This is a genomic window from Bacillus nitratireducens (genome assembly GCF_036320425.1).
In the GTDB taxonomy this organism is placed as follows: domain Bacteria; phylum Bacillota; class Bacilli; order Bacillales; family Bacillaceae_G; genus Bacillus_A; species Bacillus_A nitratireducens.
In genome coordinates, this window is the sequence record NZ_JAUMJO010000005.1 from 515,989 (window position 1) to 597,386 (window position 81,398).

At 36.6% G+C, this 81,398-nt stretch carries 100 protein-coding genes, 1 rRNA gene and 1 riboswitch (1 of these 102 running past the window's edge); of the genes, 66 read left to right on the plus strand and 35 right to left on the minus strand.

Annotated features, from left to right (window positions below; genetic code table 11):
• From Q3V31_RS21435 to yunB, 18 genes are all read left to right on the plus strand, one after another.
• Positions 1 to 477 carry the 3' portion of a hypothetical protein gene (locus Q3V31_RS21435; RefSeq protein ID WP_000830433.1) on the plus strand. Its footprint begins 51 nt before the window's first position, so only the last 477 of its 528 coding nucleotides appear in the window; its start codon lies beyond the left edge, outside the window; it ends in the stop codon at positions 475 to 477.
• Positions 478 to 978: 501 nt separating this feature from the next.
• Entirely contained in the window at positions 979 to 1,344 is a 366-nt protein-coding gene (locus Q3V31_RS21440; RefSeq protein ID WP_000218970.1) for an arsenate reductase family protein, read from the plus strand.
• A 41-nt stretch (positions 1,345 to 1,385) separates the two neighbouring features.
• Positions 1,386 to 1,769 carry a glycine cleavage system protein GcvH gene (gcvH, locus tag Q3V31_RS21445; protein WP_000026895.1) on the plus strand — a complete coding sequence of 128 codons (384 nt, stop codon included), beginning with the start codon at positions 1,386 to 1,388 and terminating at the stop codon, positions 1,767 to 1,769.
• A gap of 375 nt (positions 1,770 to 2,144) precedes the next feature.
• Entirely contained in the window at positions 2,145 to 2,489 is a 345-nt protein-coding gene (locus Q3V31_RS21450; protein ID WP_000640865.1) for a toprim domain-containing protein, read from the plus strand.
• Positions 2,490 to 2,492: 3 nt separating this feature from the next.
• Complete coding sequence (locus Q3V31_RS21455; protein WP_289397594.1) at positions 2,493 to 2,801, plus strand: thioredoxin family protein; 309 nt, start codon at positions 2,493 to 2,495, stop codon at positions 2,799 to 2,801.
• A 154-nt stretch (positions 2,802 to 2,955) separates the two neighbouring features.
• Complete coding sequence (locus Q3V31_RS21460) at positions 2,956 to 3,300, plus strand: hypothetical protein (protein WP_000781227.1); 345 nt, start codon at positions 2,956 to 2,958, stop codon at positions 3,298 to 3,300.
• 125 nt (positions 3,301 to 3,425) lie between these two features.
• Positions 3,426 to 3,533, plus strand: a riboswitch (SAM riboswitch).
• Positions 3,534 to 3,843: 310 nt separating this feature from the next.
• Complete coding sequence (locus tag Q3V31_RS21465; RefSeq protein WP_329767097.1) at positions 3,844 to 4,869, plus strand: methionine ABC transporter ATP-binding protein; 1,026 nt, start codon at positions 3,844 to 3,846, stop codon at positions 4,867 to 4,869.
• Positions 4,862 to 5,527: a methionine ABC transporter permease gene (locus Q3V31_RS21470; RefSeq protein WP_002089380.1), complete on the plus strand. Its 666-nt coding sequence runs from the start codon at positions 4,862 to 4,864 to the stop codon at positions 5,525 to 5,527. Before Q3V31_RS21465 ends, Q3V31_RS21470 begins: the two co-directional genes overlap by 8 nt.
• Positions 5,528 to 5,549: 22 nt before the next feature.
• Positions 5,550 to 6,362: a methionine ABC transporter substrate-binding lipoprotein MetQ gene (gene metQ / locus Q3V31_RS21475; RefSeq protein WP_329767098.1), complete on the plus strand. Its 813-nt coding sequence runs from the start codon at positions 5,550 to 5,552 to the stop codon at positions 6,360 to 6,362.
• 71 nt (positions 6,363 to 6,433) lie between these two features.
• Positions 6,434 to 7,240: a methionine ABC transporter substrate-binding lipoprotein MetQ gene (metQ, locus tag Q3V31_RS21480; protein ID WP_283790902.1), complete on the plus strand. Its 807-nt coding sequence runs from the start codon at positions 6,434 to 6,436 to the stop codon at positions 7,238 to 7,240.
• Between the two features lie 238 nt (positions 7,241 to 7,478).
• Positions 7,479 to 8,264, plus strand: a complete 786-nt coding sequence (sufC, locus tag Q3V31_RS21485) for a Fe-S cluster assembly ATPase SufC (RefSeq protein ID WP_000929162.1) — start codon at positions 7,479 to 7,481, stop codon at positions 8,262 to 8,264.
• A 15-nt stretch (positions 8,265 to 8,279) separates the two neighbouring features.
• Positions 8,280 to 9,572, plus strand: a complete 1,293-nt coding sequence (gene sufD, locus Q3V31_RS21490; protein ID WP_329767115.1) for a Fe-S cluster assembly protein SufD — start codon at positions 8,280 to 8,282, stop codon at positions 9,570 to 9,572.
• Positions 9,572 to 10,792, plus strand: a complete 1,221-nt coding sequence (sufS, locus tag Q3V31_RS21495; protein ID WP_001020755.1) for a cysteine desulfurase SufS — start codon at positions 9,572 to 9,574, stop codon at positions 10,790 to 10,792. The genes sufD and sufS overlap by 1 nt, the downstream gene beginning before the upstream one ends.
• Complete coding sequence (sufU, locus tag Q3V31_RS21500; protein WP_000009523.1) at positions 10,782 to 11,213, plus strand: Fe-S cluster assembly sulfur transfer protein SufU; 432 nt, start codon at positions 10,782 to 10,784, stop codon at positions 11,211 to 11,213. The genes sufS and sufU overlap by 11 nt, the downstream gene beginning before the upstream one ends.
• 48 nt (positions 11,214 to 11,261) lie before the next feature.
• A complete protein-coding gene (gene sufB / locus Q3V31_RS21505) occupies positions 11,262 to 12,659 on the plus strand; it encodes a Fe-S cluster assembly protein SufB (protein WP_001118829.1) in 1,398 nt (465 codons plus the stop codon).
• 429 nt (positions 12,660 to 13,088) lie between these two features.
• Complete coding sequence (locus Q3V31_RS21510; RefSeq protein ID WP_080028971.1) at positions 13,089 to 14,480, plus strand: bifunctional metallophosphatase/5'-nucleotidase; 1,392 nt, start codon at positions 13,089 to 13,091, stop codon at positions 14,478 to 14,480.
• Between the two features lie 65 nt (positions 14,481 to 14,545).
• Positions 14,546 to 14,848 carry a YunC family protein gene (locus tag Q3V31_RS21515; protein ID WP_000248472.1) on the plus strand — a complete coding sequence of 101 codons (303 nt, stop codon included), beginning with the start codon at positions 14,546 to 14,548 and terminating at the stop codon, positions 14,846 to 14,848.
• Between the two features lie 55 nt (positions 14,849 to 14,903).
• Positions 14,904 to 15,635 (plus strand): sporulation protein YunB, encoded by a 732-nt coding sequence (yunB, locus tag Q3V31_RS21520; protein ID WP_000510870.1) that lies wholly within the window; start codon positions 14,904 to 14,906, stop codon positions 15,633 to 15,635.
• Positions 15,636 to 15,678: 43 nt separating this feature from the next.
• On the opposite strand, the gene Q3V31_RS21525 is transcribed toward yunB, so the two are convergent.
• Positions 15,679 to 16,662, minus strand: coding sequence for a M23 family metallopeptidase (locus Q3V31_RS21525; protein ID WP_000944685.1), 984 nt, complete (start codon positions 16,660 to 16,662; stop codon positions 15,679 to 15,681).
• Positions 16,663 to 16,851: 189 nt separating this feature from the next.
• Between Q3V31_RS21525 and lipA the strand changes: the two genes are divergently transcribed.
• Entirely contained in the window at positions 16,852 to 17,748 is an 897-nt protein-coding gene (gene lipA, locus Q3V31_RS21530; RefSeq protein ID WP_000166375.1) for a lipoyl synthase, read from the plus strand.
• A 72-nt stretch (positions 17,749 to 17,820) separates the two neighbouring features.
• Positions 17,821 to 18,150, plus strand: coding sequence for a DMT family transporter (locus Q3V31_RS21535; RefSeq protein ID WP_000642910.1), 330 nt, complete (start codon positions 17,821 to 17,823; stop codon positions 18,148 to 18,150).
• Positions 18,151 to 18,165: 15 nt separating this feature from the next.
• Here the strand turns inward: Q3V31_RS21535 and Q3V31_RS21540 are convergent, their stop codons facing one another.
• Positions 18,166 to 18,645, minus strand: coding sequence for a YbaK/EbsC family protein (locus Q3V31_RS21540; protein WP_000272756.1), 480 nt, complete (start codon positions 18,643 to 18,645; stop codon positions 18,166 to 18,168).
• Positions 18,646 to 18,728: 83 nt separating this feature from the next.
• Positions 18,729 to 19,283 carry a histidine phosphatase family protein gene (locus Q3V31_RS21545; protein WP_000721023.1) on the minus strand — a complete coding sequence of 185 codons (555 nt, stop codon included), beginning with the start codon at positions 19,281 to 19,283 and terminating at the stop codon, positions 18,729 to 18,731.
• Between the two features lie 134 nt (positions 19,284 to 19,417).
• On the opposite strand from Q3V31_RS21545, the gene Q3V31_RS21550 reads away from it, so the two are divergent.
• Entirely contained in the window at positions 19,418 to 19,816 is a 399-nt protein-coding gene (locus Q3V31_RS21550) for a hypothetical protein (protein ID WP_329767167.1), read from the plus strand.
• A gap of 67 nt (positions 19,817 to 19,883) precedes the next feature.
• Here Q3V31_RS21550 and Q3V31_RS21555 read toward each other — a convergent pair whose 3' ends face one another.
• Complete coding sequence (locus Q3V31_RS21555; protein ID WP_329767169.1) at positions 19,884 to 20,699, minus strand: YhfC family intramembrane metalloprotease; 816 nt, start codon at positions 20,697 to 20,699, stop codon at positions 19,884 to 19,886.
• A 108-nt stretch (positions 20,700 to 20,807) separates the two neighbouring features.
• On the opposite strand from Q3V31_RS21555, the gene Q3V31_RS21560 reads away from it, so the two are divergent.
• The gene (locus tag Q3V31_RS21560; RefSeq protein WP_329767171.1) at positions 20,808 to 21,539 is read left to right on the plus strand and encodes a MerR family transcriptional regulator; all 732 of its coding nucleotides are present in this window, start codon (positions 20,808 to 20,810) and stop codon (positions 21,537 to 21,539) included.
• A gap of 29 nt (positions 21,540 to 21,568) precedes the next feature.
• Here the strand turns inward: Q3V31_RS21560 and Q3V31_RS21565 are convergent, their stop codons facing one another.
• The gene (locus tag Q3V31_RS21565; RefSeq protein WP_000744035.1) at positions 21,569 to 22,147 is read right to left on the minus strand and encodes a YhcN/YlaJ family sporulation lipoprotein; all 579 of its coding nucleotides are present in this window, start codon (positions 22,145 to 22,147) and stop codon (positions 21,569 to 21,571) included.
• Positions 22,148 to 22,265: 118 nt separating this feature from the next.
• Between Q3V31_RS21565 and Q3V31_RS21570 the strand changes: the two genes are divergently transcribed.
• The gene (locus Q3V31_RS21570) at positions 22,266 to 22,568 is read left to right on the plus strand and encodes a YutD family protein (protein ID WP_000435944.1); all 303 of its coding nucleotides are present in this window, start codon (positions 22,266 to 22,268) and stop codon (positions 22,566 to 22,568) included.
• Positions 22,569 to 22,609: 41 nt separating this feature from the next.
• Here Q3V31_RS21570 and Q3V31_RS21575 read toward each other — a convergent pair whose 3' ends face one another.
• The 3 genes from Q3V31_RS21575 to glpX form a co-directional block, all read right to left on the minus strand.
• Positions 22,610 to 23,107, minus strand: a complete 498-nt coding sequence (locus Q3V31_RS21575; RefSeq protein WP_001174594.1) for a hypothetical protein — start codon at positions 23,105 to 23,107, stop codon at positions 22,610 to 22,612.
• Between the two features lie 373 nt (positions 23,108 to 23,480).
• Positions 23,481 to 23,747 (minus strand): DUF3055 domain-containing protein, encoded by a 267-nt coding sequence (locus Q3V31_RS21580; protein WP_000392612.1) that lies wholly within the window; start codon positions 23,745 to 23,747, stop codon positions 23,481 to 23,483.
• Positions 23,748 to 23,763: 16 nt separating this feature from the next.
• Positions 23,764 to 24,735 (minus strand): class II fructose-bisphosphatase, encoded by a 972-nt coding sequence (glpX, locus tag Q3V31_RS21585; RefSeq protein ID WP_000439096.1) that lies wholly within the window; start codon positions 24,733 to 24,735, stop codon positions 23,764 to 23,766.
• Positions 24,736 to 24,882: 147 nt separating this feature from the next.
• Here glpX and Q3V31_RS21590 point away from each other — a divergent pair, with 147 nt between their 5' ends.
• The 4 genes from Q3V31_RS21590 to Q3V31_RS21605 all read left to right on the plus strand — a co-directional run bounded on the left by Q3V31_RS21590 (position 24,883) and on the right by Q3V31_RS21605 (position 27,549).
• The gene (locus tag Q3V31_RS21590; protein ID WP_000273992.1) at positions 24,883 to 25,323 is read left to right on the plus strand and encodes a DUF86 domain-containing protein; all 441 of its coding nucleotides are present in this window, start codon (positions 24,883 to 24,885) and stop codon (positions 25,321 to 25,323) included.
• Between the two features lie 77 nt (positions 25,324 to 25,400).
• A complete protein-coding gene (locus tag Q3V31_RS21595; RefSeq protein ID WP_000503357.1) occupies positions 25,401 to 26,033 on the plus strand; it encodes a helix-turn-helix transcriptional regulator in 633 nt (210 codons plus the stop codon).
• 107 nt (positions 26,034 to 26,140) lie between these two features.
• Positions 26,141 to 26,905 carry a TIGR01457 family HAD-type hydrolase gene (locus Q3V31_RS21600; RefSeq protein WP_000276470.1) on the plus strand — a complete coding sequence of 255 codons (765 nt, stop codon included), beginning with the start codon at positions 26,141 to 26,143 and terminating at the stop codon, positions 26,903 to 26,905.
• Positions 26,906 to 27,018: 113 nt separating this feature from the next.
• Complete coding sequence (locus Q3V31_RS21605) at positions 27,019 to 27,549, plus strand: hypothetical protein (RefSeq protein ID WP_000289906.1); 531 nt, start codon at positions 27,019 to 27,021, stop codon at positions 27,547 to 27,549.
• Between the two features lie 34 nt (positions 27,550 to 27,583).
• Here Q3V31_RS21605 and Q3V31_RS21610 read toward each other — a convergent pair whose 3' ends face one another.
• A complete protein-coding gene (locus Q3V31_RS21610; RefSeq protein ID WP_000683456.1) occupies positions 27,584 to 28,165 on the minus strand; it encodes an NAD(P)H-dependent oxidoreductase in 582 nt (193 codons plus the stop codon).
• A 231-nt stretch (positions 28,166 to 28,396) separates the two neighbouring features.
• On the opposite strand from Q3V31_RS21610, the gene Q3V31_RS21615 reads away from it, so the two are divergent.
• From Q3V31_RS21615 to Q3V31_RS21625, 3 genes are all read left to right on the plus strand, one after another.
• Entirely contained in the window at positions 28,397 to 29,185 is a 789-nt protein-coding gene (locus Q3V31_RS21615) for an ABC transporter ATP-binding protein (RefSeq protein ID WP_001021175.1), read from the plus strand.
• Positions 29,169 to 31,742: an FtsX-like permease family protein gene (locus tag Q3V31_RS21620; protein WP_071734583.1), complete on the plus strand. Its 2,574-nt coding sequence runs from the start codon at positions 29,169 to 29,171 to the stop codon at positions 31,740 to 31,742. Before Q3V31_RS21615 ends, Q3V31_RS21620 begins: the two co-directional genes overlap by 17 nt.
• A 484-nt stretch (positions 31,743 to 32,226) precedes the next feature.
• The gene (locus tag Q3V31_RS21625; protein WP_000402432.1) at positions 32,227 to 32,706 is read left to right on the plus strand and encodes a GNAT family N-acetyltransferase; all 480 of its coding nucleotides are present in this window, start codon (positions 32,227 to 32,229) and stop codon (positions 32,704 to 32,706) included.
• Between the two features lie 19 nt (positions 32,707 to 32,725).
• Here Q3V31_RS21625 and Q3V31_RS21630 read toward each other — a convergent pair whose 3' ends face one another.
• Positions 32,726 to 33,217 carry a phosphatidylglycerophosphatase A family protein gene (locus Q3V31_RS21630; protein ID WP_000665100.1) on the minus strand — a complete coding sequence of 164 codons (492 nt, stop codon included), beginning with the start codon at positions 33,215 to 33,217 and terminating at the stop codon, positions 32,726 to 32,728.
• A gap of 120 nt (positions 33,218 to 33,337) precedes the next feature.
• On the opposite strand from Q3V31_RS21630, the gene yutH reads away from it, so the two are divergent.
• Positions 33,338 to 34,339, plus strand: a complete 1,002-nt coding sequence (yutH, locus tag Q3V31_RS21635; RefSeq protein ID WP_000614213.1) for a spore coat putative kinase YutH — start codon at positions 33,338 to 33,340, stop codon at positions 34,337 to 34,339.
• A 59-nt stretch (positions 34,340 to 34,398) separates the two neighbouring features.
• Here the strand turns inward: yutH and Q3V31_RS21640 are convergent, their stop codons facing one another.
• Both Q3V31_RS21640 and Q3V31_RS21645 read right to left on the minus strand, forming a co-directional pair.
• Positions 34,399 to 34,614: a hypothetical protein gene (locus tag Q3V31_RS21640; protein WP_001125506.1), complete on the minus strand. Its 216-nt coding sequence runs from the start codon at positions 34,612 to 34,614 to the stop codon at positions 34,399 to 34,401.
• A 189-nt stretch (positions 34,615 to 34,803) separates the two neighbouring features.
• Positions 34,804 to 35,040 (minus strand): NifU family protein, encoded by a 237-nt coding sequence (locus Q3V31_RS21645; RefSeq protein WP_000431159.1) that lies wholly within the window; start codon positions 35,038 to 35,040, stop codon positions 34,804 to 34,806.
• 206 nt (positions 35,041 to 35,246) lie between these two features.
• Here Q3V31_RS21645 and Q3V31_RS21650 point away from each other — a divergent pair, with 206 nt between their 5' ends.
• From Q3V31_RS21650 to Q3V31_RS21665, 4 genes are all read left to right on the plus strand, one after another.
• Positions 35,247 to 35,555, plus strand: coding sequence for a YuzD family protein (locus tag Q3V31_RS21650; protein ID WP_000248596.1), 309 nt, complete (start codon positions 35,247 to 35,249; stop codon positions 35,553 to 35,555).
• A gap of 46 nt (positions 35,556 to 35,601) precedes the next feature.
• Positions 35,602 to 36,402 carry a nucleotidyltransferase domain-containing protein gene (locus tag Q3V31_RS21655; RefSeq protein ID WP_240514139.1) on the plus strand — a complete coding sequence of 267 codons (801 nt, stop codon included), beginning with the start codon at positions 35,602 to 35,604 and terminating at the stop codon, positions 36,400 to 36,402.
• Between the two features lie 123 nt (positions 36,403 to 36,525).
• The gene (locus tag Q3V31_RS21660; protein WP_016130786.1) at positions 36,526 to 37,194 is read left to right on the plus strand and encodes a hypothetical protein; all 669 of its coding nucleotides are present in this window, start codon (positions 36,526 to 36,528) and stop codon (positions 37,192 to 37,194) included.
• Between the two features lie 10 nt (positions 37,195 to 37,204).
• Positions 37,205 to 38,008, plus strand: coding sequence for a leucine-rich repeat domain-containing protein (locus Q3V31_RS21665; protein ID WP_090813884.1), 804 nt, complete (start codon positions 37,205 to 37,207; stop codon positions 38,006 to 38,008).
• A gap of 2 nt (positions 38,009 to 38,010) precedes the next feature.
• On the opposite strand, the gene Q3V31_RS21670 is transcribed toward Q3V31_RS21665, so the two are convergent.
• Both Q3V31_RS21670 and Q3V31_RS21675 read right to left on the minus strand, forming a co-directional pair.
• Entirely contained in the window at positions 38,011 to 38,649 is a 639-nt protein-coding gene (locus tag Q3V31_RS21670) for a DUF4304 domain-containing protein (protein WP_090813885.1), read from the minus strand.
• The gene (locus tag Q3V31_RS21675) at positions 38,636 to 39,106 is read right to left on the minus strand and encodes an SMI1/KNR4 family protein (RefSeq protein WP_000858999.1); all 471 of its coding nucleotides are present in this window, start codon (positions 39,104 to 39,106) and stop codon (positions 38,636 to 38,638) included. Before Q3V31_RS21675 ends, Q3V31_RS21670 begins: the two co-directional genes overlap by 14 nt.
• Positions 39,107 to 39,195: 89 nt before the next feature.
• Between Q3V31_RS21675 and Q3V31_RS21680 the strand changes: the two genes are divergently transcribed.
• From Q3V31_RS21680 to phnA, 5 genes are all read left to right on the plus strand, one after another.
• Positions 39,196 to 39,450, plus strand: coding sequence for a DUF7660 family protein (locus tag Q3V31_RS21680; protein WP_016130784.1), 255 nt, complete (start codon positions 39,196 to 39,198; stop codon positions 39,448 to 39,450).
• Positions 39,451 to 39,486: 36 nt separating this feature from the next.
• Positions 39,487 to 39,864 carry a hypothetical protein gene (locus Q3V31_RS21685; protein WP_016130783.1) on the plus strand — a complete coding sequence of 126 codons (378 nt, stop codon included), beginning with the start codon at positions 39,487 to 39,489 and terminating at the stop codon, positions 39,862 to 39,864.
• Positions 39,865 to 40,290: 426 nt separating this feature from the next.
• Entirely contained in the window at positions 40,291 to 41,085 is a 795-nt protein-coding gene (locus tag Q3V31_RS21690; protein ID WP_000289356.1) for a DUF2628 domain-containing protein, read from the plus strand.
• A 74-nt stretch (positions 41,086 to 41,159) separates the two neighbouring features.
• The gene (locus tag Q3V31_RS21695; RefSeq protein ID WP_016130781.1) at positions 41,160 to 41,837 is read left to right on the plus strand and encodes a hypothetical protein; all 678 of its coding nucleotides are present in this window, start codon (positions 41,160 to 41,162) and stop codon (positions 41,835 to 41,837) included.
• Between the two features lie 203 nt (positions 41,838 to 42,040).
• A complete protein-coding gene (phnA, locus tag Q3V31_RS21700) occupies positions 42,041 to 42,382 on the plus strand; it encodes an alkylphosphonate utilization operon protein PhnA (RefSeq protein WP_000212734.1) in 342 nt (113 codons plus the stop codon).
• Between the two features lie 50 nt (positions 42,383 to 42,432).
• Here the strand turns inward: phnA and Q3V31_RS21705 are convergent, their stop codons facing one another.
• The 4 genes from Q3V31_RS21705 to Q3V31_RS21720 all read right to left on the minus strand — a co-directional run bounded on the left by Q3V31_RS21705 (position 42,433) and on the right by Q3V31_RS21720 (position 45,441).
• The gene (locus tag Q3V31_RS21705) at positions 42,433 to 43,227 is read right to left on the minus strand and encodes an ABC transporter permease (RefSeq protein ID WP_000679272.1); all 795 of its coding nucleotides are present in this window, start codon (positions 43,225 to 43,227) and stop codon (positions 42,433 to 42,435) included.
• Complete coding sequence (locus Q3V31_RS21710; RefSeq protein WP_000470259.1) at positions 43,211 to 43,870, minus strand: ABC transporter ATP-binding protein; 660 nt, start codon at positions 43,868 to 43,870, stop codon at positions 43,211 to 43,213. Before Q3V31_RS21710 ends, Q3V31_RS21705 begins: the two co-directional genes overlap by 17 nt.
• A gap of 72 nt (positions 43,871 to 43,942) precedes the next feature.
• Positions 43,943 to 44,143 (minus strand): aspartyl-phosphate phosphatase Spo0E family protein, encoded by a 201-nt coding sequence (locus Q3V31_RS21715; protein WP_079999193.1) that lies wholly within the window; start codon positions 44,141 to 44,143, stop codon positions 43,943 to 43,945.
• A gap of 227 nt (positions 44,144 to 44,370) precedes the next feature.
• Positions 44,371 to 45,441 (minus strand): NAD(P)/FAD-dependent oxidoreductase, encoded by a 1,071-nt coding sequence (locus Q3V31_RS21720; protein ID WP_000682082.1) that lies wholly within the window; start codon positions 45,439 to 45,441, stop codon positions 44,371 to 44,373.
• A gap of 351 nt (positions 45,442 to 45,792) precedes the next feature.
• Between Q3V31_RS21720 and Q3V31_RS21725 the strand changes: the two genes are divergently transcribed.
• The 7 genes from Q3V31_RS21725 to Q3V31_RS21755 all read left to right on the plus strand — a co-directional run bounded on the left by Q3V31_RS21725 (position 45,793) and on the right by Q3V31_RS21755 (position 49,446).
• Positions 45,793 to 46,032, plus strand: coding sequence for a YuzB family protein (locus tag Q3V31_RS21725; RefSeq protein WP_000595027.1), 240 nt, complete (start codon positions 45,793 to 45,795; stop codon positions 46,030 to 46,032).
• Between the two features lie 239 nt (positions 46,033 to 46,271).
• Entirely contained in the window at positions 46,272 to 47,138 is an 867-nt protein-coding gene (gene dapF / locus Q3V31_RS21730) for a diaminopimelate epimerase (RefSeq protein WP_000077412.1), read from the plus strand.
• A 41-nt stretch (positions 47,139 to 47,179) separates the two neighbouring features.
• On the plus strand, positions 47,180 to 47,533 hold the full coding sequence (locus tag Q3V31_RS21735) for a HesB/IscA family protein (protein WP_000573823.1): 354 nt from the start codon (positions 47,180 to 47,182) through the stop codon (positions 47,531 to 47,533).
• A 126-nt stretch (positions 47,534 to 47,659) separates the two neighbouring features.
• A complete protein-coding gene (locus Q3V31_RS21740; protein ID WP_000888620.1) occupies positions 47,660 to 47,848 on the plus strand; it encodes a hypothetical protein in 189 nt (62 codons plus the stop codon).
• Between the two features lie 172 nt (positions 47,849 to 48,020).
• The gene (locus tag Q3V31_RS21745; protein WP_001224260.1) at positions 48,021 to 48,362 is read left to right on the plus strand and encodes a hypothetical protein; all 342 of its coding nucleotides are present in this window, start codon (positions 48,021 to 48,023) and stop codon (positions 48,360 to 48,362) included.
• Positions 48,349 to 48,987 carry an O-methyltransferase gene (locus tag Q3V31_RS21750; protein ID WP_329767182.1) on the plus strand — a complete coding sequence of 213 codons (639 nt, stop codon included), beginning with the start codon at positions 48,349 to 48,351 and terminating at the stop codon, positions 48,985 to 48,987. Before Q3V31_RS21745 ends, Q3V31_RS21750 begins: the two co-directional genes overlap by 14 nt.
• Positions 48,988 to 49,092: 105 nt before the next feature.
• Entirely contained in the window at positions 49,093 to 49,446 is a 354-nt protein-coding gene (locus tag Q3V31_RS21755) for a YxeA family protein (protein ID WP_016130777.1), read from the plus strand.
• Between the two features lie 28 nt (positions 49,447 to 49,474).
• Here the strand turns inward: Q3V31_RS21755 and Q3V31_RS21760 are convergent, their stop codons facing one another.
• The 4 genes from Q3V31_RS21760 to Q3V31_RS21775 form a co-directional block, all read right to left on the minus strand.
• The gene (locus tag Q3V31_RS21760; protein ID WP_000635506.1) at positions 49,475 to 49,936 is read right to left on the minus strand and encodes a 2-thiouracil desulfurase family protein; all 462 of its coding nucleotides are present in this window, start codon (positions 49,934 to 49,936) and stop codon (positions 49,475 to 49,477) included.
• Positions 49,937 to 50,106: 170 nt separating this feature from the next.
• Positions 50,107 to 51,354, minus strand: a complete 1,248-nt coding sequence (locus Q3V31_RS21765) for an MFS transporter (RefSeq protein WP_000391923.1) — start codon at positions 51,352 to 51,354, stop codon at positions 50,107 to 50,109.
• Positions 51,355 to 51,671: 317 nt separating this feature from the next.
• Positions 51,672 to 52,148, minus strand: coding sequence for a GyrI-like domain-containing protein (locus Q3V31_RS21770; protein WP_000662578.1), 477 nt, complete (start codon positions 52,146 to 52,148; stop codon positions 51,672 to 51,674).
• 198 nt (positions 52,149 to 52,346) lie between these two features.
• Positions 52,347 to 53,336, minus strand: a complete 990-nt coding sequence (locus tag Q3V31_RS21775; RefSeq protein WP_000829781.1) for an NAD(P)/FAD-dependent oxidoreductase — start codon at positions 53,334 to 53,336, stop codon at positions 52,347 to 52,349.
• A 461-nt stretch (positions 53,337 to 53,797) separates the two neighbouring features.
• On the opposite strand from Q3V31_RS21775, the gene Q3V31_RS21780 reads away from it, so the two are divergent.
• The 5 genes from Q3V31_RS21780 (at position 53,798) to pepA (ending at position 58,273) form a co-directional block, all read left to right on the plus strand.
• Positions 53,798 to 55,006, plus strand: coding sequence for an NAD(P)/FAD-dependent oxidoreductase (locus tag Q3V31_RS21780; protein ID WP_000856617.1), 1,209 nt, complete (start codon positions 53,798 to 53,800; stop codon positions 55,004 to 55,006).
• Positions 55,007 to 55,128: 122 nt separating this feature from the next.
• On the plus strand, positions 55,129 to 55,635 hold the full coding sequence (locus Q3V31_RS21785) for an NUDIX hydrolase (protein WP_000415329.1): 507 nt from the start codon (positions 55,129 to 55,131) through the stop codon (positions 55,633 to 55,635).
• Positions 55,632 to 55,949, plus strand: coding sequence for a YuiB family protein (locus tag Q3V31_RS21790; RefSeq protein ID WP_000027018.1), 318 nt, complete (start codon positions 55,632 to 55,634; stop codon positions 55,947 to 55,949). The genes Q3V31_RS21785 and Q3V31_RS21790 overlap by 4 nt, the downstream gene beginning before the upstream one ends.
• An 86-nt stretch (positions 55,950 to 56,035) precedes the next feature.
• On the plus strand, positions 56,036 to 56,662 hold the full coding sequence (locus Q3V31_RS21795; protein WP_002094369.1) for a 3D domain-containing protein: 627 nt from the start codon (positions 56,036 to 56,038) through the stop codon (positions 56,660 to 56,662).
• Positions 56,663 to 56,788: 126 nt separating this feature from the next.
• Positions 56,789 to 58,273, plus strand: coding sequence for a cytosol aminopeptidase (pepA, locus tag Q3V31_RS21800; protein WP_000487971.1), 1,485 nt, complete (start codon positions 56,789 to 56,791; stop codon positions 58,271 to 58,273).
• Between the two features lie 146 nt (positions 58,274 to 58,419).
• On the opposite strand, the gene cdaS is transcribed toward pepA, so the two are convergent.
• Positions 58,420 to 59,025 carry a sporulation-specific diadenylate cyclase CdaS gene (cdaS, locus tag Q3V31_RS21805; protein WP_001158736.1) on the minus strand — a complete coding sequence of 202 codons (606 nt, stop codon included), beginning with the start codon at positions 59,023 to 59,025 and terminating at the stop codon, positions 58,420 to 58,422.
• Positions 59,026 to 59,168: 143 nt separating this feature from the next.
• Here cdaS and Q3V31_RS21810 point away from each other — a divergent pair, with 143 nt between their 5' ends.
• The gene (locus Q3V31_RS21810) at positions 59,169 to 60,893 is read left to right on the plus strand and encodes a phospho-sugar mutase (protein ID WP_329767183.1); all 1,725 of its coding nucleotides are present in this window, start codon (positions 59,169 to 59,171) and stop codon (positions 60,891 to 60,893) included.
• 152 nt (positions 60,894 to 61,045) lie between these two features.
• Positions 61,046 to 61,933 (plus strand): UTP--glucose-1-phosphate uridylyltransferase GalU, encoded by an 888-nt coding sequence (galU, locus tag Q3V31_RS21815; protein ID WP_000757821.1) that lies wholly within the window; start codon positions 61,046 to 61,048, stop codon positions 61,931 to 61,933.
• 41 nt (positions 61,934 to 61,974) lie between these two features.
• On the opposite strand, the gene Q3V31_RS21820 is transcribed toward galU, so the two are convergent.
• Both Q3V31_RS21820 and Q3V31_RS21825 read right to left on the minus strand, forming a co-directional pair.
• Positions 61,975 to 62,568, minus strand: a complete 594-nt coding sequence (locus tag Q3V31_RS21820) for a biotin transporter BioY (protein ID WP_001252155.1) — start codon at positions 62,566 to 62,568, stop codon at positions 61,975 to 61,977.
• A 50-nt stretch (positions 62,569 to 62,618) separates the two neighbouring features.
• Positions 62,619 to 63,362, minus strand: coding sequence for a DUF3298 and DUF4163 domain-containing protein (locus tag Q3V31_RS21825; protein WP_016130774.1), 744 nt, complete (start codon positions 63,360 to 63,362; stop codon positions 62,619 to 62,621).
• 97 nt (positions 63,363 to 63,459) lie between these two features.
• Between Q3V31_RS21825 and Q3V31_RS21830 the strand changes: the two genes are divergently transcribed.
• Positions 63,460 to 63,843 (plus strand): hotdog fold thioesterase, encoded by a 384-nt coding sequence (locus Q3V31_RS21830; RefSeq protein ID WP_000047694.1) that lies wholly within the window; start codon positions 63,460 to 63,462, stop codon positions 63,841 to 63,843.
• 36 nt (positions 63,844 to 63,879) lie between these two features.
• Here Q3V31_RS21830 and Q3V31_RS21835 read toward each other — a convergent pair whose 3' ends face one another.
• Together Q3V31_RS21835 and Q3V31_RS21840 are read right to left on the minus strand one after the other, a co-directional pair.
• A complete protein-coding gene (locus tag Q3V31_RS21835; protein WP_000287156.1) occupies positions 63,880 to 65,256 on the minus strand; it encodes a glycine--tRNA ligase in 1,377 nt (458 codons plus the stop codon).
• 345 nt (positions 65,257 to 65,601) lie between these two features.
• Positions 65,602 to 66,315 carry a DNA alkylation repair protein gene (locus Q3V31_RS21840; protein WP_016130773.1) on the minus strand — a complete coding sequence of 238 codons (714 nt, stop codon included), beginning with the start codon at positions 66,313 to 66,315 and terminating at the stop codon, positions 65,602 to 65,604.
• Positions 66,316 to 66,433: 118 nt separating this feature from the next.
• On the opposite strand from Q3V31_RS21840, the gene Q3V31_RS21845 reads away from it, so the two are divergent.
• Complete coding sequence (locus Q3V31_RS21845) at positions 66,434 to 66,901, plus strand: hypothetical protein (protein ID WP_329767184.1); 468 nt, start codon at positions 66,434 to 66,436, stop codon at positions 66,899 to 66,901.
• A 177-nt stretch (positions 66,902 to 67,078) separates the two neighbouring features.
• Here Q3V31_RS21845 and Q3V31_RS21850 read toward each other — a convergent pair whose 3' ends face one another.
• The gene (locus Q3V31_RS21850) at positions 67,079 to 68,404 is read right to left on the minus strand and encodes an ArsB/NhaD family transporter (protein ID WP_139265960.1); all 1,326 of its coding nucleotides are present in this window, start codon (positions 68,402 to 68,404) and stop codon (positions 67,079 to 67,081) included.
• Positions 68,405 to 68,694: 290 nt separating this feature from the next.
• Between Q3V31_RS21850 and kapD the strand changes: the two genes are divergently transcribed.
• Positions 68,695 to 69,318 (plus strand): 3'-5' exonuclease KapD, encoded by a 624-nt coding sequence (gene kapD, locus Q3V31_RS21855; protein WP_000344315.1) that lies wholly within the window; start codon positions 68,695 to 68,697, stop codon positions 69,316 to 69,318.
• A gap of 40 nt (positions 69,319 to 69,358) precedes the next feature.
• Here kapD and kapB read toward each other — a convergent pair whose 3' ends face one another.
• A complete protein-coding gene (gene kapB / locus Q3V31_RS21860) occupies positions 69,359 to 69,742 on the minus strand; it encodes a kinase-associated lipoprotein KapB (RefSeq protein WP_001209324.1) in 384 nt (127 codons plus the stop codon).
• A 171-nt stretch (positions 69,743 to 69,913) separates the two neighbouring features.
• Between kapB and Q3V31_RS21865 the strand changes: the two genes are divergently transcribed.
• Together Q3V31_RS21865 and sodC are read left to right on the plus strand one after the other, a co-directional pair.
• Complete coding sequence (locus tag Q3V31_RS21865) at positions 69,914 to 70,090, plus strand: hypothetical protein (protein WP_000982767.1); 177 nt, start codon at positions 69,914 to 69,916, stop codon at positions 70,088 to 70,090.
• 68 nt (positions 70,091 to 70,158) lie between these two features.
• Positions 70,159 to 70,698, plus strand: a complete 540-nt coding sequence (sodC, locus tag Q3V31_RS21870; protein ID WP_000746500.1) for a superoxide dismutase [Cu-Zn] — start codon at positions 70,159 to 70,161, stop codon at positions 70,696 to 70,698.
• Between the two features lie 28 nt (positions 70,699 to 70,726).
• Here sodC and Q3V31_RS21875 read toward each other — a convergent pair whose 3' ends face one another.
• Complete coding sequence (locus Q3V31_RS21875; RefSeq protein ID WP_001175867.1) at positions 70,727 to 71,878, minus strand: MalY/PatB family protein; 1,152 nt, start codon at positions 71,876 to 71,878, stop codon at positions 70,727 to 70,729.
• A 118-nt stretch (positions 71,879 to 71,996) separates the two neighbouring features.
• Between Q3V31_RS21875 and Q3V31_RS21880 the strand changes: the two genes are divergently transcribed.
• Positions 71,997 to 72,248, plus strand: a complete 252-nt coding sequence (locus tag Q3V31_RS21880; protein ID WP_000537628.1) for a YugE family protein — start codon at positions 71,997 to 71,999, stop codon at positions 72,246 to 72,248.
• Positions 72,249 to 72,313: 65 nt separating this feature from the next.
• Here Q3V31_RS21880 and Q3V31_RS21885 read toward each other — a convergent pair whose 3' ends face one another.
• Together Q3V31_RS21885 and Q3V31_RS21890 are read right to left on the minus strand one after the other, a co-directional pair.
• Positions 72,314 to 73,153 (minus strand): alpha/beta fold hydrolase, encoded by an 840-nt coding sequence (locus Q3V31_RS21885; RefSeq protein ID WP_001015152.1) that lies wholly within the window; start codon positions 73,151 to 73,153, stop codon positions 72,314 to 72,316.
• A 109-nt stretch (positions 73,154 to 73,262) separates the two neighbouring features.
• Positions 73,263 to 74,255 carry a 2-hydroxyacid dehydrogenase gene (locus Q3V31_RS21890; RefSeq protein ID WP_002077723.1) on the minus strand — a complete coding sequence of 331 codons (993 nt, stop codon included), beginning with the start codon at positions 74,253 to 74,255 and terminating at the stop codon, positions 73,263 to 73,265.
• A gap of 118 nt (positions 74,256 to 74,373) precedes the next feature.
• On the opposite strand from Q3V31_RS21890, the gene Q3V31_RS21895 reads away from it, so the two are divergent.
• The 3 genes from Q3V31_RS21895 to yugI all read left to right on the plus strand — a co-directional run bounded on the left by Q3V31_RS21895 (position 74,374) and on the right by yugI (position 76,656).
• The gene (locus Q3V31_RS21895) at positions 74,374 to 74,871 is read left to right on the plus strand and encodes an Lrp/AsnC family transcriptional regulator (RefSeq protein WP_000255689.1); all 498 of its coding nucleotides are present in this window, start codon (positions 74,374 to 74,376) and stop codon (positions 74,869 to 74,871) included.
• On the plus strand, positions 74,868 to 76,058 hold the full coding sequence (locus Q3V31_RS21900) for an aminotransferase (RefSeq protein WP_016130770.1): 1,191 nt from the start codon (positions 74,868 to 74,870) through the stop codon (positions 76,056 to 76,058). Before Q3V31_RS21895 ends, Q3V31_RS21900 begins: the two co-directional genes overlap by 4 nt.
• Positions 76,059 to 76,311: 253 nt before the next feature.
• A complete protein-coding gene (gene yugI, locus Q3V31_RS21905; RefSeq protein WP_000003767.1) occupies positions 76,312 to 76,656 on the plus strand; it encodes a S1 domain-containing post-transcriptional regulator GSP13 in 345 nt (114 codons plus the stop codon).
• Positions 76,657 to 76,766: 110 nt separating this feature from the next.
• On the opposite strand, the gene Q3V31_RS21910 is transcribed toward yugI, so the two are convergent.
• Positions 76,767 to 77,000, minus strand: a complete 234-nt coding sequence (locus Q3V31_RS21910; protein WP_000105788.1) for a DUF378 domain-containing protein — start codon at positions 76,998 to 77,000, stop codon at positions 76,767 to 76,769.
• A 283-nt stretch (positions 77,001 to 77,283) separates the two neighbouring features.
• Between Q3V31_RS21910 and Q3V31_RS21915 the strand changes: the two genes are divergently transcribed.
• Complete coding sequence (locus tag Q3V31_RS21915) at positions 77,284 to 78,636, plus strand: glucose-6-phosphate isomerase (RefSeq protein ID WP_000103668.1); 1,353 nt, start codon at positions 77,284 to 77,286, stop codon at positions 78,634 to 78,636.
• Positions 78,637 to 78,744: 108 nt separating this feature from the next.
• A complete protein-coding gene (locus Q3V31_RS21920; RefSeq protein WP_000612337.1) occupies positions 78,745 to 79,158 on the plus strand; it encodes a YugN-like family protein in 414 nt (137 codons plus the stop codon).
• Here the strand turns inward: Q3V31_RS21920 and Q3V31_RS21925 are convergent.
• Together Q3V31_RS21925 and Q3V31_RS21930 are read right to left on the minus strand one after the other, a co-directional pair.
• Positions 79,145 to 80,140, minus strand: a complete 996-nt coding sequence (locus tag Q3V31_RS21925) for an ion channel (protein WP_000842159.1) — start codon at positions 80,138 to 80,140, stop codon at positions 79,145 to 79,147. The two genes, Q3V31_RS21920 and Q3V31_RS21925, sit on opposite strands and share 14 nt — an antisense overlap.
• A gap of 93 nt (positions 80,141 to 80,233) precedes the next feature.
• On the minus strand, positions 80,234 to 80,914 hold the full coding sequence (locus Q3V31_RS21930; RefSeq protein ID WP_000386680.1) for an MgtC/SapB family protein: 681 nt from the start codon (positions 80,912 to 80,914) through the stop codon (positions 80,234 to 80,236).
• Positions 80,915 to 81,316: 402 nt separating this feature from the next.
• Between Q3V31_RS21930 and Q3V31_RS21935 the strand changes: the two genes are divergently transcribed.
• Positions 81,317 to 81,398: ribosomal RNA gene (locus Q3V31_RS21935) — 16S ribosomal RNA — on the plus strand; the annotation flags it as partial.

The following is an 81,398-nucleotide window of genomic DNA, read 5'->3' on the forward strand; positions in this document are numbered from 1 at the left end:
ACTGGGTGTGCAAAGGATAAAGAAGGAGAGAAATTAGAATACAACGGGAGAGCACTCGTAATTGGAGTTGTTGGTGAAAAGCCGAAAGATACGTTTAGGAATATAAAGTTTGAAAATGTGAAGTTAGAGGAATTGGAAAAGAAATCTAAGGAAGTGGATGGTTTTCTAATAATGAAAAATCACTTTCAAGAGGCCTCAACAGAGCAGTATAAAGATGTATTTTCATCGCTAAAGAAACCAGTATTTTTTATTGGTTTACAAGATAAATCATATTCAACTTTTATTACAAAAGGGATAGAGTATAACAGTGCACGAAAAGATGTAAATGCTATGTATACGCAAGGTTTTGCAAATATCGGAAGTGGTGAAGGACAACAATGGGCAGTTGGTTTATCGAATGGTGGAAATACAGAAGAAAGTATTCATAATATGTATATCGTAGTATTTCAAACAATTGCAGATTATTTGAATAGATGATGAAGGAGCCTGTAAACGAGGCTTCTTATTTTTTTAAGAAACGTTTGTTTAAGATGTATGTTCGGTAGGAAGAAATCGATGCAGCTCAAGGGTTAACAAAGAAAAATGTGGAATTAATCAAACGTTTGTTTAAGATGTATGTTCGGTAGGAAGAAATCGATGCAGCTCAAAGGTTAACAAAGAAAAGTAGGAAATTAATCAAACGTTTGTTTAAGATGTATGTTCGGTAGGAAGAAAGCAATGCAGCTCAAGGGCTAACAAAGAAAAATAGGTAGTTAATCAAACATTTGTTTAAGATATATGTTAGGCGGGTGATGAGAGAAGAATCTAAAAAATTTATATATTTATTTTTTCTTAACAAATGGCGGAAAAATAAGAAAAATTAGCAGGATTATTAAAAATTATCACGAAATAAGTAAAAGTTTAGCGAATAATCGTTTGAAATAATAAAACGTTTTCTATATGATAAAGGTAAAGGTAAGTAAAAAAGTAGGTGAATTTATGACAGTAACATTTTATTCATATCCAAAGTGTGGCACATGTCAAAAAGCAAAAAAATGGTTTGAGGCAAATGATGTAGCATATGAGATGATTCATATTGTTGAAAATCCACCGTCAAAAGAAGATTTACGTAATTTACATGAGAAAAGTGAATTGCCATTAAAAAAATTCTTTAATACAAGTGGAATGCGTTACCGCGAACTTGGTTTAAAAGATAAGTTAAAGGATGCAAGCGAAGACGAAATGTACGAGCTTTTAGCATCTGATGGCATGTTAATTAAACGTCCAATTGTAACAAATGGAACGAGTGTAACACTTGGTTTTAACGAAGAGCAGTTTGAAAGTGTGTGGAAAAAGTACCAATAAGGTATTTTTACATAATTAATACATTCACTGGAGGTACAGTCATGAGCATTCCAAATAATTTACGTTACTCTGAAGAACACGAATGGGTAAAAACAGAAGGTAATGCGGTTGTTATCGGTATTACTCATTTTGCGCAAGGTGAGTTAGGCGATATCGTATTCGTTGAACTTCCTGAAGTAGGTGCAACAATCCAAGCTGACGAGCCATTCGGAAGCGTAGAATCTGTTAAAACAGTTTCTGAATTATACGCACCTGTAAGTGGTAAAGTTGTAGCAGTAAACGAAGAATTAAGTGACCAACCAGAACTTGTTAACGAATCTCCATACGAGGGTGCATGGATGGTTAAAGTTGAACTTTCTGATGCAAGCCAAGTTGAGAAGTTATTAACTGCAGAAAAATATGCAGAAATGACAAACCAAGACTAATTATAGTCGACTAAAGGACAGCCTTTGTGCTGTCCTTTTTTATGTTGTGTTACATAATGAATTTGAAAGCACATATATATTAATTATCATATAGGAGAAGATTTTTGAAAAACTTTTTCGCAGATGTTTCATGTTGATTGAGCGGGTTTTGTTTTTTATTGTGATCCAGCTCCAGCGGCTAGATTGTTCAGTGGCTTCGCTTCTTCCTACAAGGCAAAAAGCGCCTTTACGTCAGAAGCTCCATCCCCCTCACAATCTGAACGAGCCGCTTGCGCTTTTCTTTTGCAAAAATAAACAGGAAACAACATGAAAATAACGAATATACTATATACTAAGTTAAAGGTTGTATAGTATATGGTGATCGGGTGATGACATATGATTTATGTGGAAAAAGTCATTATTGTAGAAGGTAAATCAGATAGAAGAAAGATTGAATCTATTATTCGTGAACCGGTGGAAATTGTTTGTACAAATGGTACAATTGGTTTGTCGAAAATGGATGAGCTCATTGATCAATTTTTTGATAAGGACGTATATGTGCTAGTGGATGCTGATGATGCTGGAGAAAAGTTAAGGAAACAATTTCGAAAAGAATTTCCGCAAGCAGAGCATATTTATATTGATCGCTCGTACCGAGAAGTGGCAACTGCGCCATCTTCACACTTAGCAAATGTATTATGGGGAGCTGACATTGACGTTTATACAGAATATTTACGGTAAGGAATGATAGAAGTGATTGATTGGACAGGAGCCGAAGCTACAGCCCTAATAGAGAACGAAGAAAAAACAGTGTTATATGTATATACTCCAATGTGTGGAACATGCCAATTAGCAAAAAAGATGTTAACGGTTGTCGAGATGACGATTGAAGATTTGAAAATTGGAATGTTAGATTTAAATTATGCTCCGCATTTAGCGAAAGAGTATGGAATCGAAAGTGTGCCGTGTTTACTTATTTTTGAAAATGGGACACTGATGAAGAAGATATATGCATTTCATTCGGTTGAATATTTATATACGGAATTAAAGTAGGCGGCAAAGTTTTTGCCGCCTCGACATATTTCTTGGGAAATATGTCGAGATGCAGGGTGGTTACAGTATTTGTCGAGCGAAAATTACAGGATTGCTCTTTAGTGAGAGGGAATGGTATGTGTAATAGAAAGTGATATGAAGGATGTGATTTAGGGTGAAATTATATTCTTTGCTACAATCATTTGTAAATTACGCTAATGGTCAATATCATTTAGAACCGCTTTTAAGACAAGGAGAAAGAACTGTTAATTTTCGTTTTGGAGATGAATGCTGTTCATTACAAATTTCAAGGGATTATATTGAACTTTTGAAAGAGGAAAGAGGAACAGAACAAATCGTGTGTTTAGGGGAAGAGGATGTAAAACGTTTGGTGAGTGGAAATATAAGGTTACAGACGTTAATGAGCGATGGGCGTGTGCAATATTCGGGAACGTATCGAACGATGTTGTTAATTGAATCAATGTTTCATATATGTAAGCCGATGTCAGTGGGTGCTTAAAAGTCTGAAGTTTCTTTTTTTGCGAAAATTTCTGTTGACATGGCGTATGGATATTGATACAATTCAATTCATAAAATATAGACAATTTCATAAATTACAAATCAGACGAAAATTTAATCTGATTTCTCTTATCAAGAGAGGTGGAGGGACTGTGCCCTGTGAAGCCCGGCAACCGTCAACTTATGTTGAAATGGTGCCAATTCCTGCAAAGCAAATGCTTTGAGAGATGAGAGAGAGGGATAATGTTGTTATATACGCATATAAACCTTTCTGCTTCTCTAAAAGCGGAAAGGTTTTTTTGTTGTTTGAATGTGGAGGACATTCAAATAATAAGAGGAGTTATACCGATGGACTACACGCATCAAAAATAAAAAAATTGCGGAGTCTATCCAAAGTTTTATGAAATCTAGCTCCAGCGGCTAGAATGTTCGATGGCTTCGCTTCTTCCTATGAGGCAAAAGGCGCCTCTACGTCAGAAGCTCCATCCACTTCACATTCTAAACGAGCCGCTTACGCTTTTTAAACAAAAAAGGGGTGAACATCATGATCTTATTAGAAAATGTAAAGAAAATATATAAGGCAAAAAGCGGTGATGTCACTGCTGTAGATAACGCCAACTTACAAATAGAGAAAGGCGAAATATTTGGTGTTATCGGATATAGTGGCGCTGGGAAAAGCTCTTTAATTAGATTGTTTAATCAGTTAGAGAAACCAACGTCTGGTCAAATTACAATCGCAAATCGTGTAATTTCAGCAATTACAGGAAGTGAACTTCGTAAGGCAAGACAAGAAATCGGAATGATTTTTCAGCACTTCAACTTACTTTGGTCACGAACTGTACGCGAAAATATCGAATTCCCACTCGAAATTGCGGGTGTGGATAAGGCGAAGAGAAGAAAACGTGTTGATGAGTTAATTCATCTCGTTGGATTAGAAGGAAGAGGAGACGCGTATCCATCTCAGTTAAGTGGTGGACAAAAGCAGCGCGTTGGGATTGCAAGAGCGTTAGCAAATAATCCACAAGTACTTTTATGTGACGAAGCAACGTCAGCTCTTGATCCAGAAACGACGGATCAAATTTTAGATTTATTATTAGACATTAATAAGCGCCTCAACTTAACAATTGTATTAATTACACATGAGATGCACGTGATTCGGAAGATTTGTAATCGAGTTGCTGTAATGGAGAAAGGGAAAATCGTAGAAACAGGTCCAGTACTTGACGTATTCCGTAATCCAAAGCAGGACATTACAAAACGCTTCGTACAGCAATTAACTGATTCTGAAGATACGAATGAAACGATTGAAAGCTTAATAGAAAAGTATCCAGATGGAAAAGTAATTCGCTTGCAGTTTGTCGGTGAGGCTGTAGAAAGACCAGTACTTCAAAGATTAATGCAACGCAGCGATATAGAAGTTAGCATTTTGCAAGGAAACATCGCACAAACGAATAATGGTTCTTACGGAAGTTTAGTTGTTCATTTAAATGGTGAGGAAACAGCGATCCAGCACGCGATAGAAGGAATTCATCAAGATCAAGTAGAGCTGGAGGTGATTGCACATGGATAAGTTAATCGCAAATATTGATTGGAATCAAATGTTAGAAGCAACTGGTGAAACGTTATATATGACGGCAATCGCAGCGCTTGCCACATTTGTTTTAGGACTTATTTTAGGACTATTACTCTTTATGACAGCGAAAGATAATTTATGGGAAAACAAAGCAATTAATACGGTGATTGGAGCGTTCGTAAACATTTTCCGTTCGATACCGTTCATCATTTTAATTATTTTATTAATCCCGTTCACAAAGATTCTTCTTGGAACAATACTCGGAGCGAGTGCAGCGCTGCCAGCTTTAATTATTGGTGCAGCACCGTTTTACGCGAGAATGGTTGAAATCGCGCTTCGCGAGATTGATAAAGGTGTAATTGAAGCTTCAAAAGCGATGGGAGCAAAAACAAGCACAATTATTTTGAAGGTGTTAATTCCAGAATCGTTACCAGCGTTAGTATCTGGTATTACGGTTACAACAATTGCTTTAGTAGGCTATACAGCAATGGCAGGAGTTGTTGGTGCTGGTGGCCTTGGAACACTTGCTTATCTAGAGGGGTTCCAGAGAGGAAATAACGATGTAACAATCGTTGCGACAATTTGTGTATTACTAGTTGTATTTTTCATTCAGTGGATTGGTGATAGTTTAACGACTCGAATAGATAAAAGATAATGAAAACAGGGGGATATTTCAAATGAAAAAATTATTACTTACAGCACTTATTACAACTTCAATTTTTGGGCTAGCTGCTTGTGGCGGGAAAGATAAAGATGAAAAGAAACTAGTTGTTGGTGCTTCTAACGTACCGCACGCTGAAATTTTAGAAAAGGCAAAACCGTTACTTGAGAAAAAAGGAATTGAGTTAGAAATTAAAAAATTCCAAGACTACGTGTTACCGAATAAATCGTTAGCAGATAAAGAATTAGATGCTAACTACTTCCAGCACATTCCGTATTTAGAAAAAGAAATTAAAGATAAGAAATATGATTTTGAAATAGCAGGGAAAATTCATTTAGAACCGATTGGTGTGTATTCTCAAAAATATAAGAGCTTAAAAGAACTTCCAGATGGAGCGACAATTATTATGAGTAATTCTGTTACTGATCATGGTCGTGGTTTAGCAATTTTACAAAAAGAAGGCATTTTAAAAATTAAAGACGGAGTAGAGCCAGTTAAAGCAACTCCAAAAGATATTGCAGATAATCCGAAAAACTTAAAATTCAAAACAGATATTGAGCCGGGTCTATTGCCACAAGTGTATAACAATAAAGAAGGCGATGCGGTTTTAATTAACTCTAACTATGCAATCGATGCGAAATTAAACCCAGAAAAAGATGCAATTGCAATTGAAGGCGATGATTCTCCATACGCAAACGTAGTAGCTGTTCGTAAAGGCGATAAAGATAAAAAAGAGATTAAAGCTCTTGTAGAAGTACTGCATTCTAAAGAAATTGAAGACTTTATTAATAAAGAATATAAAGGGGCAGTTGTTCCTGTAAAAGAATAATTGCTGAAAAAGGGCTGGTGTATGCCGGTCCTTTTTTTACTACATAACTATAGGGGAGAAGGGGACATCATATGAAAAAGATTCTATTGTCAGTTGTTACAGCATTATCTGTATTTACACTAGCTGCTTGCGGGGGAAAAGAGGAGAATAAGCTTGTTGTTGGAGCTTCTAACGTACCGCACGCTGTTATTTTGGAAAAGGCACAGCCGATACTAGAGAAAAAGGGCATTAAATTAGAGATTAAAAAGTTCCAGGATTATGTTCTGCCGAATAAAGCGTTAGCGGATAAAGAAATTGATGCGAACTACTTCCAGCACATTCCGTATTTAGATAAAGAAATTCAAGAAAAAGGATACAAAATTGTAAATGCAGGAAAGATTCATTTAGAGCCAATGGGCATTTATTCTAAGAAATATAAAAGCTTAAAAGAACTTCCAGATGGCGGAACAGTTATTATGAGTAATAACGTAGCTGAGCGTGGCCGTATGTTAGCGTTATTACAAAAAGGCAGCGTTATTAAATTAAAAGATGGTGTAGATGTTGTTAAGGCAACAGTAAAAGATGTTGTAGAAAACCCGAAAAATTTAAAGTTTAAAACAGATGTAGAGCCTGGACTTTCACCGAAGCTGTACGAAAACAATGAAGGTGATGCTCTATTTATTAATTCAAACTACGCAATTGATGCGAAATTAAATCCAACAAAGGATGCAATTGCAATTGAAGGATCAGACTCTCCTTATGCAAATATTATTGCAGTTCGTAAAGGTGACGAGAAGAAAAAAGAAATTAAAGAACTAGTAGAAGTACTACATTCAAAAGAAATTCAGGACTTTATTAATAAAGAATATAAAGGTGCTGTACTTCCGGTAAGTGAATAAATGTAAGGGAAGGACTGGAAAATTACCAGTCCTTTTTTCTTTATATAAATAAGAAGAAAGGTGTATCATATAAGGATGCAAGGGAAATACTTATATACATTTGTGAAAAAATTGTTACTTTTTTTCGTCGTTTGCGATATCATTTTATTTGATATAAAATTAGAATGAGAATAAAATGAGAATATGAACGTTTTAGGAATTTTTAAAATGTATATAGAGGATTAATGGAGGTATTGAGATGGCTGGTTCTACATTAACGGTTAAAGACTTACACGTATCAATCGACGGTAAAGAAATTTTAAAAGGTGTAAACCTTGAAGTAAAAGGTGGAGAAATCCACGCAATTATGGGACCTAACGGAACAGGTAAATCAACTTTATCTTCTGCAATTATGGGTCACCCAAAGTATGAAGTAACAGAAGGTAGCATCATCATCGACGGTGAAGATGTATTAGAAATGGAAGTAGACGAGCGCGCACAAGCAGGTCTATTCTTAGCAATGCAATATCCAAGTGAAATTAGTGGAGTAACAAACGCGGACTTCTTACGTTCTGCAATTAATGCACGTCGTGAAGAAGGCGATGAAATTTCTCTTATGAAATTTATCCGTACTTTAGATAAAAACATGGAATTCCTAGAAATGGATCCAGAAATGGCACAACGTTACTTAAACGAAGGTTTCTCTGGTGGAGAGAAAAAACGTAACGAAATTCTTCAATTAATGATGATTGAGCCAAAAATCGCAATCTTAGATGAAATCGACTCAGGTCTTGATATCGATGCATTAAAAGTTGTATCTAAAGGTATTAACCAAATGCGCGGCGAAGAGTTCGGTTGCCTAATGATTACGCATTACCAACGTTTATTAAACTACATCACTCCAGACTTCGTTCACGTTATGATGAACGGTCGTATCGTTAAATCTGGTGGCCCTGAGCTTGCACAACGTCTAGAAGCTGAAGGTTACGACTGGATTAAAAAAGAATTAGGTATTGAAGACGAAACAGCAGAGCAAGAAGCGTAAGAGAGGAGCATAAACATGACAATCGGTACATTACCTTTCGATCAAGAAACAATCCGTCAGCGCGCAAGCGAAGTAAACGAAGCTGCTTGGTTGACTGAGTTCCGCTTACAAGCTCTTGCACAAGCAACTGAACTTCCAATGCCAACGCCTGATAAAACGAAAATTGAAAAATGGGATTTTATCGGAAAAGGCGACGCTGCTAAGCAAGAGCCTGTAAGTTCTTTAACAGAGCTTCCAGAAGCAGTGAAAAACTTAATCGATGAAAATAACAGCGTATTAGTACAACGTACTGGTACAACTGCTTTCGTTTCTTTAGCAGACGAAGCAAAAGAAAAAGGTGTTATTTTTACAGACATCGTAACAGCTGCAACAGAGCATGCTGAATTATTACAAAAGTATTTAATGAAAGATGGCGTGAAAGTAGACGAGCATCGTCTAACTGCACTTCATGCTGCATTAATCAACGGCGGTGCATTCGTATATGTTCCGAAAAACGTTGTTCTTGAAACTCCACTTCAAGCTGTATTCTTAGTAGACGGCGAAGAAGCTAACGTATATAACCACGTATTATTCGTAGCTGATGCGAACAGTACTGCAACTTATGTAGAAAACTACGTTGCAAATGAAAATGTTAAAGGTATTGCAAATATCGTAGCAGAAGTAATCGTGGAACAAGGCGCACAAGTGAAATTCGGTGCGGTTGATCTATTAGCAAAAGACGTAACAACTTACGTTAACCGCCGCGGTGTTGTTGGACGCGACGGCCGTATTGATTGGGCTCTAGGCCTTATGAATGACGGAAACACAATTTCAGAGAACGTTACGAACTTAATGGGCGACGGTTCATATGCTGATACGAAAACAGTAACAATTGGCCGTGGTAACCAAACGCAAAACTTTACAACTAAAGTTGTTCACTTCGGTAAACACTCTGAAGGTTGGATCTTAAAACACGGTGTACAAAAAGATAGTGCAACATCTATCTTTAACGGAATTGGTAAGATTGAACACGGTGCATCTAAATCAAATGCACAACAATCTTCTCGCGTTCTTATGTTAGATGAAAAAGCTCGCGGGGATGCAAACCCAATTCTTTTAATTGACGAAGATGATGTAATGGCAGGTCACGCAGCTTCAGTAGGCCGCGTAGATCCGTACCAATTATACTACTTGATGAGCCGTGGTATTCCAAAACGCGAAGCAGAACGTTTAGTCATCCATGGATTCTTAGCACCTGTAGTAAATGAGCTTCCAATTGAAGGAGTAAAAGCACAGCTTGTTGAGGTAATTGAAAGGAAAGTTCGCTAATGAATATTCATGAAATACGCAAACAGTTTCCAATTCTTGATCAAAAAGTGAACGGCAAACAACTTGTTTATTTCGATAGTGCAGCAACTTCTCAAAAACCAATTCAAGTCATTGAAACGTTAGAACGTTACTATAAAGAATATAATTCTAACGTGCATCGCGGTGTTCATACGCTCGGTACGAAAGCTACCGACGCGTATGAAGGTGCACGTGAGAAAGTTCGCAAGTTTATTAACGCGAAATCAATGGAAGAGATTATTTTCACGCGCGGAACGACAACTGCATTAAATACAGTAGCAGCTAGCTATGGTCTTGATAATGTAAAAGAAGGCGATGAAATCGTCATCTCTTACATGGAGCACCACAGTAACATCATTCCGTGGCAACAAGTTGCGAAGAAAACTGGCGCAACTTTAAAATACCTTCCGCTTCAACCAGACGGTACAATTTCTTTAGAAGATGTTCGTCAAACAGTTACACCGAATACAAAAATCGTTTCTATTATGCACGTGTCAAACGTACTTGGAACGATTAACCCTGTAAAAGAAATCGGAGCAATCGCACATGAAAACGGTGCAATCATGATCGTTGATGGAGCACAAAGTGCACCTCATATGAAAGTGGATGTACAAGATTTAAACTGTGATTTCTACGCATTATCTGCTCATAAGATGTGCGGACCAACAGGTGTCGGCGTATTATATGGTAAGAAAGAATTGCTAAACAATATGGAGCCAATTGAGTTTGGTGGTGAAATGATTGATTTCGTAGATTTACAAGAATCTACGTGGAAAGAGCTTCCGTGGAAGTTTGAAGCAGGTACACCGATTATCGGTAATGCAATCGGACTTGGTGCGGCAATTGATTTCCTAGAAGAAATCGGTCTTGATAATATTGAAAAGCATGAGCATGAATTAGCGCAATACGCTTTAGAAAGACTATCAGAAGTAGATGGCGTTACAATTTATGGTCCGAAGCATCGCGCTGGTCTAGTTACATTTAATATTGAAGACGTACATCCTCACGATGTAGCAACTGTATTAGATGTAGAAGGCATTGCGGTTCGCGCAGGACATCACTGTGCACAACCGCTTATGAAGTGGCTAAAAGCTTCTTCTACAGCACGTGCAAGCTTCTATTTATATAATACAAAAGAAGAAATTGATACATTTGTTGAATCGCTAATCAAGACAAAGGAGTATTTCACAAATGTCATTTAATAATTTAGATACGTTATATCGTCAAGTTATTATGGATCATTATAAAAATCCTCGTAACCATGGCGTGCTAGAAGATAGTGTTACCGTTAACTTGAACAATCCAACTTGCGGCGATCGTATTCAACTTACGATGAAAGTAGAAGAAGGTATTGTACAAGAGGCGAAGTTTGAAGGAGAAGGGTGTTCTATCTCAATGTCTTCAGCTTCGATGATGACACAAGCAGTAAAAGGTAAGAAAATTGAAGAGGCACTTCAGCTTTCTAAAATTTTCTCTGACATGATGCTAGGAAAAGAGTACGATGACAGCATTGATTTAGGAGATATTGAAGCATTACAAGGCGTATGCAAGTTCCCTGCACGTATTAAATGTGCAACATTAGCGTGGAAAGCGTTAGAAAAGGGCTTAAACGAAGATAAGTAATGTTAAAGGTTCCTAAAAACGAGGTTATCTAAGGAGGGACACACCAACATGGCGAAGCAACTGCCAGATATCGGCGATTATAAATATGGTTTCAAAGACAAAGACGTTTCGATTTTCCGTGCTGGACGCGGTTTAACAAAAGAAATCGTTGAAGAGATTTCACGTATGAAAGAAGAACCACAGTGGATGTTAGACTTCCGTTTAAAATCACTGGATAAGTTCTATGAAATGCCAATGCCACAATGGGGCGGCGACTTAAACGACTTAGATTTCGATGAAATTACGTACTACGTAAAACCATCTGAGAAATCTGAGAAGTCTTGGGATGAAGTACCTGAGGAAATTAAAGCGACATTTGATAAATTAGGTATTCCTGAAGCTGAGCAAAAATATTTAGCTGGTGTATCTGCACAGTACGAATCTGAAGTTGTATACCACAACATGAAAGAAGACCTAGAAGCTCTAGGAATCGTCTTCAAAGATACAGATAGCGCATTAAAAGAGAATGAAGATATTTTCCGTGAGCATTTCGGAAAAGTAATCCCACCAACAGACAACAAATTCTCTGCATTAAACTCTGCAGTTTGGTCTGGTGGATCATTCATCTACGTTCCTAAAGGTATTAAAGTTGATACACCACTTCAAGCGTATTTCCGTATTAACTCTGAAAATATGGGACAATTCGAGCGTACGCTTATCATCGTAGACGAAGGCGCACACGTACACTACGTAGAAGGTTGTACAGCACCTGTTTACACTACTAACTCACTTCACAGTGCGGTAGTAGAAATCATCATTAAGAAAGATGCATATTGCCGTTATACAACAATCCAAAACTGGGCGAACAACGTATACAACCTAGTTACAAAACGTGCGGTTTGTGAAGAAAACGCAACGATGGAATGGATTGACGGTAACATCGGATCTAAATTAACGATGAAATACCCAGCAGTTATCTTAAAAGGCGAAGGCGCTCGTGGTTTAACATTATCTATCGCGATTGCTGGTAAAGGCCAACACCAAGATGCTGGTGCGAAAATGATTCACTTAGCACCAAACACATCTTCAACAATCGTTTCTAAATCGATTGCGAAGCATGGTGGTAAAGTAACTTACCGTGGTATCGTACAATTCGGACCAAAAGCGAAAAACTCTCGCTCTAACATCGAGTGTGACACGTTAATCATGGATAACCAATCTACATCTGATACAATTCCTTATAACGAAATCAAAAACGATTACGTTTCACTTGAGCACGAAGCGAAAGTATCTAAAGTATCAGAAGAACAATTATTCTACCTAATGAGCCGCGGTATTTCTGAGCAAGAAGCTACAGAAATGATCGTAATGGGCTTCATCGAGCCATTTACTCGCGAACTTCCAATGGAATACGCAGTTGAAATGAACCGCCTAATCAAGTTTGAGATGGAAGGTTCTATTGGTTAATATTTAAAAGTGAAAGCGCCCTGCTGTGCAGGGCGCTTTTTTATGTTGTGCTGGGTTTGAATCTGGTCAGGCTTGGGATACACGGGTGGGTGTTCAGCTGAATATATCAGCGATTTTTCAAATATATCGATCACAACTCAGAATATATCGACGCTTCGACAAGGAATATCGATTTATCAACAAATTACGAAAGAAAGAAAAGGTCGTATACCTCGAACCTAAATCGTATCCACCTTATCCACAGATTAGAAAAAATAAAGTTTTCCATATTAAAAGGGCAATCTTTGGCTTTTTCTTATAATGCGAGTACAATGTAAAATAGCAAGAAAAGACGAAAAGTATTTACAGGATTATTGCGTACGTGTAGCGTAAATGGCAGTAAGGAACTGAGAGGAGGTTTTTTCTCTGAATATAAATAAAGAAACAATCATCCACCTTTATCATACAAACGATATACATAGTCATTTTGAAAATTGGCCGCAAATTTCTCGGTTTGTACAAGGGGAGAAAAAGCGAAGACAGGAAGCGGGAGAGACTGTTTTAACTGTGGATATTGGCGATCATGTGGATCGTTTTCATAGTATTTCGGAAGCAACAAATGGGCTTGGCAATACGAAGCTTTTAAATGAGGCGTTATATGATTATGTAACGATCGGAAATAATGAAGGAATTACGTTAGCGAAAGAGCATTTGAATCGTCTATATGATGATGCTGGATTTGAGGTGCTTGTCGCGAACTTATTTGAAAAAGAAGGTGTACGTCCAGCGTGGGCAAAGCCTTATAAATTACATACAACGACAGATGGGATTACGATTGCCTTTATCGGATTAACGGTTGCGTATCCAGAGTTTTATCATATGCTCGATTGGCATATTGAAGATCCACTTATCCATTTAGAGTCTATTTTAGAAGAAGTGCGAGATGAGGCTCATATTACAGTCGTCCTTTCTCATCTTGGAAAAAGCATGGATGAGTATATGGCGGAGCATTATGATATAGATGTTATTTTAGGGGCACATACGCATCATTTATTTGAGCGTGGTGTTCTTATGAATAATACTTTACTTTGTTGTTGTGAAAAGTGGGGACGTTACGTTGGGCACGTTCAGCTCACTGTGGATAAAGAGACGAAGAAGCTGTTGAAAAAGGACGGTAGGGCGATTAAGACCGAACGTTTAGGTGCCTATAGCAAACCGTTATCCACAATTGAATTGCTGCAGGAAGAAAGTAAACATATTATGGCAGAGCCTGTCGTTCATTTAAAGGAATCATTACCGGTCGATTGGTTTCAGGAGACATCGTTTTCGCATATGTTAGCAAATGCGCTGAAAACGTGGTGCGGTGCAGAGATTGGAATGGTGAACGCTGGGGTACTTCTTGAAGGATTAGAAGAAGGTGTTGTGACGCGCGGAGATATTCACAGAATTTGTCCACATCCCATTAATCCATGTTTATTAAAAGTACCAGGGAAAACGTTAAGAGAAGTTATTTTGAAAGCACGTCGCCCGAATATGGAGAACCTTGAGGTAAAAGGATTCGGATTTCGCGGGACAGTGATGGGGAAAATGATTTACGCTGGTGTAGAAGTGATTCCAGATACGATTCCTGGGAATAAAATTTTACTGGAAGATGTATCGATTAACGGGGAGTCGCTGGAATTAGATCGTATATATACGGTAGGAACGATTGATATGTTTACATTCGGATACTTATACCCAGAGCTATCCACACTTTCTGACAAACAATATTATATGCCAGAACTACTTAGAGATGTGTTAACAGATGTGTTGATAACTCATACATCTTCCGTCAAACTATAGGCTAGTTAACTTGTAACACTCATTTTTCTCTTGTCATACAGATAAGAAAGAGAGGAGTGTGCACTATGGTTAATGTGGAGCCAATTATAATCAATAATTATACGTTTATTGCGGTTAGCGTCAAACTTCCAAAGACAAATTTGCTAGCTGTAATGAGCGATAAAGGATATATTATGTGCGGTGCATTAGATGTAGGTCTTTTAAATGAGAAGTTAGGTGATCGAGGAATCATTGCTGGCCGTGCGGTTGGTGTAAGAACGATTGAACAGCTTCTTGAAGCACCGCTAGAATCAGTAACGATTGAAGCCGAAGCTTTAGGTATTACGGCCGGCACAATCGGAAAAGATGCACTATTAAAAATGAGATAAGCATATATCGTCCCTCTTTCTTGCATAGAAATAATATAAGAAGGAGGGTTTTCTTATGGGCATATTTCGTTCGAAAAATTCGCGGTTTCGAAGGGGACCGATTTCCTTTCGGTATATAATGCTTATTTCGTTTATCATTTTTATCATAATGGTAGTTCAAGGTTTATGGATTGTAAATAAAAGTATTCAGCCAACATTAATTAAGTATGGAGAAACAGAGACGCATAAAATGGCGACAGCGGTTATGACGAAAGCGGTAAAAGATAGAATTAATGAAGGGTTTGATGTAGATTCATTAATGAAAGTACAAACGGATAGGAACGGGAAGGTATCTACAATTGATCTAAATACAAAACAAGTAAATGAAATATTAACATCGACTACTGCATACATAGAAAAATATTTACAACAAGTAGAAAAAGGGGATACGAAAGCACTTGGTATTTTTGAAGAGAATGGGGTATCTATGTCAGTTCCTTTTGGGCGCATAACTGATAATGCGCTTCTTGGTAATATAGGACCGGATATTCCGATTAATTTTACGCCAATTGGTCATGTGAATACGGATATTAAACAGTTAGTTGAGCCACAAGGAATTAATAATACAGCGATCAAAATTATTATGGAAGTGGAAGTGACGTTACAAGTTATGATTCCGTTACGCACGAAAGAAATTAAGGTGAAGCAAAACATTCCGATTGCAACGCGCATCGTTCAAGGTGAGGTGCCTACTTATTACGGAAGTGGGAGTGTTGTTGTACCAGATAAAAAGAAAACGGATAGTTAGCGAATATAAAAAAATAAAAAATAACCGTAGCAATTCGCTACGGTTATCGTTTTGTATTTGCTCGTTCTTTTCGTTCCCAAAGGCTTAAATGCATGTATGGATCGAAAGCCCATTCTGTATAGCCATTGTCTTTATACATGCCGAAATGTAAGTGAGGCGGGAACTTTCCAGCTGTACCAGGAGGACCATAACCAGTACTACCGACAAATCCGATTACTTTTCCTGGTTCGACTATTTGTCCGAGCTGTATTTCCTTAGAGAACCCGCCTAAATGAGCGTAATAGTGATAATTATTATGAAGGTCACGAATACCAATGCGCCATCCGCCAAGACGATTCCATCCTTTTGTTTCAATGACGCCATAGCAAGTGGATCTTACTGGTACGCCATATCCGGCAAAGATATCGGTTCCTTCATGAATTCGTCTCCCGCCAAAACTTCTTCCAGCTCCAAAAGTACTACGGTAGCTATTGTCACTGCGGATCGGGAGAGGGAAAGCATTTCCTTCTAAATTAATACGTCCATAATGTTTATAAATTCGGGCGTATTCTGTAATTAATTCAACTGTTTTTGCACGTCTATAATATTCCCAAAGCATAATGTTAATATGGTCTTCTGACGTTCCCTGTTTCTTTAAAATAGTTGCTGCTGTATGCAGAAGATCACGGTCGTTATTTGAATTTGCAAATCCATCTTTGTCACCATCTAAACCCATTCCGCCAAATAGAGAAATCGTATGGGGGAGAGTATCGTTACTATTAACAGGTCCAGCCCATATTTCAGGTTTGAAATAAAGGGAAATGATGGCATCTGGTTTTTTCGGAATATCCTTTCTTACGCTCCGTATGTTTCTTTCGTATTGATCCATTGCAGCTAAGTAATACCACGGAATGCCTGAAGATTGCTCAGTTTCTTTATATAGTGCCATGCGCTTTTCATATATGCTTTGCTGATTATCTTCACCGTAAGCGATGTTTTGGTGGAGAAGAAAGCAAATCGAAAGCAAAAGAGAAATTTTTCGAAGCATGAAATAGACTCCTTTCACAACATCACTCTTTTTAGTGTGGGATATACGGAGTATTTCATTATAGGGAACGATTGGAAAAAATCTTAGAATCTTCATTTGAGCAAATCGCTTTCATACGTTAGAATAGATATGTTACATTGAAAGAAGCGAACACGGTAAACTATTTCATATTGTGCGGAGTTGATAACCATGACAAAACAAACAGAGTATAAGCGCAAGCCCGAATGGTTGAAAATTAAGTTAAACACGAATGAAAACTATACAGGCTTAAAGAAAATGATGCGTTCTAAGAATCTTCATACCGTTTGTGAAGAAGCGAAATGTCCGAATATTCATGAATGCTGGGCTGTAAGGAAAACAGCAACATTTATGATTTTAGGTGCGGTTTGTACACGTGCTTGTCGTTTTTGTGCGGTTAAAACAGGCTTGCCAACTGAGCTTGATTTACAAGAGCCAGAACGCGTAGCAGATTCAGTAGTACAAATGGGCTTAAAGCACGTTGTTATAACAGCGGTTGCACGTGATGATTTAAAGGACGGCGGAGCAGCTGTTTTTGCTGAAACAGTACGCGCTGTTCGTCGCAAAAATCCATTTACGTCAATCGAGGTATTACCATCTGATATGGGTGGGGTAGAAGAAAACTTAAAAATGTTAATGGATGCAAAACCAGATATTTTGAACCATAACATTGAAACAGTACGTCGATTATCTAACCGAGTTCGCGCTAGAGCAAAATATGACCGTTCATTAGAGTTTTTACGTCGAGCAAAAGAAATGCAGCCTGATATTCCAACTAAATCGAGCATTATGGTGGGCTTAGGTGAAACGAGAGAAGATTTAATTGAAGCAATGGATGACTTACGTGCAAACAATGTGGATATTTTAACTCTTGGACAATACCTACAACCATCTAAGAAGCATTTACCAGTTCTTAAATATTATCCACCAGCAGAATTTGCAGAGCTTAAAGAAATTGCGCTTAGCAAAGGATTTAGTCACTGTGAAGCTGGCCCACTTGTGCGTTCTTCTTACCATGCGGACGAGCAAGTACGTTCTGCAAAAGAAAAAACAGCAGAAGCGAAATAATTAAAAACTCCTTTTTAGTTTAAAACTAGGAAGGAGTTTTTTTCTTGTGAAAATGATTAAGGAGGAATGAATGTGAAGGCGTTTATCTTCTTAACGATAGCAATTGTAAGCGAAGTATTTGGGACATCGATGTTAAAGGTATCGAATGGATTTACAAAATTGTTGCCAAGTATTGGGGTAGTGATCGGATTTGCTACAGCATTTTTCTTCCTTTCTAAAGCATTGCAGCATATGCAACTTAGTACGGCATATGCGATATGGGCAGGAGTGGGGACTGCTTTAACGGCACTCATTGGTGTATTTGTTTGGGAAGATGCTTTTACGTGGCAAACAGCCGCTGGATTAATACTTATTATAGGTGGAGTTGTAGTATTAAATCTGTCAGGTTCTGGCGCTCATTAAAAAAGAGAGCTAATATTAGCTCTCTTTTTGTTTATACTCTAAAACTGTATTTTGACATGTTGATAAGATTCTTTTTAATTCCTCTGTGGATAATTCAATTGTAAATTCAGGTACACCAGGTGTAATTAAAATTTTATTGTAAGTATAAATTGAACTGTCCACAATAATCGTTACATCTTGTGAATAACCGAAAGGAGCTACACATCCTGGAGTACAGCCAGTCTCTTCTCTTAGCTCATCAGGAGAACAGAGAGATAAGTTTTTTCCTGTTATTTCTTTCATCTCTCCTCGGTTGAGACGAGTTCCCTCTAACGTAAAGAATACGTAGTACTCCCCGGATTTTGATTTTAAAAATAGGCTTTTACTTGGAGTACCTTGTAAGCCGAGCCTTTCACGAACGATGCGATCTGTCTCATAATCGAGTACTGGTTCGTGTTCAAATTTTTCATAAGAAGCATTTGTTTTATGTAGTAAAGAAAGTACGTCTTCGTACATATTGCATGATACCCCTCTCTATGTTTTACTGCAGCCCTACCATATCTTCTCGCAGTGTCAACTGAATGTATTGGAAAGGGATATTACTTGGATGGCGCATCCCATAATCGTTTTATAATAGATTGTTCATCAAGTGTAATTTCATAAATGTCAGGATTAGTTAAAGTTTTCCATTCATCAAAGCCAATAGTATGATCAAAGTGCTTTAAAATTAATGTGAGTAAGTTGCCGTGTGTAACGAGTAATGTTGTGTCATGCTCTAGTTTTAAAACTTCCTGAATAAGTGAGATGGCGCGATCCATCGCTTGTTTTGTTGACTCTCCGCCCGAAAAGGCAATATCTATGTTTGTAAAAGTGGATTCTAGTTTTTGCAGCCAATCATCCATTGGAACGTTGCTTAATATACGCTCCGCTAACCGTTCATCTTCTTGAATAGGTAAATTAGCTTGGAGTGCATAGGACCGAATAGAATCGATAGCGCGGACAAAAGGGCTTGAAATAATATGATCTATTTGTAGATTATTTTCTATGAAGAATGCAGCAAGGTTGTTTGCTTGGTCTCTTCCTGCGTTCGTTAATTCGGCATCACGCTCTTGTCCAGTTGCTGAACAATGTCGTATTACAATAATTTTTTTCATATTTCATCCCCATCTTTCAAGTTGACCATATATACTTCGACAAATGTGGAAAAGATTCCTTTTTCTTGGAAAGGGCATAGTGATCTAAGTATGTGGAAAAGTAATGTGGATAAATGAACATTTGAGGTGTAATGATGAAAAAAATGATATGTATTATATTCGGTCTTTGTTTTTTTATACACTTGTCCACAACATATGCAGAATCGAATGCAAAATTAAATTATCCAAGCAATCGAAATAAGCCATTTGTGAATGAGGATGTGTTTTACGAACAGTTAGATAAGAAAATCTATAAAGAATACAACAATGCAGCATATAGCGTTCGAAAAAAGATTTTATTTAAAGAAGTGCCTGATGAAGAATTTTCTTTCCTACAAAAAACAGCCGCGGGTTGTCGGAGTAGTGTGGTGTTTCAAGATTCTTTTATTCACCCTGATCGCCAAGTTTATTTCTTCGCTTCCTTTTCTCAAAATGAAGTAGACGAATTTCGTAAGTACATTGTTATAGATGCAGAAACAAATAAGGAGTTGTAAGCGGGAAAAAGCTATCGTCATTATGATAATCCATATAAAAAATAACCCACCAACTGGTGGGTTATTTTTACGCCGACACACTCATTAATTTTTCTTTCATTTTACGAATAAGAATGACAGCACCAATTGTGAAGAGAAGGGTAATTCCTTCTGCAACAAAGATGTTAATCATTTTTGTTTGGTAAAGTGCTGCGAAAAAGTCTACAAGTGCGTGGAATAGTATAGCGTATGCGAGGAAAATGTATTTCTTTTGTTTTACCGCGTATACGACAAGCATTGTGAAGGCAATTTGCAGTACTAATGCCATGATTCTTTCTAGGCTACCAAGTAAGTATAAATAGGCAGGTTGCTCTATTAACAAGTCCTTGATATGGCTCAACTGTGGGTATTGTTCAACCATTTGAGCGAAGCTACCATTGTTAATAGATGTTGCAAAGGTAAGAGTTTGAAGCCCAGCGAATCCGCCGACTAAAATCGATTCAATACCGCCGTGCCCAATTCCGTACGCAAGACCGTCTTTATAATCTCGATATTTTTTCAGTAAGTAGTAAAAGGCAACGAAACGACCTAGTTCTTCAAAAATACCAGCAGTTAGTCCGCCGAAAATCGAAAAGATAAATGGGTTCTCTAAAAACTCAGCTGTTGTGGGATTACCACGAATGAATAGTTGGAATGGTGTTTCGAGAATTTGGGTAAACCCGATAAAGATAAGGACACCAACGCCAACTATTTTCAAATTAATATTATATTTCTTACGGAAATAAACGAGTACAATAATTGGGACCAGAATCGAAACAACGAGTTGAAATATGATGCTGGCAATTACAGTATTTGAAACCATACTTTCACCGCTTTCTAATGTATGTACATATATATTATGCATGAAATGTAGGAGAATGTGGAGAGATGAATCTTTCAAAAAACAAATGAAATTTTTGTTGACTCTAACGTTGCGTCATACTTTATCGTATATATTGAGGGGGAGATACGCATGACAATGAGGGTAAAAGAAGTAGCTAATTTAGTTGGAATTAGTGTGCGCACACTGCATCATTACGATGAAATTGGGTTGTTAACCCCAGATGAGACGACAGAGTCTGGATATCGTCTGTATTCCAATGAAAATTTAGAAACATTGCAGCAAATTTTATTTTTTAAAGAGCTTGGCTTCTCTTTAAAGAAAATTAAGGAAATTATCATGAGTCCTTCATTCGACCGTGAAGAGGCATTACAGCTTCATAAGAAAATGCTTCTTGAAAAGCGCGCTAGATTGGATAAGGTGATAGCGACGATTAATAAAACCATTCAGCATACAAAAGGAGAGATTGAAATGACGAACAAAGAGAAATTTGAAGGATTTGATTTTAGTCATAACCCATACGAAGAAGAAGCACGTGAACGATGGGGAGATGAGGCTGTAGATAAAGCGAATAAAACAGCGAAGGGTATGTCTACAGAGAAACAGGAGGAGTTTAATAATATTTACAGAAAGCTAGCAACACTTCGAAATGGAGCACCTGATTCTAAAGAGGCGCAAGAAGCAATTGGAGTCTGGTACGATTACTTGCAAAACTTTGGTGAATATTCATTAGATGCTTTTAAAGGACTAGGCCAAATGTATGTCGCTGATGAGCGCTTCACGAAAAATATTGATAAGTTTGGTGAAGGTTTAGCGCAGTTTATGTGTGATGCGATGGAGGCTTATGCGGATCGGAAGAAATAGTAAAAAAGGTGGAGGTTTTTTCCACCTTTTTATTTTTTTATCATATCATTTAAAGTTTGATCCCCTGTATTGTTCAAATGAGGGTTTTTACTCATTTCACGTTTTAACATATCAAGACTTTGTTCATATTCTGTATCGTTTAAGCTACCTGATTGAAGGCCTTGAATTTGAGAAATCAACTTTTGGTTTGTTGATACATATGCTTTATAATAGCGAGGAACGATGGACAAAGCAGTTTTATATACTTGATCCGCTACTAGTTTAGGATCCGTTGTGTTGGCACGGTATACAACGAATACTTCGTCGTCAGTAACGAGCGTAGCAGCATTTGCAACGTCAGGAAGTTTAACTGTCATGCTTGTAATCATTTCAGCGACTTTCTCACGGTTAATTGCTCCTACTTGTTTGTTGGATACTTCATGTTTTTGTTTAGATGAATAGCCGACCCTTGTGAGCCGTGTATTTGTATTTTCCGTATGATACATGTCGTTTTTGTTGGAAACAAGAACACGACTTCCTTCTTCACGCTCCATTTCGGCTTTATTAGTTGATTGGCAGCCTGCAAATAAGGAAAGAGTGAGGAGAGAGAGTATAATTTGCTTTTTCACGATGTATCACCTCCTTCTCCATAGCATGCACTAATTTTCAATTTTTTGTATTTGAAATTGTTGGTTGTTATGCTTTGTGATACGATAAAAAGAAGAATGCTTAGAGAGGAAGTTCATAATGGAGCAAAAGCAAGAGATTCATACTACGGTGAGCGTTAATAATGTTCAGTACGAAGTAATTAAAAACTTTCGTGACGGTTTTAGTGAAGAAGCATTTAAAGAGCGCTATGCAGAAATTTTAAATAAATATGATTATATCGTTGGAGACTGGGGTTATGAGCAACTTAGATTGCGCGGATTCTTTGATGATAGTAATCAACGTTCGACATATGATACGAAAATTAGTACTTTATCAGAGTATTTATACGAGTACTGTAACTTCGGTTGTGCACACTTCGTATTACGAAAAGTGAAGAAATAAAAAATCCTCTTACGATTGTAAGAGGATTTTTTCATACTTGCTCACAAACAAATTGAAATAGAATCGCCTTCAGAAAGTATTGCGTTTGGTTTCATTTGTTGTCCGTTCAATTGAATATCCCCATTTTTAATTTTATCCACAATGCGTGTACGGCTCCAGTCGGAAATATATGTGGATAAAGCTTTATCCATTCGGTGAGAACCGAAAACGATATCTAATACGATCGTGATTTCGGCTATGCCGTTTTCTTTATGTTGTGTAATGGAAAGGGTAGTAGTTGTTTCTGTTTGATCCTGCTGGGGCATATCGACTGTTTCAACGTGATCAGTAAATGCTTTATAAATACGAAGTTTTTGATTCCACGTATGATCTTTCGGACATTTATAAATGGCAAAGCGGTATATATTTTTTCCATTGGCGTTATGCCTACGAATATTCGTGTCAGTAAATAGGGTAGTGCGTCTGCAATTTTTACAATACTTTTCGATTGTGTTTTGCTGATTTTCATATAAACTCCAAGAAAGTTGTACTTTCTGCATTTTCCTTCACCTCTTATATTAGTGGTAAAGGAACGTAATACAGCTATTTGGATGTCTTGTAGTATGAAGACATAAGAAGTAGACAAAAATAAAAAGAGGTTCCCCCAAGAGGAACCTCCGTAAACATCATACTACAGATGCTTTACGTTCCTTTGTAATGGGAATGGGCAGACTACTCCCTTGAAAAAGCACGGTGCTTTTTTGAGAGTAATGCTATCCAATTGCTGGTCCATTACAAAGTAAATGTTGGCATACGCAGATAACGTCCTTTCTATCCAAATAGATTTATTCATAAGTATAACACATAAGATTGAAAATTCAAAATATAAACCGTAAAAAAGCACCAGCTAAAATAGCTGGTGCACAAGATAAATTATATAAGTTCAAATAAAAATGAGCGTAATTCTTCTGCAATTTCTTCAGACATAGAAAATGCGTGCTCTAAGTAGCCTGGTTCGTTTAAATCGTCAGGACCGATGATAGCAAATTTGTTGCTCTGCATATCAAGGACTATCGTTTTACCGTAATGACGATCGGAGTATAGAAGCGCTAAATCATGACGCTCATTTTCCCCCATAAAGCTAACGAAACGAGTTTTTGTAGCGACTGTATCGTCGTACAGAAAGAAACGTTCTTCCATACACATGGCTCCTTTATTAAATATCTAAGTTTAAGTGTGGTTTATGATCTAAATGGTGATGCGTTTTAATGAAACGTACTGTTCTTGTTTTGTAACGCATAACGATAGAATATGTTTCAGCTAAATCTCCGCCAAGGAATTTCACGCCGTCTAATAACTCACCAGCAGAAACACCTGTTGCTGAGAAGATTGCATCATCACCAGATACTAAGTCATCTAACATAAGAAGTTGACGAGGATCTTCTAATCCCATTTCACGACAACGAGCTTCTTCTTCTTCGTTCATTGGAACTAAGCGAGCTTGCATTTCACCTTCAAGGCATTTTAATGCTGCTGCAGAAATAACGCCTTCTGGAGCTCCGCCAACACCTACGAATAAGTCAATACCTGTTCCAGGTAAAGCTGTTGCGATTGATGCACCAACATCGCCATCACCAAATAATTTCACGCGTGCACCTTTTGCACGAACACGGTCAATAATATCTTGATGACGTTCACGTTCTTGAACGATAACTGTTAGATCACGAATCTTTTTATTGTTAGCTTCTGCTACAATTTCAATTGTTTTTTCAATTGGATCATCTAAGCTAATTTTACCAGCTGCTTTTGGACCAACCGCGATTTTTTCCATGTACATATCAGGAGCATGAAGAAGGTTTCCTTTATCCGCGATTGCAATAACTGCCATTGCATTTGCAAGACCTTTTGCAACGATGTTTGTGCCTTCTAATGGGTCAACGGCGATATCTACTTCTGGACCGTTACCTGTTCCTAGTTCTTCACCAATATATAACATCGGTGCTTCATCAAGTTCTCCTTCACCAATTACAACTGTACCTGCCATGTTTACTGAATCGAACATATCACGCATAGCTGTAGTTGCTGCATCATCTGCTTCATTTTTCTTTCCGCGGCCCATCCACTGTGCGGATGCTAAGGCTGCTGCTTCTGTTACACGGACAATTTCTAGTGCGAGTTCACGTTCCAAGATTGCATTCCTCCAATTTCAAAAATCATACAAATATAACTATAACAAATAACGGAGAAAAGGTGAATTCGAAAAATTGTCGATTTTTTCAGAAGAAAGCGTTACAATTAAAATGTAAATGCTTTAATTTCCAGGTAGGTGACATTCATGTATTTTGTAGACAGAAAGAAAATAGAACAAATGCTAGTATGTTTAGAACGAGCAACAAATACATTTCAAGAGAAAAAGATATATGAAACCGAGTTTGAGTTTTACGCATTAGAGCGCATAGCTCATCTATTCATTGATTGTGTATTAGATGTAGGGAATGCGATGATTGATGGATTTATTATGCGCGATCCAGGAAGTTACGAAGATATTATCGATATTTTAATTGACGAGAGAGTCATAAGTGCAGAAGAAGGACAAGGAATGAAAGAAGTTATCCTTCTTCGAAAAATGCTTACGCAAGATTATATTCAAATGAATCATGATGAGTTATATAAGACGATTCAAAAACATATCGCAGTGGTAGAGAAATACCCAGCGAATATTCGCAGTTATTTAGAAAAGGAATTAGGACCTGTATCTGCATTTGTACCAGAATAATTATGCTTATAAGATCCCCGAATACTTTTTGGGGATCTTATATTGTATATGAGAGAGAAAAGGGAGAAGGGTGAGCTATGGGGGAAGCACGTACTACGAAAGAAGAAATTATACAATTATTGAAGGTGAAGGGCGAGCATACTGTAGCAGAATTAGCCGAAGCTTTAGAAATTACAGAGATGGCGATTCGTCGACATTTAAGTAAACTAGAAAATGATGAGCTAATTTATTCAAAGATGGTAAGGCAGCATGTTGGACGCCCAACATATTTGTATGGAATAAGTCAAAAGGGAGAAGATACATTCCCGAAAGAATATAAGCAGTTTGCTATTGATATGCTAGAAGATTTAGCTCGAATGGGTGATGAAAAAATACTTCGTTACGTTTTAAAAGAGAGAACGAAACGAATGGAAGAACAGCTGCAAAAGCGAGTGAGTAATCAAAAGAATTTAGCATATAAAGTGCAAGAGATAGCAGCTATGCAAGAGAAAAATGGTTATATGGTTCAAATAAAGAGAGATGGAGAGAACTCTTTCGTAATTGAAAAACAAAACTGTCCGTTAAAGGAAATTGCAGAGAGATTCCCGCAAGTATGTGAAGATGAGAAAGAGATGTATAATCGTTTATTTGCAGGTGCAGATGTAAAGACGTTAGCAAACATGTGTGAGGGCGATTGTAGTTGTTCTTACCAAGTAAAAGAGAAAAAATGAACGTTATGGGACGCTTTAAGGTAAAGCGTTTTTTTCTTTGGAAAAAGCGGGTAATATAAGAGTGGTATGATAGGTGAGAACGTTAGCATAGAAGGAGAGACATAATGATGTATAAAGGTTACTTAATTGACTTAGACGGTACGATGTATCGCGGAGAAGAACAAATTGAAGAAGCGAGCGACTTCGTAAAAGCGTTAGGAGAGCGCGGCATTCCTTATTTATTCGTTACGAACAATTCAACGCGTAAACCAGAACAAGTGGCAGAAAAACTTGTTCGTTTCGATATTCCAGCGAAAGCGGAGCAAGTATTCACAACGAGTATGGCGACAGCCAATTTCATTTATGAACGTAAACAAGATGCAACTGTATACATGATTGGTGAAGAAGGCTTACATGATGCTCTTGTGGAAAAAGGGTTTGAACTTGTGGATGAAAATCCTGATTTCGTTGTTGTTGGTTTAGATCGTGATATCACATATGAAAAATTAGCAAAAGCTTGCCTTGCTGTGCGTAACGGCGCAACGTTTATTTCTACAAATGGAGATATTGCTATTCCAACTGAGCGCGGATTATTACCAGGTAACGGTTCATTAACATCAGTTGTTGCAGTATCAACAGGTGTGGACCCAATCTTTATTGGTAAACCAGAATCAATCATTATGGAACAAGCGTTAAAAGTGCTTGGCATAGGAAAAGATGAGGCATTAATGGTTGGGGATAACTACGATACAGACATTTTAGCTGGAGTAAATGCGGGTATGCATACCCTTCTTGTCCACACTGGAGTCACAACTGTGGAGAAGTTAACAGAATATGAAGTACAACCGACGCAAGTTGTGCATAACTTGACGGAGTGGATTGAGAAGATGTAATGAAATGCAGGTAACCGGAAGAGGTTGCCTGTTTTTTTATGCATAATTGCATATTCGCTGTTGTTATATAAAATGTAAAATTTATATGTATTGATACAGAGGGAGGAATAAGAGTGTACTGGATGTCATGTATTATGTTTGTTTTTACATTATGTGTTTTATTTTTGGTTCTATGGAAGATATATAAAATAAATGAAGTGAAAAAAAGTGCGGGAAAACTTATTGCAACATATCCACGAGTGAAGAGACGTTGGATTGCATTACTTGGACCAGCATATTTCATTGGACAATGTATGTATATATATGCTCAGTACGTAAGTGGCGATATTGATACAGATGAACAGTTTCTTATTCAGTCGGGTAGTTATGTTGTAGCAAGTTGTTTTATGACTTTAATAGCTATCCATCTTATTAAAAGTGTACAAATATATGAAAAAGGTGTAATAGATGGATTGAACTTTTATTCATATGAAGAATTAAAAGGCTATAAAACATCAACATGGGAAAATCCAAAAGAAAATATATTTTTATATCGCGGGCGAGAAAAAATGAATGACAATGTGAATTTACTTATTAGACAAGAAGATATGAATGAATTAGAAAGCATTCTTCAAAGGTATATTCCGAAATTGATGATGAAATAAAAAAACTCCGGTTGTTAAAACCGGAGTTTTTTTATTAAAACGCACGATTCACAACATCTTTAACCTCTTCAAGATATTGTTTACGCACACTGTCATCCACAGAAGGAACACTTGTATAGAATGTATGCTCAATTGTTTCAATGCCTGTAAATTCAAAAATACCAACATCTGCTGTTTTCTTCATTGCTTCAAACATACCGCCTGCTGTATATGCTTCTTTCGTATTTCCCATCGTAGATAATAATAAGCCTTTTTTACCGCTTAATAACTTTTCAATACCATTTTCACCGTAAGCATAAGCGAAGCCGTGGCTAAATACACGGTCAACGTATCCTTTTAAAATAGCAGGAAGTCCCGCCCACCAAACTGGATAAATGAACGTAATGCTATCAGCCCAAGAGATATGCTCTTGCTCTTCTTTAATATCTTCTGGTGTGTTTCCTTGAGAAAACGAGATGAAATCGGAAGCGCCTAATACTGGATTGAAGTTTAATTCGTATAGATCGCGAACGCGTACTTCATGACCTTTTTCTTCTAATTCACTTTTTACCGTTTCTAAAACCGCATGGTTGAAGCTTTCTGTATTTGGGTGTGCATAAACGATTACATGTTTCATTGTTCTTCCTCCTATTTGTGGATATGTGAATAGTTTTTATGTATTCGTGTAACTAGTATGGTTACTTTTATTGTGAGAGTCAACTTTTCTAACGTGAGAAATAAAGTTGAAATGTAATCAGCTAATAAGGGATACATGTTAGTATGTGACAAAAAAATACAAAAAAGTAGGGATTTTGCATTCTGAATAGAATATATAGATTGATAAATAGAGAGAGAAGGGGATATAGGGATGAATATTATTGAAATTGAAAGGTTAGAAAAATCGTTTGATATTGGGGATAGTAAAGTAAAGATATTAAAAGGTATTAATCTTCAAATTCAAAAAGGAGATTTCGTTTGTATTATGGGGGCAAGTGGATCGGGTAAAACGACTTTACTTCAGTTGTTAGGTGGATTAGATATTCCAACAGTAGGCAGTATACGAGTAGATGGTACAGAGATTTCAACATTAAAAGAAAAAGAGCTTGCTTTGTTTAGAAGGCATAAAATCGGTTTTATTTTTCAGCAGTTTAATTTGATTCCAGTGTTTAGTGCGGAGGAAAATGTAGGATTGCCTTTACTGTTAGATAATGTCTCGCAAAAGAAGGCGACGGTGACAGCAAATCGCTTATTAGATCTTGTTGGATTGAAGGGAAAAGAAAAGCATTTACCAGCACAGTTATCAGGTGGACAACAACAAAGGGTTGCGATAGCGAGAGCTTTTGCAAATGAGCCAGCTATTATATTAGCGGATGAACCAACAGGGGCATTAGATTCAGAAAATAGCAAAAATATAATCGCGGCCCTTCGCAATGCCTGTGATGAGTTAGGACAAACAGCTGTCATTGTAACGCATGATCCATTCGTAGCGGCCCATGCGGATAAAGTTGTTTTCTTATTAGATGGTGAAGTGATCTATGAACATGCTGAAAGTAAGGGATGGAAATTTCGAAATATCCCGCAGCAAGTTACTCAAATTCAAGAGATTATGAATCGTCACTTTAAAGTAGGAGGTAAAGGTGATGCGATGGGTAATTAAGTATGCGGTAAAATCGATGAAACAAAATTGGTTGCGAAATATGTTGATTGCCCTCGGTGCAGCTTTAGGTGTTATGTTAGCGACGATGTTATTGCTAGGCAATCAATCAGTAGAGCAAAGTGTGAAGGAACAAGTAGTAAGTCGTTATGGAGATTATAATTTACAATTTGGATATATAAAAAATGATATGTATTTAAATAATGAAAGTTTAAAAGGGATAGTTGGCTTAGAAAACGCTGAAAAAATATCAAAAGTACTTATACCGTATCCTTTACCAAATTATAAAGAGCTATCAGGAAAGCCGTCTTATTGGGGTGTTGAGCAAGATTCTCCAGAAATGCGTTCTTATAAGATTGCAGAAGGTCGATATCCGAAAGAAGGTGCTGAAGTAGCACTGACAAAAGGTTATACAGACCGTGAAAGTATACGTGTAGGAGATATGATCAAGCTGCCGTTTCCGCCGCATGGAGAAAAGACTGTTAAAGTTGTTGGGATTTTGAATCCACCGTTAATGGCGGCAATGGGGCATGGTTCTTATTTTCCAATTAGTTGGCTTCAAAAAGAACTAAATCTACAAAATCAATTCAACCTCGTTCAAGTGAAAGCACAGGATGTAAATGTGAAAAGGGCAATTGCTCTTGATGTAAATAAGAAGATAGAAAATATAAAGGTGGACCAACGTACTTATGTCGATAAGGCATTTGAACGACTAAATGTAATGAAACCGTTAATTTTTAGTTTAGGTGGTATTGCCTTATTTGTTGTAGCCCTTTTAATAATGGGAAGTTTCTTCTTATCTGTCAGAAGTCGATTTAAGCAATGGGCACTATTACGTGCACTTGGTAGTAACCCAAATCAAATTATATTAGTCGTTTTATTAGAGGCTTTATGCATCGGAGCGATTGGATCGCTAGCAGGGATTATTCTTGGAGCAGGTACGCAAACAATTGCTGCATCATTCATTAATAAATGGGTGAATATTGAGGGGGCAGGGAAAGCATCATTATCGATCTCAGGTGAGATTTTACTCATTACTTTTTTACTAGGAATTATTATGTCTATCATAGGGGCTATTATACCGGCTTTCATGGTTAGAAAGATTCCACCAGTTCAAGCACTTCGGCCTGGTCTTCCTAGCGATGAGAAAAAAGAAAAAAGATGGAGTGCTTTTAGCCTTAGCATTTTAATTATTGGTACTGTTATTGGACTAGCGGGTAACGTATTAGAACAGTATGTCGGTTTTAATCCAAGTGCGATTGGAGCATTGTTATTTGCAGTTGGTTTGTTATTTACGATTCCGCTACTTATTCGTATAATAGCGCCAGTTATTGCGAAACCTTTGCAAATGATATTTCGAATTGAAACGACGATTAGTAGTCGAAATGTAATTCGTTATCGTAATAAGGCAGCTGTGTCGGTTGCTATATTAGCATTTGGTTTTATGTTAGCACTTGTTGGAACGATGTATGTAAATTCTATGTATGAAGGTACGAAGAAAGGATTACAAAAGCATTTACCAGCTGATTTAGTAGTGCGTGTACCGATGGATTCGCAAGGAATTGAGGTTTTACCGTTTAGTTGGATGGGGAAGATTAAAAAAGTTGACGGTGTAGATGCAAGTGTAGGGAATGCTACTGATTTCACAGCAAAACTTATAAATTATGACTTTAAAAAGGCAAATCAAGAATGGTATGAACATGCGAGAAAAAATAATTTTAATTATGATTCAATAGAGGTTGTGGGTAATGATATTGTAGCGTATCAGAAAGTAACGAAGGCGAAAGTGATTTCAGGACAAAATTTAAATAAGCCATTACAAGATGGTGAGGGAGTCGTTACGAAAGAAACGGCTAAAAATTTAGGGATCCAGTTGCATGATACGATTGAAGTACAAGGGAAAGGGAAAGAAAAACAAACGATTAAAGTCGTTTCGATAATTGAGCAAGGATTAAGGTTAAGAGGATCAGATATTTTTGTGAGTGAACAATGGGCACGGGATAAGTTTCATGTACAAGGATATGAAGCGATTCAAATTATGACAAATTCTAATCAATCATTTGAAGTAATTAAGAAACAAGTAAAACAAATTACAAATAATAAAGAGAACGTAGAGGTTATTAATAGTTATGATTTATTGAAAGAACAGGAGCAGTTATTATCGCAAATGATGATGTTAATTCGCTTGTTAGTTGTAATTGTTTTCATTATTTCTGGTATAGGATTAATGAATGCGATTGTTGCTAGTTTACATGAAAGACGTGCTGAAATTAGTATGATTCGTGCAGTAGGAGCTATTCCGAAGCAAATGAGACGGATTGTTTTATTAGAAGGGACTTTACTTGGAGCGATAGCTGGCTGTATTGGCATTTTTGGAGGGATTTTGTTTAGTTATATTGTGTTATCGAGCTTAGAGTTAACGGTTATTATCATTCCGTATAATCAGGTTGTCATATTGGCTCTAGCTAGTGTGATGCTTGGGGCAGGGGCAGCAATGATTGCTTCATTACAATTAAGAAGGTTCAAATTAAGTGATACTTTAAAAGAGTTATCAGCATAAAAGATTGCTATACTCCGCTCATACAAAGAACAAAGAAGACGAATAAAATGATAACAATACCAATGCCAAAGTTAAATACAAGAGTACTATCCATATATGTAACCTCCTTGTTTGAAAGTAAAAAGCACTCTGGCTGGAGTGCTTTTTATTATCCGAATCTGTCGCAACGAACACCGCAACGTATAGAAAGGGAATAATGCGTTTAAAGAGTTATAGTAATTTATGCATTTATAGAAAAAAAGACACTCTTTTGAGTGTCTTTGATGATGACAAAATGTGCCAATTGCTTGAATTTGATAAGACGTTAATTTTCCGGTTAACGGTCTTTCTTAATCAAGAAGTGTAACAACAGCGATTCAAATAAATTTTAGCATTTTTTTAATGGGTGTGCGTATGTAATTATGCATATTGTAATTAGAGGGAAATTGAGTGCTGAAAATGAATGAGTAAATATATATAGAATATTTGATGAGGAGCGAGAGGAATGGAAATACATAAGTTAACAGAAGAAGAAGCGAATGAGATAAATATGTGGACGTATGAGGAACCGTACAATTTATATAGTTTTTCAGGAGAGGCTGAAGTAATAGAAGAGCTATTAGATGGGACGTATTACGGTTGTTGCGGGGAGAAGGGAGAATTCATCGGCTATTTTTGTTTTGGAGAAAATGCGCAAGTTCCGGGTGGAAGAGATGCTAATTTATATAGGGGAGAAGATGTAATAGATATCGGACTTGGAATGAAGCCGGATTTAACAGGGAAAGGGATGGGGGAAATATTTTTTCAAGCGGGAATTGTATTTGCTACTGAGGAATTGAATTCAAAAATGTTTCGACTAAGTGTAGCGACATTTAATAAAAGAGCAATTAGGTTATATAAAAACATTGGATTTCAAGTAGGACCTGTTTTTTTGAGCCGTGGAAGAGAGTTTATGCTTATGGAATACGAAAGGCCATCAGTATGAAACTGACGGCCTAGACACCTTATTCCGAATGCTCAGCACGGTGCGCTAAACGACTTGAAGCAGCGGCAGCAATTCCGCCAACGATATCATCAAGGAATGTATGCACCTTTCCAGATGATTTATCATTTAAGAATTCTAAAATACCAGGTTTTAATTTATCGATATATCCAAAGTTCGTGAAACCGATAGAGCCGTACACATTAACGATAGAAAGTGCGATCACTTCATCAATTCCGTATAAGCCTTCATCACGTTTTACGATATCTTGTAACGGCTCACTTAACATTCCTTTTTCAGCAAGGACATCGAGTTCGATACCAGTAATCAGTGCGTTTTGTACTTCACGTTTTGATAATACACGCTCAACATTATAACGGCATTCTGACATCTCTAAATTTGGATGATATTTTTTTTGAAGAAAATGAACAAGCTCAGCAATATCGTCAATTGTTACACCGCGCTCTTGTAATAGTTGTAATGCTCTTTCTTGTAGTTGATTTGATTCTTTCATGTTTATCACCTTTTTTTCTTTTTAGTATTTGTATACGTTTCGTTGCTTTATCATGTGCATAGGAATGAAAGGCGAGCACAAGCTCATATATATAAAGAAAAACCATAGGTGGCGACTGCGATGATTCAGCATATTTATGAGCATTATCACATGCATGTTAAAGAATTAATCCCCCTTGGCCCCTATAAAAGCTTTTGGATTCGCAACAAAATTTATGTACTTGTTCCAATTGGAGAAATGGAGGAAGAAGTACTTGTAGAGATGAAAAAGCTCAGTGATTATATGAACCAGCAAGGGGATATAACTGTAGCGACTTTCGTTCCGACTATACACGGCTACTATGTAAGTGAGATAGAAGAACAAAATTACTGCTTATTAAAAGGTATGCGTGCGTTAGAACGACATGCTACATCATTAGGAAGTGAGCTTTCTATATTCCATAAACGAGGTGCATTCTTTCCAGAAGAAATCGAGAAATTAAGCCGCATCGGCGAATGGAAAGCATTATGGGAAAAAAGGCTCGATCAATTAGAAAAGTTTTGGCAATCACAAGTGATGAACCACCCTACAGACGTATTCGATCAATTGTTTATTGAATCCTTCCCGTATTACTTAGGAGTTGCAGAAAATGCAATTCAGTATGTTGTCGATACAGAGATGGATGATACGCCGCAAATGACTGATGCAGCAACAATTTGCCAAGAACGATTCACACCTTTATTATGGCATCAAACGAAGCGCCTCAAACTTCCTTTCAATTGGGTGTATGATCACCCAACTCGAGATATGGCAGAATTAATTCGCTATATGATGATAGAAAAAAAGAAAGATTGGGAGCAAACAATCGTCCAATTTGTTACAGATTATGAACGGAATTATTCGCTATCCTCATTTGGTTGGCGCCTATTATTTGCAAGGCTCCTGTTCCCACTCCAATACTTTGAAACGGTTGAACGATATTATCAAACAGGAAACGAAGAACAAAAAGGCATATATAGAGATCGCTTAGAAGCCATTTTACACGATGTGAACCGCTCCGAGCAATTTATGAAGCATTTTTACGGGTCACTTCGTTTACCAATTGATAAGTTAGGTATTAGGAAATTAGATTGGCTGTCTTAAAAGTATAAAAAAGAGACCGATTGAGGTCTCTTTTTTATATCACAATTGTATGTAATACATTATGCCCCTACCTGTTGATCTGCACATATATGTAAAATGAGTTGATGTTTTTCGATTTTCTCATTTACTTTACTCAATAATTCTTGCTGAATTTCTTTAAATAAAAATTGATAGCTTGTATTCCATGTTGGTATAACGGATGAAAGGTCTAATAAATATTCTTTTTTCTTTTCTAGTTCTTGAATTGTTACAAAAGTGTTCCCCATTTTTGGCATGTGTCGTCCCCCTATGTTTTTTGTATGTGTGAACGATTTACTATCTAGTAGTAATTATCGCATTTTTTGAGAAGGATTTCCAATTTTGTTTTATGATGTTAAAGGGGAAGTGTTATTTGAATAAAAAAAGAGACCCAAATGGGTCTCTTTTTAGAAAACGATTCTGAACGAGCCGCTTCCGCTTTTAAATTAAAATACTTGTTCTACTTCAATAACGCCTGGTACTTCTTCAAGTAATGCGCGTTCGATACCAGCTTTTAGTGTGATTGTAGAACTTGGGCAGCTTCCGCATGCACCCATAAGGCGTAATTTTACGATACCTTCTTCAATGTCTACTAATTCAACGTCTCCGCCATCGCGAAGTAAGAATGGACGTAATTTATCTAATACTTCTAATACTTGTTCTTGCATATGTGGGTTTTCCATTTTTATCGACTCCTTTCATCAGTTTTATTATAATCAAGATAGAGGGGAAAATCTATTTTTTCTCTTCTTGTTTTATTGTCGAAATATTGTATCATGTGTACAACGTGTTTTTTCAGTATAGGGGTATGGAATAAGTTTGTAAAATGATGTGCTTATGTAATAAGACATCTGAATATACTGTTTGAACAAGAATTGGGGGAGAAGAAATGGTTAATGTGCAAGTGTATGGGACGAAAGTAATTTGTGCGAGCTGCGTTGGAATGCCATCTTCAACAGAAACGTTTGAGTGGTTACAAGCGGCAATTGGTCGTAAATATGAGGGACAAGAAAATAAATTTAATTTCGAGTATATTGATTTTCAAGAAGAACAAGAGAATGAAGATAAAAAAGCATTCGCAGAGCGAGTAGTGGAGGAAGATCTATTTTATCCGGTCGTTCTTGTAAATGGTGAAATCGTTGGAGAAGGAAATCCACGTTTGAAGGATGTTTATGAAGAAATCGAGAAATATTTATAAAGCATGAAGCCTTTGCGAATTTGCAAAGGCTTTTTTATATGGAGGGATAGATGTGGAGAATGGAATAAAACATGCTTTACCAGAAGAAGTAAAACAGTTAATGGAGCAGTACACAGTAGAATTAAAAGAAATTTTTTTGGACGAAAAAATAGTCGGGGTATACATTTACGGATCGATTGCGCTAGGAGCATTTCATATAGAAACGAGCGATGTTGATTTTGTTACGGTAATAAGTAATTCCGTGAATGAAGCTGAAAAAAAGCAAATTGTAGAACTGCATAAAAAAATTAGTAAAAGTACGTTAGGTAAAAGAATGGATGGTATGTATATTCCGCTTGCTGACTTAGGGAAATATAATGATGAAATGAATGAGTACGTGTATTGTGCAGATGGTAAGGCGAATATTGGTCATTGGGACATTAATGCGGTCACGTGGTGGACATTGAAAAATCAAGGCATTACAGTTATCGGGAAAGAAGCGGAAGATCTTTCGTTTCAAATAAGGTGGGATGATGTAGTCAATACGATGAAATACAACGTAGAACAGTACTGGAGTGAAAAAGCGAAGCAGCCATATTTATTTTTCATAGAAGAATGGGTAGAATCAGCTGTCGTTACGATGGGACGTATTTTATATACGTTAGATCATAAAACAATCGTTTCAAAAGATAGGGGATTACAATACTTATTAGAACGTTCAGCGAAAGAATGGGATCCTTTATTAAAAGAAGTAGAGCGAATGCGGCATAATCTAGAAGAAAAGAAAAAGTTCTCTCGTTGGAGACGGGCTGATGTGACGAAGCGGTATTTGTTGTGTTTGATTGAAGAGTGCAGGGAGAAGTGGTAGGTGAATAGTAAAGCATCCTTTAGATAAAGGGTGCTTTTACTATTTTTATATAATGAAAAAACGCTTTACAAAGAATGAGAAGTCGAAAGATAATATTAAAAAACATATATGCGGGGGAAGAGAATGAGTAAATATAACTTTCATATAAGTAAAGAACAACTATGGAAAGGATGTATTTTAAAGTCGATTGCAGATGCAATTTTTGTAGCACACGCTCCTGATTTTTCACATGAAAGTTCATGGGATGGATTTAACTATAGTATGCAAGATACTCAAGGCGGAAGAGGGACAATTACTTTTCATTCGAAGTACACAATCGTATGTCTTCAAGATGTGAATAGTGAGAGAATTGATGAGTGGATTGATGCAGCAAATTATTTCGAAGGGGCACCTTCGGAAGTAGTAGACATTGCGAAAGAGGAAGCACTTCAATACGTATTAGAAGAGGTAGAGGGGGAAACAGTTCCTTTCATTACGACGGCATTTTGGATTGAGGATAGCGGTGCATATTCAATTGATTCATTTGAAGAGATGGAAGAGCACGGTGGATTCTTATTAGAAATCCCATTACTTGATACGGAATCTGCAATAGAAAGATTGGAAGAAGAGTATGAACTGACAGAGGAGCAAATGGATCTTTTACAACTCGTGTATGAGAGAAAAATCCAAAATCTAAACGAGGGAATTACGTTGTCTAAAGAAGAGGTGGCGATGATTGGAACGGATGATGATGAAGGGTTGGAAGTGAGTAAGAAGTCATTTGAAGAAATGAATATTACTTGGGCGTTGTAGGAGGGATAAAATGTTTCCGATTGGTGAGCAGCCGAGGATTATAAAGGACTTGGAAAATGTTACTGCTAGTTTAGAAGAATTAGCGATTGAGGGGAAAACAAAAAATATAGAACGATTAGCATCTTTACAAGTTAAGAAGTTATGGGTTTTCGCAGTAAATCAAAAGCAATTTGAGCATATTCTTACGTACGCTCGTCCAAATATATTGTACGTTTACGAAATGAGGGTCGAGGATTTAAGTAGCCTTCAAAAATTATCTGATTTACAACAGTTGTATATGTGCTGGAATACAAAAGCGAAGACGTTATGGGATATTGCGTATAATAAAAAACTCAAATCCTTACTAATTGCTGATTTTTCTAAGCTAGAAGATTTAAGTGCTTTAAGTAAGTGTCCGCAACTCAATACCTTTTACATGGGTGGTGGGATAAATACAGCGATGAAAGTACAAACTTTACAACCACTCGCTGCATTACAACATTTGAAAAAGCTTACCCTTATGAACTTAAAGGTTAAAGATGATTCGTTAGAACCTTTAATCCAATTGAAAAATTTACGAGAGTTAAGTTTATCTAATCAATTTAAGGTGGAAGAGTATGCAAAATTATCTGTAGCATTGCCATATACGAAATGTGAATTTTTCAGACCTTACGTATATATGAACGATGCAATAGAGGGAAAGAATATAATGGTGATTGGGAGAAGAAGACCAATCCTTAATTCGAAAACAGATACGGTAAAGATGCAAAAGTATGAAGATCAATTTAAAAAGTTACAAGAGGAATATAAAGCACTAGTAGAAGGTACAATGTGAAGTTACATTGCGTTTTCTACTAGTTTTTTCATATACATATCAACTTCATGAAAGAATACTAGCTCTTTCTCCTCGGTATTAAGATACACAGCACAATGCAAGTATTGCTGTAAGTAAAGATTAGCTTGTTCGTACTGTTTTAAGTTGTAGAAAGAAAAACAAGTAAGAAGCAGAAACGCTTTTTCTTGTAATATTGGAACGACAGCTAGTACCGGAGTAATGGAATGTATATTTGTTTTTGCTAAATTTTCATAAGACGCCCACACTTGAAACCAGTTGAAAATAGTAGAAAGGTAATTCGGAATGTCGATAGTTTCATGTGAAACATTATGTAATAACTGGTTCTGTTTCATATGTATAGGCTCTATTCTTGTTCGTAGAATGCAATCGAATATTGAGATGTTTTCTTTTACTTGTAATTGGTCTGTAATAAGTTGCGGGAGACCAATTGGATGAACACCTATATTTATATAGAAGTCATCTCCAAACTTTCTTTTTTGTATATGAATGATCTTATAAAATCCGTTATCAGCTTTGCGAAATGTATGTCTTTTTTTCTTAAACCGAAGTGACTTTAAAGCAGCATGTAAGTTTGTAATGAAATCTTGCGCTCCTTTAGAGAGAGGTTTACTCTTCATCATAATCGTAAGTAGTTAAGTTTTGTAAGAAACTTTCAAAGTTAGGTGCTAATTCGATAATTTCCTCAAGCTCATTATCGATAAATATAACTGGAGGATTTTCAGCTACATTTCGATAGTCTAATGCAATCCACGTATGGCCGTCCCCAGATAAAAGTACGAGATTCTCAGGCATTTCCCATTCCTGAATTAAATAACGGCTCTCTAAAATACTAGATTCATTTTCATCAAAAGAAATACCATATAAGCCAGAAACATTAACATGATCATCCGCCCAAGAATTTGGCTCTGAAGTAGGGTGAGTATCAAGGCGCAGCGTTCCTCCGTTTTGTTCTTTTAGAAGATTTATGTACGATTCCGGAAGCTTTACGTTTAGTACTTCTTCAGCTTTTTTTATTAGTTCGTCGTTAATCGGTGCTAATTTTAAATAGTCGTCTTCTGTCCAAAGTGTAGTCTTCATATTTGGTCACCTCAAATAATAGTTTTAAGAATCTTATTTCATATATTATAGTTAGTTTAAATGACGAGCAATAGAAAGGGGGAAAAAATATGGATGTATTTGGATATCTTGATCATGTAAATTCTAAAGAAGACTTGTTGAAGTTTCTTGTATATCTTCAAAAGGATTTTAAAGTGAATCAAGATGAGTGGGAGAATGTAGAGGTAGAGACTTATTTAGAGGCATTACATGGTTGGTTAGGTGCTTATGAAGGTGTTTATATAAATCAAGGGGAGAAGCTTCCAGAAAATATTCCATGGAAGTTTATTGCCCAGATGTTACTGGCGGCAGCTCATTATGAATAAAATTAAATTTTAAAAAGATAGAATGGAGAAAATCTTATGATTAACCACAATAAAATTAAACAACTTTTAGCATATGTAGATCGTGCTGAGGATAATGAAATTGAGTTAGAGTATGAATTTGAACCAATGACAATAGAACTATTTAATAGTGAAGAGATAGAAGAAGGACAACTTGGTTATAGCGTTGATGATGAAGGTCAAATTTTAATCGGGAATGAAGAAGGAGATTGGAAAGAAGGATGGATTGTAATTGGAATAGATTCATATCTTGGAGATCCGATCTTTGTAGATAGTAATGATGAAAATTGTCCGGTTTATACAGCTATGCATGGTGAGGGAGATTGGGAGCCAGAATGTATAGCGGAACGTATAGAAGATGTTATTGAGAAAGTGAAGAAGAATGTGGCGAAGTAAAAGATATAATGAAACTGCCTAAAAATGTAGTCGAAGTAGATTTTATTGTATCAATTGAGGAAGTTAATGATAGATTATTCATTAGTTGTGTAAGTGGAAATATGTTTGAAATAGTAGAAAGCTAATTTGTGAAGTCTCTTAAGTCGAGATTTTAGATTTGGCGATATTCCAATAGTATTTTATATATTCACTAAAGGTGATGTTAATAAATCACCTTTAGTGAATATATAAAATAATTAACTTAGTGTATTAAAGGTATGATACATGATTATTTTAATATATTTAAAAGTAAAATGAAATAAGAATCAGGTAATTGTCGGAATATATTCGATTTCCGTTCAATTTTATGAAATATAACTACTTTTTGTTAGATTCCTTTGTTTTATTTCTTTACAATAAAAATTATATAGAAATAAGAGAAGGATGATGTACGTGAAGGACACTGTTTTACAAGAAACAATTTCTCCGCAAGAATTACATAAAGTTGTTCAAAAGAATACAGCTTATTATGACTTTAAATGGGGCAAAGTAGAAAATCCAGCGCAAGGGAATACATGGAATTGGGTAGCCTTTTTCTTCCCGTCTTTTTGGTTAGCTTATCGTAAAATGTATAAGTTATTTATTATACTTACATTATTATCGGTACCTAGTGTACTTGTAGCCCCTTTTATAGACATTCCAGATGGGATTTTTTTATCAATTAGTTTAGCTTTTCAATTAGTAATGATGATATTTACTGGATGGCAAGGAAACCGTTTATATTATAAGCACGCTGTTCGTATTTTACATAAAGCAGAAGATACGCTTGATCATGAGAAGGCGTATTACTTACAATCAAAGGGTGGCGCTAGTTTTGCTGGTATGATTGGTTTACAAGTTATAGTAGGGATAGTATTTGGTGTAGCCACGTTCGGACTCTCCTTGTTACCAACTGAGCCGAATATAAAAAATGTTGTTCGTTCAAGTGATGAAGGATTTACTTTAGAGGTTATGAATGATAATCCAACTTGGAAGTTTGTAAAGAAAGAAAAGGATTATGACGTAGTAGAGTTTACTGGTTATGATTATGAAGAGAAGAAAAATATAAAAATTAAATTTGCTGTTTATTTCAGTGAAGACTATTTTGAATGGCAAGAGGTATATGAAAATAATAAGAAGTTAAGTGAAGAAGAATTAGAAGAGTATCAATTTTACATTGAAGAAAATAGTTGGAGTTTCTAGAGGGAACTCGTTCATTTTGAAAAGAAGAATCTTGTGAAGGTTCTTCTTTTTATATGTTAGGAGGAAAAGGTAATATGATAGATGTACATTTTTATGATTGGGCTAAGAAACGTCCAAAAAAACATTATAATCGATTGCATGAAATGAGAATTTTTGAATTGATTTTTTCAAAGGAATTAAGTAGGTTCAATCTTGGATTAGAAACTGTAGAAAATATTGATATATATTGCCTAGCAAACCCTAATAAAGATGTTTCTTATGAACTACATGAGGCCCTGGGGAAGATTCGTATATCCGTGCCTTATGATTATATGCAATTTTTAAATTTGGAATCAGTTGAGGAGAAATATAAGCATTTTGTCGAGTTGGTTCACCTCTATGTTGTACCAGCTATTGAAAAATATTCAAAAATATCATTAGAAATGATTAAAGAGTATGTGAATGAAGCGCTTCAGGAAATAGAGAAAGAGAATTACGAGATTGTATTTTTAGTAGATAAAACACCGAAGAAGAGCCCAAGCCGAAAGAAAACGGCTATATTAAAAGGAATTCATCGTTCGGAAGGATTTCAGCTAATGTGTGAAGTGTATAACGATAAAGGGCTAAGAGTGGTAAATAAATTACTCGTAGAAGAAGTAGGGAATGAAGTAGTCTACTCCAGATTTTTAGGCAAACTAAAATGGGAAAATGAGCACTTAATAGTAGTGAAATCTAAGACAAGTAGTTGGATGGAAGAAGTACATGTCGAATAAGTTAATTAACGAAAAATGTGAATACCAAACGGCATACTAATTGAAATTTTGTAAAATACAATAAAAAATGAGAATTTGAGGTAGGCTTGTCAATAATGCGAGACTATGGCAGTATAAAGAAATGCTATACAAATTTTATTTATCGAGATGTAAACGTCAATTTTGATTTTTACGTATAAATAATGAACGGAGGAAATGAATTTATGGCTACTTTACCAAATTGTCCAAAATGTAATTCAGAATACACGTATGAGGATGGCGTTCTTTTCGTATGCCCAGAATGTGCACATGAGTGGGGCAAAGAAGCAGAAGCTGAAAGTAATGAAGGTGCAAAAGTTGTAAAAGACGCGAACGGAAACGTTCTTCAAGACGGTGATGCTGTTACTGTAATTAAAGATTTAAAAGTAAAAGGAACTTCTTCAGTTGTTAAGATTGGTACGAAAGTAAAGAGTATTCGTCTAGTTGAAGGAGATCACGATATTGATTGCAAAATCGACGGTTTCGGAGCTATGAAGTTAAAATCACAGTTCGTTAAGAAGGCGTAAGATTAGCAAAGAAAAAAGACGCTCTGTAAGTAACTTGCAGAGCGTCTTTTTTATGATTGTACGTCAACTTCTTTCAACTGACACCGCTTATTAAAGAACGTTTTATACCCAAGTTGTAAGAAGATAATAACAGAGAAAGCTGTACTTCCAGAAATACCAAGTATAATTGCGATTTGATATTGGATAGCTGTAAATGGTGATACACCGGATAAAATTTGTCCTGTCATCATGCCTGGAAGACTTATAATTCCCATTCCGACCATAGAATTGATTGTTGGTAAAATAGCAGAATCGAAAGCGTCCCGTATGAGCGGGGCAGCTGCTTGTTTTGGAGTTGCTCCAAGCATAAGTGCACCTTCAATATGGTCTCTTTGTGATTTCATGCTGCTTAAAAAGGTATTTGCCCCGAGGCAAATGCCTGTCATAGCGTTACCGATTAGCATACCGGCAATAGGAACGATATACTGCGGAGCATACCAAGGATCGTGTCCGATAATGACAAAGATAAATAGTAGAAGAGGGCCAATTGATCCAGCAATCATGGAGAGGGCGGCTACTCGTTTTAATTCTTTTGACATTGGAATATTAACTCGTTTATAAATATTGAAAATCGCAAATGTAGTAATAGAAGTAATGAGAGCTATTGTATAAAACGGATTACTATTTTCAAATATGTATGTAAGGACATATGCGACTAGTACGAGCTGAATTGTCATACGTAATGTAGCAATTGTAATTTGTTTCTCACGCGGTATTCCTTTTAATTTCACAAGCCCGATTAAAATAAGGATGAAAATATATGCAGCTGCAAGTTGCCAAATTTGTAGTTCAATAACGCCCTTCAATTGAGAGCACTTCCTTTCTAGTTGCACCGTTTGTTTTACTAATTTCAATAATATCGTCTGCGATTTCTTCTGGAAGTTGTTGCGAGTGCGTGATGAAGATAACTGTTTTTTTCTTTTCTCTTGCCAGTAGAGTGAATTGTTTCATAACGCGTCGTTCTGTATCACTATCTAGTGCCGAAGTTGGTTCATCTAATAAATAGACGGGTGGATCCATTAGTACAATACGAGCAAAAGCAAGTCTTTGTTTTTCACCGCCTGATAAAGAAGAGGGGCTATCTTCTAATTTTTTATCTAGGCTAACAGTTGTTAAAGCGTCCCGCAGGGCATCGTCATTTGGAAATGGCTTTTCAGAAAGGTGCAGTCCCATTAATAAATTATCTTTAATTGTTCCATCAAAAATAGGCGGAGTTTGTCCGAGCATGACAACTTCACGTCGTAATTGAATGGGAGGATAATCTAAAATGGATTTTCCGTTATATTCAATTGTGCCAGATGTTGGTGATTGTAAATCATTTAACATACGAAGTAATGTACTTTTTCCACTACCACTTTCACCGATAATACAAGTTATTTTTTCTTGTTGAATCTGTAAATAAGGAATGTGTAGAATGTTTTTATATTTGATGTCTTTTAATATAAACATAAATTGCTCCTTTCTGATTCTAGTTATATCGTATCAAAAAGAGAGAAAAATAGAAAAATAAAAAAAGTCTATTTAGAGGGAACATCTTTTTTCTTTGTTTGTAGGATTAGATCGTCTTGAGACGGAAGTTAGCTTCGTTAATAAGTTTAGCAAGCGATCTAAGTCTTGACTGAGAGAAATGACTTTAGCGTGAGTAAATCCATACTTTTCAACGAGGTGGATTAATTCCCTCTTTTTCACTTCTATTCGATTATTTAGTTTTGTTAAGTTCATAAGTGAAATGAAATGCCTCCTATTATGTGTAGTACTTATAGCATAAAAAATAAGCCCGAACGTATTCGGCCCTAAAGAAAATAATAACTATTACGTATAGTATACACTTTTCATTTGCATTTTTAAATATTAAAATAAATAAATTTTTATGAACCTATATTGAGAAAGTTATTTTTAAAAAAATGAATAGCAAAAGGCTGTCTACATAGTAGACAGCCTTTAAAGTATTAACCGTTATGATATTTGTACATCCAAAGAAGACCGGATTTTAATAATCTCGGTACACGCCCCATTAATGGTTGGTTTGCTAGTAAACCAAATCCGTGTTTTTTGCCGAGAGAACCGAGAACACCTTTTAATTTTATAACAGGCAGTTCATCAGGAAGCGGTTCATTATTCCAACGTTTCAATAATATTTGGACAATTTGTTCTCCTTGACCTTCAGCAAGTTGAGCAGATGGTGCATGTGGAAGTGCTGCACAATCCCCGACAACATAAACATGCTCATTATTCGGAATATTGTGATATTTTGTTAAAACAACCCGTCCGCTACCATCTTGTTCAACTGGAAGGTTTCGAACAACTTCATTTGCTTGAATACCAGCTGTCCATACGATTGCATCACATTCAAGTGGTTCATCATGGTTGTATACAATGTTTGGTTCCACTTTTGTAATGTTAGAGTTTCGTATAATGGTAACCTTATGTTTTACAAACCATTCTTCTACGTATCTACTTAATTTTTCTGGATACGGGAATAAAATTCTATCTTTTCGATCAAATAAATAGATTTTTAAATCTGAACGGCTTTCGCGAAGTTCACTTGCCACTTCAACGCCGCTTAAACCAGCCCCAACGACGGCTACTGTTGCATTTGGTTCTAAGCTATTTAATTGTTCATATGTCTTACGTGTTTGTTCAATTGACTGTAGGCTATGTGTATATTCCTTCGCCCCAGGAACGTTATGATATTTATCTTCACAGCCAAGCCCAATAATTAAATCATCATATTGAATCGTTTCACCGCCATCGAGATGAACGGCTTTCGTTTCGAGGTCAATATTTGTTACTGTGCCGTATTGAATATTGAGACGTGGGTGCTCAGGAAACGGTATGCGAATATGCGTTTCTGAAATTGTACCCGCAACTAATGCATAATATTCAGTTTTGAAGCAATGATATGGTACTTTGTCGATTAATGTCACTTGTACATCATCTGGAAGTTGGTTGTTTGGAAGTAGCCGCTGCAGAATTCTCATTCCACCGTAGCCACCCCCTAGTAGTACGAGGTGTTTCATGATGGATTACCCCTTTTCTGTTGAAATATCCCCTAATCATACAATTTTATATTAATAAAATATTTTGACTTTACTCAATCAAATTATATCGAATTTGTGAACAAATAACAATGCATGAATGAATACTCTGTTGTACAATAAGAAGAAAAGTAAAGTAAACTGTTTTCATTTGCTAGTTACTATTTCATTATGAATAGCATGTTATATAGAAACAGTCATCTACTTTGAAGTGAAGTAATGAAGTAACTAAATAGTTTAGAATATGTAACGAAAACAACAAGAAACAGCTTAGTTTTCTTCTTATAGATGAAGTCAGAAGGTAATTTGTTTTGTAGTACAGGGGGGAGAATTTTGATTAAACCATTAATTGAATTTTGTGTAGGTAACCTTGCAAGTGGTTCACAAGCAGCTTTAGAGAAATTAGAAAAAGATCCGAATTTAGATGTAATGGAGTATGGTTGTTTAGGATATTGTGGTATTTGTTTTGAAGGACCATTTGCCCTTGTGAATGGTGAAGTAGTACAAGGGTCGACAGTAGAAGAACTTGTTAATAATGTATATGAGTATTTGGATGAAAATCCAATGTTCTAAGGTGTTGCGAATTGGCAACACCTTTTTCATTAGATAAAACGCTATTTCACAGGGTAGGATAATACGGAATATAAATAAAAAAAGGCCCTTTTAGAAGGGCTTTTTTCTTACACGATTTGTGTAAGAATGACTAATCGCCAAAACGTTGTCAAATATGAGAAACGGGGGACATTCATATTGTGTTCTAAAAGCATGCATTTTATACTTGAAATAATAAATTATTTTTGGAGTGAATAAAAATGAGCCAATTTTCTTTTACAAAAATGCATGGTCTTGGCAATAGTTATATATATGTAAATATGTTTGAGGAACAAATTAGGGAAGAAGATTTAGCTCTTGTCGCAGAAAAGGTTTCAAATATTAATACTGGTATTGGTGCAGATGGAATGATTTTAATTTGTCCTTCTGACGTGGCACCAGTAAAAATGCGTATGTTTAATAACGATGGTTCAGAAGGGAAGAGCTGTGGAAATGGTTTACGCTGCGTAGCGAAATATGCGTATGAGCATAAACTAGTAGAAGATACAGTTTTCACAATTGAAACGTTAGCTGGTATCGTTACGGCAGAAGTAACGGTAGAAGATGACAAAGTTACATTAGCGAAAATCGACATGGGAGCACCTCGTTTAACACGCGAAGAGATACCGATGCTTGGTGAAGGAGACACACCATTTATTCGTGAAAACTTCTTATACAATAATCACCGTTATGCATTTACAGCTGTTTCAATGGGGAATCCACATGCGGTTATCTTTGTTGATGATGTAGAAAAAGCGCCTCTTACAACGTTAGGACCAGTTCTTGAGACACATGAAATGTTCCCGGAACGAGTGAATGTTGAGTTCATCGAGATTTTGAATGATGAAGAAATGAATTTCCGCGTTTGGGAACGTGGATCTGGTGTAACGCAAGCTTGCGGGACAGGAGCATGCGCAGCTGTAGTTGCGGCAATTCTCAATGGGAAAATGGAACGTGGTAAAGAAATTACAGTTCACTTAGCAGGTGGCGATTTAATGATTGCATGGACAGAAGAAGGAAATGTGTTAATGAAAGGACCTGCGGAAGTAATTTGCCACGGAGTGTATGAGTACAAGATAGAAGCGTAAAGATGTATAATAGAACGAGAACAGAAAGGATGGTGTATTTCATGATTGAAGTAACAGAGCAAGCAGCTTTTCAAATTAAAGATATGTTAAAAGATGCTGAAGATGGAGAGAAGTACGTGCGCCTTGCTGTACATGGCGGCGGATGTAGTGGTCTTTCTTACGGCTTAGGATTTGAAGTAGAACCAAAAGAAGACGACACAGTTCTTGAATTTTTCGGTGTTGAATTTGTTATTGATAAAGAAAGTGCTCCGATTGTTAAAGGAGTGAAAGTTGATTATAAGCAATCGATGCTTGGCGGCGGATTCACAATCGATAATCCAAACGCAATTGCATCATGTGGATGCGGATCATCTTTCCGTACAGCGTCGAATGCTGGTAAGCCAGAAGAGTGCTAAATTTTTGGCCGAAATAGAAAAAGACCTTTTTAGCGATGGAATAAAATCGTTAAGGAGGTCTTTTATTTTGCTTTAATCGTTCTCTTTCTTACAAGTATAATTGAAGGATAGAAAGAGGAGGGATATATGTTGGAAGATATTTTTGAATTTGTAGTGAGGTACGTGATAGGTCCTATTTTTAGATTTATAAGATACATTGTGATAGATATTATAATAGAGTGCATAATAGAAGGTGTAATAAACGGTATAAGGAAATTACGTGATAAAATCTGTGGTAAGTGGCGAAACAGGCGTGAAAGACGTTATTGGCGGTAATAGATGCATAAAAAAATTGGTGGTAAAGAGATAGAGAATAAGAAGCCTTAAGAGAGATGAATTATAAAATTCATTTCCCTTAAGGTTTTTTATTTTGACATTTTGTATACAAATGTATACGATTGTAAATATAAAAGTATGTATACATTTGTATACAAAAGGGGGATTTAAAATGAGAAAAGATAAGTTCATGAAAGAAGGACACCACGGTGGTGAGCGTCATAAAGGGAGAGATGGATCACATCATCGTGGGCCGAAAACATTTCGCCGCGGGAGAGCGATTGCCTTTTTAGAAATGATGAATTTAAAGCGTGCTACGATTAAGCAACAGTTAAGTGAGCCAGAATTCCAGTCCATTCAGCAAATTTTAATCGGGGAATTAAAGGCAATTGATCTGGTTATTAATGAATTTACACAACTATTTGAAATACATGAGAGTGAAACAGAAGACGCGCCTATGTTAGATGAGAAGGAAAATCTAGAGCAAGGGACTGCATCTGATGAAACAAATTAATCGTTATATCGATTCAGTATTTTGTGGTCAAGATGCTCTTTTGGATGAAGTGATTGCTTCCATAAAAGAAAACGAAATGCCTCCGATATCGGTATCGCCTTCTTCGGGGAAACTTTTAACGATGATAGTTTCTATTTCTGGAGCGAAAGATATTTTAGAAATAGGTGCATTAGGTGGTTATAGCGGAATTTGTCTTGCGAAAGGTTTTGGGGAAGAGGGTACGTTAACTTCTCTTGAACTAGAAGAGAAATATGCAGAGGTAGCACATAGCAATCTACATAAAGCGGGATTTGGAAAACAAGTGTCGTATATGACTGGTGCCGCTTTACAAAGTCTTGAAATATTAGCTAGTGATAATAAGCGATTTGATTTCTTCTTTATCGACGCTGATAAAGAGAATTATGAAAACTATTTAACATACTGTATTAAACTTGCTAAGCCAGGAGCTGTAATTGTTACAGATAATGTTCTAGCTGGTGGTAGTGTAGCAGATGAAAGTGTGAAATCAAAACGTTATACAGAAATTATGAAGAAGTTTAATGAAGTGGTAGCAACTCATTCAAATTTAGAATCTGTACTCATTCCAATTGGTGACGGGATGACGATTTCTAAAGTGAAGAAATAATTGCTATCTTACAAAAGTGTAATGTTCATGTCATGTTTTTGAATTTCTTCTTTAAGCCCCAGGCTTTAAGATAACAATATAAGAAAAACACATGAGGTGAAGGAAATGAAAAGATATATTGCACTTTTTAGTATTTTAGTTGTATTTGCAAGCCTTTTAGTTGGCTGTGATTTAAACCGTATGGGTAAAGACGAGTATTACGTTCAAATTACAGTAGATGGAAAAGAGTATAATGGTAAATCTGATAATGGTGAACCATATAAAGATTACCAATATAAGTTAACTGGATTTGATAAAGACGGTAAAGAGAAAGAATTAGAATTCATAGCGCAAAAAAATCTTCGTAAAGAAGCATTCCTACGCGTATACCACTCAGATAAAAAAGGTGTAACAGCTTGGGAAGAAGTGAAAAAAGACGAGCTTCCTGCGAAAGTGAAAGAAAAACTAGGTGCGAAATAAGACAGAAAAAAGGAATTGACGAACAGGGTCAATTCCTTTTTGTATCTTCAAAATCCTCTTCTGAAACGACTTTAAATCCATGTCTTTTGAATAAAGCAGTTGTCACCCCGTAACCAGTTTGTTTATTGCCGTTAAATTCCCCTGTGTAAATAGTAGAACTACCACAAGATGGACTGCGTTCTTTTAAAATTATATATTCTGGGTTTAAATCTTTTATTTGTTCTAATGCTTTATAAGCACCACGCACGAAAGCCTCCGTGACATCTTGTCCTTCTTTCGTCATTACTTTTGCTTTTCCATCTAAAACATCATCGCCATTACCGCCGATAATTTCAGCAGAAGGGCGTGGTGTTGGTAAACCGCCTAATACTTCGGGACAAACGAGGATGGTGTCTTCCCTTTGTAATAACTCTTCTATTTTTGAAACGAGATTATCGTTACCGTCATAACGACAAGCGATACCACCTAAACAAGCGCTAATTACAATCATATTTTCATCTCCAATAAAAAAATATTAAATATCACGCCAATTTCTCTTCCTATTTCTTCCCTATAAGTGAGGTGATAAAAATGGGAAGCAGCTGTGAGAAGAAGTAGGGGGATACCGTTATTTGATCCGTTTAAAAAGGAGCCATGCGTATAACACATGACTCCGAGTAGCTAATCAAACTTTCTTACAACTGGAACACGAATCGCTACAAATAGTACGAAGACGATAACGGCGATTGCACCGCTTTTCATAACGGTTACGATTGGAATTCCTATTGCAAGCGCGATTGATGTGAATGCATAAGAAAGCGGGATAAAGCCCATTGATGATAGCATAAGTAAACTCATTACGCGTCCCATCATTTCTTCTTTTACTGTCGATTGAATCATTGCCATAAGTGGAACGATAGCCATCGCAATTGTAATACCGTAAAACATGCCGGCTAATAATGCTTGCCAAAGTACGGTACTAAAGTTGATGGATAGGAAGAATACACCAGACAGTAGCATCATGATAATGCAAAATAGACCGCGTCTACGATTAATATTTTTTAAACCGACGATGACAGCGCCTATTGCCATTCCGCCGCCTACAGATGCTTCTAAGTAACTGAACTGGAGTGAGTCACCGTGCAAAACATTCTTAACGAAAAGCGGGAAGCCGACTTGCATCGGACCGATTAAAAATAAGTTTAAAAAGGCGCTACAAATAAGGAAAGTTGAAAGAAATGGTGATTCCTTTACATATAAGATGCCTTCTTTAATAGAAGTGAACATGCCTTTGTCTGTCTCATTTTTTTCGGGTACTGTAAATTGTATTTTTTGAACGAGTATCGCAGCGATAATGAGTAGCAGAATTGTAATCGAAAAAATTGTTTCATAGTTCGTAAATTTAATGAGAATACCGCCAAGTACAGGTCCTAAAATGACAGATGCTTGGTTTGTCATTTGAGTAAGTGAATTTGCTTGTGTTAAGCGGCTTTTTTCTACAAGTTCAGGCAGAATAGAGCCGTCTGCTGACCAGAAGAAAGCGTCAGCAAGTCCGAAGAACAAAGCGAACAAAGCAAATGTATATAGTGTTACATCACCGACGATGAACCAAGTGAGAATTGTTGCGACAAGAATAGCGCGAATAATATTTGAGTAAAACATAATGTTTTTTTTCGGGAATTTATCAGCTAATGCTCCGCCAATGATCATAAAAATGAGCCTTGGAACACTAAGAGCCACGAAAACAATACCGAGTGAAGCCTCAAGGTTTAATGTTTTTGCTATGTACCATGTTTGTGAAAAAGTAAAAAAGGCTAAAGCAAAGCTTGAAAAGAGAGTAGCTGCCCAAAGAAAAAGGAAGTTTGTATTTTTTAATAATGGTTTTGCATTTTCTTTTAAAGCAGATTTATTTTGTTGTAGTTCCTCCATATTGCTTCCTTTCTATGTACCAAATTTAGACTAAAAAACCTATTAACAATCGTTTTATCCCGCGTTAACGGGCAGTAAAACTCCCACCTCAAAGCTCGGCTGGGGCAAAGAAGTTAGGTGGGAGACCAACTGCCCGTAAACGCCCGATTGGTGAAGACTAACACTCAGTGGGAGATGAACAAAACCCCCACTGAGTATAGTTTCACTTTATACAGTTTCTAATATTTCTATACTGCACTTTCTCATTGTAGACAATAATGTTGGATTTGCACAGTGGCTATTTAACGACAAAAAAAGATGCCAAAGGGCATCTTTTTTTAAGCTAAAGCAATGTAAATATCCAATTGTACGTTATTTGGATCTGTTGCTTTTTCATCATACAGTTCGAAATCTGTTGTAAAAGCGCGTTTGTTTTCTTTCGACCATTGCCAAATATATTCCCAAGCTTCGCACACGACTTCAGACACAGGGCCTTTTCTCGTTGTAAATACCGCATACGTAGCGGCAGGTATTGTTAAAGTTGTCATATTTTCAGGAGCGTCTTCTAATGAAGAAACAGGCATGCCAATAGTAAATTGATATGTACCGGTTTCATCCGATTCGTAGTTTGAATAGAAGGCGAATGTTTCTTTTGTTTGTTGATCTGGAATTTGATGCATGATTTGTTCTTGGAAGTAGCGATTCCAAAGCTTTGGAATTTCTCCTTCAGTAGATGCCTCTTTTTCGTTTGTCGTCGTAATAGAGACACCGATTGCTTGGAAAGCTTCTTTTGTTACGATAATCGGTTCTTTCATTAATAAAACCTCCCTTTATTAGATAAAACATACGTTCTGTTTTTATTGTAACATATTTTGGAAGGGAGCAGTGTTTTTTAGTAAGTTGAAATGTATTTTATTTAGGAAAAGGAGAGTATGAAAAGGAGGAATTTCGATTAGGAATCTCGAAATGAAAAGAACTCCTTTCATGTAAAAGGAGTTCTTTTCATTTCTATATTAAAACATACTTGAGCTATGCATTGGTTGGAGTTTTGCGTTTGGATCGAAGTAAGCTTTTGCATTATTTACTGCTGTCGGTGCTTCACCAAAGCCGCAAGCAATGAGTTTTACTTTTCCTTCATATGTACAAATGTCACCGGCAGCATAAATGCCAGGAATATTTGTTTCCATTTTTGAATTCACGAGGATGCTGTTCTTTTGAATGTCTAAGCCCCAGTTTTTAATTGGACCAAGAGAAGAAACGAAGCCGTAGTTTACGATTACGTCATCAACATCGATGATAAGTTTTTCTTCCGTTTTTACGTGCTGAAGAACTACTTGTTCAATCTTGTCATCACCAATGAGTTCTACTGGAACGTACGGTGTGCTTACTTCTGCACGAGAATTCATTAAGCTTTCTACGCTATGTTCATGCGCACGGAATTTATCACGTCGATGAACGATTGTAACTTTGTCAGCGATCGGCTCTAACATCATTGTCCAATCAACCGCTGAGTCGCCGCCGCCAAATACTACGACGCGCTTACCAGCAAATTTATTCATATCATCAACGAAATAATGTAAGTTTTTCTTTTCATATTTTGCTGTACCTTCTAATTCTAAGCGGCGTGGTTGGAAAGCACCATTGCCAGCGGTAATAATAACTGATTTAGAATAGTGAGTTTGCTTATTCGTAACAAGTTTAAATATACCGTCAGCTTGTTTCTCAAGCGTATCAACAGCTTCTTCTAAACAAACGGTTGGATCAAATTTCTTCATTTGCTCTTTTAAGTTATCAACTAATTCTTGTGCGCGCACTTTTGGAAATCCAGCTACATCATAAATGTATTTTTCAGGGTAGAGTGCGGATAATTGTCCTCCAAGTTGAGGTAAGCTTTCAATGATTTTTACACTTGCTTGTCTCATACCGCCATAAAATGCTGTGAACAGTCCTGTTGGGCCACCACCAATAATTGTTATGTCGTAAACTTTTTGATTTTCTGCCACTTTCATTCCCCCTATAGATGGAATTTTAATATTGATTTCATATATTGTTCATATGTACACGAAAATCCTGCAAATGATGACACTTTCAAATAAATGATAGCATATTTGAGTTCATAATACTTCTGAAAACGACTGAATTGTGTGTAAGTTTTCGCATGGATGTTTTTTAATTGTATAAAATATAAGGAAAGGAAAATACATGAAAAAAAGGCTGAAAAACCCTTGAAAACGCTATGTTATTTTAAAATATTGATAATTCGCTAGGTGCTTGAATTCTGGAATAAAACCGACTAATATAGGGAAGTATTATGTTAAATTTCTATGACAAATTTCGTACGATTTTTTGACTGCGTTTTGTTACGATATAGAATGTGATAAATTCCACATTCTTGACAAATAGAGTTTTTAGTACTTGGTACTATTTTTTATTACTATTATATAAAGAAAAGGGTTGTGATTTGGTGAAGACTCCAAAAATCGTAGTTTTAGGTGCAGGTTATGGCGGGATGATTACGACTGTTCGTCTGCAAAAAGCATTATCTGTAAATGAAGCTGAAATTACGTTAGTAAACAACAACAGCTATCACTACCAAGCGACTTGGTTACACGAGAGCGCAGCTGGTACATTACAAGATGAAAAAATCTGTCTAGATATTCAAGACGTTATCGATACAAATAAAGTGAACTTTGTACAAGATACAGTAGTAGAAATTAAAGCTGCTGAAAAACGCATTATCTTAAAAGACGGCGAATTAGAGTATGATTACTTAGTAATCGGTCTTGGTTTCGAATCAGAAACATTCGGAATTACAGGATTAAAAGAGCATGCATTCTCAATCGCTAACATTAATGCAACTCGTCAAATTCGTGAGCATATGGAAGCTAGTTTCGCTAAATATGCAACTGAACAACGCGATGAGTTAGTTACAATCGTTGTTGGTGGTGCTGGATTTACTGGTATCGAGTACGTAGGTGAGCTTGCAAACCGTGTTCCAGAACTTTGCAAAGAGTACAATGTACCACGTGAAAAAGCTCGTATTATCTGTGTAGAAGCTGCTCCAACAGCACTTCCTGGTTTCGATCCAGCATTAGTAGAATACGCTGTGAAACAACTTGAGAAAAAAGGCGTAGAATTCCGCATTGGTACAGCAATTAAAGAAGCAACTGAAGAAGGTATTATCGTAGCAAACGGTGAAGATACTGAATTACTTAAGTCTGAAACAGTAGTTTGGGCTGCAGGTGTTCGTGGTAACGGTATTGTGGAAGAGTCTGGCTTTGAAGCAATGCGCGGACGTGTAAAAGTTGATGAGTACATGCACGCTCCAGGATACGAAGAAGTATTCATGGTTGGTGACGCTGCGTTAATCATTAACGAAGAAATTAACCGTCCATATCCACCAACAGCACAAATTGCAATTCAACAAGGTTACAACATTGCACACAACTTAACTGTATTAGTACGTGGCAAAGGCGAAATGAAAAAATTCGCATTCGACAATAAAGGATCTGTATGTTCATTAGGTCATGACGATGCAATGGGCGTTGTTATGGGTAAAAAGTTAACAGGTTGGAAAGCTTCCTTCATGAAGAAAGTAATCGATAACCGTTACCTATTCTTATTAGGTGGACCTTTATTAGTTCTTAAAAAAGGTAAATTAAAGTTCTTTTAATATATAATAGAAAAAGCAGAAACGGCTAAGAGCTGTTTCTGCTTTTTTCATATTAAAAATATAGTATAATATATAAAAAGAAAGAATATTCTGTCCGTTCTAGTGGAGGAGGTTATTACATCATGGAGAAACGAGGGAAAGTGTGGTTAGCTGTTAGTGGTTTAGTAGCAACAAAAGATGGCAGGTGGCTATTTGTTAAGAAGAAATACAGTGGATTAAAGGGGAAATGGTCTTTACCGGCTGGTTTTGTAAATGAAGGTGAGACAGTTGATGAAGCTGTGAAACGTGAAGTGTTAGAAGAGACAGGTATTGTCGCTCAGGTGAAGGGGATTATTGGTATTCGATCGGGCGTTATTCGTAATGAGATTAGTGATAATATGATTATTTTCCTTTTGGAGCCTGAAGGAGAAAACATTATTGTACAGGAGAAGGAATTGTCTGAAGTGGCGTTCTTACATCCAGATAAGATTGCGGACGATCCGAATACGTCTGTACTTATTAAATATTTGCTAGAAGGAAGATCAGAATTGCATCTTGAAATGGACAAAACATTAAATCCAGGAGAGCAATTTGGTTATACAGCCTATCACGTATTTACGGCGCATGCGAAGGAGAGGGAGAAGAAGTGAGTATACCGGTACTACTTATTTCAATGATGTTATTCTTTATTTTGTTTTTTGGAATTGGATTTTTACTCAACATGATTTTGCGGGCTACGTGGGTAATGGTTATTGTGTATCCAATTGTTTGTATGCTTATTATTAATAAAGCGAGTGTGTGGGATTATTTTTCAAAGCCAAAAGAAACATTTTCTTCATTTGGGACAAGTGTATCGCATTTAGGACAAGCAGATATGTTTATTCTATCTACTGGATTAGTAGGTGCTGCTTTAGCGGGAATCGTAATTAAGAAACTTCGGAAAAGTGGATATCAAATGTTTTAATCTCCAATCAATTTGGAGATTATTTTTTTGCATATTCCTTCATCGTATAGGGAATGATTAACGATGAAGGAGTGTGGAATATAAAAATGTTAAAACGATATTGTATTCGCATTATGATGACTTGTTTACTTGCATTCGCATTATGCGTAACATGGAAGGCTTTCACAGGAGTTTCTTTATTAGAGATTATAAAACCATATGAAGAAACAAGTGCAAAAGAAGTACATGCAGCAGAAATTGGGAAAAAAGTTGCTCCGAGTAAAGAAGTGATAAATGCTTTAGAACAGGCAAATGACTGGTCTAAATATCGTGTTATAGAAATGACTGCAACTGGTTATACATCAGGAATAGAGTCAACTGGTAAGAGCCCGGGACATCCGGAGTATGGTATTACATATTCAGGTGTTAAAGCGAAACGGGATTTATATTCCACAATCGCTGCGGATTTACGCGTATTCCCGATCGGAACGATTCTATTCGTGCCAGATTACGGATACGGTGTTGTTGCTGATAAGGGTGGCGCTATAAAAGGAAACCGTCTTGATCTATATTATGATACGGTGAAAGATGTTTATAGCCAATGGGGGAAGAAAAAGGTAAATGTATACGTAGTGAAAATAGGAAATGGTAAGTTTACAGAAGAAGAGTTAACGATGTTAAATGAAGACGAAACGATGCAAGTGTTTCGAGGTCAATATTTAAAACAAAGATAGTCTAGTGGTAATAACGCTAGACTTTTTTCTTGTCTTATTTCATTGTATTAGAAGTTAGAATTGTCGCATTTTATCGAAAATAAAGTTATAATAGGCGTAGAGTAAAGAAATTTAGGGGGTTTGAACATGTTTCAAGTACAAAAAGAATTAGCAAGCCATGAAGCGGTAATTGTTGCCTTATTTGAAGAAGAGAAAACGAGTAGTTTTGTACAAGAACTGGACAAAGCGTTTGAAGGACAATTACAATTTTTATTAGAAGAAAAAGAACTTTCAACTAAGAAAAAAGCCATTTCAAAAGTACATAGTTTAGGAAAAACAAATGTGAAACGTTATTATTTCGTTGGCTTAGGTAAGAAAGAATCATATACAACGGAAACGTTACGTGCGGCTCTTGGTAAGGCGTTCAAAGCGTTACAAGCAGCAAAAGTACAAGATGCAGCTATCTTACTTGATTCTTTCGTGACAGATAAATTAGATGCGATTGATGTAGCTCATATTGCGGCGGAAGTACAAGGTCTTGGTACATATGAATTACAAACGTATAAAACAGATAAAAAGGATCGTGTAGAGTTAGAGAAGTTTACGGCTATTACAGCGGAAGATGCACAAGAAGTTGAAGCTGCATTAACAGTAGGATACGTACATGGACGTGCAACGAATTCAGCTCGTACACTTGTAAATATGCCGCCAAACGTATTAACAGCGACAAAGCTTGCTGAGTATGCGGTTGAATTAGCGGAAAAGTATGATATGGATTATAAAGTTCTTGAGAAAGAAGAGATGGAAGATCTTGGTATGGGTGCATTACTTGCAGTAAACCAAGGTAGTACAGAGCCACCGAAAATGATCGCTCTTATTTATAAAGGAAAAGAAGAGTGGACAGATGTAATTGGATTCGTTGGAAAAGGGATTACATACGATACAGGCGGCTACTCTTTAAAACCACGTGAAGGCATGGTTGGTATGAAAGGTGATATGGGCGGTGCAGCAGCTGTTCTTGGTGCGATGGAAATTATCGGTGAACTTCGCCCAGAGCAAAATGTTATCGCTGTAATTCCATCAACGGATAACGTTGTAAGTGGTACTGCATTCAAGCCAGATGATGTGATTACATCTATGAGCGGAAAAACAATCGAAGTATTAAATACAGATGCAGAAGGTCGTCTAGCGTTAGCTGACGGTATTACGTATGCGAAGAAGCTTGGTGCAAATTACTTAGTTGATGTTGCAACATTAACAGGTGGTGTAATTGTTGCACTTGGAAATCATACAACAGGCGCGATGACAAATAATGAAGAGTTGTTTGAACAAGTATTAGAAGCATCAATGGAAACGGATGAGCCAATTTGGCAATTACCGATTTTCGAGCGCGATAAAGAACGTGTCAAAAACAGTAAATTTGCTGATTTAAATAACTCACCAGGTCGTGAAGGACATGCGGTTATGGCTGGGACATTCCTAGGTGAATTCGCTGAAGACACACCATGGGTACACTTAGATATCGCTGGAACATCTGAAACAACAGGAGCGCATGATTTAGGGCCATCTGGAGCAACAGGTGCAATGGTTCGTACACTTGCAACACTTGTTGAACGTTTCGGAGAAGAATAATTTTTGAAAAAAGGCTGTCTCAAATTTTTTTGAGACAGCCTTTTATTATTAACATGGTACGATTATTGTCAATTTTTTTGGTAAATCGATCTCATTCATTTATTATTGTACTGTTCAAAAAAGTGTTACATAGTGAAGGATTCGCCCTATAAAGAAATCGTATATAACGTACCATTTAAAGCAAATGAAGTGCGACCTGTTTCTTCAGAGACAACTAATATAAGTGCGTCACTTTTTTCTGATAAGCCAATTGCTGCCCTGTGACGTGTTCCTAGCTCAGGATCAATATCTGTACTTTTCGTTAACGGAAGAATATTAGCAGCTGAGACAATATGATTATTTTTCACAAGAATGGCTCCATCATGGAGAGGGTTACCTGGGTAAAAAATTGATTCAAGTAACGGTGCGGTTAAATGAGCATTTAATGTTGTTCCAGTTTGAATGAAAGATTCAAGTGTCTCGTTTCGCTCTACAACGATTAGAGCACCGTGCTTTCGGGCGCTTAAATGTTGGACAGCTCTTGTGATAAACTGTGAGCTTTCCGTATAAGGTGATAAATAAGCCTGAATATAGTATGTAGCTGCCAATGTTTGTACATTTGCTAACATGTGATGAATATCTTCCATTTTGCATAAAATACATTCATCTTCTTTATCAATTGCCTGTCTCATAATTGATAATTCTTTTTCAGCAATTTCAATCATTTGTTTTGTTTGTATTTTGAGCTCTTCTGACAAGCCCCATTCTTGCATAATCCTCATTCCCTTTGGTGGAGTATTTAATCATAGTGTATACAAATATTCCTAGTAAAATCCTGCTAGATTTTATAAAATATTGAGATACAGGTTGTTTTTTTCATATAATAAAGGTATGACAAGTGGGAGGAGATAGAAGCATGGATTGGAAACAAGAATTTAGTCGCTGGCTTTCATATGCAGAATTAGATGCAGAATTAAAAGAACAGCTAGAAAACATGAAGCAAGATGAGAAGAAAATTGAGGATAGCTTTTATAAAAATCTAGAGTTCGGTACAGGTGGTATGCGTGGTGAACTTGGTGCTGGTACGAACCGATTAAATGTATATACAGTTCGTAAAGCAACAAAAGGATTAGCTAGGTTTATTGAAAAATTAGGTGAAGAAGCGAAGAAACGTGGTGTTGTTGTAGCGTATGATTCTCGTCATAAATCACCTGAATTTGCAATGGAAGTAGCCGCTACACTAGGTGCACACGGTATCACAACATATGTGTTTGAAAGCTTACGTCCAACGCCAGTGCTTTCTTTCGCAGTTCGTCATTTACATACAGTAAGTGGAATCGTTCTTACGGCAAGCCATAATCCGCCTGAATATAATGGTTATAAAGTATATGGTGACGATGGTGGACAATTGCCTCCAAAAGAAGCTGATGAGTTAATTAGTTACGTAAATGCAGTAGAAGATGAATTAACAGTTGAAGTTGCTGATGTGGAGCAATTAAAAGCTGACGGTTTATTACATATTATTGGACAAGAAGTAGACGATGCATATGCTGCAGAATTGAACAATGTCATTATTAATAAAGAAATGGTACAAAAGGTTGGTAAAGACTTAAAAATCGTCTTTACGCCATTACATGGAACATCAAATATTTCGGTACGCCGTGGTTTAGAAGAAGTTGGATTTACAGATGTAACAGTTGTAAAAGAGCAAGAGTTACCAGATCCAAACTTCTCTACAGTAAAATCACCAAATCCAGAAGAGCATGCAGCGTTTGAGTATGCAATTCGCGACGGTGAAAAAGTAGGCGCAGACGTGTTAATCGCAACAGATCCTGATGCAGACCGTCTAGGTGTAGCAGTTCGCAATCACGATGGTGAGTTCCAAGTGTTAACTGGTAACCAAACAGGTGCGTTAATGCTTGATTACTTATTATCACAAAAGAAAGAAAATGGAACACTTCCAGAAAATGGTGTTGTTTTAAAAACAATCGTAACGTCTGAAATTGGCCGTACAATCGCAAAAGCATACGGTTTAGATACAGTTGATACGTTAACTGGATTTAAATTTATCGGTGAAAAAATTAAACAGTATGAAGAAAGCGGACAATATGAATTCCAATTCGGTTATGAGGAAAGCTACGGTTATTTAATCCGTCCATTCTGTCGTGATAAAGATGCCGTGCAATCTGTTCTATTCGCATGTGAAGTAGCTGCGTACTATAAATCACAAGGTAAAACGTTATATGATGGTCTGCTAGAAGTATTTAAGAAGTACGGTTTCTTCCGTGAAGATCTTGTATCGTTAACGTTAAAAGGAAAAGACGGTGCTGAACAGATTCAAAAGATGATGGCAACATTCCGCGGGAATCCTCCGAAAGAAGTGGCTGGTTTAACAGTCGTTGCAGTTGAGGATTATAAGGAAAGCATCATTACAACGTTACAAGATGGAAATAAGGAAGAGATTCACTTACCGAAATCAAATGTGTTAAAATATCAATTAGAAGATGGTTCTTGGTTCTGCTTACGTCCATCTGGCACAGAGCCGAAGATTAAATTCTACTTTGGTGTACAAGATGATTCCTTACAAAATAGTGAACAAAAGTTACTTACTATTAAAGAAGATATTATGAATCGTTTATAATAGAATAGAGTGCTACTGATAGGAAAAGGGGAGAACGGAGAACGGCCTCCTCTTTTCTTATAGTTTTGTATGATGTAGAGGATTATTAAGAGATAATGTTATAAATTTGCACCTTACTAAGAGAACTAAAAGGAAAAGCGAGGGTATTTGTCATGAAAAAAGTGAGAAAAGCAATTATCCCGGCAGCGGGATTAGGAACACGCTTTTTACCAGCAACGAAAGCAATGCCAAAAGAAATGCTTCCAATTGTAGATAAGCCAACAATTCAATACATCGTAGAAGAAGCAGTAAAATCAGGCATCGAAGATATTATTATCGTTACTGGTAAAGGAAAGCGCTCTATCGAAGATCATTTCGATAATGCATTTGAACTAGAGCAAAACTTATTAGAGAAGAAAAAGTATGAGTTACTTGAAAAAGTACAAGCTTCTTCTAAAATGGTAGATATCCATTACATTCGTCAAAAAGAACCAAAAGGATTAGGACATGCTGTTTGGTGTGCACGTAAATTCATTGGTGATGAGCCGTTTGCAGTATTATTAGGCGATGATATCGTTCAAGCTGAAAAACCATGTTTACGTCAATTAATGGACGAGTATGACAAAACACTTTCTTCTGTTATTGGTGTGCAAACTGTTCCTGAAGCAGAAACACATCGCTACGGAATTATCGATCCATTAGAGCAAGAGGGTCGTCGTTATCAAGTTCGTAATTTCGTTGAGAAGCCAGCGCAAGGTACTGCGCCTTCAAACTTAGCGATTATGGGACGTTACATTTTAACTCCTGAAATCTTTATGTTCTTGGAACAGCAACAAGTTGGAGCGGGTGGCGAAATTCAGTTAACGGATGCAATTCAAAGCTTAAATGAAATTCAACGTGTATTTGCTTACGACTTCGAAGGAAAACGTTACGACGTAGGTGAAAAGTTAGGGTTCGTTCAAACGACAATTGAAATGGCTCTGCAACACCCAGAATTACGCGATGACATGGTCACAATGATGAAGAAAATTTTAGAAGAGCAAACGAATCAAGAGTCTTAGTATAAAAAAGGAGTTGTTCCTACTGGAACAACTCCTTTTTCTTATGAAATCGTCGAATGAGAATGCTGATAAGCCGAGCGACGTACAGCATAGTATATGCGAGGTGCGATAATAGCGCCGATAATTGTAAATACAATATCTTTTACTGCGAACCACATCATAATCATCCATGCAGCTTTATAACTCATATTACCACCCATGAAAATATTGACCGCTCCGTACATGTAAGTAGTACCGATAATATACGTTAAAATAATTCCTGTGAACGAAGCAAGTGCAAAGGTGCTGAATGTTGGTCGTTCTTTTTGTTCTACTATTTTTCCTGATACGTAAGCAACGATAATAAATGCAATAATAAAACCACCAGTAGGATCTAAAAGTGCTCCAAATCCAGCTTTGAAGTTAGCGAAGATTGGTGCACCTGCTACTCCAACAAGCATGTAAACAGTCATTGATAATGCGCCAAGTCTACTTCCAAGAAGAAGCCCTGCTAAAATTGCGAAAAATGGTTGCATAGATAATGGGATGCCCGCCACTTGCAGGAATGGTGCCCAAGATACAATATTTGCACCAATAGCCATAAGAGCGACGAACATGGCAGCTAATGCTAAATCTAAAACATGAAATCTTCTCATAATGTTAACCTCCTGTTGTTTTTAGGTTAACATTATCGTAGCGAAAATATTTACTTGTTGTCAATCAAAATATTTTGATAAGAAGGCTTTAAGTAGTCTCTTAGCAACGTATATGGAATATGAAATTGCGGGATTCCGCTTGAATAAGGAGCAATCTCATATAAGGGGAAATAAATCACAAGATTATCTGGTTCTAAAAAATAATGAAACCTTTTTGTGCTCGTTACTTTTTCGACTGCATCAGGAAAATAAATGCCTTCATTTTGTTTAATTTGTCTTACAATCTCAGCACGGATTACTTCTTTATATTTGTCTTCTTGTTGAAATAAATCGTCTAAGTGTAATAATTTTTTTTCGTTTAAATCAAATGTATGTGCTTTCCACGTATAAAGCCCATGCGCTCCGCCTGTATATTGATAGTAATTCACATATAGACTTAGAAAAGGTCGTTTATTTAAAGCTACTTTATAGTCAACATTTGCAACGTATGGATGGAAAGGTGTACTAGATCCTTCTGTTTCTTTATAATATTTCTTCGCTTCTTTTTCTAATTTACTTTTAAATTTGGCAGTAGAGTTTTTGTAATAGGAATTCAGCTTATTTTGAAATTTCGAGTCAGAAAAGTTGTGAAAGGAAGGCCTATTAATTTGATATTCTATATAAGGTTTCTTACCTTTTTGCGTTACAGTCTGAACGTCGATTGTCAGGTTAGATGCTTTGGCTGCTAGTGCGCAATTTGGTACAATAGTCAGCAAGGAGAACATAAGCAATAGTATATAAAATTTCTGTTTCATTTAGGTGAAACCTCCTTATATAAGTGTTATAGGTAGTTTGAAAGTAAATAGGTAAAAATATACATTTAATTAAAAGTGAGGAAAAGGGGGAAACGATATGTCAAAAACTTTAATGGATTCGCTTGGAATTGAGTTGTTAGAGATGACAGAAGATAAGGTGGTTGCTACGATGCCTGTTGATGAGCGCACGCACCAGCCATTTGGATTTTTACACGGTGGTGCATCTCTTGCATTAGCAGAAACGGTAGCAAGCGTTGGTTCATACAATTTAATTGATCAAGAGAAATGTATTTGTTTTGGTTTAGAAATTAATGCAAATCATATTCGTTCAAAGAAAGACGGAATTGTAACAGCGATTGGTACACCGATACATAGAGGGCATTCAACGATGGTTTGGGATATTCGTATCATTGATGAAAACGACGATTTATTATGTATTTCAAGATGTACAGTAGCAATTAAAGAAAAACGTGAAAAGTAAAAAGAGGCGGCTCAATAGAGCGCCTCTTTTTTATAATTAGAACTGGATTTTTTTCTCTAAGAAACCTTTTAGCTCGCTAATTGGCATACGAACTTGTTCCATTGTGTCACGGTCACGTACTGTAACAGCTTTGTCTTCAACAGAGTCGAAGTCATAAGTGATACAGAATGGTGTACCGATTTCGTCTTGACGACGGTAACGTTTACCGATAGAACCAGTTTCGTCAAAGTCTACCATGAAGTCTTTAGCTAGTTCTGCGAATACTTCAGTAGCACCTTCAGATAGCTTTTTAGATAATGGTAAGATAGCTGCTTTGTATGGTGCTAAAGCAGGGTGGAAACGAAGAACTGTACGAGAATCGTTTTCTAATTGCTCTTCTTCATATGCATCACATAAGAATGCTAATGTTACGCGGTCAGCACCTAAAGATGGCTCGATGCAGTACGGTACGTAACGCTCATTCGTTTGTGGATCGATATAGTTAAAGTCTTCGTTAGAGTGTTCCATGTGACGTTTTAAATCGAAGTCTGTACGAGATGCAACGCCCCATAGTTCGCCCCAACCGAATGGGAATCTGAATTCAATATCAGTTGTTGCGTTACTGTAGTGAGATAATTCCTCTTCACCGTGGTCACGAAGACGCATGCTTTCTTCAGTCATACCAAGTGAAAGTAACCAGTTCTTACAAGTTTCACGCCAGAATGCGAACCACTCTAAATCTTCACCAGGCTTACAGAAGAATTCAAGTTCCATTTGTTCGAATTCACGTGTACGGAATGTGAAGTTACCAGGTGTGATTTCGTTACGGAAACTTTTACCGATTTGGCCGATACCAAATGGAAGTTTTTTACGCATAGAGCGTTGTACGTTTTTAAAGTTTACGAAAATACCTTGTGCTGTTTCAGGACGAAGGAAGATTTCGTTCGTGCTAGACTCTGTAACACCTTGGAATGTTTTGAACATTAAGTTGAACTGACGGATTTCAGTGAATTCTTGGCTACCACAATCAGGACATTTTACTTCATGTTCTTTCATTAAATCAGCCATTTGGTCGAAAGTAAGACCATCAACAACCATTTCGATGCCTTTTGCATCTAATGCATCTTCAATTAATTTGTCAGCACGGTGACGCGCTTTACATTTTTTACAGTCGATCATTGGATCGTTGAAGTTACCAACGTGACCAGAAGCGATCCAAGTTTTTGGGTTCATTAAAATAGCTGCGTCTAAACCAACGTTGTATGGAGATTCTTGAATGAATTTTTTCCACCAAGCTTTTTTAACGTTATTTTTTAATTCGATTCCAAGTGGACCGTAATCCCAAGTGTTTGCAAGACCACCGTAAATTTCAGAACCAGGGAAAACGAAACCGCGATGTTTCGCTAAGTTTACAACTTGTTCCATTGAATACATAATAAAATCCTCCTTTTGAAAGTTAACGTATTTGCGATGACGTACTCTGGTACTTGTGAAACGAGCAGTATATGCTTTAAAGAACATAAAAAAACGCTCATCCCAAGGCTTAATTGCCTAGGGACGAGCGTTTGCCCGCGGTTCCACCCTAGTTGATGCACAAAATGCGCATCCACTTTATAATGTATTGCTCGAGACTGCCGTTTCCTTGCGGCTTCAGGCTTTCACTATCCCCAAATCGCTTTTGTGCAAGTACTTATAAGTCCGTCATCGCTACTTATATTAATAATAATGAACATATTCTAACACGTTCTTTTTTAAATCTCAATAGAGGAACGCGTCTATCTATGATAGAGTCTCGCCTATTTTTTCGTTATTTATTCCGTAATTTTGTTTAATGTGCTTAATTGCTTCGCGCTTACTAAGTGAGGCAAGCTCGTTATTTTGTACGTATTCCCAAACGACATCGGGCTTTGTTTTTGCATATTCGCGAAGGACCCAGCCAATCGCTTTTTGAATGAAAAATTCTTTTGAAGAATGTAGTTGTCCGATAATCCAGAAAAGAAGTTCTTCATCCATCTTTTGTTTATATTTTAGCTGGAATAAAATTGCGGCACGTTGTAACCATATGTTATCTGATGCAATCCACTTTGGAATATAGGCAGAAATTAATTCTGGGTGTTTTAAAAAGATAGTCCCTAAAAATGTAGGAACGATGCTATCAACAGAGTCCCACCAAGATTTTGTGACAATAAGTTCTTCTAGAAATGGGATATGAGTTTCGTTTATATGCTTTTTATATTTTTGCATAATATCAAGTGCAGCTGCCTGAAATTCACGTTCTGGTAAATCCCAAAGCTCACGTACGATAATTTGGAAGTCTTTTTTATCTGGGAGAGTATGTATTTGAATAACGTCTTTCAATAATTGTCTTCTTTCAGGTGTTTGAATACCGAGAAACGGGAAGTGATTTTTCATATAACGTGCCATTGGTTCTGCTTTTTCTGGGTTTTGATTTGCTGTGAAGTGCTCTTGTAATGCTTTTACAAATGGATGCATAAGTACGTTCTCCTCTCTTATTATCTTTCTTATTTTATTATACAGAGAGTTTGGGTGAATTTTAAAACATAACTTGCAATGTAATGAAATATGTTGAGAGTAGAGAGGAGAGGATAAGATGGAAGATCAAAGCGTACTAGCAGGTTTCTTTGCTCTTAGTTTTGCGTTTATTGTTGTTATATTAATTTGGGCAATTATTTTGTATTTGTTAACGGCTTTTGCACTTTATACGATGGCGAAAAATGATGGGGCGACGGATGGTGTTCTTGCTTTTATTCCTTTTTTAAATAGTAAGACGTGGGGTGACTTGGCAAAAGACAAATTACCAGATTTCTTAAAAGAAGAAGCAGGGTGGAAAGTATTCGGCATATATGTCGCATGTTTCATTTTTAATTTCGTACCAATTATAAGTTTACTAGCAACAGCTGTATCGATTGTGTTGTCCATTTATCTCATCTACGCTATTTTAGACAGATACGGAACGAACTCTATATTATTTACAATTATTCATACAATCACGTTTTCGGTTTTCTTGCCGATTCATTTGTTCATTATTCGGAATGAGCCGGTGAGATATAACGAGTAGATATATGTAGGGAGCTGTTCCAAAGATGTTTTGGAATGGCTCTTTTTCGATAAATCGATATTTTGTGTAAAATCGTTGATATATTGTGATTTGTGATAGATATATTCGACAAATCATTAATATAATCCCATTTACCAAGAGAAAAAGGGCTGCCACATAGGACAGCCCCTTTTTCTACTACATAAGGTAGCGTAAATAAATGTAAATGTGAGAAATGATTAATGAAACGATCATAATTGGGAAGCCGACTTTAAGGAATTCCATGTAGCTGAATTTATGTCCTTCACGACTTGCGATTCCGGCTACGATTACGTTAGCAGAAGCCCCAATTAATGTTCCGTTTCCACCTAGGCAAGCACCTAATGCTAATGCCCACCATAGTACGTCGATTTGTGCGTCAGAAGGTGATAAACCTAGCCCAACTGCCATATCGTTAATAAGTGGGATCATTGTTGCAACGAATGGAATGTTATCGATTGTTGCAGAGGCGATACCAGATACCCATAGAATAAGGATAGATGCTTGAGAAATATCCCCGCCTGTTATTCCGATTACTTTTTGAGCTAACATTTTGATAAGACCGATATCGATAAGTCCTCCAACGAGTACGAATAGTCCCGCGAAGAAGAAGATTGTTATCCATTCTACGCTAGCGAATACTTCTTCAATTTCATGTTCTTTCACACCGATTAACATAAGGACAGTAGCACCAGTTAAGGCGATGATAGCTGCATCAATATGGAAAATAGAATGAGTCATGAAACCTACAATCGTAAGTCCAAGTACTGTTAAAGATTTTTTCATTAATACTGGATCTTTAATGTATTGTTTTTCATCTAAGCTCATTAATTTCTTAATTTGTACAGGGTCAGCAATTAATTGCTTACGGTACATGAAGTAAAGCATTGTTGCTGTTACTGCAATGATAATAATTACGATTGGTGCTAAGTTTAGTAAGAAAGCATTGAAATCTAAATGCTTATTTGCAGAACCAATCATAATATTTGGTGGATCACCAATTAATGTTGCTGTTCCTCCGATATTTGAAAAAATAATTTCAGAAAGTAAATATGGAACAGGATTTACTTGCAAGATGCGCGTAATAGATAAAGTAACTGGAACAACAAGAAGTACTGTTGTAACGTTATCTAAAAATGCGGAGCCAAGCGCGGTAAGTAAGGAAAGTGAAATTAAAATTTTAATTGGATTTCCTTGAGCTCCTTTTGCGGCTTTAATGGCAACGTATTGGAAGACACCTGACTTACTTGTAATGTTTACCAGTATCATCATACCGATGAGTAACGTAATAGTTCCCCATTCAATATGTTTCGTAAAGGCATTGTGTAAGTCAACGACCCCTGCAATCACCATGAATGCTGCACCAAGAAGTGCGATGACAGCACGGTTAATTTTTTCAGAAATAATAATGGCATATGTAATTAAAAAGACTGCGATAGCGAAATAATACTGCCAGTTTGCGAGCTCTTGCGTTGTTTCGTGCAAAACTCTCATCTCCTTTCATTCACTTTTCTTAGTGTGTCAAAAAATTAACTAGATGAAACACATATAACGTCATTATAAAGTAGAAAAATGGCGGATGTAAATGAAAGGGTTTATTTTGTCATATTTTCTGCATAGGTCATTTTTTCTTATTTTTAAAAATATTTGTGGGCATTTGACATATATATAAGATACATCCAATCTGAATATTTCAAATGGAATCAGCATTCGAGCTTGTTCGTGTAGGAGTGTCAAATAGAAAGGAATGACAAAGATGATAAGGAAGGGATCGTATGGATGAACAACAATTTTTATTTTTAGACTTTGAGTTTACGATGCCCCAGCATAGAAAAAAGCCAAAAGGTTTTTTCCCAGAAATTATCGAGGTAGGACTCGTTTCAGTTGTTGGTTGTAAGGTGGAAGATACGTATGCAGCACATGTCAGGCCAAAAACATTTCCGTCCTTAACGGATCGATGTAAAAAATTTTTAGGAATTAAACAGGAAGTAGTGGATAAAGGAATTTCTTTTCATGAACTTGTTGAGAAACTTGCAGAATATGAAAAGAGGTGTAAACCGACAATTGTAACGTGGGGAAATATGGATATGAAAGTCTTAAAGCATAACTGCGAAATGGCGGGCTTAGAATTTCCATTCTTTGGACAGTGTCGTGATTTATCGCTTGAGTATAAGAAGTTTTTTGGAGAGAGAAATCAAACAGGACTATGGAAAGCAATTGAGGCGTATGGAAAAGCAGGAACAGGAAAGCATCATTGTGCGCTTGATGATGCAATGACGACATATAATATTTTTAAGTTAGTAGAAAAAGATAAAGAGTATTTAGTCAAACCAGCACCTCCGACATTAGGGGAACTTGTTGATTTTTCGAAAGTGTTAAAGAACGTGAGTACACAGTAACGACCAAATTGCACAACATGTAATTTGGTCGTTTTGTTTTTTAAAGTTTGTAATCTTGCTTTAATTGCTGAAGTGTTTCTAAACTACGCCCCGCAAAAGGTGAATCATCTTCAGAAAATGAATTCATTTGTGTTTCTAATGCTAATTTTAGTGACTCTGTATAATCCGGAATTTCTCCTTCATATTTCTTCACCATTTGCTCTGGAATGTTCGTCTGTTCACGAAAAGCTAAAGCGCGTCTTTCATGGAAAAATGGTACGTCAGCTTGTTTTACATTATGTAAATCCCCTTGCACCGGATGTTTTAAAACAGCTAATACTTTTACGACGTAACTGCCAGGACGGCTATTTGTAATTTCGCCTATGTATTTTCCTGTTTTATAAATACCCGTAACGATTTCACCAATTTCAAATGTTTCTCTCATATTTTTCACCTCAAGTTTATAGTAAGGAAAGTATAAGAAGGAGTCAAAGAAATCAGTTGATTTTTGAATATCCTTGAGAATATGACAGGCTTCAACTATAATTTAAAATGATATGACAGAAAATTCTGATGTTGATTCTTTTCATAAATTCCCTAATAAGGAGTGTTGTATATGATGCCTTTATATTTTCCTGAAGATAAAACGGAGTATATTATTCCAGGTATTGTTTGCGTTCTATTTATCGTCGGTGCGGTTGCTACGTGGCGTATGTTTATTCGTATATCAAAACGAGAAGCAGAGCGATTGCAGAAAGTAGAAGAAAAGCTTTTAGCTGAAAAGAAACAGTAATTCATTTTTGTATGTTTCCCTCTATGCTCGGACAATCTAAGGGCAGAAAGTATTTTGGAGGGAATAGAATGAAAAAACGGCTTTTTTTCAGTTGTTGTTTATTATTTCTAATGGCGGGTTGTGACCAAGGGAAGCCGAAAGAAATTGATGTGAAATTACATAATGCTTCAGGTGATGAAGTTGGGACTGCAAAAGTAGCTCAGCAAACAAGTGGAGTGAAAATTACGATCAAAGCCGAAGGGTTTACACCAGGGCCGCACGGGCTACATGTACACGAAATCGGAGAGTGTAAAGCGCCTAGTTTCGAATCATCTGGGAATCATTTTAATCCAGATAATAAAAAACATGGGCTCCTCAACCCAAAAGGTGCGGAAAATGGTGATTTACCGAATGTAGTGGCGGATGGTTCTGGAAAGATTAAAGCAGAAATCGATGCGCCGCATATAACGCTTGAAGAAGGAAAAACGACGATTCATAGGAAAGATGGCGCGTCTATTATTATTACAGAAAACGCTGATGATGGCATGACACAACCAGTAGGAAAATCTGGTGACCGAATTGCTTGTGGGGTTATTGTTAAAAAAGCGTCGGATATGAAGAAAAAGTAGAAGCTACCGTGAAAGGTAGCTTTTGTTGTTATGAGAATGTATGGTGTAGTCTGTTTAAAATTTCTTCTAAAACAGATCGTGGGCAGCCTATGTTAATTCGGATATGGGTTTCCCCGCCTGTCCCGTATTTCTCACCAGGTTCAACGATGATTTTACCTTTCTCTTCAAGTAATGCTGTTCGTTCATCTTGAGAAAGGTTCAAGCGGGAACAATCAATCCACAGTAAAAAACTACCTTCTGGTTTAATTACAGAAAGAGCTGGTATGTGATTTTGAATATACTCACAAGCAAATTGAGCATTATCTTCAACGTACAATCGAATTTCATTTAGCCAATCATTACATTCTGTATACGCGCTTTGCATTGCTGTATAAGCAAATGTATTTAATCCGTGAAATCCTTGTCTATGTTGGATAGACATAAAGGCATTACGGAGATTTTCATTCGGAATAATAATGATTGATGCTTGTAATCCAGCGATATTAAATGTTTTGCTCGGAGCCATACAAGTAATAGTGCATGCTGCTAATTCTTCAGATAAAGAAGCAAACGGTGTATGAGTATGGCCTTTATAAATAATATCGGCGTGAATTTCATCGGCGACAACGGTTACATTATATTGCGTACATAAAGAACCGAGCTTTGTTAGTTCATTTTTCGTCCAAACACGTCCAATAGGATTGTGAGGGCTACAAAGAAGCATTAGTTTTACACCTTGTTTAAATTGAGTTTCTAGATGCTCGAAGTCTATCTTATATGTGCCATTTTGTTTAAACAAGGGACTCTCACATAATTGTCTATTATTTGTTTTGACCATTTCAAAAAATGGTGGGTAAATAGGAGGTTGTATAAGTACAGATTCTCCTTCTTGCGTTAATGCTTGTATGCTCGTACTAAGAGCTGGAACGATGCCTGCACTAAATACAATCCACTCTTTTTTTATATCCCAATCGTATTGGCTTTTTGTCCAATCGCAAATAATATCCCCAATATTTTCTGGAGGAATTGTATAGCCGAAAATAGGATGTTCTATACGCTGTTGTAATGCAGTTTGAATTGGTTTTGGTACTTCAAAATCCATATCTGCAATCCAGGCATGGAGAAGTTCTTCGTTTTTATATGTATCCCATTTTGTACTGTGTGTACCACGCCGATTTACCGTTTTATGAAATAGTTGCATATGTTTGCCCCCTTCTTCTGTAAAACCGTTAAAGTTATGAAAGTTCTCTCTCTTCTTATAGAATAGCTGATGTGATAGGATAAAGAAAAGTATTAAAAAGTGAAAAGGCGGGAAGCGAATGGGTACATATGAAAAGATGATAGAGTTTGTGAAGAATTGGGATCCGTTTCAAATGGGGCCGGAGTTTTATGAAACAGAAGCGAGCGATGTTGTGAACGTCGTAAGTGTGTTTGACGATCCAAAATACATCGCCAAAAAGATTCAACATATATACTTTATGTCTTTTGAGGAAGTACCAGCGCTTGAAAAATGTGAGAAGTTAGCTGTGGAATTACTTGTAATAAAAGAAGGCGGAAGTTGTTCATTGTAGGCTGTCGGAATTTACGACAGCCTTTTTGTTTATTTTAGTTCGTTCGGATTGATTAAAGTTGCGCTTCACAGTGCGGAAAACGTCATGATTTCTTCATAAACATGCTCGGGCTTTTCTTCTGGTAGTAAGTGCCCTGTATTTTCGTAAGAGATAAATGTTGAATTAGGTAAATCTTTATGGAGACGGTGTCCTACATGTACAGGGACGACGCGATCTTTTTCACCCCAAATGAGTAATACTGGTGTTTCGATTTTTTGTAATTCAGTTGAAGATAGGTCACCTTCACGGTCCCTTATCATTCGAGTTAGGGCAGGGAATATACGATCATCATAAAAAGGGGCGGAGTAACCTTCTTTCATTTCATCGTCAATTAATGAGTGATCATGAACGACATTCATTAAGTTGTGAACGATACCGCGCCGTATAATCCAGTTCTTTACGTATAAATGAAAGAACGGTAAATAAGAAGAATACATTAAAGGTAAGTTTGCGCGTGCTAAATAGCTAGAGCTACATAGTAAAATCGTCTTTGAGATTAGTTCAGGACGTATACGGTTTACATAGAGAGAAATTTGCCCACCCATAGAATGACCAACTAATACAATATTTGAGAGAGATAAATGTTCAATTAAATCGATAATAATCGTTGCTAAATTGTGATAAGAATACTTAAAGAGATGAGATTTATCACTTTTTCCGAATGGTGGTAAATCAAGGGCGATTACTGTGCCTTCCTTTGTTAGTAAAGGAATGAGTCGTCGATAGCTAAATGAGGAAGATAGGAAGCCGTGAACGAGTACGAAAGTAGGTCGCTCTTTTTTATTATTATGTTCATACAATTCGTAATGAATAGTAGTGCCGCGAGTGGAAAAAGTGAAGTAAGGGCATTTGCATTCATGGTTCATTTTTTGTCACTCCATTGATTTTTGTTCATATCATCTCCAGGTAAGAAAAAAATATGTTAACAAAAAAAGGCAAGATGACGATGTCATCTTGCCTTTCGTTTATTCATTATTACCCGCGCACAATATTAGGTGGTGTTTTTCCTTGTAATCCTGCAACTAAATTTTCAGCGGCTGTCATAGCCATTTGCTGTCTAGTTTTTAATGTTGCAGATCCAATGTGCGGTAAAGTCACAACATTTTGTAATGATAAGAGCGGATTATCTTTTTGAATAGGCTCTTGTGTAAATGTGTCGATGCCAGCTGCAAAGATTTTCTTTTCTGTTAATGCATGAATTAATGCAGTTTCATCTACTGTTTTCCCGCGAGAAGCATTAATGAAAATTGCTGTTTCTTTCATCAATGAAAATTCCTTTTCACCAATAAGGTGATACGTTTCATCTGTTAATGGAGTAAGAAGAATAATAAAATCAGATTGTTTGATTAGAGTTTGTAAATCACAATATGTAGCATCAAATTTTTGTTCAGCTTCTTCTTTACGGCGACGGTTATAATAAAGAACGTTCATATCAAATCCGAATTTCGCTCGTTTTGCAACGGCTTCACCAATTCGGCCCATACCGATAATACCGATTGTACTATGGTGTACATCCAGTCCGAAGTGCTCTTTTCTAATTTCGGCATTCCATTCACCATTTTTCACGTAGGAGTCGAGTTCGCAAACACGGCGACTAGCAGATAGCATAAGGGCGAAAACGAGGTCAGCTACTGTATCATCTAGTACATACGGTGTATTCGTTCCGATGACATTTCGCTTTTCCATCGCTGTTAAATCAAAATTATCGTAACCGACAGAAATGTTACTCACTACTTTTAAGTTAGGAGCTACATCTAACAATTCTTCATTAATAGCAGATCCGAAATTTAATAACCCATCTTTATCTTGTATTTTCTCCAATAGAACATCACGAGGTACTTTCTCGTTTTGATCCCATTTTTCAAAATCACAGTGTTCTGATAAATAGTTTTCTACACATGTTGGAACTGGTGCGGCAATATATACTTTTGGTTTCACGGTTCCATCCCCTTTCGCTTTATCACACATTTTCCCGCTGATTCAAGTTTCACTTCATTTTGACATAATTCTCTAAAAAAATCTTCTTTTCAAACTGGAAAGGGTATTTGTATAATTTAGACACAAACGAAAAGGAAGGATGATTTATATGGTGACAGAAAAAGAATTAGAATTATTAGCTTGTCTTGAAAAAAGTAGTCGATTATCTGTAGATACATTAGCGAAGCTGTTAAATATAGAAGTAGAAGAAGTGAAGAAGATTGTTGCGAAATTAGAAAGTGAAAAGATTATTGTGGACTATGTAACACATATCGATTGGACAAAAGTGAAAGAACATACTGGTTTAACAGCGATGATTGATGTGAAAGTTACGCCAAAGCACGGTGTGGGGTTTGATGCGGTTGCTGAACAAATTTATCGTTATTCAGAAGTGAAATCCGTGTATTTAATGTCAGGGACATATGATCTTTCTATTACATTAGAAGGGAAGACAATGGGAGAAGTAGCGATGTTTGTTTCTGAGAAATTAGCAACGATTGAATCTGTCGTTTCTACGACAACACATTTCATTTTGAAGAAGTATAAACATGAGGGCATTATTTATGAAAAAAACGATGATGATAAGCGAATTGTGGTGACACCATGAAGCAATTTGAACTATCTAGAGCGGCAGAATCTTTACAACCATCTGGTATTCGAAAGTTTTTCGATTTAGCAGCAAATATGAAAGGTGTTATTTCCCTTGGGGTAGGAGAGCCAGACTTTGTTACACCTTGGAATGTAAGGCAAGCATGTATTCGTTCTTTAGAACAAGGATATACGTCATATACAGCAAATGCAGGATTATTGGAGCTCCGTCAAGAAATAGCAAAGTATCTAAAAAAACAATTTGCAGTATCTTATGATCCAAACGATGAAATCATTGTTACGGTTGGAGCAAGCCAGGCGTTAGATGTAGCGATGCGCGCCATTATAAATCCTGATGATGAAGTGATCATTATTGAACCGAGCTTCGTTTCTTATGCACCGCTTGTATCATTAGCTGGAGGAGTTCCAGTTCCTGTAGCGACTACTTTAGAAAACGAGTTTAAAGCACAACCAGAACAAATTGAAGCGGCTATTACAGCGAAAACAAAGGCAATATTACTTTGCTCCCCCAATAATCCAACAGGTGCAATGTTAAACAAATCTGAATTAGAAAAGCTAGCAGTTATTGTTGAGAAGTATAATTTAATCGTGTTATCTGATGAAATTTATGCAGAGCTTGTATATGACGAAGTGTATACAAGTTTCGCGAGCATTCAAAACATGCGTGAACATACGATTTTAATTTCAGGATTTTCAAAAGGATTTGCGATGACAGGATGGCGTCTTGGGATGATTGCAGCCCCTGTTCAATTTTCAGAATTAATGCTCAAAATCCATCAATATTCAATGATGTGTGCACCAACGATGTCTCAATTTGCAGCACTTGAAGCATTACGCGGGGGAAATGATGAAGTAATTCGAATGAGAGATAGCTATAAGAAACGCCGCAACTTTATGGCGGCATCTTTCAATGAAATGGGCTTAACATGTCATGTACCAGGCGGGGCATTTTATGTTTTCCCTTCTATAGCTTCAACCGGACTATCTTCAGCAGAATTTGCAGAACAATTATTATTAGAAGAACAAGTGGCTGTTGTTCCTGGAAGTGTGTTTGGTGAGAGTGGTGAAGGATTCATTCGTTGTTCATATGCAACATCGCTTGAGCAACTTATGGAAGCGATGAAGAGAATGGAACGGTTCATAGAGAATAAAAAAAGGACAAAACATAATACGTTTTGTCCATAAAAGGGGGGGAATACTAGAAAGCCATGTGTTAGTATTCTATCCCAATATTGGAGAATTATACGTATTGCAGGAAATTTTTTCGTGAATTTTGAATGAGTTCTATCATAGTGGTATAATTTACTAATATAAGGTGTGAGTATCCTCGGTATTTTACTTAAGGTACTTATTCACCAATCGGATATTTAATAATAAGTACATCTGTTTTGCAATCTACATTTGTAGAGAAAATGGTAAACGTATGGGAGTGTTTCATATGTCAGAACAATATACAACAGGAGTGGTTGTAACAGGGAAAGTGACTGGAATTCAAGATTACGGTGCATTTGTAGCGTTAGATGCAGAAACACAAGGACTTGTGCATATATCTGAAATTACAAATGGATATGTAAAGGATATTCATGACTTTTTGAAAGTCGGCGATACAGTAGAAGTAAAAGTACTTTCAATTGATGAAGAGCACAGAAAAATGAGTTTATCGTTAAAAGCGGCGAAAAGAAAACAAGGAAGGATTCTTATACCGAATCCATCTAAGGACGGGTTTAATACGTTGCGAGAAAAGCTGACAGAATGGATTGAAGAGTCCGAGTTAACAAAGTAAAAGAGGAGCGCATATGAGCGTTCCTCTTTTACTTTATCTTATGATATATATTTGCAAATATGATTGCATGCAATCATATTCGTATGTCGGAGGTGAAGAGGACATACTGGTTATCGAATTTCGTTTGTTTCTGGGTGTGTACCAAGATTTTCAGATGGTTTAAAGAGTAAACCAAGATTGATAAGCCCAGATATACCAACGATGCCGTAAATAATACGTGCGAGAGCTGAGTTTTGTCCGCCGAAAATGGCTGCTACTAAGTCAAACTGGAAGAACCCGATTAGTCCCCAGTTTACAGCGCCAATTACAGTAAAGACTAATGCGATACGTTGCAATGTACTCATGAAAAAGCCCCCCTTAATTGTGAAGCATGAGCAAGCGGTGAGTTAATAAGAAAATTTAACTCCTTTATAGAATGGTGTAGTTTGGGTGTTTTTATACATAAAAAATGTACAAAAAAGGATGTATATACATCTATACCGAAAAATGCGAATTTTTATGCAAAAAATGAACTTTTTCTAAAAAATAAATAATGGTTACGTTTACAATTGTTGAATCGCTTGATTTACAACTTTAGTTTCGCTAAAGTGAATACAGAAATACATATACATAATTGGAGGGAAAAAGATGAGTACACATGTAACGTTCGACTATTCTAAAGCGTTATCCTTCATCGGTGAAAATGAACTAACTTATTTACGTGATGCAGTAAAAGTAACACACCATGCAATCCACGAAAAAACTGGAGCTGGGAACGATTTCCTTGGGTGGGTAGAGCTTCCGCTTCAATATGACAAAGAAGAATTTGCCCGCATTCAAAAATGCGCAGAAAAAATTAAAAATGACTCTGACATTTTACTTGTTGTAGGTATCGGTGGTTCTTACCTAGGAGCACGTGCAGCAATTGAAATGTTAAACCATTCTTTCTACAACACGCTTTCTAAAGAACAACGTAAAACTCCACAAGTGCTATTTGTTGGACAAAACATTAGCTCCACTTACATGAAAGATTTAATGGACGTACTAGAAGGTAAAGACTTCTCTATTAACGTTATTTCCAAATCAGGTACAACAACAGAGCCTGCAATCGCATTCCGTATTTTCCGTAAATTATTAGAAGAGAAGTATGGAAAAGAAGAAGCTCGCAAACGTATTTATGCAACTACAGATAAAGCGCGTGGTGCCTTAAAAACATTAGCTGATAACGAAGGTTACGAAACATTCGTAATTCCAGATGATGTTGGCGGCCGTTTCTCTGTATTAACGCCAGTTGGTTTATTACCAATCGCGGCAAGTGGCTTAAATATTGAAGAGATGATGAAAGGTGCAGCTGCTGGTCATGATGACTTCGCGACATCAGAACTGGAAGAAAACCCAGCTTACCAATATGCAGTAGTTCGTAATGCCCTATATAATAAAGGGAAAACAATTGAAATGCTTGTTAACTATGAGCCAGCACTTCACTACTTCTCTGAGTGGTGGAAACAGTTATTTGGTGAAAGTGAAGGAAAAGATCAAAAAGGTATTTTCCCATCTTCAGCAAACTTCTCAACTGACTTACACTCATTAGGTCAATACATTCAAGAAGGTCGCCGTGATCTATTCGAAACAGTTCTTAAAGTAGGTAAATCTACACACGAACTAAAAATCGAATTAGATGACAACGATTTAGATGGATTAAACTATCTTGCTGGTGAAACGATAGACTTCGTAAACACAAAAGCATACGAAGGTACATTACTTGCACATAGCGATGGCGGAGTACCAAACTTAATCGTAAACATCCCTGAATTAAATGAGTACACATTCGGTTACCTTGTATACTTCTTCGAAAAAGCATGTGCGATGAGCGGCTATCTATTAGGCGTAAATCCATTTGACCAACCGGGAGTAGAAGCATACAAGAAAAACATGTTTGCTTTACTTGGTAAACCAGGATTTGAAGAATTAAAAGCAGAATTAGAAGAGCGTTTAAAATAATTAAAAGCGATCGGGTCTCCGATCGCTTTTTGTTATTTTACGGAAAGGTACATCGGTATATTCAAACTAGAATGGGTATGCTAAAGGAAAAGTCTAGGAGGGATGGGCTTGATTCCGATTCAATCAAATTTAGAAGGACGTACATATGCGTTATATAAGTTAGAAGAGATTATGAAACCACTTGGATATAGTATTGGCGGCAATTGGGATTATGATAAAGGATGCTTTGATTATAAAATTGACGAAGAAGAAGGGTATCAATTTTTGCGCGTACCATTTACAGCAGTGGATGGAGAACTAGATGTGCCTGGTGTAATAGTCCGTCTTGAAACACCGTATATTCTTTCGCACGTATATCAAGACGAACTAGATGATAATGTTAATGCTTTAACAGCTGGAACGAGTGGATTGGATCAATTTGCGGAGCCGCAAGATCCAGATGGAGATGTGAAAAGAAAGTATGTCAATATTGGTAAAGTATTGGTACAAGAACTAGAAAATCATTTTTTTAATGGTGAATAACAATGAGTATGTCGCTTTCGATGAGAATGGAAGAATGAACTGGATTGATCATATATTGCTCGTCGCGCTTTACACCTAGTAAGAGAATGTTTTGCTTTAAAAGAGTATAGCTACAATTCGCAAAGGATTGTCCGGTGCAGGACGGGGGAATTTCCATCAGTTGTAATTTGTTATCAGAGATTTCATCGTAAAGTGAGAATAGTACACCTGAAATAGAAGGGAATAAAAGAGAAGCAGTAAATACATAGCTCGTTAATTTATTTCCTTCTATAATTTCTGATACGCCAGCTCGCGTTGCATTTTGAATTTGATCAGAAGTAAGAAGTTCAGCGATGCAGTGAATGTTTGGATTAAGTCCTTTTGCAGTTAAAATATTCAAAATGGATTCTGTATCTGCTAAGCTTTCGTTCTTCTCTTTGTCCGCTGTTATTAATATAGTGTGAGCTGTTGTGATGTTAGCTTTTAATAAAGTTTGGTCGTGATGTGGACAACCTTTTATAAATTCTAAATGATGAAATGGCTTTGGAAGTAAAGAAAGTGTTTCATCAATTAAAACGATATCAAGGTTCGGTTGCAATATGTGCATTTGTTTTACAACATGTTTTGCTCGCTCATTCCAGCCGACGATAATCATATGACCATTAGAGGTAGCAGCGTCTTCTCCTTTAATTTTCATATATTGTTTATTAATCATGTCGGTGGCGAATAGAACCATATAATAAGAACAAAATCCAGTTCCTAATAGAATAATACCTATACCAATAAGTTTTCCTATCGTTGTATGGGGGGCAAAATCGCCGTATCCAACGGTGAAGATGGTGACGATTGACCACCAAACCCCGTCGAACCATGTGGTGAAGTGAGCTGGCTCGAGTGTATGTATAAGAAAGCCAGAAAAAGCAGTAAGTACAATAATAAAACAAATTAAACGAAAAATAATGGAATCACGAAATGTATCTACTAAATTCGCGCGGGATTTCAAATTCTTATTCCTCCTTACTTTGCAGGACTACATTCATTGTTACCATTATAGAAAAAAGAAAAACTCTCTAATTAAAAAGAGAGTTTTTTCATATTACATACTTTCTACTTCAGTTTGTTGAACACTTTCAAGGTGCTGAAGAGCATAATAAACATCAGCAGTATGTCTTTTTTGATCGATAGACAATTTCAAATGTAAATAGTGCGAACCATTTTCCAATGTTTTGAGCTTCATGTTCTTAACTTTTATATCCATTTCTTTTATTTCTTCAATTACGGTCGGGATATTGTCCATATTTCGTACAACAAGTTTCACTGCGATATCACGTTGACGAAATGATCTAGGACCGACGAATTTCATCGTTAATGGTATAAGTTCTACACTAATCATAAGGAAACACATCCCGAAAATCGCTTCGATATAGAATCCGGCTCCAACGGCAATACCAATACCGGAAGCACCCCAAATCATAGCAGCAGTCGTTAGCCCTGCAATACTATCATTTCCTCTTCTTAAAATAACACCAGCACCTAAAAAACCGATTCCTGATACGATTTGTGCAGCAAGTCGAAGTGGATCCATATTCATATGATCGGTATGCGGTAAGTTGTAAGCGGCTTTAATAGAAACAATCGTCAGGAGGCAACTAATTATAGAAATAACTAAACACGTTTTTAAACCAAGTGGTTTACGTTTTAATTCGCGCTCTAAACCGATGGCGAATCCTAAAATAGCTGAAAGACCTAGTTTGATTAATAAATCGGTGTAGTCCATATATATTCCTCCTTGTATGATATGGTATATGAATAAAACATTTATATAGAAAGAAATGTTTTTGGGTAGAGTGACTTTATATAGAATATATGTAGGAATTACTTATACATGAAAGAGATATTTCGTTTAAGTATATGATATTAAAAAAGAAATGTAGTTACTTTAAAAAAAGTTTTCAAAAGGTGTTGCATTTCATTTTTCTGCATGATATATTAATAACCGTCGCTGATGCGGAAACGCAGAAAACGTCAAAAAAGAAATTGAAAAACTTAGTTGACATCGAAAAACGAAGATGTTAACATAAGGAAGTCGCAAATGAGCGACTAAGTAGTTCTTTGAAAACTGAACGAAACAAACAACGTGAACGTCAATTTTTATTTTTAGATGCTAGACAAACTAACTTTATTGGAGAGTTTGATCCTGGCTCAGGATGAACGCTGGCGGCGTGCCTAATACATGCAAGTCGAGCGAATGGATTGAGAGC

Bases quoted from the DNA above. Each gene is read 5' to 3' on its own strand.
- Q3V31_RS21440 (WP_000218970.1), top strand. From the start codon at position 979: ATGACAGTAACATTTTATTCATATCCAAAGTGTGGCACATGTCAAAAA.
- gcvH (WP_000026895.1), top strand. From the start codon at position 1,386: ATGAGCATTCCAAATAATTTACGTTACTCTGAAGAACACGAATGGGTA.
- Q3V31_RS21450 (WP_000640865.1), top strand. From the start codon at position 2,145: ATGATTTATGTGGAAAAAGTCATTATTGTAGAAGGTAAATCAGATAGA.
- Q3V31_RS21455 (WP_289397594.1), top strand. From the start codon at position 2,493: ATGATAGAAGTGATTGATTGGACAGGAGCCGAAGCTACAGCCCTAATA.
- Q3V31_RS21465 (WP_329767097.1), top strand. From the start codon at position 3,844: ATGATCTTATTAGAAAATGTAAAGAAAATATATAAGGCAAAAAGCGGT.
- Q3V31_RS21470 (WP_002089380.1), top strand. From the start codon at position 4,862: ATGGATAAGTTAATCGCAAATATTGATTGGAATCAAATGTTAGAAGCA.
- metQ (WP_329767098.1), top strand. From the start codon at position 5,550: ATGAAAAAATTATTACTTACAGCACTTATTACAACTTCAATTTTTGGG.
- metQ (WP_283790902.1), top strand. From the start codon at position 6,434: ATGAAAAAGATTCTATTGTCAGTTGTTACAGCATTATCTGTATTTACA.
- sufC (WP_000929162.1), top strand. From the start codon at position 7,479: ATGGCTGGTTCTACATTAACGGTTAAAGACTTACACGTATCAATCGAC.
- sufD (WP_329767115.1), top strand. From the start codon at position 8,280: ATGACAATCGGTACATTACCTTTCGATCAAGAAACAATCCGTCAGCGC.
- sufS (WP_001020755.1), top strand. From the start codon at position 9,572: ATGAATATTCATGAAATACGCAAACAGTTTCCAATTCTTGATCAAAAA.
- sufU (WP_000009523.1), top strand. From the start codon at position 10,782: ATGTCATTTAATAATTTAGATACGTTATATCGTCAAGTTATTATGGAT.
- sufB (WP_001118829.1), top strand. From the start codon at position 11,262: ATGGCGAAGCAACTGCCAGATATCGGCGATTATAAATATGGTTTCAAA.
- Q3V31_RS21515 (WP_000248472.1), top strand. From the start codon at position 14,546: ATGGTTAATGTGGAGCCAATTATAATCAATAATTATACGTTTATTGCG.
- yunB (WP_000510870.1), top strand. From the start codon at position 14,904: ATGGGCATATTTCGTTCGAAAAATTCGCGGTTTCGAAGGGGACCGATT.
- Q3V31_RS21525 (WP_000944685.1), bottom strand. From the start codon at position 16,662: ATGCTTCGAAAAATTTCTCTTTTGCTTTCGATTTGCTTTCTTCTCCAC.
- lipA (WP_000166375.1), top strand. From the start codon at position 16,852: ATGACAAAACAAACAGAGTATAAGCGCAAGCCCGAATGGTTGAAAATT.
- Q3V31_RS21540 (WP_000272756.1), bottom strand. From the start codon at position 18,645: ATGTACGAAGACGTACTTTCTTTACTACATAAAACAAATGCTTCTTAT.
- Q3V31_RS21545 (WP_000721023.1), bottom strand. From the start codon at position 19,283: ATGAAAAAAATTATTGTAATACGACATTGTTCAGCAACTGGACAAGAG.
- Q3V31_RS21550 (WP_329767167.1), top strand. From the start codon at position 19,418: ATGAAAAAAATGATATGTATTATATTCGGTCTTTGTTTTTTTATACAC.
- Q3V31_RS21555 (WP_329767169.1), bottom strand. From the start codon at position 20,699: ATGCATAATATATATGTACATACATTAGAAAGCGGTGAAAGTATGGTT.
- Q3V31_RS21560 (WP_329767171.1), top strand. From the start codon at position 20,808: ATGACAATGAGGGTAAAAGAAGTAGCTAATTTAGTTGGAATTAGTGTG.
- Q3V31_RS21570 (WP_000435944.1), top strand. From the start codon at position 22,266: ATGGAGCAAAAGCAAGAGATTCATACTACGGTGAGCGTTAATAATGTT.
- Q3V31_RS21575 (WP_001174594.1), bottom strand. From the start codon at position 23,107: ATGCAGAAAGTACAACTTTCTTGGAGTTTATATGAAAATCAGCAAAAC.
- Q3V31_RS21580 (WP_000392612.1), bottom strand. From the start codon at position 23,747: ATGGAAGAACGTTTCTTTCTGTACGACGATACAGTCGCTACAAAAACT.
- Q3V31_RS21590 (WP_000273992.1), top strand. From the start codon at position 24,883: ATGTATTTTGTAGACAGAAAGAAAATAGAACAAATGCTAGTATGTTTA.
- Q3V31_RS21595 (WP_000503357.1), top strand. From the start codon at position 25,401: ATGGGGGAAGCACGTACTACGAAAGAAGAAATTATACAATTATTGAAG.
- Q3V31_RS21600 (WP_000276470.1), top strand. From the start codon at position 26,141: ATGTATAAAGGTTACTTAATTGACTTAGACGGTACGATGTATCGCGGA.
- Q3V31_RS21610 (WP_000683456.1), bottom strand. From the start codon at position 28,165: ATGAAACATGTAATCGTTTATGCACACCCAAATACAGAAAGCTTCAAC.
- Q3V31_RS21615 (WP_001021175.1), top strand. From the start codon at position 28,397: ATGAATATTATTGAAATTGAAAGGTTAGAAAAATCGTTTGATATTGGG.
- Q3V31_RS21620 (WP_071734583.1), top strand. From the start codon at position 29,169: ATGCGATGGGTAATTAAGTATGCGGTAAAATCGATGAAACAAAATTGG.
- Q3V31_RS21625 (WP_000402432.1), top strand. From the start codon at position 32,227: ATGGAAATACATAAGTTAACAGAAGAAGAAGCGAATGAGATAAATATG.
- Q3V31_RS21630 (WP_000665100.1), bottom strand. From the start codon at position 33,217: ATGAAAGAATCAAATCAACTACAAGAAAGAGCATTACAACTATTACAA.
- yutH (WP_000614213.1), top strand. From the start codon at position 33,338: ATGATTCAGCATATTTATGAGCATTATCACATGCATGTTAAAGAATTA.
- Q3V31_RS21640 (WP_001125506.1), bottom strand. From the start codon at position 34,614: ATGCCAAAAATGGGGAACACTTTTGTAACAATTCAAGAACTAGAAAAG.
- Q3V31_RS21645 (WP_000431159.1), bottom strand. From the start codon at position 35,040: ATGGAAAACCCACATATGCAAGAACAAGTATTAGAAGTATTAGATAAA.
- Q3V31_RS21650 (WP_000248596.1), top strand. From the start codon at position 35,247: ATGGTTAATGTGCAAGTGTATGGGACGAAAGTAATTTGTGCGAGCTGC.
- Q3V31_RS21660 (WP_016130786.1), top strand. From the start codon at position 36,526: ATGAGTAAATATAACTTTCATATAAGTAAAGAACAACTATGGAAAGGA.
- Q3V31_RS21665 (WP_090813884.1), top strand. From the start codon at position 37,205: ATGTTTCCGATTGGTGAGCAGCCGAGGATTATAAAGGACTTGGAAAAT.
- Q3V31_RS21670 (WP_090813885.1), bottom strand. From the start codon at position 38,649: ATGATGAAGAGTAAACCTCTCTCTAAAGGAGCGCAAGATTTCATTACA.
- Q3V31_RS21675 (WP_000858999.1), bottom strand. From the start codon at position 39,106: ATGAAGACTACACTTTGGACAGAAGACGACTATTTAAAATTAGCACCG.
- Q3V31_RS21680 (WP_016130784.1), top strand. From the start codon at position 39,196: ATGGATGTATTTGGATATCTTGATCATGTAAATTCTAAAGAAGACTTG.
- Q3V31_RS21685 (WP_016130783.1), top strand. From the start codon at position 39,487: ATGATTAACCACAATAAAATTAAACAACTTTTAGCATATGTAGATCGT.
- Q3V31_RS21690 (WP_000289356.1), top strand. From the start codon at position 40,291: ATGTACGTGAAGGACACTGTTTTACAAGAAACAATTTCTCCGCAAGAA.
- Q3V31_RS21695 (WP_016130781.1), top strand. From the start codon at position 41,160: ATGATAGATGTACATTTTTATGATTGGGCTAAGAAACGTCCAAAAAAA.
- phnA (WP_000212734.1), top strand. From the start codon at position 42,041: ATGGCTACTTTACCAAATTGTCCAAAATGTAATTCAGAATACACGTAT.
- Q3V31_RS21710 (WP_000470259.1), bottom strand. From the start codon at position 43,870: ATGTTTATATTAAAAGACATCAAATATAAAAACATTCTACACATTCCT.
- Q3V31_RS21715 (WP_079999193.1), bottom strand. From the start codon at position 44,143: ATGAACTTAACAAAACTAAATAATCGAATAGAAGTGAAAAAGAGGGAA.
- Q3V31_RS21720 (WP_000682082.1), bottom strand. From the start codon at position 45,441: ATGAAACACCTCGTACTACTAGGGGGTGGCTACGGTGGAATGAGAATT.
- dapF (WP_000077412.1), top strand. From the start codon at position 46,272: ATGAGCCAATTTTCTTTTACAAAAATGCATGGTCTTGGCAATAGTTAT.
- Q3V31_RS21735 (WP_000573823.1), top strand. From the start codon at position 47,180: ATGATTGAAGTAACAGAGCAAGCAGCTTTTCAAATTAAAGATATGTTA.
- Q3V31_RS21740 (WP_000888620.1), top strand. From the start codon at position 47,660: ATGTTGGAAGATATTTTTGAATTTGTAGTGAGGTACGTGATAGGTCCT.
- Q3V31_RS21745 (WP_001224260.1), top strand. From the start codon at position 48,021: ATGAGAAAAGATAAGTTCATGAAAGAAGGACACCACGGTGGTGAGCGT.
- Q3V31_RS21750 (WP_329767182.1), top strand. From the start codon at position 48,349: ATGAAACAAATTAATCGTTATATCGATTCAGTATTTTGTGGTCAAGAT.
- Q3V31_RS21755 (WP_016130777.1), top strand. From the start codon at position 49,093: ATGAAAAGATATATTGCACTTTTTAGTATTTTAGTTGTATTTGCAAGC.
- Q3V31_RS21760 (WP_000635506.1), bottom strand. From the start codon at position 49,936: ATGATTGTAATTAGCGCTTGTTTAGGTGGTATCGCTTGTCGTTATGAC.
- Q3V31_RS21765 (WP_000391923.1), bottom strand. From the start codon at position 51,354: ATGGAGGAACTACAACAAAATAAATCTGCTTTAAAAGAAAATGCAAAA.
- Q3V31_RS21770 (WP_000662578.1), bottom strand. From the start codon at position 52,148: ATGAAAGAACCGATTATCGTAACAAAAGAAGCTTTCCAAGCAATCGGT.
- Q3V31_RS21785 (WP_000415329.1), top strand. From the start codon at position 55,129: ATGGAGAAACGAGGGAAAGTGTGGTTAGCTGTTAGTGGTTTAGTAGCA.
- Q3V31_RS21795 (WP_002094369.1), top strand. From the start codon at position 56,036: ATGTTAAAACGATATTGTATTCGCATTATGATGACTTGTTTACTTGCA.
- pepA (WP_000487971.1), top strand. From the start codon at position 56,789: ATGTTTCAAGTACAAAAAGAATTAGCAAGCCATGAAGCGGTAATTGTT.
- cdaS (WP_001158736.1), bottom strand. From the start codon at position 59,025: ATGCAAGAATGGGGCTTGTCAGAAGAGCTCAAAATACAAACAAAACAA.
- Q3V31_RS21810 (WP_329767183.1), top strand. From the start codon at position 59,169: ATGGATTGGAAACAAGAATTTAGTCGCTGGCTTTCATATGCAGAATTA.
- galU (WP_000757821.1), top strand. From the start codon at position 61,046: ATGAAAAAAGTGAGAAAAGCAATTATCCCGGCAGCGGGATTAGGAACA.
- Q3V31_RS21820 (WP_001252155.1), bottom strand. From the start codon at position 62,568: ATGAGAAGATTTCATGTTTTAGATTTAGCATTAGCTGCCATGTTCGTC.
- Q3V31_RS21825 (WP_016130774.1), bottom strand. From the start codon at position 63,362: ATGAAACAGAAATTTTATATACTATTGCTTATGTTCTCCTTGCTGACT.
- Q3V31_RS21830 (WP_000047694.1), top strand. From the start codon at position 63,460: ATGTCAAAAACTTTAATGGATTCGCTTGGAATTGAGTTGTTAGAGATG.
- Q3V31_RS21835 (WP_000287156.1), bottom strand. From the start codon at position 65,256: ATGTATTCAATGGAACAAGTTGTAAACTTAGCGAAACATCGCGGTTTC.
- Q3V31_RS21840 (WP_016130773.1), bottom strand. From the start codon at position 66,315: ATGCATCCATTTGTAAAAGCATTACAAGAGCACTTCACAGCAAATCAA.
- Q3V31_RS21845 (WP_329767184.1), top strand. From the start codon at position 66,434: ATGGAAGATCAAAGCGTACTAGCAGGTTTCTTTGCTCTTAGTTTTGCG.
- kapD (WP_000344315.1), top strand. From the start codon at position 68,695: ATGGATGAACAACAATTTTTATTTTTAGACTTTGAGTTTACGATGCCC.
- kapB (WP_001209324.1), bottom strand. From the start codon at position 69,742: ATGAGAGAAACATTTGAAATTGGTGAAATCGTTACGGGTATTTATAAA.
- Q3V31_RS21865 (WP_000982767.1), top strand. From the start codon at position 69,914: ATGATGCCTTTATATTTTCCTGAAGATAAAACGGAGTATATTATTCCA.
- sodC (WP_000746500.1), top strand. From the start codon at position 70,159: ATGAAAAAACGGCTTTTTTTCAGTTGTTGTTTATTATTTCTAATGGCG.
- Q3V31_RS21875 (WP_001175867.1), bottom strand. From the start codon at position 71,878: ATGCAACTATTTCATAAAACGGTAAATCGGCGTGGTACACACAGTACA.
- Q3V31_RS21880 (WP_000537628.1), top strand. From the start codon at position 71,997: ATGGGTACATATGAAAAGATGATAGAGTTTGTGAAGAATTGGGATCCG.
- Q3V31_RS21885 (WP_001015152.1), bottom strand. From the start codon at position 73,153: ATGAACCATGAATGCAAATGCCCTTACTTCACTTTTTCCACTCGCGGC.
- Q3V31_RS21890 (WP_002077723.1), bottom strand. From the start codon at position 74,255: ATGTGTGATAAAGCGAAAGGGGATGGAACCGTGAAACCAAAAGTATAT.
- Q3V31_RS21895 (WP_000255689.1), top strand. From the start codon at position 74,374: ATGGTGACAGAAAAAGAATTAGAATTATTAGCTTGTCTTGAAAAAAGT.
- Q3V31_RS21900 (WP_016130770.1), top strand. From the start codon at position 74,868: ATGAAGCAATTTGAACTATCTAGAGCGGCAGAATCTTTACAACCATCT.
- yugI (WP_000003767.1), top strand. From the start codon at position 76,312: ATGTCAGAACAATATACAACAGGAGTGGTTGTAACAGGGAAAGTGACT.
- Q3V31_RS21910 (WP_000105788.1), bottom strand. From the start codon at position 77,000: ATGAGTACATTGCAACGTATCGCATTAGTCTTTACTGTAATTGGCGCT.
- Q3V31_RS21915 (WP_000103668.1), top strand. From the start codon at position 77,284: ATGAGTACACATGTAACGTTCGACTATTCTAAAGCGTTATCCTTCATC.
- Q3V31_RS21930 (WP_000386680.1), bottom strand. From the start codon at position 80,914: ATGGACTACACCGATTTATTAATCAAACTAGGTCTTTCAGCTATTTTA.